We start from the raw sequence: 113,702 nt of genomic DNA on the forward strand, positions 1-113,702 counted from the left end.
CGACTCGGCGCTCGAGAAGGTCGCCTCCCTCGGCGGGTCGACCGTGGTGCCCAGGCAGCCCATCGGCGACATGGGTTACTCCGCCGCGGCCGCGCCGGCTGCGCGTGGACGAGCGCCCGGCCGCGCCGGCCGACGTGCGGGGGGCCCCGCCGTTGCCGCGCCCGGCCTGCTGGGCGTCGACCTTGCGCGACGCCGCGACGGGCGCCTGCTCCGGGGCGACGTACCCGGCGGTCTCGCCGACGAGCGCGACCACCCGCGGGTCCGTCGCCACGACCCTCGCGGGGGTAGCGTGGATCTTCGCCGCGCGGGCGAGGGACCGGAAGTCCCCGCGCTGCTCGGGCAGCACGACGGTGACGACGTCCCCGGCGTGACCGGCGCGGGCGGTGCGCCCGGAGCGGTGCAGGTACGCCTTGTGCTCGGCCGGCGGGTCGACGTGGACGACGAGGTCGACGTCGTCGACGTGGATCCCGCGCGCTGCGATGTCGGTCGCGACCATGACCCGGACCTCGCCGGAGGCGAACGCCTCGAGGCCGCGCTCGCGCGCGTTCTGGGAGAGGTTGCCGTGCAGCTCGACGGCGGGGACGCCCGACGCGGTCAGCTGGCGGGCCAGCTTCTTGGCCTGGTGCTTGGTGCGGGTGAACAGCAGCCGGCGGGACGTGCCGGAGGCGAGGGCCTGCACGAGGTCGTTCTTCTCGGCGGTCCCGGCGACCTCGAAGACGTGGTGGTCCATCGCCGCGACGGGCGACTCGGCGGAGTCGACGCTGTGGTGCAGCGGCTTGTCCAGGAACTGCTTGACCAGCCGGTCCACGCCGTTGTCGAGCGTCGCAGAGAACAGCAGGCGCTGCCCGCCGCCCGGGGTGGCCTTGAGGATGCGGGTGACGCCGGGCAGGAAGCCGAGGTCGGCCATGTGGTCGGCCTCGTCCAGCACGGTCACAGCGACGGCGTCGAGGTGCACGAGGCGCTGGTTCATGAGGTCCTCGAGGCGGCCCGGGCAGGCGACGACGATGTCGACGCCGCGCTGCAGCGCCTCGACCTGCCGGCCCTGCTTGACGCCACCGAAGATGACCGTGACGCGCAGCCCGGCCGCGGTGGCCAGCGGCGTGATGGTCTCGGCGATCTGCGTGGCGAGCTCGCGGGTGGGGGCGAGCACCAGGCCCCGGGGGTGGCTCGGCGCGCTGCGGCCGGGGAGCGTCTCGCCCGAGGGCACGAGTGCAGCGAGCCGGGCCACGAGCGGCAGGGAGAAGGCCAGGGTCTTGCCCGAGCCGGTGCGGCCGCGGCCGAGCACGTCGCGCCCGGCGAGGGTGTCCACCAGCGTGGCGGACTGGATGGGGAAGGGCGCGGTGAGGCCGCGGGAGATCAGGGACTTCTCCAGCACCGCGGGCACGCCGAGCGCGCCGAAGGTGGCTGCGCCGTCGGCGTTCGCGGGCATGGAGGGGGAAACAGTGGTGGTGTCGAGCACGAAGAGGTACTTCTCTCAGCAGGAGGTCACCGCAGGCATCTCCGCAGTTGCGTCATCGGCGGCCGAGCCGCCGGCGCTGTAAGCCGTGCTGTGCGATGTCGGGGCGCCGTCAAGCAGCGGTCCCTGCTGTCAGTATGGCACGCGACGCGTGTTGTGGGGCGTCTCCGTCCGGTGACTGCACTCACAGCGTTGCCGGGCGGCCGCCCGCGCCGGCGGCCCCGCGACACCCCTCCGGCGCCCGGAACGGGCGTCGCCCAGGCACCCGGAGCGGGCGCCGCTCAGGCCTTCGCCGGGGCCTCGCCCGCCCCCGAGGCGAGGGCCACGGCGACGCTGACGAGCACGAGCCCCGCCGCCTCCCCCGGCGACGGCACCTGGCCGAGCACGACGAGCCCCACCAGCAGCGACGTCGCGGGCAGCAGCGAGGTCAGCAGCGCGAAGGTCGGGGCGGGCAGCCGGGTGAGCGCCACCTGGTCCACGGCGTAGGGCAGGAACGAGGAGAGCACCCCGACGCCGACGACGCCGAGCAGCAGCGCCGGCGACGCCAGCGCCTCCCCGGCCGTGCCGGCGGCCACCGGGGCGTACACGAGCGCGCCCGCCGCCATCCCCACGGCGAGTGAGTCCAGGCCGCTGCGCCCCGAGGCGATGCGCCGCCCCAGCACGATGTAGCCGGCCCACGCCGCGCCGGCCGCGAGCGCGAAGGCCACGCCGACGCCGGTGCCCGGGCGGGACCAGTCGAGCCCCAACCCGGAGATGGACAGCACCCCGAGCAGGGCGACGACGATCGCGCCGCGCACCCGCAGGCCCCGGCCGGCCACCGCCGCCACCGCCACGGGCCCGAGGTACTCCAGCGACACGGCGCTGCCGAGCGGGAGGTGGTCGATGGCGACGTAGAACAGCAGGTTCATCCCGGCGAGGATGATGCCGAACAGCGCGGAGGCCGCCGCCGTGCGCGCGGTCCACACGCGGCGCCAGGGCCGGCGCCAGGCCACCAGCAGGACGGCGGCGACGAGGATCCGCCACCAGGCCACCGTGGTGGCGGGCATGATGGCGAAGAGCCCGACGGCGAGCGCGGCGCCCAGGTACTGGCTGGCGCCCGAGACCATGAAGAGCGCGGGGGCCGGCACCACCGCGCCCCGGCGGGGGCCACCCGTCCCGCGCCCGCCCGGCCCGCCAGGCCGGGGCCGTGGCGCGCCGCGGCGGATCATCCGAGCAGCCCCGTGAGGGCGACGACGACCGGGACGCACGCCACGGTGGTGAGGAGGATCGTCTCGCGGGAGGCCGCGACCGCCTGCCCGTAGCGCATGGCGTAGACGAAGACGTTCTGCGCGGTGGGCAGCGCGGCCACGACCACGGGCGCGAGCAGCGCCGTCCCGGTCAGGTCGAACGCGTAGCGGCCCAGGACGAAGGCGAGACCCGGTCCCGCGAGGTTCTTGAGGACGACGGCGAACCACAGCGTCCCGCGACCCTCGCCGCGGCCGGGCGGGGGCGCGCCGCGCAGCGACAGGCCGAAGGAGAGCAGCATGATCGGCACGGCGATGTCGGCGATCATCTGGACGGGCAGGAGCACCGGCGCGGGCAGCTGCCAGCCGGTGAGGGAGAACACGAGCCCGAGGGCCACGCCGACCACGAGCGGGTTGCGCAGGGGTGACGTCAGGGTGGCCACGCGGGAGACGCCGCGGCGCCCCGTCTGCAGGTCGAGGATGGTGAAGCTCACCGGCACCATGACGAGCAGCTGGAAGAGCAGCACCGGGGCGATCGCCGCGGCGCTGCCGGCGGCGAAGACCAGGATGGGGATGCCCATGTTCCCGGCGTTGACGTAGCTCGCGGACAGGGCACCGAGGGTCACCTCCGCCCCGCGGCGGCGCAGCACGAACCGGGCGACGAGGGCGTAGACGGCGGCGAGCACGACCGCGGTGATCCAGTTGACCAGGGCGCTCTCGGAGAAGACGGCCGCCACGTCGGCGCGCGCGAGGGTGAGGAACATCAGCGCCGGCGTGCCCACGAAGAACGTCAGCTTCGAGAGGCCCTCGGCGGCGCCGGGGCCGAGCACGTGCCACCGCGCGAGCAGGTAGCCGAGGAGGACGATCACGGCCAGCGAGAGGAACCCGGTGAACACGGCAGCCACGCGATGTCCTCCTCAGCGTCTGGAGCCGTCGCCGCGACGGCGGTTCATCCTCGCACCCGGTCGCTAGTGCTCCAGAACCACGTCCACGCTGAGCCCGGCGTGGTCGGAGATCGCGAGGTGGTGGGTGCGGGCGGCGGACACGGCCGTGACGGCCCCGTCCCCGAGCAGGTGGTCGAGCTGGATGCGCGGGCGGGCGTTGGTGAAGGTCGGTGCGCTGGCGAGGGGCGTGAGGCCGCCGTCGGCCACCACGCCGGCGACCTCGGCCGGGCGGAGGTTGAGGTCCCCGCCGAGCACGCGCGGGCCGGGCAGGGCGCCGAGGACGGCGACGGCGTCGGCGAGCTGGCGCCGTGCCGTCGGGGGGTCCACGGACAGGTGCGTGACGGCGACCGAGAGCGGCCCTCCGGGGGTCTCGAGGACGGCGGCGAGGCACACGCGGGCGGGGTCCAGGCGCGGGGACCAGGCCCGGGCGGCCCACCAGGGCGAACCGCCGCGCAGCACGCGCGGGCCGCCGCCCCGCAGGCGCCGCACGTGCCAGGAGCGCACGGGCAGGCGCGTGAGGAGGGCGACGCCGTAGCCCGGGAGCCGGGGCGCCGTGGCCCGCACGGCGGGCAGGCGCAGCCCCGTGGCGGAGCCGGCGAGGCTGGGGGCGAAGCGCCACCGCATGCCGAGCTCATCCGCCAGCAGGGCCGCCTGGTCGACGCGGCCCGAGCGCCGCTGCCCCCTGTCCACCTCCTGCAGGAGGACCACGTCCGCGCCCGTCGCGGCGATCTCGTGGGCGGCGGCGAACAGCGCGCCGCCCTCCGTGGCGCGGTCCTCGCGGGCGGTGCCCCGGGCGGGGGTGCCGTGCTGGAGGTTGAGGGTAAGCAGCCGGAGGGGGTCGGGCCCGCGCCCCGCGAGCGGGGCGACGGCGTCGCTCACGGGGCGGCCGTCAGGCCCCGTCCGGGCGCTCCTCGAACGTCAGGGAGACGGAGTTCATGCAGAACCGGTCGCCCGTGGGGGTCTGCGGGGCGTCGTCGAAGACGTGCCCGAGGTGGGAGCCGCAGCTGGCGCAGCGCACCTCCGTGCGCACCATGCCGTGCGAGCGGTCCTGGATGAGCTCGACGGCGTCGTTGTCCGTGGGGGCGTAGAAGCTGGGCCAGCCGCAGTGGGCCTCGAACTTGGTGGTCGAGCGGAACAGCTCCGCCCCGCACGCGCGGCAGCGGTAGACGCCCTCGCGCTGCTCGTTCAGCAGCGCACCGGTGAAGGGACGCTCCGTGCCGGCCTGGCGCAGCACCTGGTACTCGAACGGGTCGAGCTCGGCCCGCCACTCCTCGTCGGTCTTCTCGACAGCCTTCCTGGACTCATTCATGGCTCCATGGTCCTCCCCCGGCGGCGCCCCGTCATCTCGGTCCCGGCGCTGCTCAGTCGCCGTCGCCGCCGTCGCCGTCGGGCGAGGCGTCCTTCCCGAACACCTCCCGGGCCCGTTGCGCGTCGTCGCCGCCCTGCGACCCGTCCGCCGCGGCACGTTTGCGCTCGGCGACGAGCTCGCGCTCCTCCTGCGCCTCCGGCCCGGGCCCGGAGAAGGCCTGGGCCCGCTCCTCCGCCTCGGGGGAGCCGGTGAAGAGGCTGGCCTCGTGCCCCGCGGTGGTGGTGATCGGCGCGAGGACCGCGGTGCTGGCCCCCGGCGGCTCCGGCGCCGGGCCGGGCTGGAGGCGCTCGCGCAGGGACCGGCGGCGCCGCATGTCCGGTCTCGGCTGCCCGTCATGGTCGGCCGCGGGCACGGGCTCGGAGGCGCCCGTTCGCTCGGGCGCCGGCGCACTTGAGGGCGCGGGTGCCGGAGCGCCCTCAGGCTGGGGTGCCGGTGCGCCCACGGGCTCAGCTGCCGGTGTCCGCGCGGGTGCCGGAGCGGCCGCCGCCCGCTCGGGCGAGGAGGCGGTCCGGGCGTCGTCGCGGTGGGCCCCGCCGGGTGCCTCGGCCGGGTCCAGCCCGAGCTCGATGGGATCCATGACCTGCGTGGCGTCCGAGGACGGGCGCCGGCGCTGCTCGTCGCCCGCCCGGCCCAGGCCGCCGCCGGTCCGCAGGCTCCGGCGATCCTCCCGGCTCGCACGACGGCGGGCCCGGCGCGCCGCCGCCTCGCGCTTGCGGCGCTCCTCCGGGTCCTGCTGGACGGGCGCCTCGACGAGCGTGTCCTGCGTCGGCACCTGCGCCCCGTCGAGGTCCGCCAGCTCGGTGAGCTCCTGTGCCAGCTCGTCGTAGAGGATGTCGTTGCGGTCCTCGGTGACCTCGACGACGTCCTGCTGCTCCAGCCGGGTGCGCGGCAGCGCGTAGGGCGCCTGGGTCTGGAACCAGTCGACCAGGTTCTCGCGGAGGTAGTACTTCAGGTCGGTCAGCGTCGGGGCGTCCTTCCCGGAGACCAGCGCGCGCACCTGGACCACCCCGCCGACGGCCTTCTCCACCTGGAGGATGCCCACCCGCCCGTCCCACATGTCCGTCAGCCGCAGCAGCCGCTCGAGCTCCAGGCGGACGGCGGGGACGGGCACGCGCCAGTCGACGTCGAACTCGACCGTCCCGAGCAGCTCGGGGGCTTGCCGCGTCCAGTTCTCGAACGGCTTGGTGGTGAAGTCGGTCGACGGCATGATCATGCGGCGGTCGTCCCACAGCCGCACCACCACGTACGTCAGGGTGATCTCCTCGACGTGGCCGAACTGCCCCTGGACGATGACGACGTCGTCGACGCGGATGGCGTCGGTCAGGGCCAGCTGGAGCCCGGCGAAGACGTTCCCGAGCGTGGTCTGGGCGGCAAGGCCGGCGACCACGGAGAGGATGCCCGCCGAGGCGAGGATGCTGGCCCCGGCGGCGCGCATCCCGGGGAACGTCAGCAGGATCGCGGCGATCCCGAGGACGACGATGACGGCGACCCCCACGCGGCGCAGCACCTGCGCCTGGGTCTGGATCCGGCGGGCATGGGAGGTGGGGTCACCGGCGGCCCGGATCCGGGCGAGCGCGGTGTCCTCCATCACCCGCAGGAGGCCGGCGGCCAGCCACGTGATCGCGGCGATGAGGGCCATGAGCAGGCCGTGCTGGGCGAGCGCGCGCCACGTCGGCTCCCGGATGCCGGCCGCGACCGGGGTGGCGAGCACCAGGCCCGTCCAGGCGCCCACGATCACGAGGATCACCCGGAGGGGCTTGCGCTCCCGCCGGGAGATGAGCGTGATGATCGGGTGCCTGCGGTTGACCACGCGCATGGCGCCGGTGATCGCGTAGGAGACCAGCAGGCCGACGAAGATCCCGCCCGCGACCCACAGGACGACGGTGAGGAAGCTGACGGTGGTCTCGACGGTCTTATCGAGCGAGGCGGGCGTCATGTCTCCAGGCTACGTGCGCTTTCCTGGGAGTCCGCTGGGGACCCGAGATGAAGCCGGGACGAGTCGTCCGGTACGGCCGGGGGTGGCGCGGGACCCCGGCCGGCGACCTCAGCCGAGATCCTTGCCGAGGTAGATCTGCACGAACGGGTTGTCCCCGAAGGGCGTGGTCGGCTCGTACCCGGCGGACTCGTAGAGGCTGACGGCTTCCGTGAGCGCCTCGTTGACGCTGAGCACCACGCGGCGCCCGCCGAGGGAGCGCGCCCGGTTCTCGAGCGCCCTCAGCAGGAACCGCCCGAGGCCCTTGCCCCGCGCGTCGGGCGAGAGCCACATCCGCCGAAGCTCCACCTCCGTGCCGGAGAGCACGCGGACCCCGCCGCAGCCGAGGACCGTCCCGGTGACCAGCTCGGTCAGCAGCATGAAGTCCCCGTGCGGCGGCGTGACGTCGGTGGGGTCGGCGGCCTCGAGCAGCGAGACGTCGAAGCCCTCGATCCGCTCACCGAGCTCGGCGTAGTAGCGGGCGAGCGCCCGAGCCGCACGCTCGCTCGCGGCCTGCCCCTCCAGGATGCGCACGGGCCCGGCCGGCGACGTCGTCGTTCCCTCGGGGATCGTCATCCCCACATCGTGCCCCGCCCGCCCACCCGCTGCCAGCCCTTCGACGGCGGGAACCTGCCGGGCGCCGGGCGGACCTCTCGCGGGCCCGCGGCCCCTCGCTGCCACGCGGACCCCTCGGACGGCCCGCCGATCCCTCGCGCGGCCCGCGGGCCTTTCGCACGGCCCGCCAACCTCTCGCGCGGGCCCCGGTGGCCGCATAGGCTCCCGCACATGGACGGCCGCTCGCCCGAGGGGCGCTCCCCCCGGCAGCCCCTCGCGCAGGGCGCCCCGGGAGGGTTTCCTGGCCGTCCCCCCACCGAGGTCTCCGACCGCCCCGTCCTGCCCGGGCCCGCGCCGGTCGCGGCGACGCCTGCGCGACCCGTCCCGGCGTCTCGGCTCGCCGCCGGCGACCTGCCGGGCACCCCGGACGTCGCCGTCGGGGGTGGCGCGGGCCGCCCGCGCATCTGCGTCCTGGCGCCGACGCCGCTGCTCGTCGTCGAGATCGCCTCGCCCCACGAGGACTCCGGCCGGGCGCCCGAGCACACGGACATCCACCTCCACCCGGGCGGTCAGGGCCTGTGGGTCGCCCGGATGGCCGTCTCGCTCGGCGCCGACGTCACCGTCTGCGGGCCCTTCGGCGGCGAGCTGGGGCCAGCGGTCGCGCAGATGCTGAGCAGCGACCGGCTCACCATCCACGCCGTGACGTACAACGGCGGCAACGGCGCCTACGTCTACGACCTGCGCGGCGAGGACCGCGAGATCGTCTCCCACATGCCCCCTGCCGCCCTGAACCGTCACGAGCTCGACGACCTCTACGGCACGCTGCTGGTCGACGCCCTCGACTCCGACGTCCTCGTGGTCACCGGCGCGGAGCCGTCGTCCGTGGTGCCCTCGAGCTTCTTCGGCCGGATCATCCGGGATCTGCGCTCCGCCGGGAAGCCGGTGGTGGCCGACCTCTCCGGCAACGCCGCCCGCGTCGCGGCCAAGGCCGGTCCGAGCGTGCTCAAGATGAGCCACGAGGAGGTGCGCGCCGCGGGCCTGACCGAGGACGCCGAGCCGGCGTCGCTGCTGGCCGTCGCCCGCGAGATGGTCGCCGGCGGCGTGGAGGCGATGGTGGTCTCGCGCGCCCAGGATCCCGCACTGATCGTCACCGCCGACGGCTCCCGCCGGGCGGTGGGTCCCGTCGTGACCCCGCTCGACCACCGCGGCGCCGGGGACTCGATGACGGCCGGGATCGCCGTCGGGATCGGCCGCGGCCTCGACATCTACGGCGCGGTACGGCTCGGCGCCGCCGCGGGCGCGCTGAACGTGACCCGGCGCGGCCTGGGCACCGGCCGCCGCGACCAGATCGAACGCTTCGCGGAACGGATCACCATCGAAGAGATGGCCTAAGGAGATGGTTCTCAGGTGCGTGTACTCGTCACCAACGACGACGGCATCGCCTCGCCGGGTCTGACCGTCCTCGCGCGCGCGGCGCTCGACGCGGGCCACGAGGTCGTCGTCGTCGCCCCCCACCGCCAGTACTCGGGTGCCAGCGCGGCCCTGACCGCCCAGGAGGAGGACGGGCACCTCGTCCTCGTCGACGAGCGACCACCCGGCCTGCCCGACGGCGTGCGCGCCTTCGGGGTCAAGGCCGCCCCGGCGCTGATCACCTTCGTGGCCTCTTTCGGTGCCTTCGGCGAGAAGCCCGAGGTCGTCATGAGCGGCATCAACCTTGGTGCGAACACGGGCCGCGCCATCCTGCACTCCGGCACGGTCGGCGCTGCGCTCTCCGCCTCCGGCCACGGCATCCGCGCGATGGCGGTGTCGATCGCCTCGGCCGACCCGCAGCACTGGGACACCGCCGAGCAGGTCTCCGCCCTCGGCCTGGACTGGCTCGTCAAGCAGGACCAGGACGACCGGGTCCTCAACATCAACGTGCCCGACGTCGCCCCTGAACGGCTGCGCGGGCTCCGGTCAGCCGAGCTGGCGAGCTTCGGTGCCGTGCAAGCCCGGGTCAAGGAGCGGCGCAAGGGGTACGTGCAGCTGACCTACTCCGGTGTCGAGGCCGAGGACGAGCCCGGGACGGACCACTACCTTCTGGCGCGCGGGTGGGCCACGGCCACGATGCTGCGCGCCCCCGTCGACGACGACAGCGGCCTGACGCTGCCGACCTTCGACGGCCGCGCCGGCGGGCGTCCCGCCGAGGCACCCCTGGTGGAGGTCAGCTCCGGCACGGTCATGTCCACCGGCGCCGGGTCGTCGGACGGGCAGGCCGGCGCCGGGGAGTGACGGGCCGCGCCGTCAGACCCGCCGGGCCGCGCCGTCAGGCCCGGCCACGCCCTCAGGCCCAGCCGAGCTCGTGCAGGCGCCGGTCGTCGATGCCGAAGTGGTGGGCGACCTCATGGACGACGGTGATCGCGACCTCGTCGACGACCTCCTCCGTCGTCTCGCACAGGCGCAGGGTGGGGCCCCGGAAGATCGTGATGCGGTCCGGCAGCGAGCCGGCCGCCCACCACGAGTCCCGCTCCGTCAGCGGCGTGCCCTCGTAGATCCCCAGGAGGTCCTCGTCCTCCTCGCCCTGCATCTGCTCCGCCGTCGGCTCGTCCTCGACGAGGACGACGACGTTGTCCATGCGGTCGGTCAGCTCGACGGGGATGAGGTCCAGGGCATCGGAGACTGCCTCTTCGAAGGCCTCGCGCGACATGTCCACCACGGGGTCCATCCTGCCCTCCTGCGCCCCGGACGCCAGACCCGACGCGAGCGTGACGGGAAGCACACCGTCCTGGTTTTGCTCTTGAGGACATCCTTCCCATATGCTTTCGGAGGTCTTGGGGCGCTGCAAGCGTCACGGGCGTCCACGGCAGTAACGGGCCCCCATCGTCTAGCGGCCTAGGACCCCGCCCTTTCACGGCGGTAGCACGGGTTCGAATCCCGTTGGGGGTACGCACCACAGGTAGTATGAGAACAGAACAAGCAGTACCAGGCTCCACGCCTCACACGAGGCCCCGTAGCGCAGTTGGTTAGCGCGCCGCCCTGTCACGGCGGAGGTCGCGGGTTCAAGTCCCGTCGGGGTCGCCGGTACGGACGCCCAGTCCTAGGACTGGGCGTTCGTGTCTTGGCTCTGTAGCTCAGTTGGTAGAGCGTTCGACTGAAAATCGAAAGGTCACCGGATCGACGCCGGTCGGAGCCACCACCCAGAGGCCCCGCACTCACCGAGTGCGGGGCCTCTCTCATGCCCGGCACCGGCCCGCGTCCGCCTCTCGTGCGCCCGGCACGCGCCGCGTCCGCACCTTCCCGCGCGGGCGTCGGGCGCCCCGGCGCGGCGGCGACGCCGATACTGGGCCCGTTCGGCCGCCGTGAGCGAGAATCTCTCCATGGGCAGGCACACCAACGCCATACCTGAGGACGACTCCCCCGCCGGGAGGCACGAGCCGGGTGCCGGCACCCCGACGCACGCCGGCACGCCGACGCACAACAGGGCCGCGGCGCACGCCGGCGCGCCCGCGCAACTGCGTCCCGCCCCGGCGCACCTCCCGGACCCGCCGGGGGACGGCGCCATCGCCTCGGCGCGCGGCCTGACCAAGGTCTACGGGGCCGGCAACACCCAGGTGCGCGCGCTCGACGCGGTGGACGTCGACCTCGGCCGCGGGGAGCTCACCGCCATCATGGGCCCGTCCGGGTCGGGCAAGTCCACGCTCATGCACTGCATGGCCGGGCTCGACTCCCCCACCTCCGGCTCCGTCGTCGTCGACGGCGTGGAGATCTCCCGGATGAGCCAGCGCCAGCTCACCAAGCTGCGGCGCACCCGCATCGGCTTCGTGTTCCAGGCCTACAACCTCGTCCCCACGCTCACCGCGGCCGAGAACATCACCCTCCCCCTGGACATCGCGCGCCGGCCCGTGGACCAAGCCCGCTTCGACGCCGTCGTGCGCGCCGTGGGCCTGGAGGACCGCCTCCACCACCGCCCGAGCGAGCTCTCCGGCGGGCAGCAGCAGCGCGTGGCGTGCGCCCGTGCCCTGATCGCCGAGCCGTCGGTGGTCTTCGCCGACGAGCCCACCGGCAACCTCGACTCCCGCGCCGCGGCGGAGGTGCTCGGCTTCCTGCGCCGCAGCGTGGACGACCTCGGCCACTCGGTGGTCATGGTCACCCACGAGGCCTCCGCCGCCGCATACGCCCACCGCGTGCTGTTCCTCGCCGACGGCCGCCTCGAGGCCGAGCTGCTGCGCCCCGACGCCGCCACGATCCTGGACGCCCTCGGCGCGCTCGGCGCGGCCCGGGAGCGCCGCCTGGCCGGTGACGCGCCGGCAGGCACGACGGCGGAGCCGGCCGCGGTTTTGGGCGCAGTGCCGGCCGCGGTTCCGGGCGCGTCACCCGCCGAGGTTCCGGGCGCCGGGGCCGGACCGGGAGCGGTGCCGGCGAACGCGGGCCACGACCCGAGCGGGCACCGGGCCTGATGTTCCGGGTCGCCCTGCGCGAGGTCCGCGCCCACCTCGGCCGCTTCCTGCTCAGCGTGCTCGCCGTGACGCTCGGGATCGCCTTCGTCACCGGGACGTTCTCGCTGCGCGCGATGCTGGCGGACACCTTCAGCTCGATCATCGCCTCGACGACCCAGGGCGACCTCTACCTCCGGGGGGTGCCGGACGCCCGCGGCGACGCCGGCCCCGAGGGCCAGCCGCAGCAGTTCGGGCAGCCGCGCACGCCCGTCCCGATCCAGCTGGCGCACGAGGTCGCCGGCGTGAAGGGGGTGGACCAGGCCGTCCCGGACATCCTCGGCGCGGTGGTCCTCATCGGCGCCGACGGGCAGGCGGTGGTCAACGGCCAGGCCCCCTCGCTGGGCAGCGTGCTCCGCGAGCACGACCCGTCCGGCACCCTCGTGGCCGGCCGCGCGCCGCGCAACGCCGGCGAGATCGCGCTGGAGACGACGGCGCTGAAGACCTCCGGCCTGCGCATCGGGGACACCACCCGGGTCGTCGTGGGCGCCGGGCGCCTCACGGACGTGCGGGTGGTCGGCGAGGCCACCTACGGCAACCCCATGGTCGGCACCACGCTCGTCCTACTCGATCCCGCCACCGGGGAGGCCGCCTTCGCCCCCCAGGGGCTCGTCCCCTCCGTCGCCATCTTCGCCGACCCCGGCACCGACCTGGGGGCTTTGAAGGACCGCGTCGCCGCGGCCGTCGCCGGTCAGCAGGGCGTCGAGGTCGTCACCGGGGAGCAGGTGCGCGAGGAGGCCAACCAGGCCATCAACCAGCTGCTCGGGTTCCTCGGGACCTTCCTGCTGGTGTTCGCGCTGATCTCCCTGTTCGTCGGTGCCTTCATCATCGCCAACACGTTCGCGATGGCCGTGCGGCAGCGCCAGCGCGAGTTCGCGCTGCTGCGCGCCGTCGGGGCCTCCCCGCGGCAGGTGCTGACCACGGTGCTCGGCCAGGCCGTCGTCGTCGGCGTGGTCGGCTCCGCCGCGGGCATCGCCGCCGGCATCGGGCTCATCGCCCTGCTGCGCGAGTGGCTGGCCTCCATGGGCATGGACCTCGCCGGCGACGTCGTGATCACGTCCCGCCAGGGCCTCGGCGTCCTGGCGCTCGGCACCGCCCTATCGGTGCTCGCCGCCCTGGTTCCCGCCCGGCGGGCCGCCACCACGCCGCCGGTGGAGGCCATGCGCGACGACGTCGTCCTGGTCGAGCGCACCCTCCGCGTCCGCGCCGTGGTGGGCGCGGCGGTCCTCGCCGGCGGTGTGGCGGCGACGATCCTGTCGGTCCGGGACGGCACCACGCACGCAGGGAGCTGGCTCGGTGCCGGCGCGGGCGGCGTGCTGCTGGGCACGCTCGCCGTCTCCCCCGTCATCGCCGCGGTGACCCTGGGCGTCCTGGCGGTCCCGTTCGTCTCGCTCGCGCGGCCCATGGGGCGCCTCGCCCGCGGCAACGTCACCCGCAACCCGCGGCGCACCGCGAGCACGGCCGGCGCCCTCATGATCGGCATGGCCCTTGTGGGCGCGTGCGCCGTGCTCGCGGAGTCCGCGCAGGCCTCCACCAGCGCGATCGTGGCGTCCGAGTCGCGGGCCGACTTCTGGGTGCAGTCGGCGACCCGGACCGTGCCCGGGCAGGTGGCCACGGACATCGCCGCGCTCGACGTCGTCGGGCGGGCGGACACGGTGACCATCGGCCGGGCCGGCATCACCGGACCGGGCGGCACGGCCGGGACCTACCGGGTCGCCGGTCTGCCCGCCGGCGCCCTCGGCCGCACCATCGCCGTGAAGGTCGACGAAGGCTCGCTCGGCGGCCTCGGCGCCGGCGAGGTGGCGGTGGCGCGGACCGCCGCCGTCGAGCACGGCTGGAGGGTCGGTGACGCCCTGACCGTGACCACGGCCCAGGGCCCGCGCGAGGCCCGGGTGGCCGCCGTCATCGACTCCCAGCTGCTGGCCGCCCCGGTCGTCATGGACTCCGGCCTCTTCGCCGCGGCCGTCCCGGCGAACGAAAGCGCCGTCCTCGCCGTGCTGGTCAACGGCGCCCCGGGCGTGGACCAGAAGACGCTCCGCGGCGCGCTGGACGCCGTCGTCGCCCCCTACGTGGTGCTCACGGTCCAGGACGCGGCGGAGCTGACGAGCTCGCTGGCCGAGCAGGTGGACCGGGCGATGGTCATCCTCTACGCCCTGCTCGGGCTCAGCGTGGTCATCGCGGTGCTCGGCATCGTCAACACGCTGGCGCTCTCGGTCATCGAGCGCACCCGCGAGATCGGGCTGATGCGGGCGGTCGGGCTCGGGCGGCTGCAGCTGGCGGCGACGGTCGTCATCGAGTCGGTGCTGACCGCCGTCTTCGGCACCCTGCTGGGCGTGGCCGTGGGCGTCTCCCTCGCCTCGGCGCTGCCGACCGTCTTCGCCGACCAGGGGCTCACCGAGCTCGCCATCCCGTGGGACCTGCTCGGCGTGATGGTGCTCCTCTCCGGCGTCGTCGGCGTCGTCGCGGCCCTCCTGCCGGCCTGGCGGGCGACCAGCCTGCCCGTCCTCGACGCCGTGGCCCAGGAGTAGGACGGCGGCGCCCCGGGTGCCGCCGTCCTGCCGCCGCCCTGCCGGTGCGCAGGCGACCGGTCGACGCCGGACGTGGGCGTGGCTGGTCCCCACGCAGGTCACAAACGTGGAAACCTAGGGCGGGTGGGCGTGCATGCCCGGCTACGGACCGCAATCATGGGGTGTCCGGGCCGACGCGCCCGCGGCAGCAACCAGGGCGCCGGCGACGGCGCCAGCGAGGAGAAGATCGCGGTGAGCACATCCGCAGAGCGGACCACCCCAGTGGTCGAGGCCGAACGTGTTGAGGGACCAGGCAAGGGGCGCAGCGTCGGTGAGCTCGTCGCCTCGGTGTCCGAGCAGTTCTCGCGGCTCGTGCGCGACGAGCTCCAGCTCGCCCAGCTGCAGCTGGCCGAGAAGGGCAAGCGGCTCGGCACGGGTGCCGGGTTCCTCGGGGTCGCGGGAGTGGTCGCGCTGTACGCGGTGGGCGTGCTCCTGGCCGCCGCGGTGCTCGGGCTGGCCACCGTGCTCCCGGCGTGGCTCTCGGCGCTGATCGTGGGTGTCGTGCTGCTGATCGTCGCCGCCATCGCGGGTCTGCTGGGCAAGAAGAAGATCGACGCCTCCAAGGCGTTCGCCGCGAATCCCCAGGAGGGGCTGAAGGAGGACGTCGACGCCGTCAAGAGAGGGATCAAGCGGTGAGCCACGCGACAGAGCAGCCCAGGAAGCGCACGCCGGAGGAGATCGAGGCGGACCTCGCCCGCACGCGGCTCGAGCTGACGAGCACCGTCAACGAGCTCAGCGACAAGCTCGACCCCCGGCGTCAGGTCGACGCGGCCAAGGACAGCGCCAAGGCCGCCGCGGCCGCGGCGGGCGGCCGGGCCAAGGCCGCCGCGGCCGCGGCGGGCGGCCAGGCCAAGGCGTTCGCCGACGACCTCGGGAGCGGGGACCGCAAGGCCCTCACGGTGCTCGGCGCCGTCCTCGCGGCCGGCGCCACCCTCATCGCGGTGGCCCGCCGCTCCCGCTGACCTCGGCGCGGCCCGGGTGCGGGCCGCGGCCACGGGACGCCGGCGGCAGGGCAGGCGGACCGGGCCGCCGCGGGTACGCCCGCGCCGGCCACGGGACGCCGTCGACCTCGTTCGGGCCCGGTCCGCCGTCGACCGCCTTCAGGTGCGGTCTACCGCGACGGTGCGGCGGCGTCGGGCTGCCCCTCGTCGGGCGTCATGCCGCTGGCCACGAGGAGGTCCTCGACCTCGCTGCGGCGGAACCGCCGATGACCGCCCAGGGTGCGGATCGAGGAGATCTTCCCCGCGTTTGCCCACCTGGTCACCGTCTTGGGATCCACCCGGAACCTCGCTGCCACCTCCGACGGCGTGAGCAGCTGCTCCGCCGTGCCATTGATCGTCGCCATGGCTACCCTCCCGGGAAACTCAACTCTCGCGCGCCGGGTGCGCGTGGGGCTGGAGCCAGCCAATCACGCCCCCCGCACGCCCGATCGGGCCCATGGTCCCGACAATCAGGACGTATACGCCCGTATGACCGCCAAGCGCGCAACCCCGACAGCGCCCGGATGAGACAGTGTCCACAGCGTGGCGGCCCCCGTGGAATGGCTGCGGGGCACGTAGACCATGTACCGTGGCCACACGACACAGATGACCATAAACACGGGGCCGCACCGCACGGTGCCTGCCCCGGTTCTACGTTGGAGGGGGTCGACGCCATGGGGCGCGGCCGTCAAAAGGCCAAGCAGACGAAGGTCGCTCGCAAGCTGAAGTACTTCAGCCCCGAGACCGACTACCGAGCTCTCGAGAAAGAGCTCACGTCGCGTACTGACGACGTAGACGGCGACGCCTACGGCCGGATCCCTCCTGCCACGGAGGACTGGGACGAACCTGGGAAGGACTGGGACATCCGTTCCAGCTGATGTGCCGCCACCGTCGCCTCCGGGCGCGGTGACAGCCTCCCGCACGTCGTCCGGTCAGTTCCGCGACTCATCGCCGTGCCCACCCCAGTGGTGGGCACGGCGATCTTCCGTGCGCCGACGTGGCCCGCCCGGGGCGCGGCGCTCCCCGCCGAGCCACGGCGCACCATGCCCGGTCTGGGGCGACCCATCGGGGTCACGGCGCACCCCGCCCGGCCGAACCCGGCACACGGCGCCGGCTCAGCTCGTGCGGTAGCGGCCGGCAGCGCCGCGACGGCTCAGCTGGTGCGGTAATGGCCACCCAGGCGCACGGCCCCGCCGTCGACGCCCTTGGTGCCCCGCACGGCGTCGCCGTCGGTTCCGGGCGTGCCGTCGTCCTCGCTGACGCCGCCGAGCACCCACGCGTCGATCCCGCGCGCGGTCACGGCCGCGACCGCGGCGTCGACGTCGGCCGCGGGCACCACGGCGACCATGCCGATCCCCAGGTTGAGCGTGTTCTGCAGGTCCTGCCACGGCACCTGGCCGAGCCTGCGGACCAGCTCGAAGATCGGCGGCACCACCCAGCTGGACCGGTCGACGTCGGCGACGAGCCCCCGGGGAAGCACCCGGGCGAGGTTGGCCGCGAGCCCCCCGCCGGTGACGTGGCTGAAGGCGTGCACGTCGATGGCAGGGTCGTCGACCAGGTCCAGGCAGGCGGGCGTGTACAGCCTGGTTGGTTCGAGGAGCTCCTCGCCCAGCGTGCGGCCCAGCTCCGGCACCTGCCGGTCGTAGGCCCAGCCCGCGACGTCGAGGACCCGGCGGACGAGCGAGTAGCCGTTGGAGTGCAGGCCGGAGGCGGCCATCGCCACGACGACGTCCCCCGCGCGCACCCGCTCCGCGCCGAGCACGGCGTCGGCCTCGACCACGCCGGTGGCCGCGCCGGCCACGTCGTACTCGTGCTCGCCGAGCAGCCCCGGATGCTCGGCGGTCTCCCCGCCCAGCAGCGGCGTGCCGACGAGGGCGCACGCCTCGGCGATGCCGCGGACGATGTCCGCGACGCGCTCGGGCACCACCTTGCCGGTGGCGATGTAGTCGGTCATGAGCAGCGGCCGGGCGCCCACGACGACGATGTCGTCCACGACCATGCCCACGAGGTCGTGGCCGATGGTGTGGTGCACGTCCATCGCCTGCGCGACGGCCACCTTGGTGCCCACCCCGTCGGTGGAGGTGGCGAGCAGGGGCCGGCGGTAGTCCTTCAGCGCCGAGACGTCGACGAGCCCGGCGAACCCGCCCACGCCGCCCACCACGGCGCCGGTGTGGGTGGCGCGCACGGCCTCCTTCATGAGCTCGACGGCCCGGTCCCCCGCCTCGGTGTCCACCCCCGCGGCGGCGTAGGTGATCGGCGCGTCGGGCCGGGCGGGGCTGGTCTCGCTCACTGCTGCATCGCTCCTGAGATCGTGGTGGGGCCGGCCACGGCGGGCTCGGCCGGGACGCCCGGGACGTCCGGCCCGGCGGTCGGTGCACCAGGTGCGCCGGGGACGCTGGGTGCGTCCGCCCCCGAGACGGTGGCGGCCCCCCGGATCGGCACGGGGTACGAACCGGTGAAGCAGGCGGTGCACAGCCGGTTCGTGGGCACGGTGGTGGCCTCGACCATGCCGTCGATGGAGATGTACGCCAGGGAGTCGGCCCCGAGGGAGCTCCTGATCTCCTCGATGGTCAGCCCGTTGGCGATCAGCTCTGCCCGCGTGGCGAAGTCGATGCCGTAGAAGCAGGGCCACTTCACCGGCGGGGAGGAGATCCGCACGTGGACCTCCGCGGCTCCCGCCTCCCGGAGCATCCGGACCAGGGCGCGCTGGGTGTTGCCGCGCACGATCGAGTCGTCCACGACCACCAGCCGCTTGCCGGCGATGACCTCCTTGAGGGGGTTGAGCTTGAGCCGGATGCCGAGCTGGCGGATCGTGTCGGTCGGCTGGATGAAGGTGCGGCCCACGTAGGAGTTCTTCACCAGGCCCTGGGCGAACGGGATCCCGGACTCCTGCGCGTAGCCGATCGCGGCGGGCGTGCCGGACTCGGGGGTGGGGATGACCAGGTCGGCGTCGACCGGGTTCTCGCGGGCGAGGACCCGGCCCATCTCGGTGCGCGCGCCGTTGACCGGCACCCCGGCGATCTTCGTGTCGGGACGGGCGAGGTACACGTACTCGAAGACGCAGCCGTGCGGAGTGGCGTCGGCGAAGCGACGGGAGCGCATGCCGTCCGCGTCGATGACCAGGAGCTCGCCCGGCTCCACCTCGCGGACGAAGGTCGCGCCGACGATGTCGAGCGCCGCCGTCTCCGAGGCCACGGCCCAGCCCCGTTCGAGCCGGCCGAGCACGAGGGGGCGGATGCCGTGCGCGTCCCGGGCAGCGTAGAGGGTGTGCTCGTCCATGAAGGCGAGCGAGAAGGCGCCCTCGAGGAGCGGGAGCACCTCCATGGCGACGTCCTCGAGCCGGTCCCCGCCCTCCGCGGTGCCGCCGAGGAGCGCAGTGATGACGGCGGTGTCGGTGGAGGAGCCGCGGCCCAGCTCGCCGCTGAGGTCCTTGCCGAAGCGCTCGTGGACGAGGCCCATCAGGGCGCGGGTGTTGGTGAGGTTCCCGTTGTGCCCGAGGGCGACCGTCCCGGAGGCGGTCGGGCCGAGGGTGGGCTGGGCGTTCTCCCACGACGAGGAGCCGGTGGTGGAGTAGCGGGTGTGGCCGATCGCGATGTGACCGGTCAGCGCCTGGAGGGCTCGGTCGTCGAAGACCTGGGAGACCAGCCCCATGTCCTTGTAGACGAGGATCTTCTCGCCGTCGGAGGTCGCGATGCCGGCGGACTCCTGCCCGCGGTGCTGCAGCGCGTAGATGCCGAAGTAGGTCAGGCGGGCGACGTCCTCCCCCGGCGCCCAGACCCCGAAGACGCCGCACTCGTCCTGCGGGCCCTTCTCACCTGGTAGAAGTTCGTGCGAGAGCCGTCCATCACCGCGTGCCACGGCGCAATGGTCGCACACCCCCGCCCGCCCGGCGGAGGCCCGTCCACGGGAATCGGTCACAGCACCGGGTCGTAGCGGCGGTAGCCCGCCGCCAGCGTGACGCCCTCCGTCGTGACCGAGACGACGTCGGGCCAGAGCACCAGCACCGTGCCCCGGTGACGCCACGCGAGGAAGGAGCCGATCAGGCGGGGTGACGTGACGGTGGAGCGCTCGTAGCCGAGGAAGGACCCGCGGGTGCGGGGGCTGACCAGCAGCCCGTGCAGGCGCGCCCGGGCGAGGCGCCCCTCCGGGGGGCCGTCGAGGACGAACCGCACGTCGGTGACGTAGCCGACGGCCTCGCCGGCCGCGCGGACGGGCAGCCCGATGAGCTCAGTGAGGAGCATGCCGCCCCCCGGGGATCCGGGCGATGACGTGGTCGCGGACCCAGCGCTCGAACCAGGTCAGGTCGAGGTTCTCGCCCCGGACGCCCAGCGACACGGCGACGCCGACGTTGCTCACGTCCGACCAGGGCATCCGCAGCCAGCGGTGGCTGGGCGGATGGCCGCCGAAGATCCGGGTGCCGAGCACCGGCCCGGTCAGGAGCGCGGCGATGTACGGCACCTCCCCGGCCTCGTGCCCGGGCCGCCGGCCGGGCTCGAGGCCCGCGATGTCGATGTCGTCCACGGTGCTGACGGGGACGTCGTCGACGTCGAGCACCTGACGGTCGAGCAGGTGCAGGCGGGCGTCGAGGACCTGCCCCGCGGGGCGGGGCGGCGTCTGAAGCCGCTCGGCGGCCCGGCGCGCGCGCGGGCTCATGCGCCGGCCCCGGTGAGGAGCATGAGCGGGATGGCGGCCACGGAGGCGACGACGATGATCACCAGGTAGACCATCCCCGCGCCGTTGGTGAACCGGCCGTTGACGTGCTCGCCCATGTACTGCGGGTCGTTGGCGATGATGAGGATGGGCAGGTAGGTCAGCGGCAGCGCGATCGCGGAGAACACCACCGAGTACTCGGTCACCTTGACCGGGTCCACCCCCGTCATCAGCACACCCACCGCCACCAGCAGGGAGATGATGACGACGAGGTGGAAGCGGGCGGCCTGCACGGGGCGGCGGAACTTCCCCCAGGACCAGCCGAAGAACTGCGCGACGGTGTACCCGCCCGACAGCGCCGTCTCCAGGGCGGCACCGAAGGTGGCGGCGACGATGCCGACGATGACCACGGCGAGCGCGAGCTTGCCGCCGGCGAGGGCGACGGGTCCGACGACCTCGGACAGGGAGGTCACCTCGATCCCTGCGGGCAGGAGCACGACGGTCGCGCAGCCGGCGATCGCCAGCGACAGCAGCCCGCCGAACGGGAAGCCGACGAGGACGTTGAGCCGTTCCTGGCCCAGGTCCTTCACGCTCCACTTCTCCTCGACCGCACCGGAGGAGAAGAAGAACACCTCGTACGGCGTCATCGCCGCCCCGAACAGCGCGATCGCGTAGTACCAGTAGGTGAGGGGGTGCTCGCCGGTGGGCACCGACGGCGCCAGGGCGTCCTGCGCGAGCCGCGACCAGTCGGGGGCGAGGAGGAACAGCGCGACCGCGAAGACCACGAGAGTGAGCCCCACCAGCCCGGTGACGTTCTCCAGCACCTGGAACTTCACCCGCCACACCACGAGCCAGACGGCGAGCGCCGCGACGGGGATCCACAGCCGCGGGGCGACGTCGCTGGCGAGCTGCAGGGCGAGGGCGATGCCGCCGACCTCCGCCGTGAGGGTGAGCAGGTTGATCAGGAACGAGGCGCTCAGGTTCGCGAAGGCCATGCGGGGGCTGAGCCGCTCCCGGATGATCTCGAACGTGGCGCGGCCGCTCACGGCGGCGACCCGCCCGGACATCTCCGCGAACAGGCAGATGCCGATGACGCCGACCACGACCACCCAGGCCAGCGACAGGCCGAAGCGGGAGCCGACGACGGCGTTGGTCACCAGGTCCCCGATGTCGAGGAACCCGCCGATGGCCGTGAGGATGCCCAGGGCGAGGCCGAGGACCTTCTTCATCCCGCGGCCGCCTCGAGGCGGTCCGCCGTGGCGGAGAGCGTGTCGGCGCGGGTCCGCAGGTCCTCCACGAGCGCCGCACCGTCCGCGCGGGGCGCGGCGCCGGCCACGATCGCCCGCGCCTGGACGATCCGGTCGGCGGCCTTGCCGATGGCCGCCGACACCGTGGTGCGCAGCTCCTGGTCCTGCGGGGTGGCGACGGCCTGGGCCGCGGCCGCGTCCTGGGCCCGTCCCGCCTCGTCGAGCATGTCGATCAGCGTGATGTCCGCGACCGTCGCGGTGGTCGAGCCCGCGAGGTAGAGCTCGAGCCCGAGGGCGCTGCTCGCCGATGCGGACGCCGCCTGGGCCGCGGCGACCGAGAGGTGACCGGTGACGCCGCCGGGCTGGGTGCACCCCGCCAGGCCCGCGGCGACGAGCCCCGCCGCCGCGAGACCGTGCACGCCGCGGGCCACGCCCTTCCGCCGCGAACCGCGTCCCGAGCGTCCCACGGCCACAGTGTGGACCTGGTTGCGGCGTCACGCCTGCTCAGAGAAGTGGTGGCACCGCGGGGCGGGGCCGGGCGCCCCTCGGTGGCGCTGCGGGTGGCGTAAGCGGCCTCCTCCGGCGGGTCACGCGAGCACGAAGCGGACCCTGCGCTCGGGGACGTCGACGTCGTCCAGGCGGACCGTGACCCGCTCGCCGAGGGGCAGCGCGTCGCCGTCGACCCGCGCCCGGACGGCGGGCCGGTTCAGCACCACGGTGCCCCGCTGCGGCGCGCCGTCGCGGTCGCCGTCGACGTCCACGACGACGCCGTCGAACGTCTCCCCCACGTGGCCCTCGAGCACCAGCGCCTCGACGGCGTCGAGCGCCCCGCGCTCGTAGGCGCCGGCGCGCCGGACGGTGCCGGCCATGGTCCCGGGCAGCCCGGGCAACGCCTCCCGCACCCAGTCCGGCACCTCGTTGCCGGCGCAGTGGGCCACGCACACCTCCAGCCCGTACCTGTCGACGAGCCGGCGCAGCGGCGCCGTGACGTGCGCGTACTCCGCCGCGATGGCGGCGTGCGCGGTGGTACGCGCGGGCTCCGCGGTGCCCGCGGGCTGGGCGGTGCCCGCGGGCACCGCGGCGGCGGGCTGCGGGTCGACGCCGAAGGCCAGGTATCCGGCGCCGCGGAAGAGCGTGGTGGCCTCGTTGAGGAACGCCGCGTGCGCCGGGACGCCGGAGTCGAGCGTGCGCAGCAGCTCGCCGTAGCCCATCGGCGCCGGCCACGGCACGCCGAGGGCCGTGGCGGTGCGGCGCAGGCGGGCGACATCTCGTGGGTCGGCCGACGGGAGGGTGCGCAGGATGCCCACGCCCGCGTCGCGCATGATCCCGGCGGCGGCGATCCCGGTGAGCAGGGACATCTGCGCGTTCCAGCCCTCCACCGGGAGGGTGGCCCGGTAGGTGAGCACGTACCCGTGGTCGGCTCGCTCGGCGTCCTGCTCCGGGATGTCCAGCGAGACCCCGCCGCGCCGGACCTCCTGCCGCTGCCGGAGGCGTCCGACGGCGCGCAGCCGCTCGGGCAGGTCCCCGGGGACGGCCGGCGGCAGGGGCGCACCGCCGTCGAGCGCGGCCTGCAACTGCTCGTACGTGAGCTGGGCGCGGGACCGCACGGTGGCCCGCTCCACCCGCGCGTCGACCAGGCCGCCGTCGGCGCCGAGCCGCAGGTGCCACACGCAGGCCGGACGCACCTGGCCCTCGAGGAGGCTGGCGGCCCCGGCACTGAGGATCGGCGGGTGCAGCGGGACCGTGCCGTCGGGACCGTAGACGGTCACGCCGCGCTGGTGGGTCTCGCGGTCGATCGCGCCCCCCGGGGCGACGAAGCTGGCCACGGAGGCGATGGCGTACCTGACCAGGTAGCCGTCGCCGTCGGCCTGGATGTGCAGGGCCTGGTCGAGGTCCCTGGAACCGGGCGGGTCGATGGTGACGAACGGGACGTCCGTCGCGTCGGCCCCGTCCGGGGCGAGCCGGCTGGCCCACGTCGCCTCGGTGAGCACCTCGGGCGGGAACTCTGCGGGGAGGTCGAGCTCGTCCCGCAGGCGGGCGAGAGCGGTGCGCACCTTCTCGGGCGCGGCGGCCTGGATCCTCAGGTAGCGGCTGGGCACGTGGGCAGACTACGGCCGCCGGCCGCTACGCGCCGGGGACGGCCCCGGGCGCGGACGGCTCGTCACCGGGCGAGGACGCACCGGCGTCGGCCGAGGACGCGGCGGCGTCGGCGGGGCGGGCGGCGCGCCCTCGCAGCGAGCGCCGGTCGAGCCACAGGGCGACGACGGCGCCGCCGAGCGCCCCGAGGCTGCCGAACGAGATGAAGAGGAGCCAGAAGAGGTCCGAGCGTGCGAGGTCCCCGGCACCGGGGACGAGGGTGAGCAGGAACGAGAGAAGGGCGCCGACCAGGATGCCGACGAGGATGAACCGGCCGAAGCGAGGGGCGTGGCGCACGGTGCCGGGGTCCACCACGTCGGCGACGCGGTAGAGCGGCGCGTCGGCGTCGGCGTCGGCGGCGTCGTCGGCGTCGGGTGTGGCGGCTTCCCGCGTGTCGGCGCCGGGCGTCTCCACGCCCGCGCCGTCCCGCGTCACAGCCTCGGGCTCCTCGTCGCCCGCCGCGACCGACGCACGCTGCGGGTCCGGCTGAGGCTCCGGCGTCGTTCCTTCCGGCTGATCGGGGGCGGGAAGGTTCTCGTCGGCAGGGCTCGGACTCACGGGCCCAACCTACCGTCCGGACCGCGGGAGCCCGATGGCGGCGTTCCTCGCCACGGTTTGTCGCCCTGGCCCGGTTGAGCTGTGGCGCCGTCGGACGGTGCGCGACCACCGGCGCATGCGCGCCTCCCACCCGCTCGACGGCGCGTGGGCACGACCTCAGCGCGAAGGTGTCGCCGAGCCCTCGAGGGCCACGTTGTCGACGGCCGGGCGCGCCCGGCCCGCCGGGCCGGCGGCGAACGTCCGCAGCAGGTTCGTCGTCACCTGGCTGACGATCGCGTCGTTGCGGGCGGCGTCCGGGCCGCTGCCCGCGCCGTCGTCCAGCGCGCGCACCCACATGTTCGTGCCGACATCGAGCACGCCGGCGCCGCTGGGCGCCGAGTAGTAGGCCATGTCGGCGTGGGAGTGGCGCCCGCGGCAGGTCACCGGAGAGTGCGCCAGTATCTGGATCGGTCGCGGCGTCGGCACCGCGGTGTTGACCCGGTCGTACTCCGAGCCGACCAGGTCGGTCAGGGTCGTGTCGGGGCCCGCGCCGCTGCCGCCGAACAACCATCCCGGGGCGTCGGTGACGACCATCGGAGCCCTCACCGGGTTGCACTCGTAGAAGGTGCCGGTCAGGTCCGACTGCGGGCGCGGGCGCGGGCCGCTCGGCCAGTCCGCCGTCACCTCGGCGTCGTTCTTGCCGAGCAACGGGTCGAGCCTCGGCTCCTTGTAGTCGATCTGCAGGCGCCGATCGCCGGTGCTCGTGCCGGCGAACCGGATGTGCCGGTAGACGGCGTTCGCGCCGAGAAAGGCGATGTTCGTGCCGGCGTCGCGGGCGGCGGTCAGCCGGTCCCGCATGGTGCTGGACCAGTACTCGTCATGGCCGAGGGAGATCACCGCCCGGGCGCCCTGCACGGCGGCGGGGTCGCGGTCGAGGTCGACGTCGGTGAGGTAGCCCAGGTTGAGGCCGAGCCGCTCGGCGAGGCGGACCGCCGGCAGCTCGTCGGCCAGGAACAGTCCGGTGCCGACGTTGTCGTCGTAGGGCCGGTCGAAGCTCACCGCGTAGGAGCGGTCCGTGAAGCCGCCGGGTCCGGCGTACAGGCTTCGCCCGCCCCACCGGTTGTACGCCTGCCAGGTAGTGACGGCATTGAGGATCATGACGCGGCCGGCCGCGTCAGGGGTGCGCAGCGTGAGCGGCACGTAGGTCTGGCCGCCGGAGTCCGAGGTGAGGCGAACGACGTAGTCTCCGGGCGTCCAGCGTGAGGTCGGCAGCGTCAGCGACGGCTGCCACGGGGCGCTTGCCGTGCGGGTGGAGCCTACGGTGACCGCCGGGGCCTGCCGCCGGCCGGGCACGTGCGGTGAGGACCAGAGCCGGCGGGCCCCGACCCCCGAGTACCAGCCGACCCGGAACGCCTCGGCGCGGAACCCCGTGGCCGTGGTCGACACGAACAGCCGCACCCGCTGGCCCGGCCGCGCGCTCACGGAGTCGGCGTAGCCCTCGATCTCGCCCGGCCGGCCGGGTTGCGAGATCTGCCATCCGGGTGTTCCCGGCTGTCCGTTCTCGATGCTCACCCAGGCGGCCGAGGACGGCCGGGACGCGGCGGTGCTCGCGCTGGGCCCGGCGGAACGACCCGGCGAACCGGCCTCTTGCGGCATCGCGGTGCAGGCAGCGCAGACGAGCAGTGCGCTGGCCGCCGCGGCGAGCCGAAGGCGTCGCGGTCTCACGTGCGCTCCCTTCCGCATGGCGGCGAAGGCCACCCGGACCAGGTGGGACGCCGCCGCCTGGCGCCGCGGAGGCCGGCCCGGACCGGGGGCCGCCCTCCGCGGTGCCCGCCTACGCGTCGACGGCGTCCAGGTCCTTCTCGACGAGTCCCGCGATCTCCTCGAGCGCCTGCGCGTTGTCCGAGGTGACGGTGACCTCGGCGCCGTGCTCCGCGCCGAGCGTCATGATCATCAGCGACGAGGCCGCGTCCACGGGCTCCTCGCCGGTCACGGCCAGGGTGATCTCGTCCTCGTACCGGCCGGCCGCCTCGGCGATGAGGGCGGCGGGACGGGCGTGCAGGCCGATGGAGGATCCGACGATGACGGTCTTGCTGGGCATGGGGGTTCCTTCGGGGAGTTGGTGGTGGGTCAACGGGCGGTGGCCATGGTGGGCTCGGGCTGGGCACGCACCTCCTCGGGCTTCTTGACGCCGACGAACTGCTTGGCGGCGACCACCAGGAGCGCGGAGACCACCATCCCGGCGAGGATCGCCCCCACGAACGCGGCGACGTGCGTCATGGCGAAGAAGACGAAGATCCCGCCGTGCGGGGCGCGGGACTGGGCGTCGAAGAACATGGCGAGACCGCCGGTGAGCGCCCCGCCGGCCATCATCGACGGGATCACCCGCAGCGGGTCGGCGGCCGCGAACGGGATGGCGCCCTCGGAGATGAACGAGGCGCCCAGCAGCCACGCCGCGGTGCCGTTCTCCCGCTCCACCTCGGTGAAGAGCTTGGGCCGGATCACGGTCGCCAGGGCCATCGCGAGGGGCGGGACCATGCCGGCGGCCATGACGGCCGCCATGATGCGCAGCGTGGCCGGGTCGCTGACGTTGAGGCCGGCGACGGCGAAGGCGTACGCCGCCTTGTTGACCGGGCCGCCCAGGTCGAAGCACATCATCAGGCCGAGGATGATGCCGAGGACGACGGCGGAGGTCCCGCTCAGGCCGCTGAGCCAGCTCGACAGGCCGGTGGAGATCGCGGCCAGGGGCTGGCCGAAGAGGAACATCAACCCGCCGGCGACGATCGTGGCCAGGAGCGGGATGATCACCACGGGCATGAGGCCCGCCAGCCAGCGCGGCGCCTTGATCCGGGAGATGTACAGGGCCGCGACGCCCGCCAGGAGGCCGCCCAGGAGGCCGCCGATGAAGCCGGCGCCCACGAAGACGGCCACCGCCCCCGCGGTGAAGCCGGGGGCGATGCCGGGCCGGTCGGCGATCGCGAAGGCGATGTAGCCGGCGAGGGCCGGGACGAGGAAGCCGAAGGCAGCCGACCCGAGCTGGTGGAAGACCGCGCCGACGTAGATCGCCAGGCCCCCGGGTGGGAGGTTGAGCAGGCTGTTCTGCAGGACGATGTCGTGGGAGTTGTTGACGATGTCGTACCCGCCGAACAGGAATCCCAGCGCGATGATGAGGCCGCCCGCCGCGACGAACGGGATCATGTAGCTCACGCCCGTGAGCAGCGCCCGCTTCAGGTTCGAGCCCAGGCCGACGCCGGTCGTGGAGGCGGCGGCGGCCACGCCGGCGGCGCCTGCGGCCACGCGCCTGCCGTTCGGGTCGTCGGCCGTGGCGAGGGCCTCGGCGATCATCACGCGCGGCTCGCTGATCGCCCGCTTGACGCCCGACTCGACGACGGGCTTACCGGCGAACCGCTCCCGGCCCTTGACGCCGACGTCGGTCGCGAAGATCACGGCGTCGGCCCGGGCGATCGCCTCGGCGCTGACCGGCGTCGTGGCCGCCGACCCCTGCGTCTCGACCTCGACGGTGACGCCGTCCTCCTTGCCCGCGGCCACGAGGGCGTCCGCGGCCATATAGGTGTGCGCGATGCCGGTCGGGCAGGCGGTGATGGCGACGATGCTGCGCCGGGCGCCGTCGCCGCCGGGGGTGCCGGTGCCGGCGGGGACCTCGGTGGCCGCCCCGGCCCGGAGGGCCGCGTCCATGCCGGCCGGGGCGGAGCCCGCCGCACCGGCCGAGGCGGCGCCGGTGGCGCCGACCGCGGTGGCACCGGCGGCCGCAGTCGCGGCGCCGGCCGGGACGGTCGCCTGCTGGGCCGGGGGGTTCACGACCGCGTCGACGAGCTCGACGACGTCGTGCGGCGTCCGGGCCGCGCGCAGCGAGGCGACGAAGTCCTTGCGCACCAGTGCGCGCGCGAGCTTGGTCAGGAGCTTCATGTGCTCGGCGCCGCCCTCCTCCGCCGCGGCGATGAGGAAGACGAGGTCGGCCGGCCCGTCCGGGGCGCCGAAGTCGGCGGGGGGCGAGAGCCGGGCGAAGGCCAGGGACCCCTGGCGGACGTGGGGGGATCGGCAGTGCGGGATCGCGATACCGCCGGGGAGGCCGGTCGCGGACTTCGCCTCACGCGCGAGCGCGTCGGCGGTGAGGCCCTCCGCGTCGGCGCGCCCGGCGGCGGCGACCATCGCGGCGAGGCCGGCGATGACCTCGTCCTTGGCCGTGCCGAGGTCGGCGTCGAGCCGGACGAGGTCGGTGGTGATGAGCCCCGGTGCGTCGATGGGCATGGGGGTCTCCTTCTCGGGATGTGGGGGACGGGGGCCGGGCACTTTGGTGGGCCCGGACGGGTCGATGGACGGTCAGTCGACGTGCTGGACCCGGACGCGGTCGACGTCGAGCTGGTCGGGACGGGGCAGCGACGTCCCCGGCAGGGACGTGGCGGCAGAGCCGTAGGCGACGGCGTGGCGCAGGCGGCCCGGGGCGTCGGCGCCCGAGGTCGCGGCGAGCAGGTACCCGGCGAGCGCCGAGTCCCCGGCTCCGACGGTGCTGCGGGGCACGATCGGGGGCGGTGCGGCGCTCCAGGCGCCGTCCGCCGTGACGAGCAGGGCACCGGCGGCGCCGAGCGTCGCGAGCACGGCGCCCACGCCGGCGTCGAGGAGGCCGCGGGCCGCGCCGACCGACGGGCCAAGGTCCCCGGCCGCGGCGGAGGCCTCGAGCGCGGCGGGGTCCGTCCCGGTGAGCTGCGCGAGCTCCTCGGAGTTCGGCTTGAGCAGATCCGGGGCGGAACGGGGGAAGGCGGCCGCGAGCGCCCGCAACGGGGCGTCGGAGGTGTCCACGGCCACGCGCGCCCCGGCCGCCCGGACCTGGACGACGAGCTCGGCGTACCAGCTCGCCGGCACCCCGGGCGGGAGGGAGCCCGAGAGCACGACCCAGCCGTCCTCGTCGGACGCGGTCAGGACCCGCCGCGCCAGCGCCGCGAGCTCCTCGCTCCCGAGCTCGGTGCCGGGCTCGTTGATCTTGGTCGTGGTGCCGTCCGGCTCGGTCACCGCCAGGTTGGTCCGCACGAGCGCGGGCACCGCGACGGCGCGGTAGGTGACCCGCAGGGTGTCGAGCGCGGCCAGGAGCGGGTCGTCCGGGCGGGCGGGCAGCACGGCGAGCGCCTCCTCGCCGGCGAGCGTGACGACCCGGGCGACGTTGACGCCCTTGCCGCCCGCCTCGACGCCGACCGAGACGATCCGGTTGACCCCGCCGCGGACGAGCGGCCCGGCGAGGGTCGCGGTGCGGTCCAGGCTCGGGTTGGCCGTGAGGGTGACGATCATGCGGTCACCACGTCGAGGCCGGGCTCTGCGTCATCGCCCGGTCGGCGATGGATGTGGCTCTCCTCGGCAAGCATGGCGCCCTCGCCCCTGTGTCGACCGACAGAACAAACCCAACCGGATGTTGCCTGATGTGAGGTTAAGCCCGACTGTGTGTGGTTGGCAACACCTGTGGCAGAGAATCTGGGGTGTGGGGTTGCGCGGCGGCCGGCCCGTCAGTGCCGCGGGCGGCGGGGCGTCAGCGCCTCGGTCGGCGGCCCTCAGCGCCGCGGCGGGCGAGCGTCAGCGCCGCGGCGGGCGGATGCGCACCAGGGGCAGGACGGCGCTCAGGTCCGCGCGGGTCCCGGACGCGCTCACCCGCCCGGCGGCGACGGCGTCGTGCCACGCGATCCGGCCCGTCGCGAGGGCGAGCCAGGTCTCCTGGTCCGTCTCGATGACGTTCGGCGGCGTGCCGCGGGTGTGGCGGGGGCCGGCGATGGCCTGGACCGCGCCCGCCGGGGGCACCCGCACCTCCACGCTGTTGCCGGGCGAGCTGACGGCCAGCTCCTCGAGGGTGAAGCGCACGGCGGTACGCACGACGGCGGCCGGCAGGGCCGCCGCGTCGCCCGCCCCGGCCTCCGGGGCCGGGCCGGCGGGTCCGTCGCCCGAATCCTGGAACGCCGACCACCGGCGCAGGGCCGTCATGCCGTCGGAGGGGTCGATGCGTCTGCGGGGTGGCACCGTTCCACCGTAACCGGCCCCCCGCCGCCGGGTCGGACGCGACGACGCCGCGGCCCCGGCGGTCGGGACGACGCCGCGGCCCCAGGCGGCTCGGCGCCCCCGGTTTCCTTCCTCCCCCCGCCCTGCTAAACCAGTGCGATGACCCCTCGGGCAACGCCCTCCCCCGGCGAGCGCGACGCCGACCGCAGCCGGTGGCGCGCCTTCGCGGTCTGCCTGGGCGCGGGCTTCGTGACGCTCCTCGACGTCTCGATCGTCAACGTCGCGCTCCCCTCGGTCGAGAGGTCGCTGGCCGCCGGCCCGGCCGAGCTGCAGTGGATCGTGGCCGGGTACACCCTCGCCTTCGGCCTGTCCCTGGTGCCCGCGGGCCGGATCGGTGATGTGCTCGGGCGCCGCGGGGTCTTCGTCGCCGGCCTCACGGCGTTCGTGCTCGCCTCGGCCGCCTGCGGCCTCGCCACGACCCCCGAGATGCTCGCGCTGACCCGGGTGGTGCAGGGCCTCAGCGCCGGGGTGCTCAACCCGCAGGTGGTCGGGCTCATCCAGCAGCTCTTCACCGGCCGCGACCGCGGGCGCGCCTTCGGGCTGTTCGGCGCGACCATCGGGATCTCGACGGCCACCGGGCCGTTGCTGGGCGGGGCGCTGCTGGCCCTCTTCGGCGAAGCCGAGGGCTGGCGGTCGGTCTTCCTCGTCAACGTCCCCATCGGCGCCGTGCTGATCGTCCTCGCCCTGCGGTACCTGCCCCGGCCCGCTCCCGGCGCCGACCGGGCGCCCCGGGCGCGGCTGGACATCGACGTCGTCGGCCTCGTCCTGGTCGCGGCCAGCGTGCTGTGCGTGATGCTGCCGTTCATCTCCCTCGCGGAGCGCTCCGCGAACACGCCCTGGTGGCTGCTGGGCGTCGCGGTGGTCGTCCTGGTCGTGTTCTGGTGGTGGGAGCGGCGCACCGAGCGCGCCGGCCGCGCACCGGTGCTCTCGGCCTCGCTGCTGCGCACGCGCTCGTTCACCTTCGGCGCGGCGGTGGGGACCGCCTACTTCGCGGGTTTCACCGGGATCTTCCTCGTCGGCACCCTGTACCTCCAGCTCGGCCTCGGCCTGACGCCGCTGGAGGCGGGTCTGGTGCAGACCCCCTTCGCGCTGGTCGGCGCGGTCTCCGCGGCACTGAGCGGGCGGCTCGTCGAGCGCTTCGGGCGGTGGACCGTCGTCGTCGGGATCGTCGTGATGTCGGCGGGGATCGTGGGGGTGGACATCACCGTCGGCCGCACGGACGGCGTCCCCGCCGCGCTCGCGATGGCGGCGTGGCTGGCGCTGGCGGGCCTCGGGAACGGCGTGGTGATCTCGCCGAACCAGACCCTCACCCTCCACGACGTGCCCGTCGCCGAGGGCGGCACCGCGGGCGGGGTGCTGCAGACCACCCAGCGCATCGGCGCCGCCGTGGGGATCGCGATCATCAGCTCGGTGTTCTTCTCCACCCTGGCCACGGACGGCGGCCCTGGCGCGCTGGCCCACGGGTTCGGCCCGGCCCTGAGCGCGGGTCTGCGGGTCACGCTGGGGCTGTTCGTCCTCGCCGTCCTGATCGCCGTGGTCGACGCCGTGCGGCGCTCGCACGGCGAGCCCGTCAGCCCTGCAGGCGCTCCTCCACCCGCCTGACCTTCTCGGTCAGCTGCCCGGTGTGGCCGGGGCGGATGTCCGCCTTGATGACCAGGGTCACCCGCGGGCTCGTGGCCGCGACGGCCTCGGTCGCGCGCCTGATGACGTCGAGGCACTCGTCCCACCCGCCCTCGACGGTCGTGAACATCGACGTGGTCTCGTTCGGCAGGCCCGACTCGCGGACGATGCGCACCGCCTCCGCCACGGCGGCGCTGACCGAGCCGTCGGGGGTGTCGGAAGTGGTGGGGGCGACGGAGAAGGCGAAGAGCATGCCGCCAGCGTAGTGAGCGCGGGGCCGCCGGCGCGAAGCCGCCGGCGCGAAGCCGCCGGCGCGGGGCCGCCGGCGCGGGGCCCGTCAGCGCGGCGAGCGGCCGGCCTCGAGCACGGCGGAGCGCGCCGCCTGGACGAGCGCCGGGTCGGTGGAGTCGTACACGACCGGCCCCCCGCCCGGGCCCGCCGGGCCGGCGTCGTGCGCCGGGGTGCGGGCGGACAGGTGCACGGCGTCCACGCCCGCCTGGGCCAGCGCGGCCATGTGCCCGGGGCGCACCCGCCCGCCGGCCATGACCTCGAGGCGGCCGTCCGCGGCGTCGACCAGCGCGGCCAGCGTGCCGACCCCGCCCAGCGCCCACGGCGCCCCGCCGGAGGTGAGCACCCGGGCGACGCCGAGGCCGACCAGCCGCTCGACCAGGGCGGCCGGGTCCGCCGCGCGCGCCAGAAGCACGTCGACACAGCGGTGGACGGTGACCTCGATGCCCTCGGCGGCGCGCACGAGCGCCTTGAGGGCGTGCCGGTCCAGCTCCACGCCCCCGCCGTCGTCCGTGAGCGCGCCGACGACGACCCCGGCGGCCCCGGCGTCGACGAGGGCCTCGATGTCCCGGACCATGACGGAGACCTCGGTGGCGGTGAAGAGGAACCCCCCGGCGCGGGGCCGCACGAGCACGTGGACGTCCGTGCCGACGCCGGTGGCGAGCTCGACCAGGCCGAGGCTCGGCGTGAGGCCGCCGAGCGGGAGGGCCTGACACAGCTCGACCCGGTCGGCGCCGCCTTGCGCGGCGACCCGCACGCCGTCGACGTCCTGCACCGCGATCTCGAGCTTCATCGCCACATCCTCGCCGACGGCCTCACGGCCGCCCGCACCGACCCGCCCGGTCGGGCGGAGAGCGGCGCGGTCAGATGACACCGTGGGCGAGCATGGCGTCGGCGACCTTGGTGAAGCCGGCGACGTTGGCGCCGAGGACGTAGTTGCCCGGGTCGCCGTACTCCTCGGCGGTGTTCGCGCACTCGTCGTGGATGCCGTCCATGATGGTCTCGAGCCGGGAGGCGACCTGGCTGAAGCTCCACGGGTCGCGCCCGGCGTTCTGCTGCATCTCCAGCGCCGAGGTGGCCACGCCCCCGGCGTTGGCCGCCTTGCCCGGCGCGAAGAGGACGTCGGCGCCCTGCAGCGCCTCGGTGGCGTCCGGCGTCGTGGGCATGTTCGCCCCCTCGGCAACGGCGACCACCCCGCCCCGCACGAGCGCCTCGGCGCCGTGGACGTCGAGCTCGTTCTGGGTGGCGCACGGCAGCGCGACGGTGCACGGCACGTCCCACACGCGCCCGCCCTGGATCAGGCGGGAGCCGGGACGCCGGGCGACGTAGTCGGCGGCGCGGCCGCGCTCGACCTCCTTGACCTCGCGCAGCAGGCCCAGGTCCACGCCCGCCTCGTCGACGACGTAGCCCGAGGAGTCGGAGAAGGTCACCACGTGCGCGCCGAGCTCCTGGGCCTTGGCGACGGCGTAGATCGCCACGTTCCCGGACCCCGAGATGATGACGCGCTGGCCCTCCATGGACTGGCCCTTGGTGGCGAGCATGCGGTCGGCGAAGATCACGGCCCCGAAGCCGGTGGCCTCGGTGCGGGCGAGGGACCCGCCCCAGCCGACGCCCTTGCCCGTGAGCACGCCCTCGTAGCGGTTGGTCAGGCGCTTGTACTGGCCGAAGAGGTAGCCGATCTCGCGGCCGCCGACCCCGATGTCACCGGCGGGGACGTCGGTGTACTCGCCGATGTGGCGGTGCAGCTCGGTCATGAACGACTGGCAGAAGCGCATGACCTCGGCGTCGCTGCGGCCGTGGGGGTCGAAGTCGGAGCCGCCCTTGCCGCCGCCGATCCCCATGCCCGTCAGGGCGTTCTTGAAGGTCTGCTCGAAGCCGAGGAACTTGACGATCCCCAGGTTCACGGAGGGGTGGAACCGCAGACCGCCCTTGAACGGGCCGAGCGCGCTGTTGAACTGCACACGGAATCCCCGGTTGACCTGGACCACGCCGGCGTCGTCCACCCAGGGCACCCGGAACATGATCTGGCGCTCCGGCTCGACCATGCGCTGCAGGATGGCCTGCTCGTGGTACTCGGGGTGCCTGGCCACCACCGGTCCGAGTGTGTCGAACACCTCACGGAGGGCCTGGTGGAACTCGGGCTCGCCGGGGTTGCGGCGCAGCGCCTTCTCGTAGACGTCCTCAAGCTCCTGCTGCACGTCAAGCTGCTGTAGCACGTGAGTTACTTCCTTGTCGGGATGCGGCCGTGAGGCCGCGGGTCGGTGTCCGGTCTGTCGTGGCAAGCCCACGCCCAGGGGCCGAGCGGTCAAGACCCTACTGGCGAGCGGTCAAGTATTGACCGACAGGTCAAGTCCTGACCAACGGGGCCTGCCGGTCAGGACTTGACCGCTCGCGGGGCGGGGGGGCGGGCGTCAGCCGAAGTATTTCGGCAGGGTCGCCGCCGAGGCCTCGGCCAGCTCCGCCAGCGGGATGGTGAAGCCGTCCCGGACGCTGAGGTCCGCGCCGCCGGTGGTGCCGATCCGCGCCGCGGGGATGCCGTGGCCCTCGGCCAGCTCGATGAGCCGGGCCTCGTGCTCGGGCGTGACGGCGACGACGGCGCGGGCGCCGGTCTCGGCGAACAGGAGCGTGGCGAGGTCGACGCCGTCCCGGGCGGCCACCTCGCCCAGGTCCACCGAAGCGCCGACGCCGAAGCGCAGCGAGCTGTCGACGAGGGTCTGGACCAGGCCGCCGGTGGAGACGTCGTGCGCGGCGTGCGCGGTGGTGCCCGCGGCGGCGATGAGCACGTCACCGAGGCGCATCTCGGCGGCCAGGTCCACCTTCGGCGGGGTGCCGCCGAGGTGCTGGTGGACGACGTCGGCCCAGGCGGAGCCGTCGAGCTCCTCGGCGGTGGCGCCCAGGAGGTAGACCGCGGCGCCGGCCTCGGTCCAGCCCGACGGGGTGGCGCGGGTCACGTCGTCGAGGACCCCGAGGACGCCCACCACGGCGGTGGGGTTGATCGAGGAGTCGATGCGGCCCGGCTCGCCGGTGCCGTTGTAGAGGGACACGTTGCCGCCCGTGACGGGCACGCCCATCACCTGGCAGGCGTCGGCCAGCCCGGTCATGGCCTCGACCAGCTGCCACATGGCGTCGGGGTCTTCGGGCGAGCCGAAGTTCAGGCAGTCGGTCACCGCGAGCGGCCGGGCGCCCACGGTGGCGACGTTCCGGTAGGCCTCCGCGAGGGCCTGCTGGGCGCCGGCGTAGGGGTCGAGCTTCGTGAAGCGGCCGTTCGCGTCGGTCGAGAGCGCGACCCCGAGGCCGGTGGTCTCGTCCACGCGGACCACGCCGGCGTCGTCGGGCTGGGCCAGGGCGGTGTTGCCCTGGACGTACCGGTCGTACTGGTCCGTCACCCAGGCCTTGGAGGCCAGGTTGGGCGAGGCCACCATGGCGAGGACCTGCGCGCGCAGGTCTGCCGCCGTGGCCGGCCGGGGCAGGTGCCGGGCGGAGGCGGCGTCGGCGACGAGCTCGTCCTGCCAGGACGGGCGCGCATAGGGCCGGTCGTACACCGGTCCCTCGTGGGCGACGGTCCTGGGGTCGACGTCGACGATGCGGTGGCCGTGGTGGTCGATGGTCAGCCGGCCGGTGCCGGTGACCTCGCCGATCACGGCCGTCTCGACGTCCCACCTCGAGGTGATGGCGAGGAACGCGTCGAGCTTGTCCGGGGCGACGACGGCCATCATCCGCTCCTGCGACTCGCTCATGAGGATCTCGCCGGCGGTGAGCGTGGGGTCGCGGAGCAGGACCTTCTCCAGCTCCACGTGCATGCCGCCGTCGCCGTTGGAGGCGAGCTCGGAGGTCGCGCAGGAGATGCCGGCCGCGCCGAGGTCCTGGATGCCCTCGACCACGCCCGCGGCGTAGAGCTCGAGGCAGCACTCGATGAGGACCTTCTCCATGAACGGGTCGCCGACCTGGACGCTCGGGCGCTTGGTGGGCACGCCGTCGACGAAGGTCTCGCTGGCCAGGATCGACGCGCCGCCGATGCCGTCCCCGCCGGTGCGGGCGCCGAAGAGGACGACCTTGTTGCCGGCGCCGGACGCGTTGGCCAGGTGGATGTCCTCGTGGCGCAGCACGCCCACGCACAGGGCGTTGACCAGCGGGTTGCCCTGGTAGGAGGGGTCGAAGTCCACCTCGCCGCCGATGTTGGGCAGGCCGAGGCAGTTGCCGTAGCCGCCGACGCCGGCCACGACGCCGTGCACGACGCGGGCTGTGTCCGGGTGGTCGATGGCGCCGAAGCGCAGCTGGTCCATGACGGCGACGGGACGCGCCCCCATGGAGATGATGTCGCGGACGATGCCGCCGACGCCGGTCGCGGCGCCCTGGTAGGGCTCGACGTAGCTGGGGTGGTTGTGGGACTCGATCTTGAAGGTCACGGCCCAGCCCTGCCCGATGTCCACGACGCCGGCGTTCTCGCCGATGCCGACGAGGAGGTGCTCGCGCATGGCGTCGGTGGTCTTCTCGCCGAACTGGCTCAGGTGCTTCTTCGAGGACTTGTACGAGCAGTGCTCGGACCACATCACCGAGTACATCGCGAGCTCCGCGGCCGTGGGCCGCCGGCCGAGGATGGCGACGACCCGCTCGTACTCGTCGGTCTTGAGACCGAGCTCGCGGTAGGGCAGCGCGACCTCGGGGGTCGCCGCTGCGTTCTCGACGGTGTCCGGCATCTGCTCGGCCACGCTGGTCATGATTCCTCCGCGAGCTGGGTACGGCGATGACGGGTGCCAGGCTACCCGCGCGGCGCGCGCGCCCGGAGGGTCGTCCGCGGGAGAGGTGACCTGCGCCATGGCCGCTCCGGCGATCCGCTCGCCTCCGCACCGAAGTGGGAGTTGGATCAGGAGGCATGAGGACCGTCGCTGTCGAGACCTCCCCCCTGGCGGCGCTCGCCGCGGAACTTGACGAGGTGGCGGCCCGGCGTCTCGAGGCGGGCGCCCAGCGCGCCCGCGCGCTGCTCCGCGACCGCGTCGTGTGGAACATCAGCGCGACGGACGGCGGCGGCGGGGTGGCCGAGCTGCTGCGCACCCTCCTGCCCTACGTCCGCGACGCCGGGGTGGACACCCGCTGGCTCGTGCTGGACGGGGACGCCGACTTCTTCGCCCTGGCCACGCGGCTGCACCTCGTGCTCCACGGCGACCCGGGCGACGGTGGCGAGCTCGGGCCCGAGGAGATGGCGCACTACGACCGCGTCCTGGCCGCGAACCTGGCGGAGGTGCGCGACGTCGTCTCCCCCGGCGACGTCGTCATCCTGCACGACCCGGCCACCGCCGGGCTGGTCCCCGGCCTGAAGAGCCGCGGCGCGATCGTGCTGTGGCGCAGCCACATCGGCACCGACGCCGCCGACGGCGTGGCGGACCGGGCGTGGGCCTTCCTCGAGCCGTCCCTGGACCGCGTCGACCGGGTCATCCTCACCCGCGCGACCTACCGGCCGGGCTTCCTCGACGAGGGCCTGGTGCGGGTCATCGCGCCGTCCGTGGACCCCCTCTCGCCGAAGAACCGCCATCTCGACGCGGCGACCGTCACCTCGCTGCTGCGCTCGTGCGGCGCCCTCGCGGGCGGGGCGGACGCGGGCCCGACCGGCGACACCCAGGACGCCGGTGACCCCGCCACCGGCGAGACCGGCGGGCCGTCGTCGCAGAGGGCGGGCGGTCCCGTCCCCGCCGACGCCCGGGTGGTGCTGCAGGTCTCCCGCTGGGACCGCCTCAAGGACATGACCGGGGTGCTCATCGCCTTCGACGAGGGCTTCGACCAGGTCCCGCCGGACGTCCACCTCGTCCTCGCGGGCGCCGAGGCGCGGGCGGAGGACCGCGCCGGCACCGAGGTACTCGAGCAGTGCCTGCAGATGTGGCACGGGCTCGAGGGCGACGTCCGCGCCCGGGTGCACGTGGTGTGCCTGCCGGCCGACGATGTCGCGCACAACGCCCTGCTGGTCAACGCCCTCCAGCGCTACGCCACGGTGGTGGTCCAGAAGAGCCTCGTGGAGGGCTTCGGGCTGACCGTCGCGGAGTCGCTGTGGAAGGGGCGGCCCGTCGTCGCCACGGCGGTGGGCGGGATCCTCGACCAGATCGAGGACGGCACCAACGGCCTGCTCGTGCCCGACCCGAGGGACCTGGAGGGGCTGATGACCCGGGTGTGCCGGCTCCTGGCGGAGCCCGGCTTCGCCGCGCAGCTCGGTGCCACCGCCCAGGCCCGCGTGCGCCGGGAGTTCCTCAGCGACCGCCATCTGCTGCAGTACGTCGACGTGCTCGAGGAGCTGCTGTGACGGCCGACGGCGCGGGAAGCTGCCAGGCCTGAGCCGGCGCGGAGACCCGCCCCACCGGGGCTCGAGCCGGCGCGGAGACCCGCCCCGCCGGGGCTCGAGCCGGCGCGGAGCCGAAGAGAACGTACGGACAATCCGTACGTTCTTTTCGGGGCTGACACCGAGGGACCCACTTCCGGGCGGGGTACCGCCCGGGAGCGCCCTGGGGGCCGCCCCGGGTCCCGCGCCCGCGACCACGGGGAGCACCGTTCGGGCCTCCAGGGTGGGCAGGCCGGGCGTGGCCCGCGAGGTCAGCGCGGGGGGCCGCGCCACCTTGACGGCGCGCCCCGACCTGCGCGGATACTCGACCTGCCAGGGCTGGCGATGACGCGCGCCACTTGCGAGAGGCTCAGCCGCCAGCCGGTCCGTCCGGTCCGCTGCGGGAGAAGCCATGAAGTCACGAGTACCCCTGGCCGGCGCGGCAGCGGCGTGCCTGACCCTGCCGCTTGTCGGGGTCGGGCCCGCCCTCGCCGGCCACGACGACGGGCCCCGTGCGGCGGCCGGCGGCGTCGAGGTCGTCGCGTCCGGCCTCGCCAACCCGCGAGGCCTCGCCGTGCTGGACGGAGACGTGTACGTCGCGCAGGCGGGCAGCGGCAGGGCGGCCGGCGACCCGGAGCGGTGCTTCATCGGCGCGGAGGAGATGCGCGTCTGCCTGGGCGCCACCGGGAAGATCTCGCGGCTCGACGTCGACGACGACGGCACGGCCAAGGTGACCGACGTCGTCACGGGCCTGGCCTCGCTCGCGGGCGAGGGGGGCGCCCAGGCCGTCGGCCCCACGGACGTCACGGTCGACGGCAACGACCGGCTGCACGCCGTCATCGGGCTGGGCGGGAACCCCGAGGCCGCCAAGGCGCTCGGTGCCGAGGCGCCCGCCGACCAGCTGGCGACGGCGGGGCTTGTCGACCGGCACGACGGGACCTACGACGCATACGCGGACGTCGGCGCCTTCGAGGTCGCCCACAACCCTGACGGCAACGTCCCGTTCGACACCAACCCGTACGCGATCGCCGCGAGCCGAGGCGTGCGCGTGGTCGCCGACGCCGGCGGCAACACCCTGCTGCGCGTCAAGCGGAACGGCGACGTCTCCACGCTCGCGGTGTTCCCCGACGAGGCGTCGGTCCAGGTGCCCGGGGCCCCGCCCGGGACGATGATCGAGCCCCAGGCCGTGCCCAACGCCGTGGTCCGCGGACCCGACGGCGCGTTCTACGTCGGCCAGCTCACGGGCTTCCCGTTCGTCCCCGGCACCGCCACCGTCTGGCGCGTCACCCCCGGCAAGGACCCGAAGGTCTACGCAGACGGCTTCACCAACATCATCGACCTCGCCTTCACGCGCGAGGGCAACCTCCTGGTCCTCGAGATCGCGAAGGACGGGTTGCTGGCCACCCCGCCCGGCGCCCTGCCCACCGGTGCGCTCATCGAGGTCTCCCGCAAGGACACGGACGACCGTGAGGTCCTCACCGAGGACCTCGCCGCGCCGGGCGGCGTGGCGGTGGACGGCTCGACGGCATACATCACGAACAAGGCGGTCACCCCCGACGCCGGAGAGGTCCTCAGGCTGGACCTGGGCGACTGAGCCGCCCGACGGGCGCCGTGGCCGATCCGTCTCGCTCCTCCGGCACCACGCCAGCCCGACGCGGCCTGCGCATCCACTGTGGTGAGGGATCGCTGGCATATGACCGGCAAATCCTCACCACACGGGTTGATGGGCGCCGGGGCCATGGTCGCCCTGCCGGTCAGCGCGCCGGCCGTGGCGGCGTGCCCCCCGGCCCCGCGTCCGTGGTCGGCGTGCCCCTCGGCGCCGGGGCCGTGGGCGCCACCTCAGCGCCGGCGGTCGGCCTCCAGGAGACGCAGCCACACCTCGCTCATCGTGGGGTAGGCCGGCACCGCGTGCCAGAGCCGGCCGAGCGGCACCTCGCCGACGACGGCGATGGTCGCGGCGTGCAGCAGCTCGGCCACGTCCTGGCCCACAAAGGTCGCGCCCAGCACGACGTCGCTCTCGTCGTCGAGCACCAGCTGCGCCCAGCCGGAGTACCCGTCCGCGACCAGGCTGGCGCCCGCGACGTCGCCGAGGTCCTCCTCGACGGTGCGGACCCGGCGCCCGTGCTCCCGCGCGTCGGCGTCCGTCAGGCCGACGTGGGCGACCTCGGGGTCGGTGAAGATCACCTGGGGCACGGCCACGTGATCGGAGGTGGACGCGTAGCGGGTCCAGGCCTCGACCTCGTCGCCGAGCGTGCCCGCGGCGCGTGCGGCGATGGCGTCGCCCACCACCCGGCCGGCGTACTTGCCCTGGTGCGTCAGGGGCGCCCGGCCGGTCAGGTCGCCGGCGGCGTAGAGCCAGCCGTCCTCGACCTGCGTCACCCGCCCGGAGTCGTCGACCTCGATCGGCGCGCCGTCGTCGAGCTGGACGCCGACGGTCTCCAGCCCGAGCCCGGTGGTCGCGGGACGGCGGCCGACGGCCACGAGGAGCTCATCTGCTGTCACCGCGGTGCCGTCGTCGAGGTGGACGACGACGGCGGCGTCCGGCCCGCCCGGACGCTCCACGCTGGAAGGGCTGACGCCCTCGCGCACGTCCACGCCGCTCTCGCCCAGGGCGCGGCCGACCCGCTCGCTCACCTGCGGCGCGAACGACGCGAGCACCTGGTGGCGCGCGACCAGGGTGACGCGCGCACCGAGGCGGGCGTAGGCCTGGGCCAGCTCGACCCCGGACACCCCGGCGCCCACCACGACCAGGCTCCCCGGCACCGCCCGGGCGCTCGTCGCGTCCCGGGTCGTCCAGTGCCGGGTGCCGGCGAGCCCCTCGACCGGCAGGGTCCTCGGCTCGGAGCCGGTCGCCAGGACCACCGCGTGCCGCGCCCGCAGCACCCGCTCGCCGCCACCGCCGGCCGTGCCCGCGTCGCCGCCCGCGCCCGCGCCGCCACTGCCGCCCGCGCCCGCGCCCGCGCCGCCACCCTCGCCTTCACCCGCACCGCCCCCCTCGCTGGCGACGACGACCCGGCGGTCGCCGTCCAGGCGGGCGGAGCCCCGCACGACGGTGATCCCGGCACCGTCGGCCCACCTCACCTGGGAGCTGTCGTCCCACCCGTGGGTGAAGGTGGTGCGTCGCTGGAGCACCGCGGCGGCGTCGAGGCCACCGTCGACGGCCTGCGCCGCGCCGTCCACCCGGCGTGCTGCAGCGAGCGCCTGGCCCGGCCGGAGCAGCGCCTTCGAGGGCATGCACGCGTAGTAGGAGCACTCGCCGCCGACGAGGCCGCGCTCGACCATCGCGACGCTGAGGCCGCCCTCGTGGGCGTAGTCGGCGACGTTCTCCCCCGTGGACCCGCCGCCGATGACGACGACGTCGAAGGTGTCCGGGGTCTGCGCGGTCTGGGCCATGACGCCGAGCCTGTTCCAGGCCCGGGTGCGCCGCAACCAGAGCGCTGCGGCGCCGCGACGGACAGTGGACCGGCACCGTGCAAGCACGGGGTGACCAGCGGCGCGGCGCTCAGCCCGGCGCGAGCACGCGGGCGGACGGTGGCTCGATGTAGCGGGCGAGCAGCGGACCGGCGACGGCGAGGACCATCACGTAGCCGGTCGCCACGGGGCCGACGCCGGCGAGCCCCGCGCTCGCCGCGAGCCCGGCGATGATGATGGAGAACTCGCCGCGGGCCACGAGCGCCGCGCCGGCCCGCCGGCGCCCCGGCCTTCCCACGTGGTCGCGCCGGGCGGCGAACCAGCCGGTGGCCATCTTCGTCACGAGGGTGACGGCGGCCAGCGCGAGCACCGCCGGCAGGACCGGCCACACGGCTGCCGGGTCGGTGGACAGCCCGAAGGCGACGAAGAACGTCGCCGCGAACAGGTCGCGGAGCGGGCCCAGGATGGACCGCGCGCGGTCGGCGAAGGACGAGGGCACGGCGATCCCGACGAGGAACGCCCCGACCGCAGCGGAGGCCCCGACCGCCTGGGTGAGCCCCGCCACGAGCAGGGTCAGCCCCAGCAGCCGCAGGAGCACCTGCTCGTCGTCCGGGTGGGTGAGCAGCCGCCCGAGCCGGTGCCCGTGCCGGTGCGCGGCGCGCAGCACGAGCAGGACCGCGCCGAGCGCGAGGGCGACGCCCCCCGCCGCCTGCGCGGGGGTGCCGCCGGCGAGCGCCACGACCAGCACGGGCAGGAACAGCGCCATCGCGACGTCCTCCAGGACGAGCACCGCGAGGACGGCCGGCGTCTCACGGTTGGCGATCCGGTCGAGGGTGCCGAGCAGGCGCGCGATGATGCCCGACGACGAGACCCAGGTGATGCCGCCCAGCGCCATCGCCCCCTGCCACGGCAGCCCGAGGAGCAGCCCCGCGATAAGCCCCGGCGGCGCGTTGAGCGCGAGGTCGACGACGCCGGAGGGCCAGTGGCGGCGCAGGGAGATGACCAGCTCCGTCGCGGAGAACTCCAGGCCGAGGGTGAGCAGCAGCATGATCACGCCGATCTCGGCGGCGGTCTCCACGAAGGACTTCGCGGCGCTGAGGTCCACGAAGCCGCCGTCGCCCAGGGCGAGCGCGGCGAGCAGGATGAACGGGATCGCCGGCACGCCGAGTCGCCGCGCGAGCAGGCCCAGCAGCGACAGGCCGAGGTAGAGCGCACCGAGCTCCAGCAGCAGCGCGGTGATCTCGCCCACGGGGCACCGCCTCAGCCGTGCTCGGCCAGCATCGCGTCGAGCTCCGCGAGGCCCTCCTCGGAACCGAGCACCACGAGCACGTCGCCGCCCTGGAGCACCGTGTCCGGGCCGGGGGCGGCGACGACGTCCGCGTCCCGCACGACCGCCACGATCGAGCAGCCGGTCAGGGTGCGGGCCCGCGTCGCCCCCAGCGGCCGGCCCGCGTACCGGGAGCCGGGCCTCACGGCGAGCCTGGCCGAGCGGAGGCCGGGCACCTCGCGGGAGATGTCGGCGAACCGCTGGGTCAGCCGGGGCGCGCCGAGGATGTCGGCGACGGCGTCGGCCTCGTCCGGGTCGAGGTGGAGCATCGCGTGCGCGCGGTCGGGATCCTTCTCCTCGTAGACGACGATCTCGACGGGCCCGTCGCGGCGCACCACGATCCCCAGCAACGGCCCCGCGCTCGTCTTGAGCTCGTAGCGGATGCCGACGCCGGGCAGCAGGGTCTCCACGAGATCCATCTCGTCATCGTCCCACCGTCACCCCCGCAGGGTGTCGCGGACGGCGTCGGCAGTCCGGGCGTCGTCGACGGACAGGTGCTGCGCCTGGAGCACGTACGTGGCGGCGAGCTCCGCGAGCAGCTCGGCCCGGCGCCCGCTGGAGTACGTGCTCGTCGGCGCCACGCGGGTGCCCCGCCGCGGCGGGACAGGACCAGCCCCGCCGCCTCGAGCTCGCGGTAGGCCCGCGCGGCCGGGCGCGCAGCCGACCGGGCGGCCCGGGGGGCCCGGCGTCCCCACGCCGCCTGCGTGAGAAGATCGCCGCGGCCAACCTGACGCCGCCGGACGGCGGCGCTCGATCGCCTGAGGAGAAGCCCCCGTGAGTGCCCCGTCACCGTCGGTCGACCCGGACCCGTTGCTGGCCGGTGACCGCGTCCCCGAACCACGCACCCTGGTCGACGTCCTCGCCGCCACGGCGGCCGCGTTCCCCGCGGCCCTCGCCATCGACGACGGCGACGAGGAGCTCACGTACGAGGCCCTCCTCGAGGCCGTCGAGGCGCGGGCCGGCCGACTCGCGGCGGCCGGGGTGCGCCGCGGCGACCGCGTCGGGGTGCGCGCCACCTCCGGCACGGTGGACCTCTACCTCAGCATCCTCGCCATCCTGCAGGCAGGCGCCGCCTACGTTCCGGTCGACGCGGACGACCCTGACGAGCGGGCCGCCCTGGTCTTCGCCGAGGCGGACGTGGTCGGCGTCGTCCAGGGCGACGGCCTCCTCGCCCGCGCGGACGGGACGACCGTGTCAAGGCGCCCGGCAGCGGGGACCACCGGCGCGGCAGCGGGGACGACCGGCCCGGTGGTGGGGACGACCGGCGCGGCAGCGGGGACGACCGGCCCGGTGGTGGGGACGACCGGCGCGGCAGCGGGGACCACCGACGGCGCCGCGGCGGCGCCCCGCCCGGATGGCACCCCGGACGCGCCCGAGGCCCCCAGGCTGGACGACGACGCGTGGGTCATCTTCACCTCCGGCTCCACCGGCAAGCCCAAGGGGGTGGCCGTCACGCACCGCAGCGCCGCCGCGCTGGTGGACGCGGAGGCCCGCCTCTTCCTCCAGCACGACCCCATCCACCCGGGCGACCGGGTCCTGGCCGGCCTGTCCGTGGCGTTCGACGCGTCCTGCGAGGAGATGTGGCTCGCGTGGCGCCACGGCGCCACCCTCGTCCCGGCGCCGCGTGCGCTGGTGCGCGCGGGCACGGACCTCGGCCCGTGGCTCGTGGAGCGGGAGATCACGGTCGTCTCGACCGTGCCGACCCTGGCCGGGATGTGGCCGGTGGACACCCTCGACGACGTGCGCCTGCTCATCTTCGGCGGCGAGGCCATCCCGCCGGAGCTGGCCACCCGCCTGTCCCGCCCGGGACGGGAGCTGTGGAACACGTACGGCCCCACGGAGGCCACCGTCATCGCGTGCGCCGCGCAGCTCGAGCCCCACGAGCCCGTGCGCATCGGGCTGCCGCAGGACGGCTGGGACCTCGCCGTCGTCGACGCGGGGGGCAACCCCGTCGCCGAGGGGGAGACCGGCGAGCTCATCATCGGCGGCGTGGGCCTGGCCCGGTACCTCGACCCGGAGCTCGACGCGAAGAAGTTCGCGCCGATGCCCTCGCTCGGCTGGGCGCGCGCCTACCGCAGCGGGGACCTCGTCCAGCTGGACCGGTCGGGCCTGATCTTCGTGGGCCGTGCGGACGACCAGGTCAAGGTCAACGGGCGGCGGATCGAGCTGGGCGAGGTCGACGCGGCGCTGCTCGGGCTGACCGGCGTGGGGGCGGCGGCCGCGGCGGTGCGCCACACCCCCACCGGGACCGCCGTCCTCGTCGGGTACGTCGTCCCGGCCGGCCCCGGGGGGCTGGACACCGGCGCCCTGCTCGCGGAGCTGCGGGAGGAGCTGCCGGCGTCGCTGATCCCGCTCCTCGCGGTCGTCGACTCCATCCCCACCCGCACCTCCGGCAAGGTCGACCGCGCCGCCCTCCCGTGGCCGCTGGACTTTGGGGCGCAGGAGCGCCCCTCGACCCTGACCGGGACCGCTGCGTGGATCGGCGAGCAGTGGTCGGCCGTGACGGGCGTGCGTCCCACCGGCCCGGAGGACGACTTCTTCTCCCACGGCGGCAGCTCGCTGACCGCCGCGCAGCTCGTCTCCGCGCTGCGGGCCCGCTATCCCGAGGTCACCGTCGCCGAGGTCTACCGCCACCCGGAGGTCGGTGACCTCGCCACCCACCTGGAAGCGAGCTACCCGGCGCCGTCCGCGAGCGCCACCGACGCCGACGCGCTCGGCGAGGCCCGCGAGGTCCGCCCGGTGCCCGTGGGCAGCCAGCTGGCCCAGCTGCTCGCGCTGGTCCCCCTGCGCACCCTCGTGGCGCTGCGGTGGCTGACGGCGCTGGCCGCGATGAACAACGTCCTCGACTGGGCCTGGCAGGTGCCCTGGGCCGTGCCGGTGCCGTGGTGGTGGGTGGCGGTGGGCTGGCTGCTCACGGTCAGCCCCCTGGGGCGCATGGGCGTCAGCGCCCTCGGCGCCCGCCTCCTGCTGGCCGGGGTGTCCCCCGGCACGTACCCGCGGGCGGGCGGCGTGCACCTGCGCCTGTGGGCGGCGGAGCGGCTGGTGGACGGCTTCGGCGCGGTGACCACCGCGAGCGCCCCGTGGGTGGCGCTGTACGCCCGGGCGCTCGGGGTGCGCATGGGCCGCGGCGTGGACCTGCACGCCGTCCCGCCCGTCACGGGCATGCTCACGCTGGGCCCGGAGTGCGCCGTCGAGCCCGAGGTGGACCTGTCCGGGCACTGGGTCGACGGCGACGAGGTGCGCATCGGGCGCATCGTCGTCGGGGAGCGGGCGACCGTGGGGGCGCGCAGCGTGCTCTACCCCGGCGCCCGGGTCGGCGCCGGGACCGACATCGCCGCCGGCTCGGCGGTGCACGGGCGCACCGGTGAGGACGAGTACTGGGCCGGGTCGCCCGCGGCGAAGGTTCACGACGCCCGGCACCCGTGGCCCTCGCGGCGCCCCGAGCAGCCGGCCGTGTGGGTGTGGGGCTACGGCCTCTCGGCGGCGACGCTCGCCCTGCTGCCGGTGGCCGCCGTCGCCGTCGGCCTGGCGCTGGTGGGCGTCGCCGTGCGCGGCAGCACGACGCTCGGCTCCGCCGTCGGCCCGGCGCTGCTGGCGGGCCTGGCGGCCACGGTGGTCGCGTACGTGGTGTACGCGGTGCTCGTCGTCGTCGCGGTGCGGCTGCTGGGCCTCGGCCTGGTCGAGGGCTTCCACCCGGTGCGCTCCCGCGTGGGGTGGCAGGCCTGGTGCACCGAGCGGCTGATGGACTCCGCCCGCACGGCGCTCTTCCCGCTGTACTCCTCGGTCGTCACCCCGGCATGGCTGCGGCTGCTCGGCGCCAAGGTGGGCGACGGCGTCGAGGCCTCGACCGTCATCGGGCTGCCCAGCATGATGCGCGTGAAGTCGGGGGCCTTCCTGGCGGACGACACCATGATCGCCCCCTACGAGCTCGGCGGCGGGTGGGTGCGGGTCGCGCGGGCGAAGGTGGGCCGGCGGGCCTTCCTCGGCAACTCGGGCATGACGGCGCCGGGACGCACGGTCCCGAAGAACGGCCTCGTCGCCGTCCTCTCGGCCACGCCGGCCAAGACCCGCGCGGGCTCGAGCTACATCGGCAGCCCGCCCGTGCTGCTCCCCCGCGCCGCGACCCTGGACGACGGCGAGCTCACGTACTCCCCGCCCGCGCGCCTGCGCCGGGCCCGGGCGATGGTCGAGGCGTGCCGCGTGGCGCCCGCCGTCCTCGTCGGGATCCTCGCGCTCGCCACGGCGCTGACGCTGCAGGCGCTCGTCCTCGCCGGCGGCTGGGGGCTGGCCGCGTGGCTCGGCGGGATCGTGCTGCTGGCCGCCGGGGCGGTGGCGGCGCTGGTGACGATCGCCGCGAAGTGGCTGCTCGTCGGCCGGGTCCGGCCCGGGGAGCACCCGCTGTGGAGCTCGTTCGTGTGGCGCGGCGAGCTGGCCGACACCTTCACCGAGATGCTGGCCGCGCCGTTCTTCGCCGACGCCGCCACCGGCACCGTCGCGCTGGTGTGGTGGCTGCGCGGCATGGGCTCCCGCATCGGGCGCGGCGTGTGGTGCCAGACGTACTGGCTGCCCGAGGCCGACCTCGTCCGCCTGGGCCGCGGCGCCAGCGTGGGCCCGGGCTGCGTGGTGCAGACCCACCTCTTCCACGACCGGATCATGAGCCTGGACACCGTGACCCTCGCGGGCGGCGCCACCCTCGGCCCGCACGGGGTGATCCTGCCCGCCTCCACGCTCGGCGCGGGCAGCTGCGTCGGCCCGGCGTCGCTGGTCATGCGCGGCGAGGGCGTGCCGGCCGGCACCCGCTGGGTGGGCAACCCCATCGCGCCGTGGCGCTCGGGCGGTGCCGCGTGAGCGCGACCGACCCCTATGAGCCGACCCACGGCTGCCGGACCATCCACGTCGAGCACTACGACCTGGACCTGTCCTACCGGGTGTCCACGAACCGGCTGACGGGCACCGCGGTGCTGCGGGTGCAGGCCCGCGAGGACCTCAAGGAGCTCGCCCTCGACCTCGAGGGCCTGACGGTGAAGAAGGTCGCCGTCTCGGGGGCCGCGCTGGCCAAGTACGCGCACCGGCAGTCGCGCCTGCGCCTCAAGCTCGCGGACAAGGTGGCCGCGGGGACCACGTTCGAGGTCACCGTCGGCTACGAGGGTTATCCGGCGCCGGTGCCCAGCGCCTGGGGCGAGGTGGGCTGGGAGGAGCTCACGGACGGCGTCATCGTGGCGAGCCAGCCCATCGGGGCCTCGTCCTGGTTCCCCTGCAACGACCTCCCGGCGGACAAGGCCACCTACCGCACCTCGGTGACGACGGAGAGCGCCTACCGCGTCCTCGCGCACGGCACCCTGGCCGGCCGCCACGTGCGGGCCGGCACCACCCGGTGGGTCTACGAGGAGCGGCACCCCACGAGCGCCTACCTCGCCACCGTGCAGATCGGCCGCTACGAGGAGGTCGTCCTGGCGGAGGGGCCGGTGCCCCAGCGCGCCCTGGTCCCGGCCCACCTGCGCGGTCTCGCGCGGGAGAAGCTGGCGTACCACGGGCAGCTCATGGGCGAGCTCACCGCGATGTTCGGGCCGTACCCGTTCAGCGCCTACACGCTCGTCTTTACCGACGACGAGCTTGAGATCCCCGTCGAGGCCCAGGGCGTCTCGATCTTCGGCACCAACCACCTGGCGGCGCAGGACGGCGAGGAGCGGCTGATCCCGCACGAGCTCGCGCACCAGTGGTTCGGCAACTCCGTCTCGGTGGACCGCTGGCAGCACATCTGGCTCAACGAGGGGTTCGCGTGCTACGCCGAGTGGCTGTGGTCCCCGCTCGCGGGCGGCGCGGGCACCGACGCGCTGGCCCGGACGTGGCACAAGCACCTCGCCGCCGACGAGCAGGACCTCGTCCTGGCCGACCCTGGACCGACGAACATCTTCGACGACCGTATCTACAAGCGCGGCGCGATGACCCTGCACGCGCTGCGCCTGACGGTCGGCGACGGGGTGTTCTTCCCGCTGCTGCGGGACTGGGCCGCGCGGTACCGGTACCGCGGCGTCACCACCGACGACTTCCGTGCGCTCGCCCTCGAGCACGCCGAGGCGGCCGGCGGGGACACCCTGACGCGGTCCGTGCGGTCGTTGCTGGCGAACTGGCTCGACGACGCGCGGCTGCCGGCGCTACCGAAGGCGTGAACCGGCACTGCAGAAGGCGGTGAGCGGCGCTGCCGAAGGCGGTGAGCGGCGCTGCCGAAGGCGGTGAGCCGGCACTGCCGAAGGCGTGAGCCGGCACTGCCGAAGGCGTGAGCCGGCGCTAGGGCGCGAGGGCCGCGGCGCCGTCGTGTACCCGGACCACGAGCCCGCGGGCGGCCGGTTCGGCGAGGTCCGAGCCGCCCGCCGCGAGGAACGCCACGGAACCGGCGATGCCCGGGTCCAGGTCGAGGTCCGCAAGGACGATGCCCGGGTCACCTCTCTCCGAATACTGACCCCCGGCGCCCGCGGCCGTTGCGGTCGGGGACGTTGCGCCCCGGGCCGTTGCGGTCGAGCCCGTTGCGGCCGCCTGCCGGCCGAGGCTTCGGGGGGCTGGCGCCCCGAGGACACATGCGGACCGCCCATCTTCACCGAGGTCGAGTCGGGAGGGCTCGAGGTCCAGGCCTGCGCCGAGGGCCTTGAGCACCGCCTCCTTCCGCGCCCAGAGCCGGGTGAGGGACGAGGCACGTTCGGTGGCGGGCAGCCGCCTGTACCGAGCCAGCTCGGATGGGGTCAGGGCGACGTCGGCGACCGGCGCGGCCCCCACCGTGAGCGAGGACTCGATGTCGATCCCGACCGGGCCGTCGGCGCACACGGCGACGCCCAGCAGGGGCCCGGACCGGGTGACGCTGACGTGCAACGGCGGTTCGACGCCCACCCGGACCCGGCCGTGCGGGCGCCCGCAGACGTCACACCGGGCCGACAAGGGAACTCCCTGCGGCGGCACGCCGAGCCTCTCGCCCAGAACGGCACGGAGCAGAGCCCGTGCCGTCACGAAACGCGCGGCCTGCCCCTCCGGCAGGGCCGCGGCCCTCTCGCGCTCGGCATCGCCCAGGACGGCAAGAATCGTGGCACGGGCAGCGATGCGGGCGATCGGTGTGGTCGACGGATCGAGAAGCCAGACGTCGACCGAGGCTGGGTGCCGATCGGTGTGCACCGTGCCATCTTGCCGCTCTCGTCCTCGACAGGTCGGCACGGCCGTCCAATCCGTGCTCGTCCCATGGATGGTCTGACGAGGTCAGGATTGAACGGCCTGGTGCCTAGAACGGCGGTGGGGCGTCGTCAACGTGCTGGTGGGAACCTGATGGGCCGGCGGCGAGCGCTCCCGCCGTTCTGGACAGGACGACTCCGGAGGTGCTGGATAGGGCGCCGGGGGGCCGGTCGGGTTTTCGCGTGTAGGTGTGGCCGGTGGGCGCGGTCCAGGTGATGGCACCGTCCGGGGCGCGGGTCGCGTCCCATATCTTTTGGGTCTTGAGGTTGTGGTGACGTCGGCACAGGGCCTGAAGGCGGATCTTGGTGGTCTGCTCGAGCTGGGCGGCCACGGCGGGATCGTAGGAGTCGATGTGGTCCAGGTCGGACTTCCAGGCGGGCTGCCGGCAGCCGGGGAAGGTGCAGGTCACGTCGCGGGCGATGACCGTGCGGGTCAGGTCCGCGCCGGGGCGGTAGGCGTGGGTGCCCAGGGCGGTGAACTCCCCGGCCGCATCGGTGAACAACGCCCGCCACGTCCCGTCCTGGGCGAGGCAGCGGGCCAGGTCGGCCGGGATGGGCCCGTGACCACCCAGCACGGCCGGCTCGTCGTCGGTGCCCAGCAGGGTGCCGGCGCCGATGGTGACGTGGACCTGGGCGCGCCGGCCGTGGAACGTGGGCAGGTCCTGTCCGCGGGGGTCGACGCCGCGGTCCAGGAGGGTCGTGAACACGTCTGTGAACGCGTCCGCGCGCCGCTGGTCCAGAGTGCGGGTGTCGGTCTCGAACTTGGCCGCCACGGCCAGGGAGTCCAGCACCACCCGGGTGGCCTCGGCCAGGTCCGCGCGGACCAGCGCGGCGACCCAGGCCATAGCGTCCCCGGCCGGCTCGATGCTCACGTGCCGCTGCGCGAGGGCCGCGGCGCGGCGTTTCGCGCCGGCGTCCGGGTCGGTGGTCAGCGCCCCGGCCCGGAGCCGGGCGTGGAGCTGCGGGCCCGTCAGGTTGGTCGCGTCGGGGAGCAGGTCCAGGATCACGCGGCGCTGCTCAGCGATCGACAGGCCCGGCTCCCGGGCGATCAGCACGGTGGCCTTGCGCGCGTCGATTCGGCCCGCGGCAAGGGCGTCGGCGACCTCGGGGTACAGGTCCAGGCCGGCCGCGAGGTTGACCTTGACCTCGGCCGCGCTGTGCGTGGTCCCCAGCCGGGCGGAGACCTCCGCGGTCACCGCCTGCACGGCGGCCGTGGACGAGCCACGCCGGTCCCACAGCTCCCTGACGACCCGGGCTTGGCTGGCCAGGGCCCAGGACGCGACCCGTTCCCAGCCCGCGATCGCCTCGACAAGGGTCGCGTCATCGAGATCCGCGACGGCCAGCTCGTCCAGCGCCACCACCAGCCCTACCCCCGGACGCTGCCCCTCTAACGCCACCGCCCCCGCAGACGTCAACCGGAACGCCGACACCACCGCGGCATCCTCGACCGCGGTGGTGACCTTGGCAGCGTCCTCGGCTGCGGTGGTGGCTTCGGCAGCGTCCTCGGCTGCGGTGGTGGCGACGTCCTCGACGGCGGTGGGGATCTCTTCGGCCACCCGGGTGGAGGGGGCCGTGGCGTCTGCGGACGCGGCATCCGCCGACGTGGTGACGTCACGGGCGTGGGCGGCAGGACCAGCCTCGAGGACCTCAGCGGCAGTCTCGGCGGCGGCGACACGCCGGGAGCCGGAAGGAAGCGGCAGCTCCCCGCCCGGCTCGACTCCCCCGTCGCCTGTGACCATAACCACACCCTACGAACGACCACTGACATCCGACCTGGGTCGCCCTCCACCTGCGGTGACACATACCGGGCGGCACACGCGACGTTCGCATCCGGCGCTAGGCCCGGCGCCCGTCGTCGCCGCAGCGGCCGGTCGCCGCACGCCGTCCATCGAAGCTCGCCACACAAGGGCGCCTCACCCTCTTGCCTCTCGTCGCGAACAGCGCACAATCGAATGGTCGGAGAAAGGAACGACGATGTGCTACGACAGCCGCTACAGCGAACGCACCACCCGCGCCGAAAGGGAGCGCTGGTGGGGCAGCAGGCAAAAGGAAGCGCCGAAGGAGGAAACCACCGCTGACAAGCCTGAGACCGTCGAGACGGAGGTCCCGGCAGAGTTCGTCATGGAGGAGTTCGAGCCCACGAGCGCTCACTAGTCCCTGCGCTCTCGTCCATCACCCACACACAACCTGCGGTAGCCCGGCGTCCTCGTGATGCCGGGCTCCGCCCGTCTTGGGACGCGGGCTGCCACGCCCCACCAGGCGCAGGCCAAGGACCCCGGAGCCGGCCGGGATCCGGTCCCGTCGTCGCGAAGCCGGCCCGGTCGTCCCTCAGCCGACCCCCGTCGTCGCTCAGCCGACCCGGTCGTCGTCGGCCTCGACCGCCGCCAGGAGGTCATCGCGCCCCGGATACCTGTCCAGCGACCCTCTCCCCACCACCGTGGAGGCGAGCCGCACCCCGGTGGTCAGGGCGGCCGGCAGGCTCGCGCCCTCGGCGAGATCGGCGAGCACGCCGGCCGCGAGGCTGTCGCCGGCGCCGGTGCTGTCCAGCGCGGCCACCGGCGGCGCGGAGATCCGCACCACGTCACCCGGTGGCCCCAGGGCCACCGCCCCGCGCTCTCCGCGTTTGACCACCACCCAGCCGCCGCAGCGGTCGACCAGCGTCGCGAGCGCCCGCTCGACGTCGTCCTCCCCCGTGAGCGCCAGGGCCTCCGGCTCGTTGGGCAGGAAGATGTCGACGAGCGGCAGCAGCTCGAGGACCTCGCGGACGGCACCGCCCTGCCAGTCGTCGGGATCCCAGCCGGTGTCGAAGAGCGTCACGGCCCCGTGCTTGCGGGCCCGCTGGAGCAGATGCGCCGTCGCCTCCCCGCGGAGCCCGGGGATGGAGAAGTACCCGGTGAGGAGCACGAGGTCCGCCTCGCAGGCCTGCACGGGCACGTCGCCCTCGCCGTAATTGGTCAGCACGCCGTGCGCGGTCAGGAAGGCGCGCTCACGGCCGGGTGCCTCGAGCGCGATCGAGATGCCCGTCTCCTGGCCGTGGACCACCTGCAGGTCAGCGCCGACCCCCGCGCGCCGGAGCTCGGCCGCCACCCACCGGCCGGCCTGGTCATCCCCCACCGCACCGAACAGCCGGTGGCGGACGCCGAGACCGGCGAGCGCCAGCGACACGTTCCCCGCCGCGCCGGCGGGCCGGACGGCGATCCGCTCGACCACGTCGTCGCCGCCCGGGCGTGGCAGCGCGGTCACCGGGCCCGCCAGCACGTCGAGCTGGATGTTGCCGATGACGTGAACGACGCGGCCCATCGACTAGTCCAGCTTCGTGTCGCCCTGCCGGTACCGGAACCCGCGAACGGCCAGGCCTCTCCGGTCGGCGAGGTCCCGTCCGAGGAGCTGGACCGGAAGGATCTGCAGCACCGCCCCCGCCAGCGCCGATGGGGGCCGCGGCAGGCGGACGACGGCGAGCGCGCCCGTCCCCGCAACATCCGGGCGGGTGGTGATCAGCAGGGTGTGGCAGCCGAGGGCCGCGACGTCGTGGGCGAGCTCCACCTCTCGGCCGTCCCCGACGATGATGCAGGCGGCCTGGGGATCCAGCGTCTCCATGGGCCCGTGGAGGTAGTTGCGCGTCTCGTGCGCCGCCGTGTGGAGGCGCGCCGCCTCCCGCAGCAGGAGAGCCCCCTCCCCCGCGGTGGCGTTGGAGGCACCCGAGCCCACGACGTCGACCAGACGCGCATGGTCGGACGCGTCCACGACGTCCTTCACCACCGGCTCCGCGGACCGCAGCACGTCCGCCACGAGCCTCGGCACTGCGGACCAGTCGCTGCCCCGCCCCGCCCACTGCTCACCCAGCATGCCCACGGCCTGGAGCGTCGCGGTGTACCCCGTGGTGTACACAGGGCTGTCCGGTCCGCTCTGCAGCAGCACGACCTCGTCCGCGACGGCGGCCAGGGGCGAGTCGCCGTCGTTGGTGACGCACACCTTCCGGGCGGCCACGCTCTCGAGCGCGGCGACCGTCTCGGCGCTGCGCCCGGACTCGCTCATGCCGACGTACACGTCGGCGCCCCCGTGGCCGCCGTCGGCGAGCTCCGCGGCCGAGACGGGAAACGCCCGCAACCCCCAGCTGCGCCACACGGGCGCGGCACCGCGGGCCACGTACTCGCTCGCGCCGATGCCGACGAGGGCGACCACGGCGTCGCGCGGCGGCGGCCTCAGCCGGGGCAGCGTCGTCGCCAGCGCCGCCGCGCTGGATTCCAGCGCCGCCGGCTGGGCGTCGATGCCCTCGTGGAACCGCACCGGCGTCACCCCTTCACCGCGCCGGAGGTGAGCCCTCCCACGATGTAGCGTTGGAAGACCAGGGCGAGGAGCACCGGTGGCACGGTGGCGAGGACGCCCCCGGCGGCGATCAGCCCGAAGTCGGAGGAGTACTTTCCGGTGAACTCGGCGATGGAGACCGGGATGGTCTTCGCCTGGGTGGTGGAGGTGAAGATCAGCGCGTAGAGGAACTCGTCCCACGCGAGCAGGAAGCCGAACATCGCCGTCGCCAGCAGTCCCGGGCTCGCGAGCGGCAGGATGATCCGGACGAGGGCGCCAAGGCGCGTGCACCCGTCGACCCGCGCCGCGTCCTCGAGGTCCGGCGGCATGCTCAGGTAGAAGTTGCTCATCGTCCACAGCGCGAACGGGGTGACGATGGAGCAGTAGGTCAGCACGAGCCCGGTCCTGGTGTCGAGGAGACCCAGGTTCGCCAGGGCGAGGTACAGGGGGATGACCAGGGCGATCGGCGGGAGCATGTAGATGGCCAGGAAGCCGAAGAGGGAGGTCCGCCGGAACCGGAACCGCAGCCGGGCGAACGCGTAGCCGCCGAGCGCTCCCACGGCGAGGGAGATCACCGTCGTCAGCGCCGCGACGATCAGGCTGTTGAGCATGGCCAGGCGGAAGGTGGCGGCGACATTGTCACCGCCGGGCGCCGAGGTGAAGATCTGGTGGTAGCGGCTCAGGGTGGGGTCGCTCGGCCACCAGTGCGGGTGCGCCGCGAGCAGCTCGGTGGACGGCGAGATGCTCGAGATGAACAACCAGGCGATCGGCGCCAGCACGATCACCGCCATCACCACCGCCGCGACGTGGATGCCGATGACGTACCTCGTGCTGGTCCTCATTCCACACCCGCCATCTGACCCTGCCTCAGGATCCGCAGATATCCCATCGCCAGCGCGAACACGGCCAGGACGATGAGCACGGCCAGCGCCGCCCCGTAGCCGAAGAGCTGGTTGGAGAAGGCCTGGAGGTAGGTGTAGAACGCGATGGTCTGGGTGCCGCTGGCCGGCCCACCACCCGTCATCACGTAGATGATGTCGAACACCTTGAACGCCTCGATCGTGCGCAGGATCAGCACGACGGCGATGCTCGGCGCCAGGAGCGGCATCGTGATCCGCCAGAAGGTTCGCCACGCCCCGGCGCCGTCCATCCGTGCCGCCTCGTACACGTCACCGGAGATGGTCTGCAGGCCCGCCAGGATGAAGAAGACGACGATCGAGGTGTTCTTCCAGACGTCCGCGACGATGACCATGTTCAGGGCGAGGAACGGCGAACCCAGCCACTGGTGCGGGGTGTCTGAGATGCCGAGGGTGCTCAGCAGCCCGTTGAGCGCGCCGTACTGGCCGTTGTAGATCCACCGCCACAGCGCGCCGTTGACGATGGTCGGCAGCGCCCACGGCAGGACGATGATGCTCCGCCAGAGCCACCGGGCCCGCAGGGGCGCGTTGAGGAGCAGGGCCACCGCGATCCCCAGGGTCAGCTCGGCCAGCGTGGAGACGAGCGTGAAGTACAGGGTGTGGCCGAGCACGGTGTAGAACGCGCTGTCCTGGAACACCCGGGTGTAGTTGGCCAGTCCGGCGAAGGGGTAGGACCCCGGCATGGGGCTGTTGATGTCGAAGAAGGACACCACGACCGTGCGCACCACGGGGTAGAGCACGACGCCGAAGACGACGATCGCGGCGGGGAGGAGGAGCGCGAGGGCGAGGCGGGCCTCGCCCCGGGCGCCGCCCACGCCGCCGCGACGGCGGCGCCCCCCGGCGCCGCCGGGGCTGACGTCACCCGGCCCCGTGCCCGCCCCAGGGGGGCCTGCCGCGCCGCCCGGACGCGCGCGGCCCGGACGTGCGAGGCGCGCCGGGCGACCGACGGTGGTCACGGCCCGCTATCCCAGCACTGAGGCCGCCTGCGAGGCGGCGTCGTCGAGCGCCTGCTGCGACGGCTTCTGGCCCAGCAGGGCCTTCTGGATCTCGGACTGCAGGGACTGCGAGATGGCGTTGTAGGCCTCGACCTGGGGCCGCAGGATCAGGTCCGCGAGCTGCTTCTTGGCCTGCGGGATGACCGCGGGGTTGGTCTTGATGACGGCGGGGTCGTCGTAGGAGCTCGTCCACACGGGCAGGGAGCTCAGGGCGTACTTGTTCTGCACCGGCTGGCTGGTCAGGTAGGTGATGTACTTCCAGGCGGCGTCCTGGTTCTTGCTCCCTGCCGCCAGGGCGAGCGCCATGCTGCCGTTGACGCCAGGGCGGCCGGCCGGGCCGGCGGGCGTCTGCAGCACCTGCACGTCGCCCGGGATCTGGCTCTGGGAGGGGTCGTTCGCCATGCCGTACATGTACGTCCAGTTCAGCGCGATGCTGGCCTGACCGGCGGAGAACACCCGCCGGACGTCCTCCTCGAGGGACTGCGTCGACGTGGGGTTGCTCAGACCGTCCACGACGCTCTGCCGCATGAACTCCAGCGCCTGCACGCCCCCCGCCTGGTTGAACGCGGGCTTGCCCGCGTCGTCGAGGAACTTCCCGCCGAAGGCGCCCAGCAGCTGGGCGTAGTCGCAGATCAGCGCCTCCGCCTGCTGCCAGGACCAGATCAGCGGGTACTGCACGACGCCGCCGTCCCGCAGCGAGCGCGCAGCGGCCATGACGCCGTCCCAGGTGTCGAGCTGGCCGGCGTCGACGCCGGCCTTCTGCAGGTGCGCGGTGTTGTAGAAGAGGTACTTGGTGTCCAGGATCCACGGCACGCCGTAGAACGCGCCGTCGAACTGCGGCGTGGCCACCGCGCCGGGGAGCATCTGGCTCTTCCACTCGGCGGGCCACTTGTCCGTCACGTCGGCCACGATCCGCTTGCTCCCGAACTCCGCGGGCCAGATGACGTCGATGAGGACGACGTCGTAGGTGCCGGCGGGCGCGGCGGCCACGATCTTGTCGTGCAGCGCCTCGTAGGAGACGAAGTCAGGCGTGACGGTGATGTCCGGGTTGGCCTTCTGGAACGCGGTGGTCATCTCGCGGATGTTCTCCTCGGAGTACCCCGCCTGTTTCATAAACAGGGCCCGGATACTGCCTTTGCCACTACCACCACCACCCCCACCACCGCCATTGCCCCCGCCGCACGCGGCAAGGAGGGCGCCGAGTCCCAGCGCACCGCCGGCGGCCAGGAACGCCCGCCGCGTCGGGGTGGCAGTGAAGAGCTGGGAGAGGACAGGTGCGTCATCGTCCATGATGAGTCTCCATCGACCAGGCAGAGCCTTGGTCACAGACGATAGACCTCTGTGTACGGGCGGCAAACGGACGGCGTTCGCCTCATCTGGCCCCCTCGGGACGGCCCGGCCACCCGCTACGCGGCAGGGGTCGCCAGCCGGGCCGACCGGCTACTCGGCGGGCGTCGCCAGCCCGGAGCGCTGCTGGCTGGCGTGGAGCTCCTTCTCGTTCACCGGCTCCAGGCCCGCGGCGCGCAGCCGCCGGAAGTACTCCCGGGCCTCGTGCTGGCGCTGCCCCTCCGCCCCGGTGGCGATCGTGGCCCGCAGGTGCGCGGGCGTGTACCCGAACGCCGCGACCAGGTCCCCCGCGTGCGGCCGCAGGCGCACGAGCAGCCGGTCGACGTAGCTGGTGACCGTCTTGGCGCGCTGGGCGGAGATCCGGCCGTTCATGAGGTACCAGGCGAGGTTCTTCTCGACCAGGGTGAGGCCGAAGAGGTCGCGCAGGGTGGTGAGCACCTCCCTCGTGCGCGGGTCCCGGACCCGGGCCAGCGCGGCCGTGAAGGCCTCCCACTGCAGCAGCTCGGCGTGCGCGCGGGCGGCCTCGATGAGCTCGTGCTGGTGCGCGTTGAAGACGGCGGCCGCCTCGACCGGCGAGGCGTGGCGCGACCGCAGGGCACCGGCGATCTCGGCGACCATCGCCTCGACCCGGTCCTCGAGGAGCTCGCGCTGGGTGTCGGCGGCGCGCAGGTGGCCGGCCGCGCGGGCGCGCGACCCCGTGTCGTGGATGGACTGCGCCGCCCGGCGCAGCGGCGTGCGGTGCAGCGTCATGTCCGCGGCCCGCGCGGCCACGTAGCGGGCGGCGCCGGCGATGTCGATCTTGGCCATGGACTTGCCGTAGTCGGTGAGCAGGCGCTTGCCGACGAGCTGGAGGAGCACGTTGTTGTCACCCTCGAAGGTGACGTAGACGTCCATGTCCTGGCGCAGCCCCGCCAGGCGGTTCTCCGCGATGAACCCCGCTCCCCCGCAGGCTTCGCGCGCCTCCTGCAGCGCGTCGAGCGCGAGCCAGGTGGTCAGCGGCTTGGCGGCGGCCGCCTGCGTCTCGAGGTCCTGGCGGTCGGCGTCGGTGTCGTGCGCACCGGAGAAGACGTCGTGGAAGCGCTCGAGCAGCTCCGCCTGCGCGAACGCCGCCGCGTAGGTGCGGGCGAGCAGCGGCAGCAGGCGGCGCTGGTGCTGCTGGTAGTCCAGGAGCACCACCTCGCCCGTCTCGTCGGCGCCGGTGAACTGGCGCCGCTCGAGGCCGTACCTCACGGCGATGTCCAGGGCCATCTTCGAGGCGGTCACCGCAGCGCCCGAGAGGGACACCCGCCCCTGCACGAGCGTGCCCAGCATGGTGAAGAACCGCCGCCCGGGGTTCTCGATGGGCGAGGAGTAGGTGCCGTCCGCGGTGACCTCGCCGTACCGGTTCAGCAGGTTCGCCCGCGGGACGCGGACGTGGTCGAACCACAGCCGGCCGTTGTCGATGCCGTTCAGGCCGCCCTTGACGCCGTCGTCCTCGGCGTGCACGCCGGGCAGGAGCACCGGGGCCCCGTCGGCGCCGTCGCCCCGCAACGTCACGTAGAGGGCGTGGACCCCGTGGTTGACGCCGCGGGTGATGAGCTGCGCGAAGACGACGGCGGCGCGGCCGTGGAGCGCTGCGTTGCCGATGTACTCCTTGCGGGCCGCGGCGATGGGCGTGTGGAGGACGAACTCCTCGGTGCCGGCGTCGTAGGTCGCCGTCGTGGCGATGGAGGCGACGTCGGAGCCGTGCCCGATCTCCGTCATGGCGAAGCAGCCGGGGACGGTGAGGTCCATGATCCCCGGCAGCAGGCGGGCGTGGTGCTCCGCGTTGCCCAGGTGCAGGACGGCGGAGCCGAACAGGCCCCACTGCACCCCGCCCTTGATCTGCAGCGAGGGGTCGGCGACGACGAGCTCCTCGAAGCCGGCGATGTTGCCGCCCGGGTCGTCCTTGCCGCCGAGGGCGACCGGGAAGGCGCGCAGCACCTCGCCCTGGGCGACCAGCGTGCGGAGCTGGCGCAGCACACGCTCGCGGTGCTCCGCCATCGGCAGCCCCTCGATCTTCTGCAGGTCGGGGTCCAGGGCGAGGTCGCGGGCCCGGCGGCGCAGCTGCCACCACCGGCCGTCGAGCAGCCTGCCCAGGGCGGTGACGTCGATCCGCTCGCCGGGCTCGGGCCGGACGGCGCCCGGGCTGGGCGGGGTGGCGGCCGACGGCGCACTCAGGTTCGCAGCGGCAGGCGCGGGCGCCGTCGTGCCGGGCGCCGTCGTGCTTGCGGCGGGCGCCGCGTCGAGGGGCCCGGTGGTTCGGGTGGTGCTGGTCATGGGTGCTCCGCTCGCGTCGTTGCTTCGGGTCACGTGGTTGCTGTCAGGTGGTGCGGCGGCGGGCGCGGCGGGTGACGCCGACGGCCCCGTCCCAGAGCCAGTCCGCCAGGTGCGCCGCGAGCTCCTCGCGGGTCATGCGGGTCAGCGCCGCGTCGACGCCGGGGGTGTTCGCGTCCGGGCCGTCGACCTGCTCGCCGATCCATCGCTCGGCCGCGCCGCGCACCAGGCCGACGACGCCGGACGCCCAGAGGTTGGCGACGGCGAGGGTCTCGTCGTCGACCGGCCCGTCCGCCGCCTCGTCCCCGCCCGCGCCGCGCAGCGCCGGGAGCAGCGACTCGGCGACCATGTCGTTGACCTCGGCGACGAAGCCCCGCAGGGCACCGGCGGCCGCGGCCGCCTCCGGGCGGGTGACGAAGGTGTAGACGTGCGGCGAGGAGGCCACCATCTCGAGGTAGACCGTGACCATGGCGGAGATCCGCTCCCGCGAGCCCTGCGCCCGGTCGGCCGCCTCCTCGAGCGCCCCGCGCATCCGCGCCAGCACGGCATCGCCGACGGCGGTCTGCAGGCCGGTCTTGTCCGTGAAGTAGCGGTAGAGGATGGACTTCGACGTCCCGATCTCGGTCGCGATCTCCTCCATGGACAGATCCGGCCCGAGGCGGTGCACCGCGCGTCGCGCGGCCCGCACGAGCTCGGCGCGCCGGGAGGTGCGGTGGCCCGCCCAGCGGGTGGCCCGCCCGTCCGACGGCTCCCCGTCCGTGCTGTCGGTGACCTGTATCACGCTACCGACAGTATCAGGTACTCTGGGTATCGCAATGGTGCCACCGCCACACGGGACCAACGTCCCGGCCGGCACCGCCCTCGCACCCAGGAAGAGGACGACGACGTGACCACTTCTGGCCTCTCGCCCCTGACCGGCGGCGCCCCCACGCGCGCCGCGGTCGTGGGCGCCAACCGCATCCCGTTCGCCAAGGCGGGCGGCTCCTACGCCAGCGCGTCCGACCAGGACATGCTCACCGCGGCCCTCGAGGGCCTCGTGGCCCGCTTCGGCCTGGCCGGGGAGCGCCTCGACGAGGTGGCCGCCGGCGCGGTGCTCAAGCACCCCAAGAACTTCAACCTCACGCGCGAGACCGTGCTCGGCTCGTCCCTCGACCCGCACACGCCCGCCTACGACGTCCAGCGGGCCTGCGGCACCGGGCTCGAGGCGATCATCGGCGTGGCCAACAAGATCGCCCTCGGCCAGGCCGAGGTGGGCGTCGGGGGCGGCGTGGACTCCGCCTCGGACGCGCCGATCGTGGTCTCGGAACGGCTGCGCAAGGCGCTGCTCAGGGCGTCGCGCGCGCGGACGCTGCCGGACCGGCTCAGGGCGCTGGCCACCGTCCGGCCCCGCGACCTCGCGCCGGTGGCGCCGGACGTGGCGGAGCCGCGCACGGGCCTGAGCATGGGCGAGCACCAGGCCCTGACGACGGCGCGCTGGGGCATCTCCCGCCAGGACCAGGACGCCCTGGCGCTGGCCTCCCACCAGAACCTCGCCGCCGCGTACGAGCGTGGGTTCTTCGAGGACCTGATCACCCCTTACCGCGGCGTCGGCCGCGACGAGTCCCTGCGCGCCGACACCTCCCTCGAGAAGCTGGCCAAGCTGAAGCCCGTCTTCGGGCAGCGCACGGCGACGGCGGACGGTCCCGCCCCCACGATGACGGCGGGGAACTCGACGCCCCTGTCCGACGGCGCGTCCCTCGTCCTGCTCGCCTCCGACGCCTGGGCCGCCGGGCGCGGGCTGCCGGTGCTCGCCCACGTCGTGGACGCACAGACGGCCGCGGTGGACTTCACCGGCGGAGCGGAGGGCCTGCTCATGGGCGGCGCCTACGCCATCCCCCGGCTGCTCACCCGGCAGGGCATGGGCCTGGGCGACTTCGACCTCGTCGAGATCCACGAGGCCTTCGCCGCCACGGTGCTGGCCACGCTCGCGGCGCTGGAGGACGAGGACTTCGCCCGGACCCGCCTGGGCCTGGACCGGCCGCTGGGCTCCGTGGACCGTTCGCGGCTCAACGTCACCGGGTCCTCCCTCGCCGCCGGGCACCCGTTCGCCGCTACCGGCGGCCGGATCGTCGGCGCGCTCGCCAAGCTGCTGCACGAGCGCGGCGAGTCCCAGGTCCGTCCGGGCGAGCCCGCCCGCGGACTGATCTCCGTGTGCGCCGCCGGCGGGCAGGCCGTGACGATGATCCTGGAGGCGGCGTGAGCGACAAGTACCTCGACCTGGTCAGCGGCGGGCTGCCCGCCGCCCTCGCCAAGAAGCTCGGCCTGCCGCGCCCGGCGCGCCTGCGCCGGACCGACCCGTCCTCGGTGGACGTGCCGCTCGCGCCCGGGCCGGTGCTGGTGCTCTCTGACCCGCGGTCCATGGGCGACGCCGACGCCGTGGCGGAGGGGCTCCTCGACTGGGACGTCGACGTGCGCCGCGACGCCCGGCTCGGTGAGCACGGGCGCTGGGGCGGGGTCGTCGTCGTCCTCACGCGCCTCGCGCACCCCGCCGAGCTGTCCGAACCCGCGCTGGCCCTCGGTTCCGTGCTGCGCCAGCTCGCGCCGGGCGCCCGCGTCGTCACCCTCTCCCGGCCCGCCCCGCCGGCCGGCCAGGACGGCGACCCCGCCGTCGCCGCCGCCCGCCAGGGCGTGGACGGGTTCCTGCGCTCTCTGGCCAAGGAGCTGCGTGCCGGCGCCACCGCCAACGGGCTCGTGCTCGGCGACGGCGTGGGCGTCGCCGCACCGTCGGTGCGCGGGGGCCTGCGGTTCCTGCTCTCGGCCCGCTCGGCGTTCGTGGACGGCCAGCTCCTCGCCGTCGGCACCGACGGCGGGCACCCGCCCGCGGACTGGGCCCGGCCCCTGGCCGGCTCGGTCGCCGTCGTGACCGGCGCCGCGCGCGGGATCGGCGCGGCCGTCGCCCGGGTGCTCGCCCGCGACGGCGCGCAGGTTGTGGGCGTGGACGTGCCGGCCGCAGGCGAGAGCCTCGCCGCCGTGATGAACGAGGTCCACGGGACGGCGCTGCAGCTGGACATCACGGCCCCCGACGCGGCCGAACGGATCCTCGCCGTCGCGCGGGCGCGCTACGGGCACCTGGACATCGTCGTGCACAACGCGGGCATCCTCCGGGACAAGCTGCTGGCCAACATGACGCCCGACCGCTTCGACGGCCTGCTCGCGGTCAACGTCACCGCGCCGCTGCGCATGAACGAGACCTTCGCCGTCCCCGGCACCCTCGGCGGCCCCGGGACCTCGCCGCGGATCATCTCGCTGGCATCGACGTCGGGCATCGCCGGCAACCGGGGGCAGACGAACTACGCCACCGCGAAGGCGGGCATCATCGGGATGACGCGTTCCCTCGCCCCGGCGCTGGCGCAGGCCGGCGGCACGGTCAACGCGGTCGCCCCCGGGTTCATCGAGACCGACATGACCGCGACGATCCCGCCGCTGCCACGGCAGATCTCCCGCCGGTCGAGCTCCTTGCAGCAGGGCGGCCAGCCCGTCGACGTGGCCGAGGCGATCGCGTTCCTCGCATCCCCGCAGGCCGGGGGCATCAATGGGCAGGTGCTGCGCGTGTGCGGCCAGCTCCTGGTGGGGCAGTGAGCCGCCGGGGCGGTCCGTCCGGCCGGGGCGGCGCGGCGCCCGACGGCGGCGCCGGGCCCGACGGCCACGCGGGGCCCGACGGCGGCGCCGGCCACGACGGCCGCCGCGCCCTCCGGGGCACCGGAAAGCTCTCGGACCTGCCTGCGCAGGCGCCTCCCGGCTACCGCGAGGAGGTCCTCGCACGGATGCCGTCGCTGGGCGCGCTGTACGCCCGGGCGGTCGGGCGGACCCGCACCCTGGTCCTCTCCTCCGCACCGCTCGCACGCAGCGGCCTGCCCAAGGTCGTGCTCCGCGTGGACGGCGTCACGGCGACGGCCGAGCAGCTCTCCGACTACCAGCACCTGGTCGGCGAGCCGGGCACCGACGTCCTGCCCGCCGGGTACGTGCACGTCCTGGCGTTCCCGCTGGCGATGGCGCTCATGGTTCGCCCCGACTTCCCGCTGCAGGTCCTCGGCATGGTCCACGTGGCCAACCGGGTCGAGCAGCACCGGGCGCTCCGTCTCGGTGAGGCGTTCACCGTGCGCGCGTGGGCGCAGGACGCGCGGGAGCACGCCCGTGGCACCGAGGTCGACCTCGTGGTCACCGTGAGCACGGCCCCGGGCACCGGCACCGGGGTCGGCCTCGGCGGCGTCGGTGAGGAGCTGTGGCGCGGGGTCTCCACGTACCTGGCCAAGGGGCGCCGTCCGCGGGATCTCGAGGTGGGCGGGTCCGCCCCGCCCGCGCCGGACGAACGGCCGGCCGCAACCTCGCCGGACGATCGGGCCGCACGCGCGCCGGACGAGCGGTCCGCCGCACCCGCCGCCCTGTGGCACCTGCCGGCCGACGCCGGGCGCGCCTACGCCGCCGTCTCCGGGGACCGCAACCCCATCCACGTCTCGCGGCTGGGTGCCCGCCTCTTCGGCTTCCGTCGGCCGATCGCCCACGGGATGTACACCGCCGCACTGGCGCTCGCCGCAACGGCGCGGGACCGGGGCGAGGCCTTCGTCTGGACCGTCCACTTCGTCCGACCCGTCCTGCTGCCCGCGACGGTCGCCTTCGCCGCCGAGCGGACCGGCAAGGGGGTTCGTTACACGGCGTGGTCGCCCCGCTCGGGCAAGCCTCACCTGGGCGGCACCGTCACGCCGCTCTGACGTCGGCGCGCACCGTCGTCGCACGGTCCTTGGGCCGTCACGGGCCGTCCGGTGCGTCGCGGACGGCGTCCGGGCACGGCCCCGAGCGCCGTGACCGGACGGCGAGCGCGAGGGGCAACCACCGCCGTCGTGTGACTCTCCCCACGCGTGGGACCGGCTCCGGCCGGGAGTTATCCACCCCCTTTTCCCACAGGCTTGTGCACATACCCACAGGCGCGCCGTTAGCGCTGTGGATAACCTGTTCCATCCGTCCGCAACAGGTGTCGATGCGGGCGGCCTGGCCCGTCGGCCGCTACGCAGCGGCGGGGTCGGCCTCACCTGCGCGCTACACTCCCGCGCCCCGCGGGCCTCTCGTGGCCTTGACCTTGACGTTACGTCAACGGGCATGCTGGACGGACACCGGGAGGAGGCGGCGAGGATGGAGTGGTCGATCGGAGAGATCACCAAGGTCACGGGCACCACCAGCAGGACCCTGCGTCACTACGGCGACCTCGGGCTCCTCGAGCCCTCCAGGATCGGCCGGGGCGGCTACCGCTACTACGACGAGGACGCCCTCGTGCGGCTCCAGCGCATCCTGCTGATGCGCGAGCTGGGGCTCGGGCTGCCCGCGATCGGTGCGGTGCTCGCGGGCCGCCAGGACGTCGTCGGCGCGCTCGCCACCCACCTCGACCTGCTCCGGCGGGAGAAGGATCGGCTCGAACGGCAGATCGCGTCGGTGGAGGTCACCATCCGCAAGAGGAACGAAGGAGAAGAGCTGATGGCACAGGAGATGTTCGACGGCTTCGACCACACGACGCACAAGGACGAGGTCGAGCGGCGATGGGGCCAGGACGCCTACGCCAGGGGTGACTCGTGGTGGCGCTCGTTGTCCCCGGAGGAGAAGGCGGACTTCCAGCGACGGCACAGGGAGATCGCGGCCGACTACGCCCGCGCCCTCGCGGGCGGCGCCGACGTCGGGAGCGACGAGGTGCAGGGGATCGTCCGACGGCACCACGACTGGCTGGCGGTGAGCACCGGGCCCGTCTCCAAGGAGTACTTCCTCGGGCTCGGCGACATGTACGCGACCGACCCGCGGTTCGCGGCCAACTATGGCGGCGACGACGGTGCCCGGTACGTCCGCGACGCGATGCGCGTCTATGCCCGTCGGAACCTTTGACCGACGCGCGACCGATCGCCGCGGGTCCACGACCGATCGCCGCGGAGCCGCGGCAACACCCGCCGCGGCAGCACCCGGCGAGGTAGCACCCGGGCGAGGCACCGCCCCGGCGAAGCGTCAGCCCGGTGCCGTCCCGGCGCGGGCCTGCAACGACGGGGGCGGCGGCGGGATCTCCGTGTCGATCCTCTTCTGGCGCCACCGCGCGAGGAGGTGCAGGGCGACCCCCGCGCCGATCAGCAGCAGCCCGAGTGCGGCGAGGGCCCAGCCCAGGTAGCCGGTCGGGAAGCCCGCGACGTCCCAGCCGAGGAGGCTCCCGGGACGCCCGAACCGGTCCAGCACGCCCCCCGTCAGCCCGGCGAAGGCGAGCGCCCCGGCGGTGAGCACCACGGACCCCAGCACGAACAGCAGGGCGCCGATCCAGATGAGGCGCCGGGACCTCGCCCTGGTCGCCGCGACCTCGCGCAGGAGGTCGGCGCGTCGCGCGACGACCAGCCCCGCGTACTCCTCGGGTCCCACGTCGGGAGCAGCCACGTCGGCCTCCTGGTTCGTCTCGAAGAGCGCCAGCGGGTCGGCCGACGCGCTCGCGGGCTCCGCCGCGGCGGCGTCGGCGCCGTCGGCGGCGTCGTCCAGCGTCCCGAACCGGAGGCGCACGTCCGCGAGGGTGATGACGTCCCCCGGGGCCACCTCCCGCCCGTCCGCCACCGACACGCCGTTGACGAAGGTGCCCACCATGGAGCCGAGGTCCTGGACGACGACGACACCGTCCTGGCGCCGGAGCGCGGCGTGGGTGGGGCTCACCTGCGGGTCGTCGAACCGGACGTCGCACGTCTCGGCCCGGCCGAGCACGAGGCGGTCCTGGGTCAGCAGGATGCGGTCCCCCTGGTGCGCGCCCCAGCTCAGCACGTCCACGTAGGGGGTGCCCGGCCGGTGCTCGGGCAGGGCGGCTTGTGACTGCGTCATCGCAACCCCTCCACGGCGAGGCGCCTGCGGCGTCCGCCTGAGAAAATTGTGCGCGCCCGGGGGCGGCAGCAACAGTGGGCCGGGCGCGATTCTTCTCGCCGGATCGTGGCGCCCGGGCGGCCCCGTACCCTTGCAGGCATGCCCGCCACCCTTCACGTCTCCGGCTTCGGCGCCGCCCAGGGGGCCCGGCAGCTGTTCTCCGACCTGACCGTCACCATCGCCCCCGGGAACGTGTGGGGGCTCGTCGGTGCGAACGGCGCCGGCAAGTCGACCCTGCTCACCGCGCTCGCCGGGTTGCCCGCCAGCGCGGAGCTCGAGGGCCGGACCACGCTCGCCCCGCCGTCGGCCACGATCGGCTACCTGTCCCAGGAGCCGGACCGCCGCCCGGGCGAGACGGTCCTCGCGCTGCTCCACCGCCGCACCGGTGTGGCCGGCGCGGCCGCCGCCATGGACGCCGCCGCGGAGGCCCTCGCCGAGCACCCCGAGAGCGCCGCCGTCGCCGAGACGTACTCCGAGGCCCTGGAGCGCTGGCTCGCTTTGGGCGGGGCGGACCTGGACGAGCGCGCCGCGGCCGTCGCGGCCGACGTCGGCCTCGGGGTCGACCTCGGCGCCCAGATGAGCACGCTGTCGGGCGGGGAGGCCGCGCGCACGTCCCTGGCGACCCTGCTGCTCTCCCGCTACGACATCCTGCTGCTCGACGAGCCCACGAACGACCTCGACCTCGCGGGCCTGGACCGGCTCGAGCGCTTCGTGCAGGCCTCCCGCGCGCCGCTCGTCATCGTCAGCCACGACCGCGAGTTCCTCGCCCGCAGCGTCACGGGCATCATCGAGCTCGACATCGCCCAGCGGCAGGTCACCGTGTACGACGGGGGCTACGACGCCTACCTCGCCGAGCGTGCGCTCGCGCGCCAGCACGCCCGCGAGGACTACGAGCAGTACGCCGGTCGCCTCGGGGACCTCACCGCTCGCGGGCAGATGCAGCGGTCGTGGGTGGACAAGGGCGTGCGCAACGCGCGCAAGAAGGCCGCCAAGGAGTCCGACAAGCACGTCAAGGCCCGGGCCGTCTCGCGCACCGAGAAGCAGGCGGCCAAGGTGAGCCAGACCGAGCGGGCGATCGAGCGGCTCGAGGTGGTCGAGGAGCCGCGCAAGGAGTGGGAGCTGCAGATGTCCATCGCGGCCGCCCCCCGCAGCGGGACGGTCGTGGCCACCCTCGACGGCGCCGTCGTCCGCCGCGGCGGTGACGCTCCCGGCCACGCCTTCACCCTCGGCCCGGTCACCGCCCAGGTGGACTACGGCGACCGCATCGTCATCACCGGCGCCAACGGCGCGGGGAAGTCCACCCTCCTCGGCCTGCTCCTCGGGCGCGTCGACCCCGACGCGGGCAGGGCCTCCCTGGGCTCCGGCGTCGCCGTCGGTGAGGTGGACCAGGCGCGGGCACTGTTCAACGGGACCGAGCCGCTGGCGCTGGCGTTCGGCCGCCTGCTGCCCGACTGGCCCGAGGCGGACGTGCGCACCCTGCTGGCGAAGTTCGCGCTGGGCGGGGAGCAGGCGGTCCGCCCGTCCTCGTCCCTCTCCCCCGGCGAACGCACGCGCGCCGCCCTGGCGCTGCTGCAGGCGCGGGGCGTGAACCTCCTCGTGCTGGACGAGCCGACGAACCACCTCGACCTGCCGGCCATCGTCCAGCTCGAGCAGGCGATCGAGTCCTTCCCCGGCACGGTGCTGCTGGTCACCCACGACCGCCGGATGCTGGCCGACGTCCGCGCCACCCGTCGGTGGGAGCTCGACGCGGGCCGGCTCACCGAGCTGCCCCTCGACTGAGACGGGGCGGCCGCCTACGCGGCTCGGTTCTCGACCTTGACCGCCGAGACCTCGAACTCCAGGGTGATCTTCTCGGAGACGAGGACCCCACCGGTGTCCAGCGCCCGCTGCCACTCCAGGCCCCAGTCGCGCCGGTTGACGCGGCGGGTGCCCTCGAAGCCCGCGCGCAGGGCGCCGTCGGCGTCCCGGTGGACGCCGACCAGGTCGAGCGGGACCGCGACCTGCTTCGTGACGTCCCGGATCGTGAGGTCCCCGACCACCATGTAGGTGTTCTCCTCGACCTCGTCCACGGAGGTGCTCCGGAACACGATCTCCGGGTACCGCTCGGCGTCGAAGAAGTCGGGGCTGCGCAGGTGCGCGTCGCGCTGGGCGTTGCGGGTGTCGACGCTGGCGGTCTTCAGCCGCACCGTCACGGTGGACCGCGAGGGGTCGCCGGCGTCGACGTGGACGAGCCCGTCGACGTCGTTGAAGGAGCCGCGGACCTTCGTCACCATCGCGTGACGCGCCGAGAACCCGATCCGGGTGTGGGCGGGATCGAGGATCCAGTCACCGCTGAGCTCCGCACCGAAGTCTGCCATCGGTCCCTCCTCGGTCAAGGCCCGCACCCGTGCACGACCCGCCTCGCTGGACTCTACCGCCGAGGCCCGCACTCCGGGCCTCTTCGGCCACGCCGGCACCGGGCCGCCCGTAGACTGCCAGCCCATCGACGGCGCAGCCGGCCGCCGACAACCGGTCACAAGGGTGTGGTTATGAAGGTTGCGGTCCCTCGTGAGGTCAAGGACACGGAGCTGCGGGTGGCGATCACGCCCTCCGGGGTCCACGAGCTGGTCCGGCACGGGCACGAGGTCGTCGTCGAGGCCGGCGCGGGCTCGGGCTCGGCCCTCACCGACGCCGACTTCGCGGCCGCCGGCGCCACGATCCTCCCCTCCCCCGACGACGTGTGGGCGGCCGGGGAGCTGGTGCTCAAGGTCAAGGAACCGGTGCCGTCCGAGTACCACCGCATGCGGGCGGGGCAGGTGCTGTTCACGTACCTGCACCTGGCGGCCGACCGGGCGCTGACCGAGGAGCTGCTGGCCCGCAGCGTCACCGCCATCGCGTACGAGACCGTCCAGCTGCCGGACCGCTCGCTGCCCCTGCTCGCGCCGATGAGCGAGGTGGCGGGCCGGCTGGCCCCGATGGTCGGCGCGCACACCCTCATGAGCGCCGAGGGCGGACGCGGCGTCCTGCTCGGCGGCGTCTCGGGCGTGTACGCCGCCAAGGTCGTGGTCATCGGCGCCGGGGTCTCCGGGATGAACGCCGCGGCCATCGCCATCGGGATGCAGGCCGACGTGCTGCTCCTGGACCGCGACATCGCCAAGCTGCGCCACGCCGACGCGATCTACCAGGGTCACTGCCAGACGGTCGCGTCGAACGCCTACGAGATCGAGCGCGCGATCTCGGACGCGGACCTGGTCATCGGCGCCGTGCTCCTCGCCGGCGCGAAGGCGCCGATGCTGGTGAGCAACGAGCAGGTGAGCCGGATGAAGCCGGGCAGCGTCGTCGTCGACATCTCGATCGACCAGGGCGGGTGCTTCGAGAGCTCCCGGCCCACCACGCACACCGACCCGACCTACCGGGTCCACGACTCCGTGTTCTACTGCGTGGGGAACATGCCCGGCGCGGTGCCGACCACGTCGACCTACGCGCTGACCAACGTGACCGTCCCGTACGCGCTGGAGCTGGCGGCGCTCGGGTGGCGGGGGGCGATGCGGGCCGACCGGGCGCTGGCGCTGGGGCTGAACACGCACGACGGCGCCGTCGTGTGCGCGCCGGTGGCCGCCGCGCACGGGCTCGAGGCCGTCGCGCTGGACGCCGTGCTCGCCTGACAGCTCCCTGGTGGTGCCGACAGGTCAAGTACTCACACGCGCGCGCCATGGCGCTGACAGGTCAAGTTCTCGCGCTGCGCGAGTACTTGACCTGTCGGCGCCCCCCTTTTTGCTTCACAACCTGTCGGTCCCCATTGCCTCACCAGGGAACGCGGCGTGTCACGCCCTGATGAGGGAGCCGAGCACCGAGGTGAAGAGCGCCAGGCCGTCGGTCCCGCTGCGCGGCGCACCGCCCATGTCCGGGCCGAAGCCCTGCTCGACGGCGTGCTCCGGGTGCGGCATCAGGCCCACGACGTTGCCGCGCGCGTTGCTCACGCCGGCGATGTCGCGCGCGGAGCCGTTGGGGTTGACGCCCTCGTAGCGGAACACCACCTGGCCCTCGCCCTCGATGCGGTCGAGGGTGGCCTCGTCGGCCACGAAGCCGCCCTCGCCGTTCTTCAGCGGGATGGTGATGACCTGGTCGGCCCGGAGGTCGGAGGTCCACGCGGTGCGGTCGCTGACCACGCGCAGCTGCTGGTCCCGGCAGATGAACCGCTGGTCCTCGTTGCGGATGAGCGCGCCGGGCAGCAGGTGCGCCTCGCACAGGATCTGGAAGCCGTTGCAGATGCCCAGCACCGGGAGGCCGCCCCCGGCGGCGGCGACGATCTCCGTCATGACCGGGGCGAAGCGGGCGATGGCGCCGCAGCGCAGGTAGTCGCCGTAGGAGAACCCGCCCGGCAGGACGACGGCGTCCACGCCGTGCAGGTCCGCGTCGGCGTGCCAGAGGGCGACCGGCTCGGCGCCGGCCAGGCGCACGGCGCGCTGGGCGTCGCGGTCGTCCAGGGTCCCGGGGAAGGTGACGACGCCGATGCGGGCGCCGCTCGCGGTCGCGGCCATCAGTGCGTGGCCCCCGCCTCGTAGACGCCCACGACGTCCTCGATGATCGGGTTCGACAGCGCCGTCTCGGCCGCCTTCCTGGCGGACTCGAGCAGCTCGGGGGTGACGGCACCCTCGACGTTGAGCTCGAACCGCTTGCCCTGGCGGACCCCGGTGAACTGGTTCAGGCCCAGCCGCGGCAGCGCCCCCGCGACCGCCTTGCCCTGGGGGTCCAGGATCTCGGGCTTGGGCATGACCTCGACGACGATGCGTCCCATTGCTGTGCTCCTGCGTGTGTCGGACGACGGCGCACCCAGGGTAACCGCTGCCGTCGGGAGGCCGCGGAGCCGTCCGCACCCGCGAGACGACCGCGCGCCGGCGCGGGCCCGGTCACGCCCACCTGGTGATCGCGCGCCGCTCGACGAGACCGAGGACGGCGTCCGTGGTCTTGCCGATGACGGCGAGCAGGACGATCGCCAGCAGCATCCGGTCCACGCGGCCGTTGTTCTGGGAGTCGGTGAGCAGGAAGCCCAGGCCCATGGAGGAGGCGAGCAGCTCCGCCGCGACGAGGAAGAGCCAGGACTGCGCGAGCGCGAGGCGCAGCCCGGAGGCGACGGAGGGGACGACCGCGGGGAGCTGCACCGTGCGGAAGAGCGCGAGACCGCGCAGACCGAAGGCCCGGCCGGCCTCGACGAGGTGGCGGTCCACGTGCCGCAGCGCCATCGAGACGGTGGTGAAGACCGGGAAGAACGCGCCGATGGCGATGAGGAGAACCTTGGAGTCCTCGCCGATGCCGATCCACAGCATGAGGAGCGGCACCCACGCCAGTGACGGCACGGCCCGGAAGGCCCCGATCGTCGGCGAGAACAGCGTCTCCGCCCAGCGGGACAGCCCCACGACAGCGCCGGCCGCGAGCCCCGCCGCCGCCCCGAAGAGGAAGCCGAGCAGCACACGCTGGGTGGAGATCACGACGTGCAGCGTGAGGTCGCCGCGGCCGGCGAGGTCGGCCCCGGCGCGCAGGACGTCGGTGGGGGCGGGCAGCGTGACCGGGTTGATCCACCCCAGCACCGAGGCGAGCTGCCAGGCGCCGAGGAGGAGGGCCGGGACGACGAGGCCGAGCAGCGCGTTCCGGCCGGGCCGGCGGCGACCCGCGGGCGCGCGGGGGGCGCTGACCGTGTCCTCGGGGTCGGCCCCGCTGGTGCCGCCGACGCCGGTGCGGTCGACGCCGGAGCGGGCACCGGTGCCGGTGAGCCCGACGGTCGTCAGGCGCGCATCGCTCACGACGCGCCGATCGTGGCCGGGTCGGCCTTGCTCACGAACGAGTCGTCGAGCAGCGCGGCGAGCGCGTCGTCGATCTTGGCCTGGCTCTCCACGTCACCGGTCTCGACGAACATGGGCCCGACGGTGGTGAGGACGTCGAGCTGGGCCTTCCCGGGGGCGGGGTCGACGTCGAGGTTGGTCCGCTCGATGACCGCCGCGGCGACGGACGGGTCGATGCCGGCCGCCTCGGCGAGGATCGTGACGGTCTCCTCCGGGTTCTCCTGCGCCCAGGCGCGGGCGTGCTCGTAGGCGTCGACCACGGTCTGGGCGACCTCCGGCTGCTCGGTGAGGAACTCCTCGGTGGCGTTGAGGAAGCCGTAGGTGTTGAAGTCGATGTTGCGGTAGAAGAGGACGTCGCCGCCCTGCTCGGCGGCGGCCATGATCGGGTCGAGGCCGGCCCACGCGTCGACCGAGCCGGAGTCCAGGGCCGCGCGGCCGTCGGCGTGCTGGAGGTTCTGGATCGTCACGTCGCCGGCGTCCACACCGGCCTCGGCCAGGGCCTGGAGGAGGAAGAAGTACGGGTCCGTCCCCTTCGTGGCGGCGACCTGTCTGCCGACGAGGTCGCCCACCGCGGTGATGCCCGAGTCCGGGGTTGTGACGAGGGCGGCCCACTCGGGCTGGGAGTAGATGTCGATGGTCCTGATCGGGGAACCGTTGGAGCGGGCGAGCAGGGCGGCGGAGCCGGCGGTCGAGCCGACGTCGAGCTCCCCGGAGCGCAGGAGCTCGTTGGCCTTGTTCGACCCGGCGGACTGGATCCAGGTGACGCTCACGCCGTCGTCCGCGAGCGCGTCCTCGAGCCAGCCCTTCTCCTTGATGACGAGGCTGAGGGGGTTGTATGTGGCGAAGTCGATGCTCAGCTCGCCGCCACCGGTCGCCGCGTCCTTGGCGGAGGCGGTGCCCTCACCCGGCACGCAGCCGGACAGGGCGAGGGCGGCGGCGGTGAGCAGGGCGGCCGTGCGGGCGGGGCGCTTCATGGTGGTCCTTCGGGTTGTCCGGGGGTGCCGGTGGCCGGGTGGTGGATGAGGGGAACGAACGGTCAGTGGTTGTGGCTGTCGACGCCGAGGCTCTCGAGCAGCGAGCTGCGCAGCGCCGCGAGCGCGGCGGAGCCGCGGCTGCGTGGCCGCGCGCCGGGGACGTCGAGGAACCTCGTCACGGTGGCGCCCTCGCGGCCCTCCTCCGCCCCGAGCACGATGATGCGGTCCGCCAGCTGGAGCGCCTCGTCGACGTCGTGGGTGACGAGCAGGACCGTCGTGGGCGACGCCGCGTGCACGTGCAGGAGCAGGTCCTGCATCTTCATGCGGGTGAGCGCGTCCAGGGCGCCGAACGGTTCGTCGAGCAACAGCACGCCCGGGTCGCGGGCGAGCGCCCGGGCGAGGGAGGCCCGCTGGGCCATGCCGCCGGAGACCTCGCGGGGCCGATGGTGCGCGAAGTCCGCCAGGCCTACCAGCTCCAGCAGCTCGGCGACCCGCTCCCGGCCCTCGCCGCGCGGGGTGCGCGCGGGCAGCCCCACCCGGACGTTGCCCTCGAGCGTCTGCCAGGGCAGCAGGCGCGGCTCCTGGAAGGCGACGGCGCTGCGCGGGTCGATCCCGGCCACGTCCGTGCCGTCGATGCGCACGGCACCGGCGCTGGGGGCGTCCAGCCCGGCCGTGAGCCGCAGCAGCGTGGACTTCCCGCACCCGCTGAGCCCCAGGATGGCGAGGACCTCACCCGGACGGACGTGCAGGTCGACGTCCCGCAGGACCGTGCGCCGGGCCGGTCCCTGCGTGAAGCTGCGGCCCACGCCCTCCCAGGCCACGGGTAGCGCCCTGCTGCCCGGCCGCCCACGCAGCACCGAGGCCTCTGGCGCCGGGCGCGTGGCCGTCAGCTCTGCGGTCATCTCGTCGCTCCTGCTCGCCTCACGGTGGCCGGTACCGCTCTGGGCCCGGCAGTGCAGGTGGGATCCTGTCGCGGCGGGGGAGGCGGGCGTGGCGCGGGGAGATTAAGTTCCGCGGAATGAGACGAAGCACGTCCGCAGGTGTCCCGGCGACCGCATCGTGGTCGCCCGCCGCGCCGCTAGGGCGGGCGACGCACGCCGAGGGCCAGCGCCGCTACGACAGACGGCGGGGCCGCGAACCGGCGCCGCGACGACGGACCAGCGGGCGCGAACCGGCCCCGCAACGACGGACGGCGGGGGCCGAAACCCCCGCCGTCCGTCGTCGTGCGTGCTGGCTCAGACGCGGTACTGCGCGGCCAGCGGGCAGGTCCACACGTCCAGGCCGCCGCGGCCGACCCGGTTGATGTAGGTCGCCACCGCCCGGTAGGACTGCCCGATCGAGGTCTCGGTGTACTTCACCCCGAGCTGGTCGCAGTACTCGCGCACCATGGGTGCGACCTTGCGCAGGTTCGGGCGGGCCATCGAGGGGAACAGGTGGTGCTCGGACTGGAAGTTCAGGCCGCCCATGAACGTGTCGACCCAGCGGCCGCCGGTGACGTTGCGGCTCATGAGCACCTGGCGGCGCAGGAAGTCGAACTTGAGCGTCGGCGGCACGATCGGCATGCCGATGTGGTTGGGCGCGAAAGACAGGCCCATGTAGAGACCGAAGACGGCGAGCTGGATCCCGATGAACGCGGCGGCCTTGCCCGGGGTGAGCACGAGAAAGACCAGCGCGAAGTACGTGACCAGGCGGATGGCGATGAAGCTCAGCTCGACCCACCGCCGCTTGACCTCACCGCGCCCGACGACCCGCTTGATCCCCTGCACGTGCAGGTTCACGCCCTCGAGCAGCAGCAGCGGGAAGAAGAAGTAGCCCTGCTTCGTGGCGAGCCACCGGGTCAGCCTGTTCGTGCGCGCCGCGGCGCCCTGCGGGGTAAAAGCCAGGACACCGGACTCGATGTCCGGGTCGGCGCCGAGCTTGTTGGGGGCGCCGTGGTGCTTGTTGTGCTTGCGCTGCCACCAGCCCAGTCCCATGCCGGCGAAGAGGTTGATGACGATGAGGGAGACCCACTCGTTCCACTTCCCGGAGACGAAGATCTGCCGGTGCGCGGCGTCGTGGCCGAGGAAGGCGATCTGGGTCATGAGCAGCGCGAGGACGACGGCGGTGACCATCTGCCACCAGCTGCTGCCGATGAGGACGAAGACGCCCGCGAGGGCCAGGCCCGCCACGGTCAGCCCGATCAGCTTCGACCAGTAGTATCCGTAGGCCCGGCGCATGAGCCCGGCCTGCTGGACGCGCTGCGTCAGGGTCGTGAAGTCGCTGATCTGCCGCTCGCGGGCGCTGCCGCGAGGATGCCCGCCGGCTCCGCCGGAGTCGACGTGACTGTGGGGGGTGAGGGTCTGGCTCATGGGCCGCCGCCTGGTGCTCGAGGGGGGGCACGACCGGGGCCGCACTGGCGGACACGGTCGTCCGCCTGCTCGAGTGTGGCATGGATAACCTGGCGGCGAAAGCGGAGGCTACGGTGACGTAGGTTTCCCTGGGACGTGGCGCAGGCCACCGGTCGCGGGCGGACCCGGCACGTCAGTCGAGAGTGCGGCCGGTGAGCTGCTCGTAGGCCTCGACGTAGCGCTCTCGGGTGCGCTCGACGACGTCGGCCGGCAGCGCGGGCGGAAGGGCCTCGCCCCGCCGGTCCCACCCGGAGTCGGGCGAGGCGAGCCAGTCGCGGACGAACTGCTTGTCGTAGCTCATCTGCGGCCGCCCGGGCGTCCAGTCCTCTGCGCGCCAGAACCGTGAGGAGTCGGGGGTGAGGACCTCGTCTCCGAGGACGATCTCGGGCTCCCCCGGCTGGGGCGACGCACCGAACTCGAGCTTCGTGTCGGCGAGCAGGATGCCGCGCGCCGCCGCGATCTCCGCCGCGCGGGCGTACACGGCGAGCGTGGTCTCCCGCAGCCGCCGCGCCACGGCCGTCCCGACGCGCCCGGCCGTCTCCTCGAAGGAGATGTTCTCGTCGTGCTCCCCCAGGTTCGCCTTCGCGGCCGGGGTGAAGAGGGGCTCCGGCAGCTTGTCGCCGTCCTCCAGGCCGGCGGGCACCGGGATCCCGCACACGGTCGACGTCGCGCGGTACTCGGGCATGACGGAGCCGGTGAGATAGCCGCGGGCCACGCACTCGATCGGGTACATGCGCAGCTGCCGGCAGATCATCGCCCGTCCCCTCACCTCGGCGGGCACGTCGAGCGAGACGAGGTGGCCGGGGACGACGTCGGCGAGCTGCTCGAACCACCACAGGGTCATCGCCGTGAGGATCTTGCCCTTGTCCGGGATCGTGGACGGCAGGACGTAGTCGTAGGCGCTGATGCGGTCGCTGGCCACGACAAGCACGACGTCTCCCCCCGCGTGGGCGGAGGCGTCCCGGGGCACGTACAGGTCGCGGACCTTGCCGGAGTAGGTGTGCGCCCAGCCTTCGAGGTCCGGTGCGGAACCGGCGTCGATGTCCATGCCGCCATTTTTGCAGGCGCTCCCCGGGCGCCGGCGGCCCCATCTTGGCAGGCGGACGCCCCGCCGCCGCGGCAGTGGCGTGCGTCTCACCGGCAACTCGTGGCACACAGCGGCGCCCAAACACCGCGTCGCGTACGGTTTTGGCGTACCTCGAGCACCACTCGACCCCTGGAGGACTAGACATGGCAAGCGAGAAGCCCGTCGGCACGGCGGACATCGGCGTCACCGGCCTGGCGGTGATGGGCTCGAACCTGGCCCGCAACTTCGCCCGGCACGGGCACACCGTGGCCGTCCACAACCGCACCTTCGCCAAGACCGAGAAGCTCGTCGGCGAGCACGGCGCCGACGGCACGTTCGTGCCGTCGGAGTCGGTCGCCGACTTCGTGGCCTCGCTGGCCCAGCCGCGCGTGGCGATCATCATGGTCAAGGCCGGCCAGCCGACGGACGCCGTCATCGACGAGCTCGCCGAGCACATGGAGCCCGGCGACATCATCGTCGACGCCGGCAACGCGCACTTTCCGGACACGATCCGCCGCGAGAACACGCTCAGGGAGAAGGGCCTGCACTTCGTGGGCATGGGCGTCTCCGGGGGCGAGGAGGGCGCGCTGAACGGCCCCTCGATCATGCCCGGCGGCACGCGCGAGTCCTACGACCGCCTCGGCCCGATGCTCGAGGACATCTCCGCGCACGTCGACGGCGTGCCCTGCGCCACCTACGTCGGCACGGACGGCGCCGGCCACTTCGTCAAGATGGTCCACAACGGCATCGAGTACGCGGACATGCAGCTCATCGCCGAGGCGTACGACCTGCTGCGCAAGGGCCTGGGCGCCTCCGCCGCCGAGATCGGCGACATCTTCGAGGAGTGGAACTCGGGCGACCTCGAGTCCTTCCTCATGGAGATCTCGGCCGACGTGCTGAAGCACACGGACCCGCAGACCGGCAAGGCGTTCGTCGACATCATCCTCGACCAGGCCGAGCAGAAGGGCACCGGCCGTTGGACCGTGCAGAACGGCCTCGACCTGGGCGTGCCCATCACCGGCATCGCCGAGGCGACGTTCGCGCGCGCCCTGTCCGGCTCCGTGCCCCAGCGCGACGCCGCCCGCGGGACCCTCCCCGGCAACGCCGGCACGTGGGACGTCACCGACCGCGACGCCTTCGTCGAGGACGTGCGCCAGGCCCTCTACGCGTCCAAGGTGGTCGCCTACTCCCAGGGCTTCGACCAGATCGCCGCCGCGTCGGCCGAGTACGGCTGGGACATCGACCGCGGCGCCATGGCCCGTATCTGGCGCGGCGGCTGCATCATCCGCGCGCGGTTCCTCAACCGCATCACGGAGGCCTACGAGCGCCAGGCGGACCTGCCCCTGCTGCTCGCCGACCCGTTCTTCACCGACGTCATGGACAAGGGCCTGGCGTCGTGGCGCCGCGTCGTGTCCCAGGCGGCCCTCAACGGCGTGCCCACCCCGGTGTTCGCCTCCTCGCTGAGCTACTACGACGGGATCCGTGCCGAGCACCTGCCCGCAGCCCTGATCCAGGCCCAGCGCGACTTCTTCGGCGCCCACACGTACCACCGGGTCGACCAGGACGGCGTCTTCCACACGCTGTGGTCCGGGGACCGGTCGGAGGAGAAGCAGTCCTGACCGACTGACACCACCGCCTCATCCCGCAACGGTGAGGGTTTGCCGGTCATAGACCAGCAAACCCTCACCGTTGCGGCGTTTCGGGCGACATGACGACGCCGCGGCCGCGGCTGCGCGCCGTCAGAGCGCCGCGGCGATGTCCGTGCGGTGCTGCGAGCCGGCGAGGTGGATGCGGCCGACGCCCGCGTAGGCCGCCGCCCGGGCGGCCGGGAGGTCCGCGCCCACGCCGACGACGCTGAGCACGCGGCCGCCTGCGCTGAGCACCTGGCCGTCCTCGCCGGCCGCGGTGCCCGCCTGCAGCACGTGCACGCCGTCCTGCGCCTCGGCGTCCGCGATCCCGGAGACCTCGTCGCCCTTGCGGACCGGCCCGGGATAGCCGTGCGCCGCGACGACGACCGTGACGGCCGCGTCCGTGCGCCAGCGCGGCGAGGACACCTGGTGCAGGTTCCCCGTGGCCGCGGCCATGAGCAGCTCCCCGAGCGGGGAGGCGAGGCGGGCGAGCACGACCTGGGTCTCGGGGTCGCCGAAGCGCACGTTGAACTCGATGACGCGCAGGCCGCGCGACGTCAGCGCGAGCCCGCAGTACAGGACGCCGACGAACGGCGTGCCGCGGCGGGCCATCTCGCGGACCACGGGCAGCGCCACCCGGTCCACGACCTCGTTCCGCAGCATCTCGGGCGCCCACGGCAGCGGCGAGTACGCGCCCATGCCGCCGGTGTTCGGGCCGGCGTCGTCGTCGCCGAGGCGCTTGAAGTCCTGGGCCGGCTCGAGGGGAATCACGTCCGTGCCGTCGCACAGGCAGAACAGCGAGATCTCCGGCCCGTCGAGGTACTCCTCCACGACGACGGCGGGCGCGCCGTCCGTCACCGCGTCGCCGCCCTCCTTGGCGAGGCACGCGCGGGCGTGCGCGAGGGCCTCCTCACGGTCGGACGTCACCACGACACCCTTGCCGGCCGCGAGGCCGTCGTCCTTGATGACGAAGGGCGCCCCGAAGGCGTCCATGGCCGCGGTGACCTGCTCGATGCTCGTGCACACGTGCGCCATCGCCGTGGGCACCTCGGCGGCGGCCATGACCTCCTTGGCGAAGGCCTTGGACCCCTCCAGGCGCGCGGCCTCCCTGCTGGGGCCGAAGCAGGCGATGCCGGCGTCGCGCACGGCGTCGACCACGCCCGCCACCAGGGGCGCCTCGGGGCCGACGACGACGAGGTCGGCCCGCATCGCCCGGGCGGCGTCGACGACGGCGGCGCGGTCGAGGATGTCCAGCTTCATCGTGCGGGCGATCGCCCAAGTTCCCGGGTTGCCGGGGGCGACCACCAGCTCGGTCGTTCTGGGGTCATCGGCCAGGGCCCGGGCCAGGGCGTGCTCTCGCGCGCCCGACCCGATCAGCAGGATCCTCACGCGCAGAGCCTACTTGGGCGCGGGAGGTGGTTGCGCCGTCGTCCGTCAGCGCCGCGACGCGGCCGCGCGCGCCGCCGCGCGCGCCGCGAACCGGCGGGCCCATCGCTCCCACGGCGGCGCCACGCGCCAGTTCACGGCGAGCGTGCGCCCGGCGCGGCGGACGCGTCGGCGCAGCTGGGCGCCGCCGCGCAGGGACCGGCCCGAGACCCCCACACAGAGGCCGGGGTCGTAGCTGATGCGCCGCTCCGGACCCAGCGCGAAGGCCAGGTCGATGTCGTCGTGCAGCTCGGCGTCGTCGCGATGGACCAGGTGGCGGACCTCACGCCACGTGGCCCGCCGGACGGCCATGTTCGAGCCCCACAGGGGCGGGTGCCCGAGGGCGGCGTGGACGAGCAGGTAGTAGGCGCCGAGGTACAGCGGCCGCACCAGCCGCGCCCGCCAGGTCCCGACGTCGTAGAACTGCCCCGTCCCGGTCACGGCGTCGAGGCCCGGGTCGTCGCTCATGAGCGCCCAGATGCGCTCGAGCCAGTCGGGGCCCGGGGCGGTGTCCGCGTCGCAGCGCACGATCACCTCGCCGACGGCGGCGTCGTAGCCGGCGGACGCCGCCGCCGGGATCCCCGGGTGCGGCTCGCGCACCACCCGCGCCCCGTGCGCCGCCGCCACGAGCGCGCTGTGGTCGCTGGAGGCGTTGTCAACCACGATGACCTCCCGCGGCGCGACACTCTGCTCCGCCAGGAGGAGCAGGCACCGTTCCAGCAGCGCCGCGTCGTCCTTGACCGGCACGACGACGGAGACGTCGACCGTCCTCATGGCTGCCGCACCGTGGCGCGCGGCTGCCGCACCGTGGCGCGCGGCTGCACACCGGCGGTCCGGCGTCCCGGGGCGCGGGCCAGCGCCACGCCCGCGGTCAGGGCACCCAGCCCGCCCGCGACGAGGTCGCCGATCGTGTCGTCGTAGCCGACCGAGATCGCCCCGTCGATGAAGGTGTGGCCAGCCCACTCGCCCATCTCCCACGCCGCGCCCAACGCCAGGCCGAGCGCCGCGGTGGTCACGACGATCCCCAGGCGCGGCCGGTGCACCACGGAGGCGTCCGGCGACGGGAGCGCGCCGCCCCGGACCAGCAGGGTGTGTGCCAGGGCGGCGACGAGCCCGGTGGCCGCGAGGTGCACCACGAGGTCGAGCCACGCGACCGCCGCGTAGAGCCCGGCGAAGCTGAACCACGCCGCCGCGAGCAGCACCACGCCGCAGGCGAGGTCGAGGCCGGCGGGGACGGCGGCCACGCGCGGGAGCACGAGGCCCAGGAGGACGAGCGCGAAGACGGCCACCCCGACGGGGCCCCACCACACGGCGGCCACCGCCAGGCTGAGGACCCCCGCGGCCCGGGCGAGATCGGCGAGCAGGAGGGTCGGACCGCGGTCGCGTCGCGGGCGGAGCACCATCCCAGCACTGTAGGTGCGCCCCCGGGCGCCCGCCCGGTGACGGCGCCCGGAGAACGGCCCGTCATAGCCGGGCGACGGGCTCCCCGGGGCGGCTAGGTTGATGCCATGAGCACCGGCCGGCCGCGCACCGCCGGGCAGCTCCACGCCCTGCTCCTGCTCCCCCTGCTGCTCCTCCTCGCCGGCTGCATGCGCCTGGACATGGGCATCACCATCCACGGCGACGACACCGCCGACCTCGCACTCACGGTGGTGGACAAGACGGGGGCGATGACGCGCGACGAGCTCGACTGCTCGCAGCTGACCGACGCCCTCGGCCAGGCCGGCCTCCCTGGCGGCGTCGACCACACCGTCGACGCGATCGACGAGGGAGGCAACCTCGGCTGCGCGGTGACCTTCACCGGGGCACCGCTGACGGAGATGAACGCCCAGGGCCTCTCGATCAGCAAGGCCGACGGTGTCTGCACGTTCACGCTCGACGGCCAGGCGGGCCTCACGCCCGCCGACGTGGAGGACATCCCGGGGCTGGAGGTCGCCCTCGCGGTGACCTTCCCGGGCGCGGTCATCGACGCCGGGGGCGGCCAGGTCACGGGTCACACGGTCACGTGGACGGACCCGGCCGTCATCGCCGCCGGGGTCACCGCCACGGGCGAGGCCGACGGCGGGGCCGCGACCCTCCTCGGCCCCACGAGCTCCATGTCGTGGCTGTGGTGGGTGGTCGCCGGCCTGGTCCTGCTGGCGGTGATCGGCGCGGTGGTCTTCGTCACGCGCAGGAACCGCTCGGCGACGACGGCGATGCCCGCAGGAGCCATCTACGGCCAGGGAAGCGCCTATGACGGGCCGGGAGCCACGTGGCCCGGCGGCGCCCCCGGCTCCTATGACCCAGCCGGCTCGTCCGCCGCCCGGTACAGCGCCGACCCGTTCCCCCCGCCGGCGTCCGCCGACCCGTACGGCCCCCCGCCGGCGTCCGCCGACCCGTACCGCCACCCGCGGCCCGGCGAGGAGGAGCAGCACTCTCCGCGCTGACGCGGCGGTGGGCGCCACCGGCGCGCCTTTTTCACGGAATTCTCCTTCCATAACCTGAAGGGGCCTACAACCCTGGAAGGACGTGCCGCATGGCCATCAACGACGTCAAGATCTCTCCCCGTCGGGACGAACCAGCCGGCGGCGGCTGCGCCTGCGGCGGTCACGACGAGGCCGTTCCGGAGCTGGACGTCCGTGCCATCCCGCACGCCATCCGTCACGCCACGGTCTTCGGTGCCCTCGGGGCCATCGCCCCCGGCTTCGCGCTGGACCTCGTGGCGCCGCACGACCCGCTCCCCTTGCTCGCCCAGATCGAGGCGCGCGAGCCGGGTGCCTTCGCCGTCAGCTACCTGCAGGAGGGTCCCGAGGCCTGGAAGCTGCGCCTCGCGCGCCGCTGAGACGGGCCCCTCGCGCGCCGTTGAGACCGGGCCGCCAAGCGCGCCGCTGAGACCGGCGCCCCGGCCGGGCGCAGCACGACGGCGATGTCCTCGCCCGCAGCCGCGGGTGAGGACATCGCCGTCATTCGAGCCGGCTATGCCTGCGCGAGACGCTCCCGCAGGCGTGCGAGCTGGTCCGTCATGGCGTCGGGCAGCCGGTGGCCGAACTGGCCGAAGTACTCCTCGGTCAGCTCCGCCTCGGCCGTCCAGCTGGCCGGGTCGATGGCGAAGAGCTCGGCGAGGTCCTCCTCGGTGACGTCCAGGCCGTCGAGGTTGAGGTCCCCCGGCAGCGGGAGGCGGCCGGTGGCGGCGTCGGCGGCGCCGACCTCGCCGTTGACCCGGCGCAGCGCCCACTCCAGCACGCGGGCGTTCTCACCGAACCCGGGCCAGAGGAACTTCCCGTCGGCGTTCTTGCGGAACCAGTTCACCTGGAAGATGCGGGGCGCCTTGTCGCCGAGCCGCTCCCCCATCTTCAGCCAGTGGCCCCAGTAGTCGGCCATGTTGTAGCCGCAGAAGGGCAGCATGGCGAAGGGGTCACGGCGCAGCGCGCCGACGGCACCCTCGGCCGCGGCCGTCTGCTCCGAGGAGACCGTGGCGCCGATGAAGACGCCGTGCTCCCAGTCGTAGGACTCGGCCACCAGCGGCACGTTGGAGGCGCGGCGCCCGCCGAAGAGGATGACGTCGATCGGCACGCCGCCGAGCGCCTCCCACTCCGGGGCGATGGACGGCGCCTGGTCGGCGCGCACGGTGAAGCGGGAGTTCGGGTGCGCGGCGGGCCGGCCAGAGTCGGGCGTCCAGTCGTTGCCCTGCCAGTCGACGAGGTGCTCCGGGACGTCGTCGGTCAGCCCCTCCCACCACACGTCGCCGTCGTCGGTCAGCGCGACGTTGGTGAAGACGACGTCGTGGCCGAGCGCGGCGATCGCCGTCGGGTTGGTGGACTCGCCCGTCCCGGGCGCCACGCCGAAGAACCCGGCCTCCGGGTTGATGGCGTACAGGCGGCCGTCCGGGCCGGGACGCATCCAGGCGATGTCGTCGCCGATCGTCTCGACCTTCCAGCCCGGGATCGTGGGCCGGAGCATGGCGAGGTTGGTCTTGCCGCAGGCGGAGGGGAAGGCAGCGGCCAGGTGGTAGACGCGCGCGTCCGGACCGGTGATCTTCAGGATGAGCATGTGCTCGGCCATCCAGCCCTCGTCCCGGCCGAGGACCGAGGCGATGCGCAGCGCGTAGCACTTCTTGCCCAGCAGGGCGTTGCCGCCGTAGCCGGAGCCGTACGACCAGATCTCGCGGGACTCCGGGAAGTGGACGATGTACTTCTCGTCGTTGCACGGCCACGCGACGTCCTCACGGGTCGCGCCGTCGGCGTCGCGCAGCGGGTAGCCGACCGAGTGCACCGCGGGGACCCAGTCCGCCCCCTGCTCGATCTGCGCGAGGGCGTCCGCGCCCATGCGGGTCATGATGCGCATGGAGGCGACGACGTACGGGGAGTCCGTCAGCTCGACGCCGACCCGGGAGATCGGTCCACCGACCGGGCCCATCGAGAACGGGACGACGTACATCGTGCGCCCGCGCATGGAGCCGGCGAAGACGCCGTTCAGCGTCGCGCGCATCGCCGTCGGCTCGGACCAGTTGTTGGTGGGCCCGGCGTCGGCCTCCTTCTCGGAGCAGATGAAGGTGCGCGACTCCACCCGGGCCACGTCGGACGGCTCGGAACGGGCCAGGTAGCTGCCCGGCCGCAACGCCTCGTCCAGCTTGATGAAGGTCCCGGCCGCGACCAGCCCCGCGGCGAGCCTGTCGTACTCCGCCTGCGAGCCGTCGCACACGTAGACGTTGTCCGGCTCGGTCAGCGCGGCGACGGTCTGGACCCAGGAGAACAGGTCCGGGTCGGTGATCGTCAGTCCGCTGAAGGGCGCGGCGTGGTGGGTTACGGCTTCTGTCGTCGTCATATCTTCCTCCGAGGATCCCTGCGAACGCGGCGGAGCGTCCTGCTGCATCCACTCTGAGCCCACTTCAAGCCCCCTTCAACGCCTGCCGGCTGGCAAAAACCGCGAAAGTTTCGCTACAGTCAACAGATGGCCGGTGAGACCTCCACCACACAGACTCCCAGACCCGGAACGGATCCGTTGGTCCTTGGCAAGCGGATCCGCCACGCCCGCGTGGCCGCCCGGCTGACGCTGCAGCAGCTCGCGGCGGCGGTCGGGTCGACGACGAGCCAGCTCTCCCTCGTCGAGAACGGCCGCCGCGAGCCACGCCTCTCCCTGCTCACCGCGATCGCCGAGGTGCTCGGCACGCCCGTGGCCTCCCTGCTCAGCCCCGAGCCGCCGCCGGACCGCCGCGCGGAGCTGGAGATCGCGCTCGAGCGGGCGCAGCGGGGCCCGCTGTTCGCCTCGCTCGGCGTGACGCCCGTGCGCCCGGGCCGCCGGCTGCCGATGGAGGCGCTGGAGTCGCTGGTGGCGCTGCACGCTGAGCTGGACCGGCGGGCGCGGGCGGCCATCGCCACGCCGGAGGAGGCGCGCCGGATCAACACCGAGCTGCGCCTGGACATGCAGGCCCGCGGCAACTACGTGCCCGAGATCGAGGCGAAGGCCGAGGAGTTCGTGCGGTCCGTCGGCTACACCGGCGGCGCGCTGACCCACCACATGGTCGCCCAGATGGCCGAGCGGCTCGGCTTCACGATCATCCACGTCGACGACCTGCCCCACTCCACGCGGACGGTCACGGACCTGGAGAACGGCAGGATCTACCTGCCGCCGGCGTCGATCCCCGGTGGGTACGGCCTCCGCTCCCTCGCGCTGCAGGCGATGGCGCACCGCATCTTCGAGCACGAGAACCCGAAGAGCTATGGCGACTTCCTGCGTCAGCGTCAGGAGCTCGCGTACTTCACCGCCTGCTGCCTGGTGCCACGCTTCGCCGCCGTCGCGTTCCTGGAGAAGCAGAAGGCGGCGAAGGACCTCGCGATGGAGGACTTCCGCGACGCGTTCGGCGTGACCCACCACTCGGCCGCCCAGCGGTTCACCAACCTCGCGACGTCGCACCTGGGCATCCCCGTGCACTTCATCCGGGCCAACAGCGACGGCGCCCTCTACCGCGGCTACGAGAACGACGGGGTGCCGCTCCCGGCGGACGCCTCCGGCGCCATCGAGGGGCAGCCGCTGTGCCGGAAGTGGGCGGCCCGCGCGGCGTTCGCGCGGCGCAACCGCACCACGGAGTTCTTCCAGTACACCGACACCCCCGCCGGCACCTACTGGTGCAGCACGCAGACCGGCTCGAGCACCGACTCGGAGTTCTCCATCACCCTCGGGGTGCCCTTCGCGCACGCCAAGTGGTTCCGCGGCCGGGAGACCACCCGGCGGGCGCAGTCCAGCTGCCCGGACGAGGCGTGCTGCCGCCGCCCCCGCACGGAGCTCGCCACCCGGTGGCGGGAGCAGTCGTGGCCGAGCGCGAAGATGCACGCCTACGTCCTCCGCCCGCTGCCGTCCGGCACGTTCCCGGGCGTCGACGAGACCGAGGTCTACGAGTTCCTCCAGGCCCACGCACCGGACAGCTGATCGCCGCGCGTGCGCGCCGGGCCGGCGTCTCGCGGGGACGAGGACCTGTCAGCAGATGACCGCTCGGCGGCTTTCTAGTCGAGCAGGTCCTGGCGCACGATGGTCTCGTCACGGTCCGGTCCGACGCCGATCGAGGAGATCCGCGTGCCGCTCATCTCCTCCAGCGTCAGGACGTAGCGCTGCGCGGCCGCCGGGAGGTCCTCGAACGTCCGCGCGCCGGTGATGTCCTCCGCCCAGCCGTCGAGCTCCTCGTAGATCGGCCTGGCGTGGTGGAAGGACGACTGGTCGGCCGGCATCTCGTCGTGCCGCACGCCGTCGACGTCGTAGGCGACGCACACCGGGATCTTCTCCAGGCCGGTGAGCACGTCGAGCTTCGTCATCACGAGGTCGGTCAGCCCGTTCACCCGGGTGGCGTAGCGGGCGACGACGGCGTCGTACCAACCGGTCCGGCGGGGTCGCCCCGTGGTCGTGCCGTACTCGCCGCCGGTCGAGCGCAGGAACTCCCCCATGTCGTCGTGCAGCTCGGTCGGGAAGGGGCCCTCCCCCACCCGGGTCGTGTAAGCCTTGAGCACGCCCACGACCCGGTCGATGCGCGTCGGCCCGATGCCGGAGCCGGTGCAGGCACCGGCGGCGATCGCCGAGGAGGACGTGACGAAGGGGTAGGTGCCGTGGTCGACGTCGAGCATGGTGGCCTGCCCGGCCTCGAACACGACCGTCCGGCCCTCGTCCAGCGCGGTGTTGAGCACGAGCGAGGAGTCCGCGACCATCGGGCGCACGCGCTCGGCGTAGGAGAGCAGCTCCTCGGTGATCGCGTCGACGTCGACGGCGCGGCGGTTGAAGACCTTCACGAGCAGCTGGTTCTTCTGGGCCAGCGCCCCCTCGACCTTCTGCCGCAGGATGCTCGCGTCGAAGAGGTCCTGGACGCGGATGCCCACCCGGTTCATCTTGTCCGCGTAGGTGGGGCCGATCCCGCGGCCGGTCGTGCCGATCTGGCGCTTGCCGAGGAAGCGCTCGGTCACCTTGTCCAGCGTGCGGTTGTACGGCGGGATGATGTGGGCGCTCGCCGAGACGAGCAGCTTGGACGTGTCGACGCCCCGGGACTCGAGCCCGTCGATCTCCTGGAAGAGCACCTCGAGGTCGACGACGACGCCGTTGCCGATCACGGGGGTGCAGCCCGGGGAGAGGATCCCGGAGGGCAGCAGGTGCAGCGCGTACTTCTCGTCACCCACCACCACGGTGTGGCCGGCGTTGTTCCCGCCGTTGAACTTGACCACGTAGTCGACGCGCGAGCCGAGCTGGTCGGTCGCCTTGCCCTTGCCCTCGTCGCCCCACTGCGCTCCGACGACCACCACGGCTGGCATATGTTCGATCCTCTCACCGGCCCGACGACGCCGGACGGCGCCCAGACGAGGTTACCGGAGCCCGGCGGCGGGCACCCGGCCGTCTCGTGCCGGGTGTCCGGCGTGCACGGGAGCGATCGGCGCGTTAGCGTCGTGGAGGTGACCAGCCGAAGTGTCCGGCAGCAACTGACCGCGGACCCGGGCCCAGCCCAAGACGGACGCGAGGAAGAAGCTCCAGCATGATCGAGATCTCGGCCTCCGCCTCGACGGCGACGGTGACCATCGCCGGCGACCTCGACCTCGCCGAACGGGCCCAGTTCCCCGAGGTGACGGCCCGCGTCAGCGGGCTGCGCCGCCAGCTGCTCGTGATCGACATGTGCGGCGTCACCTTCATGGACTCCACCGGTGCGGCGTTCCTCATGGCGCTCGCCGACGCCTCCGCCAAGCGTGGGGGCGCCGCGGTGCTGCGCGGCATCAGCGACCGCGAGCTGTTCGTGCTGGACATCTGTGGCGCGCTCGGCCTCTTCCGGATCGACGCTGACCACGCGTGTGACGCCTCACGCCGGAGCAGCTTCCGGCGGCTGAACGCCTGACCGCCCGCACCGGCGGTTGATGACCGCCGCCGGCGGTTGGCGCCGGCAGCTGACCCGCCGCCGCAGCTTGACACCCGCCGGCGGCCCCTGGGCCCGCCCGCTCCCCTCTCGGCCCCGTCCGACGCCCTCGCTCAGGCGCCGGCCGGACTCCGGCCGAGCACCGGCCCGGCGTCGGGCCGCCGGCCGGACTCCGAGCGCAGCCGGGCCCACACGACCTTCCCCGTCGGCGTGGGCCGCCAGCCCCAGTCTGCGAGACGGTCGACGATGTGCATGCCGAACCCGCCGACCCGGCCCGCGTGCCGCTCCCGGGTGATCGGGGGCGCAGGGTTCGCGTCCTCCACCTCGATGCGCAGGCCGTCCCCGGTGTCCTGCAGCCGCAGGCCGATCCGTCCCCAGCCGTGCATGACGGCGTTGGCCATGAGCTCGGAGATCACCAGCTCGGCCGCCGCGACGTCCTCGATGCCCCAGGCGGCGCACGCCCGGCGGACCGCGTGGCGCGCACGGCCGATCGAGGCGGCGTCCACCGGCATCTGCCAGCGCCGGCGCCGCGGGGCGGCCGAGTCGACCTCGCTCTCCGGGCCGCCCGGCACGCGGATGACGACGATGGCGACGTCGTCCTCGGGCGCGTCGGCGAGCTGGAGGAGCTCCTCACCGACGCCGGCGGCGTCGGGCGCGTGCACCCGCGCGGTGAGCGCCCGGAGGGCCTCCACGCCGTCGCGCATGGGCCGGTCCCGCCGCTCGACGAGCCCGTCGGTGAAGAGCACGAGCACGTCCCCGGGCAGCACCTCGGTGCGGGCGGTCTCCCGCTCCCCCGTGCCGAAGCCGACGAGCGTGCCGCCCGCGCCGTCCAGGGCGGTGACCTCGCCGTCGCGCAGGCGCAGGGGCGGCAGGTGGCCGGCGCGCGAGTAGGCCAGGTCCCACACCTCCCCGCGGGGCGTCAGGGTGGCGTAGACGAGCGAGGCCGTCCGCGGGATCCGCATCCCGGTGACGAGCGCGTCCACCCGGGCGAGCACCGTGCCGGGGTCCACCAGCTCGGCCGCGAAGGCGCGCACCACCGAGCGCAGCTGGCCCATCGCGGCCGCCGCCTCGACGTCGTGACCGACCACGTCACCGATGACCACGGCGACGACGGAGTCGTGGAGGTTGACGACGTCGTACCAGTCGCCGCCCACCTGGGCGTGCTCGGCGTTGGGCGCGTAGTACGTCCAGACGTCCAGGCCCTCGACGTCGGCCTGCTCGGGCAGCATGGCCCGCTGCAGGGTCTCCGCGAGCACGTGCTCACGGGCGTAGAGCTGGGCGTTGTCCATGGCCATGCCCACCCGGCGCGCCACCAGCTCGAGCACGGTGCCGACCTCGTCCGGGAGGACCGGCGACCCCTCGGCCGGGTCCTGCTCGTCCGCGACCGGGGCGCCGGCGGGCTCCCGGCGCGGCAGGGCCACCAGCAGCCCGAGGGTCCGCTGGCGCCCCAGCACCGGGAGCACGAGCACCTCGCCCGCGGCGTCGGGCGCGTGCTCGAGGTGCGGCCGGACGATCTCGAGCAGCTGGGCGACGAGCGAGCCGTCGGGCGCCGGGACGTCGGGGGCGAGGCGGACCGTGCGCATCGTGTTGCCGAGCAGCAGCTCGAGCACCACGTCCCGCTCCGCCCCACGGCCGCGGCGCAGGGCCGCGGCATGGTCGGCGGGCGGGTCGTCGGCGATGCCGTCCACCTCCTGCAGGGTGCGTCCCGCGACGACGAACCCGCTCCAGGCCACCACCTGCCGGGTCAGCAGGTCGGCGATGGCGCGCAGCACGTCCCCGGCGTCGGCCTCCTGGAGCAGGTCCGAGACGCGGGCCACGAGGCTCAGCCCGACCCGGGCGCGCCGCTCGACCTCCGCCCGGACCCGCTCCAGCTCGACGGTCTCCACCTGCGCGGACACGTCGCGCATGACGGCGGTCCACAGCTGCGTCGGCGCGCCGGGCATGTCGAGGGGTGCGAGCTCGAGCCCTGCCCAGTACTCCGAGCCGTCGGCACGCCGGGCGAGCGTCGTCAGCGACGCGGGCTCGCGACGGGCCAGGGCGGCTCCCACGGAGCGCTGCCCGTCCAGGCCGAGGCACGGGGCGCGGAGCAGGTCCGGCCCGTCACCCAGCAGCTGCTCGCGGCTGTACCCGCTCAGCGCGGCGGCGGCCCGGTTGACCGCCACGGTCTTCCAGACGTTCTCCGGGCCCGTCTCGACGACGGCGACCGCCTCGGGCAGCTGCTCCAGGACCGCCTCGGCCCACCGGGGCACGGCCACGGCCGAGTCGTGGTCGGCGCGTGCGGAGGTCCGTGCGACCGGCTGGTGCGGGTGGGGCGCGCCGGCGGCGTCCTGCGGGCTCGCGGCCGGGTCGACGTCGGGGCTCCCGGAACCACCGGCGGGAGTGTCGATGGGGACCAAGGTCCCACGATCGGTCGCCGTCGTCGCAGACGCCGAGTGGCGCGCCGCGCCGACGGCCTCGCGCACGCGCGACTCGTCGGGGGGATTGCCCATCGGTGTCTCCAATCGTCTAGCGTTCCTTACGATGCCCCGTAAGCGCGTGCGTCGCATGTGCGCACCGATCAATTCTGGCCGAAAGGATGTGCCGTGCCTGACGTGACTCAAGAGCCGCCGTCGAACGACACCTCGACGAACGCCGCGATGGCCGGCGTCGAGACAGGCTCGGTGCACGTCATGGTCTCCGCGACCCGAACGCGGATCGTGCTCTCCGGCGAGGTGGACGTCGCTCTGGCGAGCGACCTGGCCGAGGCCGTCCACGACGCTGAGCGGGCCGGCCTGCCGGTCGAGATCGACGCCCGCCATGTGACCTTCATGGACTCGTCCGGCGTGACCATGCTGGCGCGCCTCGCGCACCGCGCCGGCAGGCTCACGATGATCCAGCCGCCCGACGTCGTGCGGTTCCTGCTCGAGGTCACGCGGATCGGCGAGGTCATCGACGTCCTCGACGTCGACCCGGGCTTCCCCGAGAACCCGACAGACGCGGCCTGACGGCGTCCTGGCCGGCGCGCGTCGCGGCCCCGACGCCGCACGCCAGGTCCGCATGGCCTGGCCGCACGGCGTCAGGGCCGCACGCTGCGCCGCACGAGCCCCGGGCCGGGGTCCGGGAGTCCGGACTCCGGCCCGGGGGCCGCGGGATGGAGCGGCTCAGGCCATCTTGGTGCCGGCCGAGCGCAGCTGCTGGCAGGCCTCCACGATCCGCTGGGCCATGCCGGCCTCGGCGGCCTTGCCCCAGGCGCGCGGGTCGTACTGCTTCTTGTTGCCGACCTCGCCGTCGATCTTGAGCACGCCGTCGTAGTTCTTGAACATGTGGGTCACGACGGGACGTGTGAAGGCGTACTGGGTGTCGGTGTCGATGTTCATCTTGATGACGCCGTTGTCGACCGCCGTCGAGATCTCCTCGGCCGTCGAGCCCGAGCCGCCGTGGAACACGAGGTCGAACGGCATGTCCTTGCCGACCTCCTTGCCGACGACGTCCTGGATCTCGCCGAGGATCTCCGGGCGCAGCTTGACCGCGCCTGGCTTGTACACCCCGTGGACGTTGCCGAAGGTCAGCGCCGTGAGGTAGCGGCCCCGCTCGCCCGTGCCGAGGGCCCGGACAGTGGCCAGGGCGTCCTCCGCCGTCGTGTAGAGCTTCTCGTTGATCTCGTGGGCGACGCCGTCCTCCTCGCCGCCGACCACGCCGATCTCGACCTCGAGGATCGTGCGGGCCCGCTGCGAGAGCTCGAGCAGCTCCTGGGCGATCTCGAGGTTGCGCTCGAGCGGGACCGCGGAGCCGTCCCACATGTGCGACTGCATGGCGGGGAGCTTGCCGTCGGCGACCTGCTTGGCCTCGTGCTCGAGGAGCGGGCGCAGCCAGGGGTCGATCTTCGACTCCGCGCAGTGGTCGGTGTGCAGCGCGATGGTCACGCCGTAGTTCTTCGCGACCTCGGTGGCGTAGGCGGCCAGGGCGAGGGTGCCGGCGACCGGGTTCTTCACGGTGGATCCAGAGGCGTACTCGCCGCCACCGACCGACACCTGGATGATGCCGTCGCTCTCGGCTTCGGCGAAGCCCTGGAGGGCGGCGGTGATGGTCTGCGACGACGAGACGTTGATGGCCGGGTAGGCGAACCTGCCCGCCTTCGCCCGGTCGATCATCTCGGCGTAGGCCTCTGGGGTTGCGATTGGCACGACAGATCTCCTGTGCTCGATGTCCTTGTGGACGCCATTGTCCCACTGGATGCGCCGACTCACACGGCACCGGGGGATACGGGTGTCGCCGCACGCCTGCGCCGCACACGCCCCGCGGGGCCCGCGGGCGCGCCCTCTCAGCCCGGCGGGGGCGCGGCGTGCTGCAGCATCCAGGCGTGCATGGCCACCGCGGCCGCCGCGCCGGCGTTGATGGAGCGCGTGGAGCCGTACTGGCTGATGCGCAGCACCTCCTGGCACCCGTCGATCGCCTCGGCGCTCAGTCCGTCAGACTCCTGGCCGAAGACCATCACGCACGCCCGCGGCAGGGCACGGCCCTCGATCGGCACGGACCCGGGCACGTTGTCGATGCCCAGGACGGGCAGCCCCTCGCCGCGTGCCCACGCGAGCAGGTCGGCGACGCCGGCGTGGTGGCGCAGGTGCTGGTACCGGTCGGTGACCATGGCGCCGCGCCTGTTCCACCGTCGCCTGCCCACGATGTGCACCCCGGCCACGGCGAACGCGTTGGCCGTCCGCACCACGGAACCGATGTTCATGTCGTGAGAGAAGTTCTCGATCGCCACGTGCAGGGGGTGCCGGCGGGCATCGATGTCGGCGACGATCGCCTCGACCGTCCAGTACCGGTACCGGTCCAGCACGTTGCGCCGGTCCCCGGCGGCGAGCAGCTCCGGGTCGTAGCGGGGGTCGGCGGGCCAGGCGCCCACCCCCCCGGGCCATGGGCCGACGCCCACCTCCGGCGCGGCCACCGCCTCCGGCGCACCGCCCTCGGCGCCCGCTCCCCCGTCGGTCCGCACGTTCTCGCTCACGCGGTCATCCTCCCAGCCGTGACCGGTCACACGCGCCGCTGTCCCGCCCGCGCCGAGCAGGGTCGGTATCGTCAGGAGCGGCGCGGGCGCTCCCCGGGCCAACGGGTGCGCCCGACCGGCGCGACCGTGCCTGACGCAACGGAGGCCGCAGCACATGACCGAGCAGATCCAGAGCTGGCTCACGGACATGGACGGGGTGCTCGTCCACGAGGGCAACGCCCTTCCCGGGGCGGCCGACTTCATCGCCCGGCTGACGGAGCTCGAGCGCCCGTTCCTCGTGCTGACGAACAACTCCATCTTCACGCCTCGGGACCTCGCCGCCCGTCTCGCCGCATCCGGCATCACGGTGCCGGAGGAGCGCATCTGGACCTCCGCGCTGGCCACCGCCAACTTCGTCAAGCAGCAGCTGCCCGGCGGGAGCGCGTACGTCATCGGGGAGGCGGGCCTGACGACGGCGCTCTACCAGGCGGGCTACACGATGACGGACACGGACCCGGACTACGTCATCCTCGGCGAGACGCGCACGTACTCCTTCTCCTCCATCACGCGGGCCATCCGGCTCGTCAACGACGGCGCCCGGTTCATCGCCACGAACCCCGACCCGACGGGGCCCTCCCAGGAGGGACCGCTCCCGGCCACCGGCGCGGTCGCGGCGCTGATCACCAAGGCCACGAACCGCAGCCCGTACTTCATCGGCAAGCCGAACCCCGTCATGATCCGCGCGGCGCTGAACCGCATCGAGGCGCACTCGGAGACGACGGCGATGATCGGGGACCGCATGGACACCGACGTCCTCGCCGGCATGGAGGCCGGCCTGCGCACGTACCTCGTGCTCACGGGGTCCACGCACGCCGCCGACGTCGAGAAGTACCCGTTCCGGCCCAGCGAGGTCCGCCAGTCGATCGCCGACATCGTCGACCTCATCTGACACCGCCGAGGCGCCACGGGGGCGGCGCCTCAGCGTGCGGCCCGCTCACCGCCTGGCTCGCCGGGCAGGACGGCACCGCGCTGCCCCCGCGCCTGCCCGGGGGCGCGCCGGCGATCCTCGGGCCGCCCGTAGCCTCCGGCCGCGCCGTCACGGTCGAAGCTGACCGCCGGTGCGGCGCGCACGGCGGGGTCGTTTGCCTCGAAGTACTCGGCGGGCCGCAGGCCGAGGAGCGCGGCGACGACGTTGGCCGGGAAGCGTGCCGTCCGCGTGTTGAGCTGGCGCACGTTGGCGTTGTAGAACCGCCGCCCGGCCGCGATGTGGTCTTCCGTGCTCGTGAGCTCGGCCTGGAGCCGGACGAAGGAGTCCGCCGTCCGGAGCCGGGGATACGCCTCGGCGACGGCGAACAACCGGCCGAGCGCGGCGGTGAGCACGTTCTCCTGGTCCGCCTGCCGGCTCGGCGTGGCGCTGGGCGCCGCCGCGGCCGTCCGGGCCCGCGTGACCTCGTCGAGGACTTCCCGCTCCTGCGGGGCATGGTCGGCGACCGTCTGGAGGAGGGCTGGGACGAGGTCGTACCGCCGGTGGAGCTCGACGTCGATCTGGCGCCAGGCCTCCTCCACGAGGTGCCGGAGCCGGATCAGGCCGTTGTAGGTCGCCAGCGCCCAGAGCAGGAGGACCAGGACGACCGCCCCGAGGAGGACCAGTGCCACACCTGTCGCGTCCATCAGGGCCCTCCGCGCTCGACGCCGCCGCTGGGTCCATTACAGCAGGCCGTGGGCACGGCCCGCCCGGCGATGGCCACGGCGGACCCCCGGCATGGTGGCAGGACGACGGGGGCGCGGCGCTCAGTCAGTCCAGGCCGAGGTCCGCGAGGCCGAGCGCGGCGAGGTAGGGCACCCCGGTCGCCTCGATCGCCTCGCGGGCGCCGGTGGCGCGGTCGACCACGACCGCCACGGCGACCACCTCGGCGCCCGCCTCCCGCAGCGCCTCGATGGCGCTGAGCGGGCTCCCGCCGGTGGTGGAGGTGTCCTCGAGGACGACCACGCGCCGGCCCGCGACGTCCGGTCCCTCGACCCGCCGGCGCATGCCATGGGACTTGGCCTCCTTGCGCACCACGAAGGCGTCCAGGTTGAGCCCGCGCGAGGCGGCGGCGTGCAGCAGGGCCGTCGCCACCGGGTCCGCGCCCATCGTCAGCCCGCCGACGGCGTCGACCTCCTCGGGTCCGAAGCCGGCCTCCTCGAGCATGTCGAGCATGACGTGACCGATCAGGGGCGCCGCCGCGTGGTGCAGGGTGGCGCGGCGCATGTCGACGTAGAAGTCGGACGTCAGCCCGGACGCCAGCGTGACCTCGCCGCGCACGACGGCGAGCTCGTTGACGAGGGCGGCCAGCTGGCCGCGGGGGGTGTCGTTGGGGGTGCTCACGCACGCCAGCCTAATCGGGCGACGACGGCGGCCCGGGCGAGGGCGCCGCGGCGAGACGCGCCCCGCGCGGTCAGGCGGGGCCGAGCCGGACGAGGTCGTGCGCGGCGAGCGCTCCGAGCTCGTCGGCGACCATCCAGATGCTGCTGATCCGGCCGTCGGTGAGGGTGAGGATGTCGATCACCCGCAGGCTCAGCGCGGCCCCCGTCGCCTCGAGGGTCCCGGCGGAGGTCGCCAGGCGCCCGGTCTGGCGGCCGCTCAGCCGGAAGGCCACCGCGACGCGGTCCTCACCCTCGCAGACCTCGAGCAGCTCGCGGCGCAGGTCGGCGAACGTCCCCCGGATGCCCGCCGCACGCGCGGCGAGGTCGGCGGCCGACAACGGCGTCCCGTTCACGGTCACGGGGTCGGTGTAGAACCTGCGGAAGGCCTCGACCGCCGCCGGCCCGGAGAGCCCCGGGTCGGTCCACAGCCTCATCAGCCCCTCGACGTCGAATGCCATGACCCCAACCTCCCGAGTGTTCGCGGCGTTCGTGCACCGCCGTCGACGACGTGGCCCGCGGCCGCCGCGCCCCGCGTGTCAGCGCAGGGCGCGCCCGCTCGCGGCGGCCCCGGCGACCTTCCGCACCAGCCGGCGCGGCGTGTGCCGCAGGGCCACTGCGGCGGCGGTGTACCGCAGGGACGGGGTGACGACGACCTGTCCGCGCCGCACGGCCGTCAGGGCGGCGGACGCCACCCGCTCGACGTCCACCCAGGCCGACGCGGGCCACGTGGCGGCGTCGAGCCCGGCGCGCTCGTGGAACTCCGTGCGCACGAGCCCGGGGCACAGGGCGGTGGCGGTCACGTGGGTGCCCGCGAGCTCGCCGGCGAGGCCCTCGGTGAAGGCCAGCACCCAGGCCTTGTGCGCGGCGTAGGTCCCCATCGTGGTCCACGCGGCCATCGAGGAGACGTTGAGGATGGCGCCGTGCCCGCGGGCCACCATGGCCTCCGCCGCGACCTTGGACAGGACCAGGACGGAGTGCACCATCACCTCCAGCGCCAGCTCCTCGCGCCCCAGGTCCCCGCCGACGAGGCGCTGCCCCAGGCCGAAGCCCGCGTTGTTGACGAGCAGACCCACCGGGCGCGCGTCGCGCCGCAGCCGGTCGGTGACGACGCCGCGGCCCTCGACGCTGCCCAGGTCGGCCGTGAGGACCTCCACGTCGACGCCGGCCGCGGAGCGGATCTGGTGGGCCACCTTCTCCAGGCGGTCGGTCGTGCGCGCGACGAGCACGAGGTGGTGCCGCGCCGCGGCCAGCTGCCAGGCGAGCTCCAGGCCGATCCCTGATGTGGCGCCCGTGACCAGTGCGGTTCCCATGCTGGCAGCGTAGGTCGCCACCCGGCGCGGGGGCGCGACGAGGGCGCGCGCCCGGCCGTGTCGGACCAGGACGGTAGCGTCTGACCCATGAGGCTGGCGACGTGGAACGTGAACTCCATCCGCACCCGTGTGGACCGGGTGGTGGCCTTCCTGGAGCGCTCGGGCACGGACGTGCTCGCGATGCAGGAGACCAAGTGCAAGGACGAGCAGTTCCCGATGGAAGCGTTCGAGGCCGCCGGGTACCAGGTCGCCCACCACGGGCTGAGCCAGTGGAACGGCGTCGCCGTCGCCTCCCGGGTGGGGATCTCCGACGTCGAGATCGGCTTCCCCGGGATGCCCACCTGGGGTGACCCGGCCGCCGCGGAGTCCCGCGCGCTCGGGGCCACGTGCGACGGCGTGCGCGTGTGGAGCCTGTACATCCCGAACGGCCGCACGCTCGAGGACCCGCACTACCAGTACAAGCTGCAGTGGATGGGCGCGCTCCGCGACGCCGCCGGGGCGTGGCTCTCGGACGACCCCGACGCCCAGATCGCCCTCGTCGGGGACTGGAACATCGCGCCGCTCGACTCCGACGTGTGGGACATGGGGGCCTTCGAGGGCGCCACGCACGTCTCCGAGCCCGAGCGGGCGGCGTTCCGGTCCCTCGAGGACGTCGGCTACACCGAGGTCACGCGCACGCACGCGCCGGAGCAGTACACGTACTGGGACTACCAGCGGCTGCGCTTCCCCAAGAACGAGGGCATGCGCATCGACTTCGTCCAGGCGTCCCCCGAGCTGGCCGCCCACGTCGTCGGCGCCCAGATCGACCGCAACGAGCGCAAGGGCAAGGGGGCGAGCGACCACGTCCCCGTCATCGTCGACCTCGGCTGAGCGGCCCCACGTGGTCGCGCGCACAGCCGCCGGGCCGGTGCCACGCCCCGCGGCGCCGGCGTGCCTCCGGCGCCGACGCCGGTAGGGTTCGGCCCATGACCACGCCGTGGGGAGCGCCGCAGGGCGGCCCGCTCGGTGGGTCGGGCGCCGTCGCGCCGGCGCGGAACCTCTACGGGCAGTCCTTCGGCACCGGGCAGCCGCACAACTCCCCGCCACCGTCACGGCCGACGACCGGCGCGGGCCGGCCGCTGGGCCTCCTCGCGATCCTCGTCGCCCTCCCGCTGGGACCGCTGGGTGTGGTGCTCGGCGGCATCTCCTACACCCAGGCGCGACGCGGGAACGGCCCCCGCGCCCCCGGCGTCGCGGCGATGATCCTCGGGGCGCTGATGACGCTGGGGGTGGCCCTGTGGGTCCTGACCTCCCTCGCGACCGCCCTGACCACGATCGACGCCGCCCCCGGTCCCGGCGGCCCGGGGCCGGTGCCCATCGGCGCGATGGAGGTCGGTGACTGCGCGCTCGACCTCGACCCCGGCGTGCCCACGGTCGAGCTCGTCGACTGCGGCGAGCGCCATCAGGCCGAGGCCTTCGCCGACGTCGACCTCGGGCGGGGCGCCTACCCGGGCCCGGACGCCGTCGTCAGCCGGGCCGAGAGCCGCTGCCTCGACGCGGCGGACGCCGCGATCCCCGCCGACGCCGACACGAGCGACATCCGGGTCGCCGTCATCACCCCGGACCAGCGCGCATGGGACCAGGGCCTGACCGCCGCCCGGTGCGTGATCCTCGACGCCGGCGGGCGCGGCCTCACCGGGAGCCTGGCGGACGGGACGCTGCAGACGCACTGAGCAGCCTATGAGGCGGTAGTCAAGGGTGCCGTTCTTGCGTCGCGGGGCGGCTACCGGCTCTGGAGGGCGTCGAGCGCCACCGCGAGGGAGGCGGCGACGCGGAAGTCGAGGCGCCGGTCGGGCACCGTGACCGTGTACCGGTCACGCACGGAGACCTTCCGCTCGTCGGTCATCACCAGCTCGCCCGTCGCCGCGTCACGGAAGTCGAAGTGGAAGACGAACGGGACCGGGACGTCGCCCACGACCGGGAGGAAGTCCCACACCCGCCGCAGGACCGCGACGCTCTGCCGCCGCTCGGTGCCGAGGGCCTCCAGCCCGCGCCCGGAGACCTCCCAGCTCGAGCGCAGCAGGCTCTTGCCGAACTGCTTGCGGAAGAACCCGATCGGCTGCCCGGACCCGTCGAGGACGTCGTAGCCCGAACCGAGGTCCATCACCTTGCGGGCCTGGAAGGAGAAGAGCGCCCGGTTCTCGTCCCGGTCGGCGTAGAAGGTGACCTGCTCCTTGAACGCCAGCCGCCTCTGCTGGGCGAAGGCCAGCAGCGCCCCCTCGGTCCCGTCGGGGCGTGCCTCGAGGATCTCGTACCGGTTGACCATCATCGTGACCTTCTGGTGCACGAAGAACGCCGGGACGTGCATCGGCTGGGCGGGCGACGAGGGGCTCGCGGGCGGCGTGGTCATGACGGTGAGTGTCCCATTCCGGCCGCGGCGACGAGGGCGCCCACCGGGGGTGTCGTGACGGCGGCGCGGCGCGCCGCCGGGCTGGTGCGACGCGGCCGCCGTGGCGGCGGCCGCGTCGGCGCCGTCAGGTTGCCGACAGCCACCCGCGCAGCCGGTCGGGGCGGTTGGTGATGATGCCGTCCACCCCGAGGGCCACCGCGGCGTCCCAGTGCACGGACTCGTCGAGCGTCCACGGCATGACGCGCAGGCCGGCGTCGTGCAGCGCGCCGACGAGGTCCGGCTCCTCGGCCAGCAGGGGGCCGGCGGGGTTGCAGGTCATGACCGCGAGGCGGCGGCACAGGGCCGGCAGGTCGTCGGGCACGGCGTCGATGAGCAGCCCCCGGGGCAGCGCGGGCGCGACGTCCCGCAGCGCCTCGACGGTGGTGACCTCGAAGCTTTGCACGATGATCCGCTCCGCCAGGCCGAACGCGGCGGCCGCGTCGGTGACGCGCCGGACGTCCTCCGCGCCCCACACGCCCTTGAGCTCGGCGAGCAGCCCCAGCCCGGGCCGGGCGGCCAGGAAGCCGATCAGCTCCGCGGCGGTGGGCACCCGCTCGCCGGTGTAGCCCGGGGCGAACCAGGACCCGGCGTCCAGTGCCGCCACCCGCGCGGCGTCGAGCGCGTCCACGCGGCCGGTCCCGTCGGTGGTGCGGTCCACCGTGTCGTCGTGGATGACGACGGCCACGCCGTCACGGGTCAGCTGCAGGTCGATCTCGACCATGTCGGCGCCCGCGCGCCAGGCCGACTCGAGCGCGACCAGGGTGTTCTCCGGCGCCACCGAGGAGTTGCCCCGGTGGGCGATGACCAGGGGCGCAGCGCGCACGCCGTCCCCCGCCGGTCCGCCCGGCGGCACCGGCAGGGGTGCCGGCGCGGCGCTCACAGGTAGGGCTCCACGTTGTCCGTGAACGCCCGGTCGAGCTGCGGCGCGGCCTTGGCCCAGACCGTCCCGGCGTCGCTGCCCTTCAGGACGATCTCCTCGATGCTGTCGGTGAGGATCTTGTCGCCGGAGGGCACGAACACGCGGACCCAGTCCTGGGTGCGGGTCTTGTCGGTCAGCTGGTCCACGGAGGTCCGGAACTGCGGGGTCTGCGCGTACACGTCAGCCATGATGGGCCCGTTGATCGCCGAGGTGCGCACGGGCATGTACCCGGTGCCCTTGGAGAACTCGGAGGTGTTCTGCTCGTCGGTGATGAAGGCCAGGAGCATCGCGGCGGCGAGCTGCTGCTCGGGGGTGCGCGAGGAGGGGATCGCCAGGCCGGTGCCGCCGGTGGGCGTGTAGCGCCCCGGGCCGCGTGTCCGGGTCCTGGAACCACTCCAGGTAGTTCCCCAGGCCCACGGGGCGCGCCACGGGCGAGCCCACGTTCCACTGGAGGGCGAGTAGTACAGGCTCAGGAGGAGCGGCCGGTAGGTGAAGGCCAGCAGCAGGACGAGGTTCGGCGCGGCGAGGAGCAGGAACGCCACGTGGGTCCTCCAGCGCCGGCCCCGCGCCGGGCGTCGCCGCGGGGTCGGGCGGACGGCGCGGGGGCCGGGAGGCGGTGTACGCCGGGGCTGTCTGCGCCGAAGCGGTGATGACGGTCATCGGGGTGGCGGATCCGTTCTCTGATGAGTGCGGATGCCACGCTAGGTGCGGCGTCGTGCCTGGCCAGGCCATCAGGCGGCCCTTTCGCCGACTGTTGGCGGAGTGTTCATCGCGGTGTCGGGCAGAGGTCCCCGCCGCGTCGTCCTGGACGACCGTCCGTTTGCCGTCCGCGCCCGGTCGCGGGCAGCGGGAGGCGTGCTCAGCGCCGGGCGTGCTCGGCGAGGATCGCGTCCGTCAGCTGCGGCCAGGCCGCGGCGGCCCACTCCCCGAACCGCTTCGCGCCCAGGAACGCGGCGGCCAGGCGCGCGTCGGGGTCCACCCACAGGAAGCTCCCGGCCTGGCCGAAGTGCCCGAAGGTGCGCGGGGAGGAGGACGAACCGGTCCAGTGCGGCGACTTGTGGTCGCGGATCTCGAAGCCCAGGCCCCAGTCGTTGTGCTGCTGGCGGCCGAAGCCGGGCAGGACCCCGCTCAGCCCGGGGAACACGACGGACGTGGCCTCCTGGAAGAGCTCCGGGCCGAGCAGGGTCGGGGCGAGCAGCTCGCGGCCGAGGCGCGCGAGGTCCTCCGTCGAGCCCGTGGCGGCGTGGGCCGGCGAGCCCTCGAGGAGCACGGTGGACAGGCCGAGGGGGTCGATGACCGTCTCCTCCGCCCAGCTGGTGAAGTCCGTGCCGACCTGCTCCTCGACGTGCTCGGCCAGCAGCTCGATGCCGCGGTTGGAGTAGATGCGCCGCTTCCCGGGGGCGGAGAGCACCGCGCCGGAGTCGAAGGGGACGCCCGAGGCGTGCGCGAAGAGGTGGCGCACCGTGGACCCGGGCGGCCCGGCCGGGGCATCGAGGTCCACCAACCCGCGCTGGACCGCCACCAGGGACGCCATCGCGCTCACCAGCTTGGTCACCGACGCCCAGCGGAACGTGGTGGTCGTGTCGCCGTAGGTGGTGACGACGTCGTCGGCGTCGGTCACGACGACGCCGACCGGGAAGTCCAGGTCACGCAGGACCGCGAAGGTGCTCACCCGCCCAGCCTGCCACGACGCGACGGCGACGCGTCGGCACACCCATGCCGTCAACCAAGGGTTGACGACACATGATCGTCAACCTAGGGTTGACGACATGAGCACACCTCCCCCTCCCGTCCGCCTCGACGACCTCATCGGTGCCGTCGCGAGCGCGCATGAGCAGCCCCTCGACCGACTCGCCGGCGCCGTGCTGCTGGCAGAGCATCTGGGCGAGGTCGCCGACGCCCTCATCGGCCACTTCGTCGAACAGGCGCGCCGAGCCGGGGCCTCCTGGTCCGAGATCGGGCAGAGCATGGGCGTGACCAAGCAGGCCGCGCAGAAGCGGTTCGTCGCTCGCGCCGGGTCCGGCGCAACCCCCTTGGACCCGAGCCAGGGCTTCAGCCGGTTCGACGACGAGGCCCGCGCCGTCGTGGTCGCCGCGCAGACGCTCGCACGCGAGGCGGGGAACGACACCATCGGCGTCGGCCACCTGGTGCTGGCGCTGGTCGCGGACGCGGACAGCGCAGCGGCACGCACGATCGCGGCCCAGGGCGTCTCGCTGGACGACGTCCGGCAGGTCGCGTCGGCGACGCTGCCGCCCGCCGCTGCGTCCGTTCCCGCGTTCGTCCCCTTCGACGCCCACGCCCGCGCCGCGCTCGAGCGCACGTTCGTCGAGGCGGAGCGCGTCGGTGCGGAGGCCATCGGCAGCGAGCACGTGCTGCTGGCGGTCCTCGCCGTCGAGGACGGGACCGGCGTGCTGGCCGGTCTCGGGCTCACCCCAGCGGCGCTCGAGACGGGTGGGGACCCGACGACCCGGGACTGAGCGCCCGGGACGCCAGGAGGGCCCGACCGCACGGTCAGGCCCTCCTCATCACCGCCGTAGCGTCATCTCACGCCGAGTGCGGTGCGGGCTCCGGCTCCTGCGTGACGACGCTGAGCTCCAGCCCCTCCCCATCGCGCAGCGTGCCGGTCCGGACCAACGCCTCGGCGGGGTCGATGTCGGCCCGGTCCACCACGACGGTGTCGCCGTCGCGGACCTCGCCGGCCAGCAGCATCTTGGCGAGCTTGTCGCCGATCTCCCGCTGGACCAGCCGGCGCAGCGGCCGGGCGCCGTAGGCCGGGTCGTAGCCCTCCAGCGCCAGCCACTCGCGGGCGCTGTCGGTGACCTCCAGGCGGAGGCGCCGGTCCGCCAGCCGCGTGGCCAGCCGGTCGACCTGGAGGTCGACGATCGAGCCGAGCTCCTCGAGCGTGAGCGCGTCGAAGATGACGACGTCGTCCAGGCGGTTGAGGAACTCGGGCTTGAAGGCGGCGTGGACCGCCGCCATGACGGCCTCACGCTTGGTGGCGTCGTCGAGGGTCGGGTCCACGAGGTACTGCGAGCCCAGGTTCGAGGTCAGCACGAGGATCGTGTTGCGGAAGTCCACCGTGCGGCCCTGGCCGTCGGTGAGGCGGCCGTCGTCGAGCACCTGCAGGAGGATGTCGAACACCTCCGGGTGGGCCTTTTCCACCTCGTCGAGCAGCACGACGGCGTAGGGCCGCCGCCGCACGGCCTCGGTGAGCTGGCCGCCCTCCTCGTAGCCGACGTAGCCCGGGGGGGCGCCCACCAGCCGGGCGACCGTGTGCTTCTCGGAGTACTCCGACATGTCGATGCGCACCATGGCGCGCTCGTCGTCGAAGAGGAAGTCCGCGAGCGACTTGGCCAGCTCGGTCTTGCCGACACCGGTCGGCCCGAGGAACAGGAACGAGCCGGTGGGGCGGTCGGGATCCGAGACGCCGGCGCGTGAGCGGCGCACCGCGTCGGAGACGGCCCGCACGGCGTTGCGCTGGCCGATCAGGCGCTGCCCGAGCACGTCCTCCATGTGCAGGAGCTTGTCGGTCTCGCCCTGGAGCAGCCGCCCGACGGGGATGCCTGTCCAGGAGGCCACGACCTCGGCGATCTCGTCCGGGCCCACGTGGTCGGTGACCATCGGGGTGGCGCGGGTGCCCTCGGCCGCTTCCTCCTCCTCCGCCTGCTCGGCCGCCGCGAGCTCGCGCTCCAGCGAGGGGATCTCCCCGTACAGCAGGCGCGAGGCGGTCTCGAGGTCGCCGTCGCGCTGGGCGCGCTCGGCCTCGGTGCGCAGCGTGTCGAGCTGGGCCTTGATGTCGCCGACCCGGTTGTGGCCGGCCTTCTCGGCCTCCCATCGGGCGGTCAGGCTCGCGAGCTCCTCCTGGCGGTCGGCCAGGTCGGCCTGCAGCTTCTCCAGCCGCTCCTTCGACGCCGGGTCCTCGGCGTTCTCCAGCGCCAGCTCCTCCATCTTCATCCGGTCGACCGACCGGCGGAGCTCGTCGATCTCCACGGGCGAGGAGTCGAGCTCCATGCGCAGGCGCGAGGCCGACTCGTCGATGAGGTCGATGGCCTTGTCGGGCAGCTGCCGGCCGCTGATGTAGCGGTCCGACAGGGCCGCGGCGGCCACGAGGGCGCCGTCGGAGATGCGGACCTTGTGGTGGGCCTCGTAGCGCGGGGCGATGCCGCGCAGGATCGCGACGGTGTCCTCGACGGACGGCTCGCCGACGAAGACCTGCTGGAAGCGGCGCTCCAGCGCGGGGTCCTTCTCGATGTGCTGGCGGTACTCGTCGAGCGTGGTCGCGCCGACCAGGCGCAGCTCGCCGCGGGCGAGCATGGGCTTGAGCATGTTGCCCGCGTCCATGGAGCCCTCGGACGCGCCGGCCCCCACGACGGTGTGCAGCTCGTCGATGAAGGTGACGATCTCGCCGTCGGAGCTCTTGATCTCCTCGAGCACTGCCTTGAGCCTCTCCTCGAACTCGCCGCGGTACTTGGCGCCGGCCACCATGGCGGCCAGGTCGAGGGAGATCAGGCGCTTGCCGCGCAGGGAGTCCGGGACGTCGCCGGCGACGATGCGCTGCGCGAGGCCCTCGACGACGGCGGTCTTCCCGACGCCGGGCTCACCAATGAGCACGGGGTTGTTCTTGGTGCGGCGCGAGAGGACCTGGACCACGCGCCGGATCTCGCTGTCGCGGCCGATGACCGGGTCGAGCTTGCCGTCCCGGGCGGCGGCGGTCATGTCCTGCCCGTACTTCTCCAGGGCCTTGAAGGTGCCCTCGGGGTCGGGAGAGGTGACCTTGGCGGAGCCGCGCACGTTCGGCAGCGCGGCGAGGAGCCGCTCGCGGTCGGCGCCGGCCGCGCGCAGGATCTCCCCGGCGGGGCTGGTCGAGGCGGCCAGCGCGACGAGCAGGTGCTCGGTGGAGACGTACTCGTCGCCGAGCGCGCGCGCCTCGTTCCCGGCGTCGGTGATCATCGTCATCGTCGCGCGCGAGGTCTGCGGCTGGGCCACCGAAGAGCCCGAGGCGCCGGGCAGCGTGGCCAGAGCCGCGGCCGCGCGCTTGGCGATGGCGGCCCGGTCGGCGCCGACGGCGTCGAGGAGCGCGACGGCGACGCCGCCGTCCTGCTGGAGCAGGGCGGACAGGACGTGGACCGGCTCGAGCTGCGGGTTGCCCGCGGCGCCGGCGGCGCGGATCGCCTCGGCGATCGCCTCTTGCGACTTGGTGGTGAGCTTGGTGTCCATGGGACCTCCGGTCAGGATGGTTCTGCGTCTGCTCGGATCAACGCGGCCAAAGTTGAGTGTATTCCACTCAACTCCGGGGCAGCGGCCCCCAAAGAGGGCTCGAGCGGTCATCTACCAGCACGCCGCGCCGCCCCACCGGCCTCGAGCGGTCATCTACAAGCACGCCGCGCCGCGTCCGCCCGGACGTCTTGGTCACCGCGCTGGGCTAGATGTTCGCGCCCGGGGCGAAGTGGGGCCACGGGTCGGCTGCCTCGAGCTGGGCGGCCAGCCCGAGAAGCGTCTCCTCCTCACCCAGCCGGGCACCGAGCATGATCCCGAACGGCAGCTCCACCCGCCCCGCGCCGTCGTCGACGACCTCGCGGTGCAGCGGCAGCGAGATCGCCGGCGCCCCGATGAGGTTCCAGGCCGACGTCCACGGAGTGAACTCCTTCTGTGCCTCGAAGTCGCCGGCCGGGTCGGCGTCGTCGCGCATGGCGCCGATGCGCATCGGCGGCTGGGCGAGCGTGGGCGTGAGGATCACGTCGAACGGCGACCAGGCCAGGGCCGTCTGGCGGGCGAGGCGCTGAGCGTTGCCGACCGCGTCGGCGTACCCCGCGCCGCTGATCTGCCGGCCGATCTCGCGCATCCACCGTGTCAGGGGCACGAGGAGCTCCTCCCGCTCGGGCGGAACCGGGGCCTGGAGCGCCATGACGGACCAGAGCGGCATGAAGGCGTCCCACTGCTCGGGGGCGAACGGCACGGGCGCCTGCTCCAGGTGGTGCCCCATCCCCTCCAGCAGCCGGGATGCCCGCCCGACGGCGGCGCGGGCGGCGGGGTGCACCGGTGCATCGGCGACGTTGATCGGGTCCGTCAGGACACCCACGCGCAGGGGCCGGACGGGCCGGTCGCAGGCGTCGAGGAACGTGGTGCGCGGCGCGGGCAGGAGGTAGTGGTCGCCCGGCCAGTGCTGGCCCAGGACGTCGAGGAACGCCGCCGTGTCGCGCACCGTCCGGGTAAGCACCCCCTCCGTGCCCAGCGCCGGGCCGTCGACGCCGTGCGGTCCGCGGGACACGCGCCCGCGGCTGGCCTTGAGGCCGACGAGCCCGGTCGCGGCGGCGGGGATGCGCAGCGACCCGCCCCCGTCGCTGCCGTGCGCGGCGGGCACGATGCCGGCGGCCACGGCGGCGGCGGCACCGCCGCTGGAGCCTCCGGCGGTGCGGCTCAGGTCCCAGGGGCTGCGCGCCGGGGGCGCGACGTCCGGCTCCGTGTAGGGCGGCAGGCCCATCTCGGGCACCGTCGTCTTGCCGACCATGAGCGTGCCCGCCCCGCGCAGCAGGGTGACGACGCCGTCGTCGACGGGGGCCACGGCTCCCTCGAACGCAGCCGACCCGAGCTCGAACGGCATGCCGGCCACCATCGAGAGGTCCTTGATGGGGACGGGCACGCCGAGGAAGGGCGCGAGCGCGCCCTCGCCGCCGGACGTGCCGACCGCGGCCAGCTGCTCCTCCGCCTCCGCCGCCTGCGCCCGGGCGCGGTCCTCGGCGAGGAGGACGAACGCCCCGACGGCCGGCCCGAGACGCCGCGCACGCTCCAGCGTGTGGTCGACCACCTGCGTCGGCGACACCTCCCCCGCCCGCACGGCGGAGGCGAGGTCCAGGGCGGAAAGCTCGTGAATCTGCGTCATAGACCGAGGCTAGACGTCACCCCGACACCCGGTGACGCTCCGGTTGCGGGCGGGTGGTGCGGGGGTGAGGCTCGAGACGGCCGCGCCGCCCGGCACGGCCGACGCGGGAAGGGAAACCTCATGGGCATCGAGGACCTCAGCAAGAAGGCTCAGGACGCACTGGGAACCGAGCAGGGCGAGCAGAAGAGCGACGAACTGCTGCAGAAGGGCACCGACGCCCTCGGCGAGAAGACCGGGGGCAAGTACGACGAGCAGCTCGACAAGGGGCGCGACGCCGCCGACAAGCGGATCGGGGACGAGTAGCCCGACGAGCGGATCGGGAACCAGTAGCCGCCCGCGGGCGCGGCACGGCGATGGTCCGGGTCGCGCCCGCAGGTGTCGCTCACCGGCCGGCCGGCCGGCCGGCCGGTGAGCCGGCGAACAGTTGCGCCCCGAGTAGCCGCCGAGGACAAAGGGACGGCCGGGTTGCGGCGACACGGATGCGGGTCGACACTCTGCACATCGGCGCGACCGGTTCGAGGACCAATGGGGGACCTGGGAGGCATGCCATGACTGAGAACACGGAACGCCACGTCGCGAACGCCCGGGGGGACGGGGCCGAGAACGAGGTGGTCGACGAGGTCGCCGGCCGGCATGCCGCATCGGTCGAGAGCGAACGCTTCGGCGACGCCGACCGCCGCGCCGACGCTGACGCGCGCACCGACCCCGACGCCGACCTCACCGGGCGCCGCACCGACGCCGACCTCTCCGAGGATCGCTACGACGAGGGGCAGGCCGACACCACCGAAGAGGCCGAGATTCCTGAGGGCCGGTTCGACGAGGGCCAGGCCGCCAGCGCGCCGCTCGAGGCCGAGCTCCCCGAGGGTCGCTTCGACGAGGGCCAGGCCGCCAGCGCGCCGCTCGAGGCCGAGCTCCCCGAGGGCCGGTTCGACGAGGGCCAGGCCACCGACAGCACCCCCACCCCGGAGCACGACGAGCCAGGGCGTTGAGGGTGACGGCCGTGCGCGGCCGCACGAGGGTCGAACGGAGATGGGCATGATGAGCGAACACACCCCCGGAAACGACGGGCCGGGGCCGGTACGGCACGACCCTGACAAGGAGCACCGGCCCCTGAGCCGCGGCCGCTTCGACGAGGGCCAGGCGAGCGAGGAGGCCATCGAGGACCAGGTCGAGCGCCCGCACGGCCGGTACGACGAGGGCGAGCGCGGCGCCGCGACGGCGGAGGGTGACCTGCCCCGCGGCCGCTACGACGAGGGCCAGGCGAGCGAGGAGACCCTCGAGGACCAGGTCGACCGCCCGCACGGCCGCTACGACGAGGGCGAGCGCGGCGCGAAGGACCGTGACACCAGGCGGACGGGACGCTCCGACTTCTGACCCAGTCCTTCCGAACCGCCAGACGGGTGCGGCCGTCCCCCACCGGGGACGGCCGCACCCGTTCGTCGGCGCGCACGTCTCCCCCCGCCGGCGGCACCCTCCGCCAATCTTCACCGGGCCGAGGTAGTTGACAAACCGTGACCGACGCCACATGCTCCAACCTGAATCACCTCTCAGGTTGGGAGGTGGACCACCAAGGAAGGCGGTCCCATGCGAGTCACGACGAAGTCCCTCGCGCTCACCCTCGGCGCCCTGATGGCCGTGGCCGCGTGCGCACCGTCCACCGGCACCGCCGACGGCACGACCACGGCGGGCGCGGCGTCGCCGGCGTCCGAGGCCGCGGCGGAGCCCATCGACGTCGGCATCATCACGTCCACGACCGGGCCGCTGGCGGCGTACGGCGAGACCTATCTCGCCGGCTTCGAGGCCGGGCTGGACTACGCCACCGACGGCACGGGCGCCGTCGACGGCCACGAGCTGAACATCACCATTCTTGACGACGGCGGCGACACCGACCGCGCCGTCGGCCAGGCGCGCGACCTCATCGGCCAGGGCTACACGATCCTGGGCGGCACCGCCGCCTCCGGCATCGCCCTGTCCCTGGCGGAGCAGGCCGAGCAGAACAAGATCCTCTACATCTCGGGGCCCGCCGCGGCGGACGCGCTCACGGGCGTGAACGCGCACACCTTCCGGTCCGGGCGCCAGTCGCTCCAGGACGTCGCGACCGCCGGCACCTTCATCGACCCCGCCGGCAAGAAGGTGCTCGTCTTCGCGCAGGACAACGCCTTCGGCCAGGGCAACCTCGCCGCCGTCCAGGGCGTCCTCGGCGCCCAGGGCGCGGAGGTCACCTCGGTCATGGTGCCCGAGGACGTCACCGAGTTCACGCCCTTCGCGGCGCAGGTGCGGGGCGGGGCACCGGACATGGTCTTCGTGGCGTGGGCCGGTGCGACCTCCGGCGCCATGTGGCAGGCGCTCGACCAGCAGGGCGTCCTCGACGACATCACCGTGGTCACCGGCCTGGGTGACTCCACCACGTTCGGCGCCTACGGGGCCGCCACGCAGAAGATCGACTTCCTCAACCACTACTTCCCGGGCGCGGCGGACAACGCCGTGAACACCGCGATGGTCGAGCACATCGAGGCCGCGGGCAAGACCCCGGACCTGTTCAGCCCGGACGGCTTCGTCGCGGCCCAGATGATCGTGCACGCGATCGAGGAGGCGGGCGGGGCCGACGACGTCGACGCCCTCGTCGGCGCCCTCGAGGGCTGGACGTTCGACGGGCCCAAGGGCAGCTACACGATCCGCGCGAGCGACCACGCGCTGATCCAGCCGATGTTCCAGGCGCGCCTGGTCGACGACGGCGGCACGTGGGTGCCCGAGCTGGTCGGGCAGGTCGACGGCGAGGACGTGGCACCGCCCGAGGCGCCCTGACCCACCCGCACGAGGTGGTCCGGGCCGCGCCGGCCCGGACCACCACGAGAGGACACCATGCCGCGCACCACCGCTCTGACCGTCGAGTCCCTGGGGTTCCAGGTCGGCGGCGCCACGATCCTGCACGACGTCGACCTCGACGTCGCGCCTGGCGAGATGATCGGCGTCATCGGCCCGAACGGGGCCGGCAAGACCACCCTGTTCAACATGATCTCCGGGATCCACGCGCCCACCTCCGGGCGGATCTTCCTCGAGGGCACCGACATCACGCACGAGCCGGTGCACCGCCGCGCCAGGGCGGGGCTGGGCCGCACCTTCCAGACCTCCAGCCTCTTCCCGGGGCTGACGGCGCTGGAGAACGTGCGGCTGGCCGCCCAGCGGCGCCTCGGCGGCAACCTCTCCGTGTGGCGGTTCCCCCGTCCCGGCGACGACGCGAGCGCCATCGCCGCCGGTCACCTGGCCGAGGTGGGGCTGGCCAGCGTGGCGGGCGCCCCGGCCGGCGGGCTCTCCCACGGCGACAAGCGCAAGCTCGAGATCGCCGTCCTGCTGGCCATGGACCCCACCGTGATCCTGCTCGACGAACCCATGGCCGGGGTCGCCCGCGCCGACGTGCCGGGCCTCTCGGAGGTCATCCGCCGCCTGCACCGCGACCACCGCTGCACCGTCCTGATGGTCGAGCACCACATCGACGTCGTCCTCGGCCTCGTCCAGCGGGTGGCCGTGCTCCACCAGGGCACGATCCTCGCCCTCGACGAGCCCAGCGCCATCATGGCCGACCCCCGCGTGCAGAGCGCCTACCTGGGAGCCCCCGTATGAGCGCCATCCTCGAGGTCGAGCACCTCTCCGCCACGGTCGGCGGGCAGCAGGTGATCGAGGACATCACCTTCACCGTCCCCGCCACCGGCGTGACCGCCGTCCTGGGCCGCAACGGTGTCGGCAAGACCTCGACCATCAAGGCCATCCTCGGGCTGGTCGCCCGCGCCGGCACGGTCACGTTCGACGGCGAGCGCATCGAGCGGGAGGACACCCACACGATCGTGCGCCGGGGCATCGGGTACGTCCCTGAGGACCGCGAGGTCTTCGGGACCCTGACCGTGGCGGAGAACCTGCGCCTGGCCGAGCGCGACGCGCAGCCGCGCCGCGCGCTCGTCGAGCAGCTCTTCCCCGACCTCGTCGCGCGCGCCGGCCAGCGGGCGGGCACCCTCTCCGGCGGGCAGCAGCAGATGCTCTCCCTCGCGCGGGCGCTGCTGAACACCAACCGCCTCCTCCTCGTCGACGAGCCCACGAAGGGCCTCGCGCCCAAGATCGTCACCGAGGTGGCCGAGGCCCTCGAGGAGGCCGCCCGCACGGTGCCAATCCTGCTCGTCGAGCAGAACCTGCCCGTCATCGAGCGCCTCGCGCAGGACGTCGTCGTCATCGACGCCGGCCGTGTCGTCCACACCGGCGCCGCCTCGGCGCTGCTCGCCGACCCCGCGGCCGTCCAGCGTCTCCTCGGCGTCCACGCCGAGGAGCAGGCGCCCCTCTCCCCCACTCCGACCCAGGAGGCCCACCAGTGAGCACCGTCGTCCTGCTGCTGGTCACCGGGCTGGGGCTCGGGGCGCTGTACTTCCTCGTGGCCTCGGGCCTGTCCCTGATCTACGGGCTCATGGGCGTGCTGAACTTCGCCCACGGCTCCTTCCTCACCCTCGGCGCCCTGGTCGGCTGGGAGGTCGCCCGGCGGGTGGACGCCAGCAGCTGGTCGGGCTTCACGCTGGCCATGCTGGCGGGCGCGGCGGCCGGGGCGGTGATCGCCGCCGTCACCGAGCTGCTGCTGATCCGCCCGCTGTACAACCGGCACATCGAGCAGGTCCTCGTCACGGTCGGGCTGGGCCTGGTCACCGTCGCCCTGTTCGAGGGCGTGTGGGGCACCGACGCCATCTTCATCTCCGGGCCCGAGTGGCTGCGCTCGACCACCACCATCGCGGGCGCGCGGGTGCCCAACGACCGGTTCCTGGCCATCGCCGTCGCGGTCGCCGTCCTCGCCGCGCTGGTGCTGTTCCTGCGCCACACGCGCTACGGGCTGGTCATCCGGGCCGGCGTGGAGAACCGGGCGATGGTCACCGCCCTGGGGATCGACGTGCGCCGGTCGTTCACGCTGGTGTTCTCCATCGGCGGTGCCGCCGCCGGGCTGGGCGGCGTGCTCGCGTCCCAGTACTTCGGTTACGTCTCCGCCCACATCGGCGCCACCCTGCTGATCTTCGCGTTCATCGTCACCGTCATCGGCGGCCTCGGCTCGCTCGGCGGCGCGGCGCTGGCCGCCGTGCTCGTGGCCATCCCGCAGCAGTTCGCCAACTACTACCTGGGGGTCGGCGACCTGATCGCGGTGCTCGCCCTCGCCGTCGTGCTCCTGCTGCGACCCTCCGGACTGATGGGAGCGAAGGCATGACCACCCACGCCACGGCGCCCGCCGTCGAGCGCGCCGCCACCACGGAGCCCTCCGCCACGCCCCGCCGCGCCCTGGCGCCGTGGCTGCTGGGCGCCGGCGCCGTCCTCGTGATGTTCTGCCTGCCGCTGCTCAACCTCCACCTCCCCGGGGTGCTCCCCGGACCGACGTACACCCCCGGCACCATGCAGCTCCTGGCCCTGTGCCTGCTGTTCGCCGCCCTCGCCCTGAGCTACCACCTGCTCTACGGGGTGGCGGGCATGCTCAGCTTCGGGCACGCCCTGTACTTCGCGGCCGGCGCCTACGGCCTGGCCGTCGTGCTGGGGCGCACCGAGCTGCCGCTGCTCGCGGCGGCGGCCCTGGTGCTGGTCGCGACGATCGCGCTCGCCCACGTCGTCGGGGCCATCTCGCTGCGGGTCAGCGGCGTGTCCTTCGCCATGGTCACGCTCGCCTTCGCCCAGGCGGGCAACGTGCTCGTGCGGCGCAACACCGGCGGCGTCACAGGCGGGGAGGAGGGACTGGCCCTGCGCACCGCGCACGTGCCCGACGCGCTCGTGGGCGTGGTGAACATCCGCAGCATGTACTGGGTGGCCCTCGCCGTGCTGGTGCTCGTGTACCTCGTCGTCACGTGGGTGCAGCGCTCGCGCGCCGGCCACGTCGTCGAGGCCACCCGGGAGAACGAGATGCGCGTGCGGGTCATCGGCCAGCAGCCGTTCCTCATCCGGCTGCTCACCTTCGTCATCGCCGCCGGCCTCGCGGCGGTGGTCGGCATGGGATACCTCCTGCTGCAGTCCCAGGCCGTGCCGGCGATCACGTCGGC

At 74.1% G+C, this 113,702-nt stretch carries 102 protein-coding genes, 3 tRNA genes and 1 pseudogene (1 of these 106 running past the window's edge); 40 read left to right on the forward strand and 66 right to left on the reverse strand.

Translation table 11 applies throughout. The annotated features are described in order from the left end of the window. The 7 genes from EJK16_RS02150 to EJK16_RS02180 all read right to left on the reverse strand — a co-directional run. Positions 1–1,429: DEAD/DEAH box helicase (locus EJK16_RS02150; protein ID WP_164737179.1), on the reverse strand; the 1,429-nt coding region annotated here is incomplete at its 3' end. A 308-nt stretch (positions 1,430–1,737) separates the two neighbouring features. Beyond that, complete coding sequence (locus EJK16_RS02155; RefSeq protein ID WP_205739557.1) at positions 1,738–2,583, reverse strand: DMT family transporter; 846 nt, start codon at positions 2,581–2,583, stop codon at positions 1,738–1,740. A 77-nt stretch (positions 2,584–2,660) separates the two neighbouring features. After that, the gene (locus tag EJK16_RS02160; protein ID WP_127125900.1) at positions 2,661–3,584 is read right to left on the reverse strand and encodes an AEC family transporter; all 924 of its coding nucleotides are present in this window, start codon (positions 3,582–3,584) and stop codon (positions 2,661–2,663) included. Positions 3,585–3,647: 63 nt separating this feature from the next. Next, positions 3,648–4,502, reverse strand: coding sequence for an endonuclease/exonuclease/phosphatase family protein (locus tag EJK16_RS02165; protein ID WP_127125903.1), 855 nt, complete (start codon positions 4,500–4,502; stop codon positions 3,648–3,650). 10 nt (positions 4,503–4,512) lie between these two features. Beyond that, on the reverse strand, positions 4,513–4,932 hold the full coding sequence (msrB, locus tag EJK16_RS02170; RefSeq protein WP_127125904.1) for a peptide-methionine (R)-S-oxide reductase MsrB: 420 nt from the start codon (positions 4,930–4,932) through the stop codon (positions 4,513–4,515). A gap of 52 nt (positions 4,933–4,984) precedes the next feature. Beyond that, positions 4,985–6,928, reverse strand: a complete 1,944-nt coding sequence (locus EJK16_RS20495; protein ID WP_304999933.1) for a mechanosensitive ion channel family protein — start codon at positions 6,926–6,928, stop codon at positions 4,985–4,987. A gap of 108 nt (positions 6,929–7,036) precedes the next feature. Then, positions 7,037–7,540, reverse strand: coding sequence for a GNAT family N-acetyltransferase (locus tag EJK16_RS02180; protein ID WP_127125906.1), 504 nt, complete (start codon positions 7,538–7,540; stop codon positions 7,037–7,039). A 210-nt stretch (positions 7,541–7,750) separates the two neighbouring features. Between EJK16_RS02180 and EJK16_RS02185 the strand changes: the two genes are divergently transcribed. Further along, a complete protein-coding gene (locus tag EJK16_RS02185; protein WP_127125908.1) occupies positions 7,751–8,911 on the forward strand; it encodes a PfkB family carbohydrate kinase in 1,161 nt (386 codons plus the stop codon). A gap of 15 nt (positions 8,912–8,926) precedes the next feature. Then, positions 8,927–9,790 (forward strand): 5'/3'-nucleotidase SurE, encoded by an 864-nt coding sequence (surE, locus tag EJK16_RS02190; protein WP_127125910.1) that lies wholly within the window; start codon positions 8,927–8,929, stop codon positions 9,788–9,790. A gap of 52 nt (positions 9,791–9,842) precedes the next feature. On the opposite strand, the gene EJK16_RS02195 is transcribed toward surE, so the two are convergent. Then, entirely contained in the window at positions 9,843–10,223 is a 381-nt protein-coding gene (locus tag EJK16_RS02195; RefSeq protein WP_127125912.1) for a metallopeptidase family protein, read from the reverse strand. A gap of 148 nt (positions 10,224–10,371) precedes the next feature. On the opposite strand from EJK16_RS02195, the gene EJK16_RS02200 reads away from it, so the two are divergent. From EJK16_RS02200 to EJK16_RS02230, 7 genes and pseudogenes are all read left to right on the forward strand, one after another. Then, positions 10,372–10,444, forward strand: a tRNA-Glu gene (locus tag EJK16_RS02200). A gap of 58 nt (positions 10,445–10,502) precedes the next feature. Further along, positions 10,503–10,576, forward strand: a tRNA-Asp gene (locus EJK16_RS02205). Positions 10,577–10,618: 42 nt separating this feature from the next. Further along, a tRNA-Phe gene (locus EJK16_RS02210) sits at positions 10,619–10,694 on the forward strand. Positions 10,695–11,010: 316 nt separating this feature from the next. Then, positions 11,011–11,781: pseudogene (locus EJK16_RS02215) on the forward strand (ABC transporter ATP-binding protein); the annotation flags it as partial. 173 nt (positions 11,782–11,954) lie between these two features. Next, a complete protein-coding gene (locus EJK16_RS02220; RefSeq protein WP_127125916.1) occupies positions 11,955–14,519 on the forward strand; it encodes an ABC transporter permease in 2,565 nt (854 codons plus the stop codon). A 231-nt stretch (positions 14,520–14,750) separates the two neighbouring features. Beyond that, a complete protein-coding gene (locus EJK16_RS02225; protein WP_240645726.1) occupies positions 14,751–15,194 on the forward strand; it encodes a phage holin family protein in 444 nt (147 codons plus the stop codon). Beyond that, positions 15,191–15,520, forward strand: a complete 330-nt coding sequence (locus tag EJK16_RS02230) for a DUF3618 domain-containing protein (protein ID WP_127125920.1) — start codon at positions 15,191–15,193, stop codon at positions 15,518–15,520. Before EJK16_RS02225 ends, EJK16_RS02230 begins: the two co-directional genes overlap by 4 nt. Before the next feature lie 149 nt (positions 15,521–15,669). Here EJK16_RS02230 and EJK16_RS02235 read toward each other — a convergent pair whose 3' ends face one another. Further along, positions 15,670–15,903, reverse strand: coding sequence for a BldC family transcriptional regulator (locus EJK16_RS02235; RefSeq protein ID WP_127125922.1), 234 nt, complete (start codon positions 15,901–15,903; stop codon positions 15,670–15,672). A 309-nt stretch (positions 15,904–16,212) separates the two neighbouring features. Here EJK16_RS02235 and EJK16_RS19995 point away from each other — a divergent pair, with 309 nt between their 5' ends. Beyond that, on the forward strand, positions 16,213–16,416 hold the full coding sequence (locus EJK16_RS19995) for a DUF3073 domain-containing protein (protein ID WP_127126075.1): 204 nt from the start codon (positions 16,213–16,215) through the stop codon (positions 16,414–16,416). Between the two features lie 275 nt (positions 16,417–16,691). Here the strand turns inward: EJK16_RS19995 and purM are convergent, their stop codons facing one another. From purM to EJK16_RS02305, 13 genes are all read right to left on the reverse strand, one after another. Continuing rightward, positions 16,692–17,828: a phosphoribosylformylglycinamidine cyclo-ligase gene (gene purM, locus EJK16_RS02245; RefSeq protein ID WP_127125924.1), complete on the reverse strand. Its 1,137-nt coding sequence runs from the start codon at positions 17,826–17,828 to the stop codon at positions 16,692–16,694. Next, positions 17,825–19,396, reverse strand: coding sequence for an amidophosphoribosyltransferase (gene purF / locus EJK16_RS02250; RefSeq protein ID WP_127125926.1), 1,572 nt, complete (start codon positions 19,394–19,396; stop codon positions 17,825–17,827). Before purF ends, purM begins: the two co-directional genes overlap by 4 nt. Positions 19,397–19,452: 56 nt before the next feature. Then, positions 19,453–19,779, reverse strand: coding sequence for a PRC-barrel domain containing protein (locus EJK16_RS02255; RefSeq protein ID WP_127125928.1), 327 nt, complete (start codon positions 19,777–19,779; stop codon positions 19,453–19,455). Continuing rightward, positions 19,766–20,191 (reverse strand): hypothetical protein, encoded by a 426-nt coding sequence (locus tag EJK16_RS02260; RefSeq protein ID WP_127125930.1) that lies wholly within the window; start codon positions 20,189–20,191, stop codon positions 19,766–19,768. Before EJK16_RS02260 ends, EJK16_RS02255 begins: the two co-directional genes overlap by 14 nt. Beyond that, the gene (locus EJK16_RS02265) at positions 20,188–21,417 is read right to left on the reverse strand and encodes an Nramp family divalent metal transporter (protein ID WP_127125932.1); all 1,230 of its coding nucleotides are present in this window, start codon (positions 21,415–21,417) and stop codon (positions 20,188–20,190) included. The genes EJK16_RS02260 and EJK16_RS02265 overlap by 4 nt, the downstream gene beginning before the upstream one ends. Then, the gene (locus EJK16_RS02270; RefSeq protein WP_127125934.1) at positions 21,414–21,902 is read right to left on the reverse strand and encodes a hypothetical protein; all 489 of its coding nucleotides are present in this window, start codon (positions 21,900–21,902) and stop codon (positions 21,414–21,416) included. The genes EJK16_RS02265 and EJK16_RS02270 overlap by 4 nt, the downstream gene beginning before the upstream one ends. 120 nt (positions 21,903–22,022) lie before the next feature. Beyond that, a complete protein-coding gene (locus EJK16_RS02275) occupies positions 22,023–23,534 on the reverse strand; it encodes an RNB domain-containing ribonuclease (RefSeq protein ID WP_127125936.1) in 1,512 nt (503 codons plus the stop codon). Positions 23,535–23,559: 25 nt separating this feature from the next. Next, entirely contained in the window at positions 23,560–24,129 is a 570-nt protein-coding gene (locus tag EJK16_RS02280; RefSeq protein ID WP_127125938.1) for a hypothetical protein, read from the reverse strand. Positions 24,130–24,285: 156 nt separating this feature from the next. After that, a complete protein-coding gene (locus EJK16_RS02285) occupies positions 24,286–25,680 on the reverse strand; it encodes a N,N-dimethylformamidase beta subunit family domain-containing protein (RefSeq protein ID WP_205739558.1) in 1,395 nt (464 codons plus the stop codon). Positions 25,681–25,942: 262 nt separating this feature from the next. Beyond that, on the reverse strand, positions 25,943–26,209 hold the full coding sequence (locus EJK16_RS02290; protein ID WP_127125942.1) for an HPr family phosphocarrier protein: 267 nt from the start codon (positions 26,207–26,209) through the stop codon (positions 25,943–25,945). A 29-nt stretch (positions 26,210–26,238) separates the two neighbouring features. Next, positions 26,239–28,377, reverse strand: coding sequence for a fructose-specific PTS transporter subunit EIIC (locus tag EJK16_RS02295; protein ID WP_127125944.1), 2,139 nt, complete (start codon positions 28,375–28,377; stop codon positions 26,239–26,241). Positions 28,378–28,449: 72 nt separating this feature from the next. After that, entirely contained in the window at positions 28,450–29,409 is a 960-nt protein-coding gene (locus EJK16_RS02300) for a 1-phosphofructokinase family hexose kinase (RefSeq protein ID WP_127125946.1), read from the reverse strand. Between the two features lie 279 nt (positions 29,410–29,688). After that, positions 29,689–30,126 (reverse strand): sterol carrier family protein, encoded by a 438-nt coding sequence (locus tag EJK16_RS02305; protein ID WP_240645727.1) that lies wholly within the window; start codon positions 30,124–30,126, stop codon positions 29,689–29,691. A 138-nt stretch (positions 30,127–30,264) separates the two neighbouring features. Between EJK16_RS02305 and EJK16_RS02310 the strand changes: the two genes are divergently transcribed. After that, entirely contained in the window at positions 30,265–31,767 is a 1,503-nt protein-coding gene (locus EJK16_RS02310; RefSeq protein WP_127125948.1) for an MFS transporter, read from the forward strand. Here EJK16_RS02310 and EJK16_RS02315 read toward each other — a convergent pair. The 4 genes from EJK16_RS02315 to purL form a co-directional block, all read right to left on the reverse strand. Continuing rightward, the gene (locus tag EJK16_RS02315) at positions 31,736–32,038 is read right to left on the reverse strand and encodes a thiamine-binding protein (RefSeq protein WP_127125950.1); all 303 of its coding nucleotides are present in this window, start codon (positions 32,036–32,038) and stop codon (positions 31,736–31,738) included. The two genes, EJK16_RS02310 and EJK16_RS02315, sit on opposite strands and share 32 nt — an antisense overlap. A gap of 84 nt (positions 32,039–32,122) precedes the next feature. Beyond that, entirely contained in the window at positions 32,123–32,866 is a 744-nt protein-coding gene (locus EJK16_RS02320; protein WP_370275891.1) for a copper homeostasis protein CutC, read from the reverse strand. Positions 32,867–32,936: 70 nt separating this feature from the next. After that, a complete protein-coding gene (gene gdhA / locus EJK16_RS02325) occupies positions 32,937–34,289 on the reverse strand; it encodes an NADP-specific glutamate dehydrogenase (RefSeq protein WP_370275893.1) in 1,353 nt (450 codons plus the stop codon). A 195-nt stretch (positions 34,290–34,484) separates the two neighbouring features. Further along, a complete protein-coding gene (gene purL, locus EJK16_RS02330) occupies positions 34,485–36,791 on the reverse strand; it encodes a phosphoribosylformylglycinamidine synthase subunit PurL (protein WP_127125952.1) in 2,307 nt (768 codons plus the stop codon). A 155-nt stretch (positions 36,792–36,946) separates the two neighbouring features. Between purL and EJK16_RS02335 the strand changes: the two genes are divergently transcribed. Then, a complete protein-coding gene (locus EJK16_RS02335; RefSeq protein ID WP_127125954.1) occupies positions 36,947–38,362 on the forward strand; it encodes a glycosyltransferase in 1,416 nt (471 codons plus the stop codon). 427 nt (positions 38,363–38,789) lie between these two features. Further along, positions 38,790–39,971, forward strand: a complete 1,182-nt coding sequence (locus EJK16_RS02340) for a ScyD/ScyE family protein (RefSeq protein ID WP_127125956.1) — start codon at positions 38,790–38,792, stop codon at positions 39,969–39,971. 245 nt (positions 39,972–40,216) lie between these two features. Here EJK16_RS02340 and EJK16_RS02345 read toward each other — a convergent pair whose 3' ends face one another. From EJK16_RS02345 to EJK16_RS19445, 4 genes are all read right to left on the reverse strand, one after another. Continuing rightward, entirely contained in the window at positions 40,217–41,770 is a 1,554-nt protein-coding gene (locus EJK16_RS02345; RefSeq protein ID WP_127125958.1) for an NAD(P)/FAD-dependent oxidoreductase, read from the reverse strand. Positions 41,771–41,879: 109 nt separating this feature from the next. Then, the gene (locus EJK16_RS02350) at positions 41,880–43,037 is read right to left on the reverse strand and encodes a cation:proton antiporter (RefSeq protein WP_127125960.1); all 1,158 of its coding nucleotides are present in this window, start codon (positions 43,035–43,037) and stop codon (positions 41,880–41,882) included. An 11-nt stretch (positions 43,038–43,048) separates the two neighbouring features. Continuing rightward, complete coding sequence (locus EJK16_RS02355) at positions 43,049–43,534, reverse strand: cation:proton antiporter regulatory subunit (protein ID WP_127125962.1); 486 nt, start codon at positions 43,532–43,534, stop codon at positions 43,049–43,051. Positions 43,535–43,552: 18 nt separating this feature from the next. Continuing rightward, entirely contained in the window at positions 43,553–43,696 is a 144-nt protein-coding gene (locus EJK16_RS19445) for a hypothetical protein (protein WP_164737175.1), read from the reverse strand. Positions 43,697–43,889: 193 nt separating this feature from the next. On the opposite strand from EJK16_RS19445, the gene EJK16_RS02360 reads away from it, so the two are divergent. Together EJK16_RS02360 and EJK16_RS02365 are read left to right on the forward strand one after the other, a co-directional pair. Next, positions 43,890–47,963 carry a Pls/PosA family non-ribosomal peptide synthetase gene (locus EJK16_RS02360; RefSeq protein WP_240645728.1) on the forward strand — a complete coding sequence of 1,358 codons (4,074 nt, stop codon included), beginning with the start codon at positions 43,890–43,892 and terminating at the stop codon, positions 47,961–47,963. Beyond that, positions 47,960–49,285, forward strand: coding sequence for a M1 family metallopeptidase (locus EJK16_RS02365; protein WP_205739559.1), 1,326 nt, complete (start codon positions 47,960–47,962; stop codon positions 49,283–49,285). The genes EJK16_RS02360 and EJK16_RS02365 overlap by 4 nt, the downstream gene beginning before the upstream one ends. A gap of 118 nt (positions 49,286–49,403) precedes the next feature. On the opposite strand, the gene EJK16_RS02370 is transcribed toward EJK16_RS02365, so the two are convergent. Both EJK16_RS02370 and EJK16_RS02375 read right to left on the reverse strand, forming a co-directional pair. Beyond that, positions 49,404–50,045, reverse strand: coding sequence for a 4'-phosphopantetheinyl transferase superfamily protein (locus EJK16_RS02370; RefSeq protein ID WP_164737176.1), 642 nt, complete (start codon positions 50,043–50,045; stop codon positions 49,404–49,406). Between the two features lie 334 nt (positions 50,046–50,379). After that, entirely contained in the window at positions 50,380–52,068 is a 1,689-nt protein-coding gene (locus tag EJK16_RS02375) for an HNH endonuclease signature motif containing protein (protein WP_127125968.1), read from the reverse strand. A 235-nt stretch (positions 52,069–52,303) separates the two neighbouring features. Here EJK16_RS02375 and EJK16_RS02380 point away from each other — a divergent pair, with 235 nt between their 5' ends. Continuing rightward, entirely contained in the window at positions 52,304–52,483 is a 180-nt protein-coding gene (locus EJK16_RS02380) for a hypothetical protein (RefSeq protein WP_127125970.1), read from the forward strand. A gap of 195 nt (positions 52,484–52,678) precedes the next feature. On the opposite strand, the gene EJK16_RS02385 is transcribed toward EJK16_RS02380, so the two are convergent. From EJK16_RS02385 to EJK16_RS02415, 7 genes are all read right to left on the reverse strand, one after another. Continuing rightward, positions 52,679–53,629 (reverse strand): carbohydrate kinase family protein, encoded by a 951-nt coding sequence (locus tag EJK16_RS02385; RefSeq protein WP_127125972.1) that lies wholly within the window; start codon positions 53,627–53,629, stop codon positions 52,679–52,681. A gap of 3 nt (positions 53,630–53,632) precedes the next feature. Further along, positions 53,633–54,616 (reverse strand): SIS domain-containing protein, encoded by a 984-nt coding sequence (locus EJK16_RS02390; protein WP_164737177.1) that lies wholly within the window; start codon positions 54,614–54,616, stop codon positions 53,633–53,635. Between the two features lie 5 nt (positions 54,617–54,621). Next, positions 54,622–55,476 (reverse strand): carbohydrate ABC transporter permease, encoded by an 855-nt coding sequence (locus tag EJK16_RS02395; RefSeq protein ID WP_127125976.1) that lies wholly within the window; start codon positions 55,474–55,476, stop codon positions 54,622–54,624. Further along, positions 55,473–56,507: a carbohydrate ABC transporter permease gene (locus EJK16_RS02400; protein ID WP_240645729.1), complete on the reverse strand. Its 1,035-nt coding sequence runs from the start codon at positions 56,505–56,507 to the stop codon at positions 55,473–55,475. The genes EJK16_RS02395 and EJK16_RS02400 overlap by 4 nt, the downstream gene beginning before the upstream one ends. 6 nt (positions 56,508–56,513) lie before the next feature. Next, positions 56,514–57,659, reverse strand: coding sequence for an extracellular solute-binding protein (locus EJK16_RS02405; RefSeq protein ID WP_205739560.1), 1,146 nt, complete (start codon positions 57,657–57,659; stop codon positions 56,514–56,516). A gap of 327 nt (positions 57,660–57,986) precedes the next feature. Continuing rightward, positions 57,987–60,191, reverse strand: coding sequence for an acyl-CoA dehydrogenase (locus tag EJK16_RS02410; RefSeq protein WP_205739561.1), 2,205 nt, complete (start codon positions 60,189–60,191; stop codon positions 57,987–57,989). Between the two features lie 43 nt (positions 60,192–60,234). Continuing rightward, a complete protein-coding gene (locus EJK16_RS02415) occupies positions 60,235–60,969 on the reverse strand; it encodes a TetR/AcrR family transcriptional regulator (protein WP_127125982.1) in 735 nt (244 codons plus the stop codon). Positions 60,970–61,074: 105 nt separating this feature from the next. Between EJK16_RS02415 and EJK16_RS02420 the strand changes: the two genes are divergently transcribed. From EJK16_RS02420 to EJK16_RS02435, 4 genes are all read left to right on the forward strand, one after another. After that, positions 61,075–62,427: an acetyl-CoA C-acetyltransferase gene (locus EJK16_RS02420; protein WP_127125984.1), complete on the forward strand. Its 1,353-nt coding sequence runs from the start codon at positions 61,075–61,077 to the stop codon at positions 62,425–62,427. Continuing rightward, the gene (locus EJK16_RS02425; protein WP_127125986.1) at positions 62,424–63,806 is read left to right on the forward strand and encodes a 3-oxoacyl-ACP reductase; all 1,383 of its coding nucleotides are present in this window, start codon (positions 62,424–62,426) and stop codon (positions 63,804–63,806) included. Before EJK16_RS02420 ends, EJK16_RS02425 begins: the two co-directional genes overlap by 4 nt. After that, entirely contained in the window at positions 63,803–64,936 is a 1,134-nt protein-coding gene (locus EJK16_RS02430; RefSeq protein ID WP_240645730.1) for a MaoC/PaaZ C-terminal domain-containing protein, read from the forward strand. Before EJK16_RS02425 ends, EJK16_RS02430 begins: the two co-directional genes overlap by 4 nt. 418 nt (positions 64,937–65,354) lie before the next feature. Next, a complete protein-coding gene (locus tag EJK16_RS02435; protein WP_127125988.1) occupies positions 65,355–66,092 on the forward strand; it encodes a MerR family transcriptional regulator in 738 nt (245 codons plus the stop codon). A gap of 117 nt (positions 66,093–66,209) precedes the next feature. Here EJK16_RS02435 and EJK16_RS02440 read toward each other — a convergent pair whose 3' ends face one another. Further along, positions 66,210–67,052: an FHA domain-containing protein gene (locus EJK16_RS02440; protein ID WP_127125990.1), complete on the reverse strand. Its 843-nt coding sequence runs from the start codon at positions 67,050–67,052 to the stop codon at positions 66,210–66,212. Positions 67,053–67,190: 138 nt separating this feature from the next. On the opposite strand from EJK16_RS02440, the gene EJK16_RS02445 reads away from it, so the two are divergent. Beyond that, complete coding sequence (locus EJK16_RS02445) at positions 67,191–68,870, forward strand: ABC-F family ATP-binding cassette domain-containing protein (protein WP_127125992.1); 1,680 nt, start codon at positions 67,191–67,193, stop codon at positions 68,868–68,870. Positions 68,871–68,884: 14 nt separating this feature from the next. On the opposite strand, the gene EJK16_RS02450 is transcribed toward EJK16_RS02445, so the two are convergent. Further along, the gene (locus EJK16_RS02450) at positions 68,885–69,448 is read right to left on the reverse strand and encodes a YceI family protein (protein WP_127125994.1); all 564 of its coding nucleotides are present in this window, start codon (positions 69,446–69,448) and stop codon (positions 68,885–68,887) included. Positions 69,449–69,619: 171 nt separating this feature from the next. On the opposite strand from EJK16_RS02450, the gene ald reads away from it, so the two are divergent. Next, positions 69,620–70,735 (forward strand): alanine dehydrogenase, encoded by a 1,116-nt coding sequence (gene ald / locus EJK16_RS02455; RefSeq protein ID WP_127125996.1) that lies wholly within the window; start codon positions 69,620–69,622, stop codon positions 70,733–70,735. A 159-nt stretch (positions 70,736–70,894) separates the two neighbouring features. On the opposite strand, the gene purQ is transcribed toward ald, so the two are convergent. The 7 genes from purQ to EJK16_RS02490 all read right to left on the reverse strand — a co-directional run bounded on the left by purQ (position 70,895) and on the right by EJK16_RS02490 (position 77,319). Beyond that, entirely contained in the window at positions 70,895–71,611 is a 717-nt protein-coding gene (gene purQ / locus EJK16_RS02460) for a phosphoribosylformylglycinamidine synthase subunit PurQ (RefSeq protein WP_127125997.1), read from the reverse strand. Further along, positions 71,611–71,868 carry a phosphoribosylformylglycinamidine synthase subunit PurS gene (locus tag EJK16_RS02465; protein ID WP_127125999.1) on the reverse strand — a complete coding sequence of 86 codons (258 nt, stop codon included), beginning with the start codon at positions 71,866–71,868 and terminating at the stop codon, positions 71,611–71,613. The genes purQ and EJK16_RS02465 overlap by 1 nt, the downstream gene beginning before the upstream one ends. A gap of 112 nt (positions 71,869–71,980) precedes the next feature. Beyond that, positions 71,981–72,871, reverse strand: coding sequence for an ABC transporter permease (locus EJK16_RS02470; RefSeq protein ID WP_240645731.1), 891 nt, complete (start codon positions 72,869–72,871; stop codon positions 71,981–71,983). Then, positions 72,868–73,884, reverse strand: a complete 1,017-nt coding sequence (locus EJK16_RS02475) for an aliphatic sulfonate ABC transporter substrate-binding protein (RefSeq protein ID WP_127126001.1) — start codon at positions 73,882–73,884, stop codon at positions 72,868–72,870. The genes EJK16_RS02470 and EJK16_RS02475 overlap by 4 nt, the downstream gene beginning before the upstream one ends. Before the next feature lie 62 nt (positions 73,885–73,946). Next, positions 73,947–74,786, reverse strand: a complete 840-nt coding sequence (locus EJK16_RS02480; RefSeq protein WP_127126003.1) for an ABC transporter ATP-binding protein — start codon at positions 74,784–74,786, stop codon at positions 73,947–73,949. 333 nt (positions 74,787–75,119) lie between these two features. Beyond that, complete coding sequence (locus tag EJK16_RS02485; RefSeq protein WP_127126005.1) at positions 75,120–76,232, reverse strand: acyl-CoA desaturase; 1,113 nt, start codon at positions 76,230–76,232, stop codon at positions 75,120–75,122. A gap of 172 nt (positions 76,233–76,404) precedes the next feature. Then, a complete protein-coding gene (locus EJK16_RS02490; protein ID WP_127126007.1) occupies positions 76,405–77,319 on the reverse strand; it encodes a phosphoribosylaminoimidazolesuccinocarboxamide synthase in 915 nt (304 codons plus the stop codon). Between the two features lie 182 nt (positions 77,320–77,501). Between EJK16_RS02490 and gndA the strand changes: the two genes are divergently transcribed. Further along, positions 77,502–78,956 (forward strand): NADP-dependent phosphogluconate dehydrogenase, encoded by a 1,455-nt coding sequence (gene gndA / locus EJK16_RS02495; RefSeq protein ID WP_127126009.1) that lies wholly within the window; start codon positions 77,502–77,504, stop codon positions 78,954–78,956. A gap of 120 nt (positions 78,957–79,076) precedes the next feature. Here the strand turns inward: gndA and purD are convergent, their stop codons facing one another. The 3 genes from purD to EJK16_RS02510 are packed head-to-tail and all read right to left on the reverse strand — an operon-like array spanning position 79,077 to position 81,793. Further along, complete coding sequence (gene purD, locus EJK16_RS02500) at positions 79,077–80,354, reverse strand: phosphoribosylamine--glycine ligase (protein WP_127126011.1); 1,278 nt, start codon at positions 80,352–80,354, stop codon at positions 79,077–79,079. 45 nt (positions 80,355–80,399) lie between these two features. Then, on the reverse strand, positions 80,400–81,164 hold the full coding sequence (locus EJK16_RS02505) for a glycosyltransferase family 2 protein (RefSeq protein ID WP_164737178.1): 765 nt from the start codon (positions 81,162–81,164) through the stop codon (positions 80,400–80,402). After that, positions 81,161–81,793 (reverse strand): hypothetical protein, encoded by a 633-nt coding sequence (locus tag EJK16_RS02510; protein ID WP_127126013.1) that lies wholly within the window; start codon positions 81,791–81,793, stop codon positions 81,161–81,163. The genes EJK16_RS02505 and EJK16_RS02510 overlap by 4 nt, the downstream gene beginning before the upstream one ends. 105 nt (positions 81,794–81,898) lie before the next feature. On the opposite strand from EJK16_RS02510, the gene EJK16_RS02515 reads away from it, so the two are divergent. Together EJK16_RS02515 and EJK16_RS02520 are read left to right on the forward strand one after the other, a co-directional pair. After that, positions 81,899–82,816, forward strand: a complete 918-nt coding sequence (locus EJK16_RS02515; protein WP_127126015.1) for a hypothetical protein — start codon at positions 81,899–81,901, stop codon at positions 82,814–82,816. An 89-nt stretch (positions 82,817–82,905) separates the two neighbouring features. Continuing rightward, positions 82,906–83,211 (forward strand): DUF2249 domain-containing protein, encoded by a 306-nt coding sequence (locus tag EJK16_RS02520; RefSeq protein WP_127126017.1) that lies wholly within the window; start codon positions 82,906–82,908, stop codon positions 83,209–83,211. 134 nt (positions 83,212–83,345) lie between these two features. Here EJK16_RS02520 and EJK16_RS02525 read toward each other — a convergent pair whose 3' ends face one another. Next, positions 83,346–85,193, reverse strand: coding sequence for a phosphoenolpyruvate carboxykinase (GTP) (locus EJK16_RS02525; protein WP_127126019.1), 1,848 nt, complete (start codon positions 85,191–85,193; stop codon positions 83,346–83,348). Positions 85,194–85,319: 126 nt separating this feature from the next. Between EJK16_RS02525 and EJK16_RS02530 the strand changes: the two genes are divergently transcribed. Next, positions 85,320–86,795 carry a helix-turn-helix domain-containing protein gene (locus EJK16_RS02530; RefSeq protein WP_127126021.1) on the forward strand — a complete coding sequence of 492 codons (1,476 nt, stop codon included), beginning with the start codon at positions 85,320–85,322 and terminating at the stop codon, positions 86,793–86,795. Positions 86,796–86,869: 74 nt separating this feature from the next. Here EJK16_RS02530 and EJK16_RS02535 read toward each other — a convergent pair whose 3' ends face one another. Further along, complete coding sequence (locus EJK16_RS02535; RefSeq protein ID WP_127126023.1) at positions 86,870–88,156, reverse strand: adenylosuccinate synthase; 1,287 nt, start codon at positions 88,154–88,156, stop codon at positions 86,870–86,872. A 218-nt stretch (positions 88,157–88,374) separates the two neighbouring features. Here EJK16_RS02535 and EJK16_RS02540 point away from each other — a divergent pair, with 218 nt between their 5' ends. Next, positions 88,375–88,728 (forward strand): STAS domain-containing protein, encoded by a 354-nt coding sequence (locus tag EJK16_RS02540; protein ID WP_127126025.1) that lies wholly within the window; start codon positions 88,375–88,377, stop codon positions 88,726–88,728. A gap of 131 nt (positions 88,729–88,859) precedes the next feature. Here EJK16_RS02540 and EJK16_RS02545 read toward each other — a convergent pair whose 3' ends face one another. Beyond that, complete coding sequence (locus EJK16_RS02545) at positions 88,860–91,235, reverse strand: SpoIIE family protein phosphatase (protein WP_127126027.1); 2,376 nt, start codon at positions 91,233–91,235, stop codon at positions 88,860–88,862. A 93-nt stretch (positions 91,236–91,328) separates the two neighbouring features. On the opposite strand from EJK16_RS02545, the gene EJK16_RS02550 reads away from it, so the two are divergent. Further along, the gene (locus EJK16_RS02550) at positions 91,329–91,730 is read left to right on the forward strand and encodes an STAS domain-containing protein (RefSeq protein ID WP_240645732.1); all 402 of its coding nucleotides are present in this window, start codon (positions 91,329–91,331) and stop codon (positions 91,728–91,730) included. 156 nt (positions 91,731–91,886) lie between these two features. On the opposite strand, the gene fbaA is transcribed toward EJK16_RS02550, so the two are convergent. Next, the gene (gene fbaA, locus EJK16_RS02555; protein WP_127126029.1) at positions 91,887–92,909 is read right to left on the reverse strand and encodes a class II fructose-bisphosphate aldolase; all 1,023 of its coding nucleotides are present in this window, start codon (positions 92,907–92,909) and stop codon (positions 91,887–91,889) included. 137 nt (positions 92,910–93,046) lie between these two features. Beyond that, on the reverse strand, positions 93,047–93,673 hold the full coding sequence (locus EJK16_RS02560; protein WP_240645738.1) for a TrmH family RNA methyltransferase: 627 nt from the start codon (positions 93,671–93,673) through the stop codon (positions 93,047–93,049). Between the two features lie 214 nt (positions 93,674–93,887). On the opposite strand from EJK16_RS02560, the gene EJK16_RS02565 reads away from it, so the two are divergent. Beyond that, positions 93,888–94,661 carry an HAD-IIA family hydrolase gene (locus EJK16_RS02565; protein WP_127126033.1) on the forward strand — a complete coding sequence of 258 codons (774 nt, stop codon included), beginning with the start codon at positions 93,888–93,890 and terminating at the stop codon, positions 94,659–94,661. A gap of 29 nt (positions 94,662–94,690) precedes the next feature. Here EJK16_RS02565 and EJK16_RS02570 read toward each other — a convergent pair whose 3' ends face one another. From EJK16_RS02570 to EJK16_RS02585, 4 genes are all read right to left on the reverse strand, one after another. Beyond that, on the reverse strand, positions 94,691–95,383 hold the full coding sequence (locus EJK16_RS02570) for a LemA family protein (RefSeq protein ID WP_127126035.1): 693 nt from the start codon (positions 95,381–95,383) through the stop codon (positions 94,691–94,693). A 124-nt stretch (positions 95,384–95,507) separates the two neighbouring features. After that, positions 95,508–96,080 (reverse strand): orotate phosphoribosyltransferase, encoded by a 573-nt coding sequence (gene pyrE, locus EJK16_RS02575; RefSeq protein WP_127126037.1) that lies wholly within the window; start codon positions 96,078–96,080, stop codon positions 95,508–95,510. Positions 96,081–96,150: 70 nt separating this feature from the next. Further along, on the reverse strand, positions 96,151–96,576 hold the full coding sequence (locus EJK16_RS02580) for an ester cyclase (RefSeq protein ID WP_127126039.1): 426 nt from the start codon (positions 96,574–96,576) through the stop codon (positions 96,151–96,153). A gap of 78 nt (positions 96,577–96,654) precedes the next feature. Further along, a complete protein-coding gene (locus EJK16_RS02585) occupies positions 96,655–97,428 on the reverse strand; it encodes an SDR family oxidoreductase (protein WP_127126041.1) in 774 nt (257 codons plus the stop codon). Positions 97,429–97,515: 87 nt separating this feature from the next. On the opposite strand from EJK16_RS02585, the gene EJK16_RS02590 reads away from it, so the two are divergent. Both EJK16_RS02590 and EJK16_RS02595 read left to right on the forward strand, forming a co-directional pair. Then, positions 97,516–98,298 (forward strand): exodeoxyribonuclease III, encoded by a 783-nt coding sequence (locus EJK16_RS02590; RefSeq protein ID WP_127126043.1) that lies wholly within the window; start codon positions 97,516–97,518, stop codon positions 98,296–98,298. A 95-nt stretch (positions 98,299–98,393) separates the two neighbouring features. Next, positions 98,394–99,140, forward strand: coding sequence for a septum formation family protein (locus EJK16_RS02595; protein WP_127126045.1), 747 nt, complete (start codon positions 98,394–98,396; stop codon positions 99,138–99,140). A gap of 50 nt (positions 99,141–99,190) precedes the next feature. Here EJK16_RS02595 and EJK16_RS02600 read toward each other — a convergent pair whose 3' ends face one another. The 4 genes from EJK16_RS02600 to EJK16_RS02620 form a co-directional block, all read right to left on the reverse strand. After that, entirely contained in the window at positions 99,191–99,817 is a 627-nt protein-coding gene (locus tag EJK16_RS02600) for a hypothetical protein (protein ID WP_205739562.1), read from the reverse strand. A gap of 124 nt (positions 99,818–99,941) precedes the next feature. Next, positions 99,942–100,736, reverse strand: a complete 795-nt coding sequence (locus EJK16_RS02605; RefSeq protein ID WP_240645733.1) for a glycerophosphodiester phosphodiesterase family protein — start codon at positions 100,734–100,736, stop codon at positions 99,942–99,944. Then, entirely contained in the window at positions 100,733–101,317 is a 585-nt protein-coding gene (locus EJK16_RS20000) for an extracellular solute-binding protein (RefSeq protein ID WP_240645734.1), read from the reverse strand. The genes EJK16_RS02605 and EJK16_RS20000 overlap by 4 nt, the downstream gene beginning before the upstream one ends. Before the next feature lie 317 nt (positions 101,318–101,634). Next, positions 101,635–102,447, reverse strand: a complete 813-nt coding sequence (locus EJK16_RS02620) for a serine hydrolase (RefSeq protein ID WP_205739563.1) — start codon at positions 102,445–102,447, stop codon at positions 101,635–101,637. A 97-nt stretch (positions 102,448–102,544) separates the two neighbouring features. On the opposite strand from EJK16_RS02620, the gene EJK16_RS02625 reads away from it, so the two are divergent. Then, positions 102,545–103,252, forward strand: a complete 708-nt coding sequence (locus EJK16_RS02625) for a Clp protease N-terminal domain-containing protein (protein WP_127126049.1) — start codon at positions 102,545–102,547, stop codon at positions 103,250–103,252. Between the two features lie 67 nt (positions 103,253–103,319). Here the strand turns inward: EJK16_RS02625 and clpB are convergent, their stop codons facing one another. Beyond that, entirely contained in the window at positions 103,320–105,992 is a 2,673-nt protein-coding gene (gene clpB, locus EJK16_RS02630; protein ID WP_127126051.1) for an ATP-dependent chaperone ClpB, read from the reverse strand. A gap of 205 nt (positions 105,993–106,197) precedes the next feature. Beyond that, a complete protein-coding gene (locus EJK16_RS02635) occupies positions 106,198–107,655 on the reverse strand; it encodes an amidase (RefSeq protein ID WP_127126053.1) in 1,458 nt (485 codons plus the stop codon). A 120-nt stretch (positions 107,656–107,775) separates the two neighbouring features. On the opposite strand from EJK16_RS02635, the gene EJK16_RS02640 reads away from it, so the two are divergent. The 8 genes from EJK16_RS02640 to EJK16_RS02675 form a co-directional block, all read left to right on the forward strand. Continuing rightward, positions 107,776–107,958 carry an antitoxin gene (locus tag EJK16_RS02640; RefSeq protein ID WP_127126055.1) on the forward strand — a complete coding sequence of 61 codons (183 nt, stop codon included), beginning with the start codon at positions 107,776–107,778 and terminating at the stop codon, positions 107,956–107,958. A 245-nt stretch (positions 107,959–108,203) separates the two neighbouring features. Then, entirely contained in the window at positions 108,204–108,644 is a 441-nt protein-coding gene (locus EJK16_RS02645) for a hypothetical protein (protein ID WP_127126057.1), read from the forward strand. A 49-nt stretch (positions 108,645–108,693) separates the two neighbouring features. Continuing rightward, positions 108,694–109,029: a hypothetical protein gene (locus EJK16_RS02650; protein ID WP_127126059.1), complete on the forward strand. Its 336-nt coding sequence runs from the start codon at positions 108,694–108,696 to the stop codon at positions 109,027–109,029. A 210-nt stretch (positions 109,030–109,239) separates the two neighbouring features. Beyond that, a complete protein-coding gene (locus EJK16_RS02655; RefSeq protein ID WP_127126061.1) occupies positions 109,240–110,460 on the forward strand; it encodes a substrate-binding domain-containing protein in 1,221 nt (406 codons plus the stop codon). Between the two features lie 57 nt (positions 110,461–110,517). Further along, entirely contained in the window at positions 110,518–111,276 is a 759-nt protein-coding gene (locus EJK16_RS02660; RefSeq protein WP_127126063.1) for an ABC transporter ATP-binding protein, read from the forward strand. After that, the gene (locus EJK16_RS02665; RefSeq protein ID WP_127126065.1) at positions 111,273–112,016 is read left to right on the forward strand and encodes an ABC transporter ATP-binding protein; all 744 of its coding nucleotides are present in this window, start codon (positions 111,273–111,275) and stop codon (positions 112,014–112,016) included. Before EJK16_RS02660 ends, EJK16_RS02665 begins: the two co-directional genes overlap by 4 nt. Further along, positions 112,013–112,885 carry a branched-chain amino acid ABC transporter permease gene (locus EJK16_RS02670; RefSeq protein WP_127126067.1) on the forward strand — a complete coding sequence of 291 codons (873 nt, stop codon included), beginning with the start codon at positions 112,013–112,015 and terminating at the stop codon, positions 112,883–112,885. The genes EJK16_RS02665 and EJK16_RS02670 overlap by 4 nt, the downstream gene beginning before the upstream one ends. Further along, positions 112,882–113,702: the 5' portion of a branched-chain amino acid ABC transporter permease gene (locus tag EJK16_RS02675; RefSeq protein ID WP_205739564.1), read on the forward strand. The gene runs 400 nt beyond the window's last position; only the first 821 of its 1,221 coding nucleotides appear in the window; its start codon is at positions 112,882–112,884; the stop codon falls past the right edge of the window. The genes EJK16_RS02670 and EJK16_RS02675 overlap by 4 nt, the downstream gene beginning before the upstream one ends.

The organism is Georgenia sp. SYP-B2076 (assembly GCF_003991205.1).
In the GTDB taxonomy this organism is placed as follows: domain Bacteria; phylum Actinomycetota; class Actinomycetes; order Actinomycetales; family Actinomycetaceae; genus Georgenia.

Bases quoted from the DNA above. Each gene is read 5' to 3' on its own strand.
- EJK16_RS02265 (WP_127125932.1), bottom strand. From the start codon at position 21,417: ATGAAGAAGGTCCTCGGCCTCGCCCTGGGCATCCTCACGGCCATCGGC.
- EJK16_RS19995 (WP_127126075.1), top strand. From the start codon at position 16,213: ATGGGGCGCGGCCGTCAAAAGGCCAAGCAGACGAAGGTCGCTCGCAAG.
- EJK16_RS02565 (WP_127126033.1), top strand. From the start codon at position 93,888: ATGACCGAGCAGATCCAGAGCTGGCTCACGGACATGGACGGGGTGCTC.
- EJK16_RS02290 (WP_127125942.1), bottom strand. From the start codon at position 26,209: ATGCCCAGCAAGACCGTCATCGTCGGATCCTCCATCGGCCTGCACGCC.
- msrB (WP_127125904.1), bottom strand. From the start codon at position 4,932: ATGAATGAGTCCAGGAAGGCTGTCGAGAAGACCGACGAGGAGTGGCGG.
- EJK16_RS02465 (WP_127125999.1), bottom strand. From the start codon at position 71,868: ATGGGACGCATCGTCGTCGAGGTCATGCCCAAGCCCGAGATCCTGGAC.
- EJK16_RS02655 (WP_127126061.1), top strand. From the start codon at position 109,240: ATGCGAGTCACGACGAAGTCCCTCGCGCTCACCCTCGGCGCCCTGATG.
- EJK16_RS02570 (WP_127126035.1), bottom strand. From the start codon at position 95,383: ATGGACGCGACAGGTGTGGCACTGGTCCTCCTCGGGGCGGTCGTCCTG.
- EJK16_RS02595 (WP_127126045.1), top strand. From the start codon at position 98,394: ATGACCACGCCGTGGGGAGCGCCGCAGGGCGGCCCGCTCGGTGGGTCG.
- EJK16_RS02235 (WP_127125922.1), bottom strand. From the start codon at position 15,903: ATGGCGACGATCAATGGCACGGCGGAGCAGCTGCTCACGCCGTCGGAG.
- EJK16_RS02530 (WP_127126021.1), top strand. From the start codon at position 85,320: ATGGCCGGTGAGACCTCCACCACACAGACTCCCAGACCCGGAACGGAT.
- EJK16_RS02345 (WP_127125958.1), bottom strand. From the start codon at position 41,770: ATGGCCCAGACCGCGCAGACCCCGGACACCTTCGACGTCGTCGTCATC.
- EJK16_RS02195 (WP_127125912.1), bottom strand. From the start codon at position 10,223: ATGGACCCCGTGGTGGACATGTCGCGCGAGGCCTTCGAAGAGGCAGTC.
- EJK16_RS02310 (WP_127125948.1), top strand. From the start codon at position 30,265: ATGACCCCTCGGGCAACGCCCTCCCCCGGCGAGCGCGACGCCGACCGC.
- EJK16_RS02255 (WP_127125928.1), bottom strand. From the start codon at position 19,779: ATGCTCCTCACTGAGCTCATCGGGCTGCCCGTCCGCGCGGCCGGCGAG.
- EJK16_RS02320 (WP_370275891.1), bottom strand. From the start codon at position 32,866: ATGAAGCTCGAGATCGCGGTGCAGGACGTCGACGGCGTGCGGGTCGCC.
- EJK16_RS02600 (WP_205739562.1), bottom strand. From the start codon at position 99,817: ATGACCACGCCGCCCGCGAGCCCCTCGTCGCCCGCCCAGCCGATGCAC.
- clpB (WP_127126051.1), bottom strand. From the start codon at position 105,992: ATGGACACCAAGCTCACCACCAAGTCGCAAGAGGCGATCGCCGAGGCG.
- EJK16_RS02180 (WP_127125906.1), bottom strand. From the start codon at position 7,540: ATGACGATCCCCGAGGGAACGACGACGTCGCCGGCCGGGCCCGTGCGC.
- EJK16_RS02660 (WP_127126063.1), top strand. From the start codon at position 110,518: ATGCCGCGCACCACCGCTCTGACCGTCGAGTCCCTGGGGTTCCAGGTC.
- EJK16_RS02640 (WP_127126055.1), top strand. From the start codon at position 107,776: ATGGGCATCGAGGACCTCAGCAAGAAGGCTCAGGACGCACTGGGAACC.
- EJK16_RS02380 (WP_127125970.1), top strand. From the start codon at position 52,304: ATGTGCTACGACAGCCGCTACAGCGAACGCACCACCCGCGCCGAAAGG.
- EJK16_RS02525 (WP_127126019.1), bottom strand. From the start codon at position 85,193: ATGACGACGACAGAAGCCGTAACCCACCACGCCGCGCCCTTCAGCGGA.
- EJK16_RS02490 (WP_127126007.1), bottom strand. From the start codon at position 77,319: ATGGACATCGACGCCGGTTCCGCACCGGACCTCGAAGGCTGGGCGCAC.
- EJK16_RS02375 (WP_127125968.1), bottom strand. From the start codon at position 52,068: ATGGTCACAGGCGACGGGGGAGTCGAGCCGGGCGGGGAGCTGCCGCTT.
- EJK16_RS02665 (WP_127126065.1), top strand. From the start codon at position 111,273: ATGAGCGCCATCCTCGAGGTCGAGCACCTCTCCGCCACGGTCGGCGGG.
- EJK16_RS02340 (WP_127125956.1), top strand. From the start codon at position 38,790: ATGAAGTCACGAGTACCCCTGGCCGGCGCGGCAGCGGCGTGCCTGACC.
- EJK16_RS02295 (WP_127125944.1), bottom strand. From the start codon at position 28,377: ATGCCCATCGACGCACCGGGGCTCATCACCACCGACCTCGTCCGGCTC.
- EJK16_RS02520 (WP_127126017.1), top strand. From the start codon at position 82,906: ATGGCCATCAACGACGTCAAGATCTCTCCCCGTCGGGACGAACCAGCC.
- EJK16_RS02545 (WP_127126027.1), bottom strand. From the start codon at position 91,235: ATGGGCAATCCCCCCGACGAGTCGCGCGTGCGCGAGGCCGTCGGCGCG.
- ald (WP_127125996.1), top strand. From the start codon at position 69,620: ATGAAGGTTGCGGTCCCTCGTGAGGTCAAGGACACGGAGCTGCGGGTG.
- EJK16_RS02645 (WP_127126057.1), top strand. From the start codon at position 108,204: ATGACTGAGAACACGGAACGCCACGTCGCGAACGCCCGGGGGGACGGG.
- EJK16_RS02385 (WP_127125972.1), bottom strand. From the start codon at position 53,629: ATGGGCCGCGTCGTTCACGTCATCGGCAACATCCAGCTCGACGTGCTG.
- EJK16_RS02510 (WP_127126013.1), bottom strand. From the start codon at position 81,793: ATGGTGCTCCGCCCGCGACGCGACCGCGGTCCGACCCTCCTGCTCGCC.
- EJK16_RS02395 (WP_127125976.1), bottom strand. From the start codon at position 55,476: ATGAGGACCAGCACGAGGTACGTCATCGGCATCCACGTCGCGGCGGTG.
- EJK16_RS02185 (WP_127125908.1), top strand. From the start codon at position 7,751: ATGGACGGCCGCTCGCCCGAGGGGCGCTCCCCCCGGCAGCCCCTCGCG.
- EJK16_RS02580 (WP_127126039.1), bottom strand. From the start codon at position 96,576: ATGGCATTCGACGTCGAGGGGCTGATGAGGCTGTGGACCGACCCGGGG.
- EJK16_RS02435 (WP_127125988.1), top strand. From the start codon at position 65,355: ATGGAGTGGTCGATCGGAGAGATCACCAAGGTCACGGGCACCACCAGC.
- EJK16_RS02535 (WP_127126023.1), bottom strand. From the start codon at position 88,156: ATGCCAGCCGTGGTGGTCGTCGGAGCGCAGTGGGGCGACGAGGGCAAG.
- EJK16_RS02405 (WP_205739560.1), bottom strand. From the start codon at position 57,659: ATGAAACAGGCGGGGTACTCCGAGGAGAACATCCGCGAGATGACCACC.
- EJK16_RS02590 (WP_127126043.1), top strand. From the start codon at position 97,516: ATGAGGCTGGCGACGTGGAACGTGAACTCCATCCGCACCCGTGTGGAC.
- purQ (WP_127125997.1), bottom strand. From the start codon at position 71,611: ATGGCCGCGACCGCGAGCGGCGCCCGCATCGGCGTCGTCACCTTCCCC.
- EJK16_RS20495 (WP_304999933.1), bottom strand. From the start codon at position 6,928: ATGACGCCCGCCTCGCTCGATAAGACCGTCGAGACCACCGTCAGCTTC.
- gndA (WP_127126009.1), top strand. From the start codon at position 77,502: ATGGCAAGCGAGAAGCCCGTCGGCACGGCGGACATCGGCGTCACCGGC.
- EJK16_RS02585 (WP_127126041.1), bottom strand. From the start codon at position 97,428: ATGGGAACCGCACTGGTCACGGGCGCCACATCAGGGATCGGCCTGGAG.
- EJK16_RS02625 (WP_127126049.1), top strand. From the start codon at position 102,545: ATGAGCACACCTCCCCCTCCCGTCCGCCTCGACGACCTCATCGGTGCC.
- EJK16_RS02300 (WP_127125946.1), bottom strand. From the start codon at position 29,409: ATGATCGTCACCCTCACGGCCAACCCGAGCCTGGACCGCACCGCGACC.
- EJK16_RS02540 (WP_127126025.1), top strand. From the start codon at position 88,375: ATGATCGAGATCTCGGCCTCCGCCTCGACGGCGACGGTGACCATCGCC.
- EJK16_RS02440 (WP_127125990.1), bottom strand. From the start codon at position 67,052: ATGACGCAGTCACAAGCCGCCCTGCCCGAGCACCGGCCGGGCACCCCC.
- EJK16_RS02505 (WP_164737178.1), bottom strand. From the start codon at position 81,164: ATGAGGACGGTCGACGTCTCCGTCGTCGTGCCGGTCAAGGACGACGCG.
- EJK16_RS02475 (WP_127126001.1), bottom strand. From the start codon at position 73,884: ATGAAGCGCCCCGCCCGCACGGCCGCCCTGCTCACCGCCGCCGCCCTC.
- EJK16_RS02315 (WP_127125950.1), bottom strand. From the start codon at position 32,038: ATGCTCTTCGCCTTCTCCGTCGCCCCCACCACTTCCGACACCCCCGAC.
- EJK16_RS02485 (WP_127126005.1), bottom strand. From the start codon at position 76,232: ATGAGCCAGACCCTCACCCCCCACAGTCACGTCGACTCCGGCGGAGCC.
- EJK16_RS02515 (WP_127126015.1), top strand. From the start codon at position 81,899: ATGAGCACCGGCCGGCCGCGCACCGCCGGGCAGCTCCACGCCCTGCTC.
- EJK16_RS02220 (WP_127125916.1), top strand. From the start codon at position 11,955: ATGTTCCGGGTCGCCCTGCGCGAGGTCCGCGCCCACCTCGGCCGCTTC.
- EJK16_RS02445 (WP_127125992.1), top strand. From the start codon at position 67,191: ATGCCCGCCACCCTTCACGTCTCCGGCTTCGGCGCCGCCCAGGGGGCC.
- EJK16_RS02355 (WP_127125962.1), bottom strand. From the start codon at position 43,534: ATGGATCTCGTGGAGACCCTGCTGCCCGGCGTCGGCATCCGCTACGAG.
- purL (WP_127125952.1), bottom strand. From the start codon at position 36,791: ATGACCAGCGTGGCCGAGCAGATGCCGGACACCGTCGAGAACGCAGCG.
- EJK16_RS02450 (WP_127125994.1), bottom strand. From the start codon at position 69,448: ATGGCAGACTTCGGTGCGGAGCTCAGCGGTGACTGGATCCTCGATCCC.
- EJK16_RS02650 (WP_127126059.1), top strand. From the start codon at position 108,694: ATGAGCGAACACACCCCCGGAAACGACGGGCCGGGGCCGGTACGGCAC.
- EJK16_RS02335 (WP_127125954.1), top strand. From the start codon at position 36,947: ATGAGGACCGTCGCTGTCGAGACCTCCCCCCTGGCGGCGCTCGCCGCG.
- EJK16_RS02410 (WP_205739561.1), bottom strand. From the start codon at position 60,191: ATGACCAGCACCACCCGAACCACCGGGCCCCTCGACGCGGCGCCCGCC.
- EJK16_RS02260 (WP_127125930.1), bottom strand. From the start codon at position 20,191: ATGAGCCCGCGCGCGCGCCGGGCCGCCGAGCGGCTTCAGACGCCGCCC.
- EJK16_RS02480 (WP_127126003.1), bottom strand. From the start codon at position 74,786: ATGACCGCAGAGCTGACGGCCACGCGCCCGGCGCCAGAGGCCTCGGTG.
- EJK16_RS02635 (WP_127126053.1), bottom strand. From the start codon at position 107,655: ATGACGCAGATTCACGAGCTTTCCGCCCTGGACCTCGCCTCCGCCGTG.